Annotated in this window: 109 protein-coding genes, 1 tRNA gene and 2 rRNA genes (2 of these 112 running past the window's edge); 60 read left to right on the forward strand and 52 right to left on the reverse strand. The window is 60.7% G+C overall.

Annotated features, from left to right (window positions below; translation table 11 throughout):
• The 3 genes from WNY80_RS07440 to WNY80_RS07450 all read left to right on the forward strand — a co-directional run.
• Positions 1-2,563, forward strand: a 23S ribosomal RNA gene (locus WNY80_RS07440); it begins 235 nt to the left of the window's first position.
• 130 nt (positions 2,564-2,693) lie between these two features.
• A 5S ribosomal RNA gene (gene rrf / locus WNY80_RS07445) occupies positions 2,694-2,808 on the forward strand.
• A 206-nt stretch (positions 2,809-3,014) separates the two neighbouring features.
• Positions 3,015-3,091, forward strand: a tRNA-Met gene (locus WNY80_RS07450).
• 485 nt (positions 3,092-3,576) lie between these two features.
• Here WNY80_RS07450 and WNY80_RS07455 read toward each other — a convergent pair.
• Together WNY80_RS07455 and WNY80_RS07460 are read right to left on the reverse strand one after the other, a co-directional pair.
• Positions 3,577-5,922 (reverse strand): TRAP transporter fused permease subunit, encoded by a 2,346-nt coding sequence (locus WNY80_RS07455; protein ID WP_342886713.1) that lies wholly within the window; start codon positions 5,920-5,922, stop codon positions 3,577-3,579.
• Between the two features lie 84 nt (positions 5,923-6,006).
• On the reverse strand, positions 6,007-7,065 hold the full coding sequence (locus tag WNY80_RS07460; RefSeq protein WP_342886714.1) for a TAXI family TRAP transporter solute-binding subunit: 1,059 nt from the start codon (positions 7,063-7,065) through the stop codon (positions 6,007-6,009).
• 260 nt (positions 7,066-7,325) lie between these two features.
• On the opposite strand from WNY80_RS07460, the gene WNY80_RS07465 reads away from it, so the two are divergent.
• Together WNY80_RS07465 and WNY80_RS07470 are read left to right on the forward strand one after the other, a co-directional pair.
• Positions 7,326-7,712: a MarR family transcriptional regulator gene (locus WNY80_RS07465; RefSeq protein ID WP_342886715.1), complete on the forward strand. Its 387-nt coding sequence runs from the start codon at positions 7,326-7,328 to the stop codon at positions 7,710-7,712.
• Positions 7,709-9,388 (forward strand): sulfatase-like hydrolase/transferase, encoded by a 1,680-nt coding sequence (locus WNY80_RS07470; RefSeq protein WP_342886716.1) that lies wholly within the window; start codon positions 7,709-7,711, stop codon positions 9,386-9,388. Before WNY80_RS07465 ends, WNY80_RS07470 begins: the two co-directional genes overlap by 4 nt.
• A gap of 14 nt (positions 9,389-9,402) precedes the next feature.
• On the opposite strand, the gene WNY80_RS07475 is transcribed toward WNY80_RS07470, so the two are convergent.
• The 8 genes from WNY80_RS07475 to WNY80_RS07510 all read right to left on the reverse strand — a co-directional run bounded on the left by WNY80_RS07475 (position 9,403) and on the right by WNY80_RS07510 (position 17,267).
• On the reverse strand, positions 9,403-9,906 hold the full coding sequence (locus tag WNY80_RS07475) for an isocitrate lyase/phosphoenolpyruvate mutase family protein (RefSeq protein ID WP_342886941.1): 504 nt from the start codon (positions 9,904-9,906) through the stop codon (positions 9,403-9,405).
• Positions 9,795-11,201, reverse strand: a complete 1,407-nt coding sequence (locus WNY80_RS07480; RefSeq protein ID WP_342886717.1) for an FAD-binding oxidoreductase — start codon at positions 11,199-11,201, stop codon at positions 9,795-9,797. The genes WNY80_RS07475 and WNY80_RS07480 overlap by 112 nt, the downstream gene beginning before the upstream one ends.
• Entirely contained in the window at positions 11,198-12,337 is a 1,140-nt protein-coding gene (locus WNY80_RS07485; protein WP_342886718.1) for a histidinol-phosphate transaminase, read from the reverse strand. Before WNY80_RS07485 ends, WNY80_RS07480 begins: the two co-directional genes overlap by 4 nt.
• Positions 12,309-12,917, reverse strand: coding sequence for a peroxidase-related enzyme (locus tag WNY80_RS07490; RefSeq protein ID WP_342886719.1), 609 nt, complete (start codon positions 12,915-12,917; stop codon positions 12,309-12,311). Before WNY80_RS07490 ends, WNY80_RS07485 begins: the two co-directional genes overlap by 29 nt.
• Positions 12,918-12,932: 15 nt before the next feature.
• The gene (gene hutH / locus WNY80_RS07495) at positions 12,933-14,462 is read right to left on the reverse strand and encodes a histidine ammonia-lyase (protein ID WP_342886720.1); all 1,530 of its coding nucleotides are present in this window, start codon (positions 14,460-14,462) and stop codon (positions 12,933-12,935) included.
• A gap of 39 nt (positions 14,463-14,501) precedes the next feature.
• A complete protein-coding gene (locus WNY80_RS07500; RefSeq protein WP_342886721.1) occupies positions 14,502-15,296 on the reverse strand; it encodes an ATP-binding cassette domain-containing protein in 795 nt (264 codons plus the stop codon).
• Positions 15,296-16,195 carry an ABC transporter permease gene (locus tag WNY80_RS07505; protein ID WP_342886722.1) on the reverse strand — a complete coding sequence of 300 codons (900 nt, stop codon included), beginning with the start codon at positions 16,193-16,195 and terminating at the stop codon, positions 15,296-15,298. The genes WNY80_RS07500 and WNY80_RS07505 overlap by 1 nt, the downstream gene beginning before the upstream one ends.
• 94 nt (positions 16,196-16,289) lie before the next feature.
• Positions 16,290-17,267, reverse strand: coding sequence for an ABC transporter substrate-binding protein (locus tag WNY80_RS07510; RefSeq protein WP_342886723.1), 978 nt, complete (start codon positions 17,265-17,267; stop codon positions 16,290-16,292).
• A gap of 69 nt (positions 17,268-17,336) precedes the next feature.
• Here WNY80_RS07510 and WNY80_RS07515 point away from each other — a divergent pair, with 69 nt between their 5' ends.
• From WNY80_RS07515 to hutU, 4 genes are read left to right on the forward strand one after another with little or no spacing between them, the layout of a single operon-like run.
• On the forward strand, positions 17,337-18,191 hold the full coding sequence (locus WNY80_RS07515; RefSeq protein ID WP_342886724.1) for an IclR family transcriptional regulator: 855 nt from the start codon (positions 17,337-17,339) through the stop codon (positions 18,189-18,191).
• Between the two features lie 14 nt (positions 18,192-18,205).
• Complete coding sequence (locus WNY80_RS07520; RefSeq protein WP_342886725.1) at positions 18,206-19,198, forward strand: NADPH:quinone oxidoreductase family protein; 993 nt, start codon at positions 18,206-18,208, stop codon at positions 19,196-19,198.
• Entirely contained in the window at positions 19,188-20,384 is a 1,197-nt protein-coding gene (locus WNY80_RS07525) for a CoA transferase (protein ID WP_342886726.1), read from the forward strand. The genes WNY80_RS07520 and WNY80_RS07525 overlap by 11 nt, the downstream gene beginning before the upstream one ends.
• Before the next feature lie 13 nt (positions 20,385-20,397).
• The gene (hutU, locus tag WNY80_RS07530; protein ID WP_342886727.1) at positions 20,398-22,074 is read left to right on the forward strand and encodes a urocanate hydratase; all 1,677 of its coding nucleotides are present in this window, start codon (positions 20,398-20,400) and stop codon (positions 22,072-22,074) included.
• A gap of 257 nt (positions 22,075-22,331) precedes the next feature.
• Here the strand turns inward: hutU and WNY80_RS07535 are convergent, their stop codons facing one another.
• From WNY80_RS07535 to ctaD, 6 genes are all read right to left on the reverse strand, one after another.
• On the reverse strand, positions 22,332-23,279 hold the full coding sequence (locus tag WNY80_RS07535; protein WP_342886728.1) for a peptide ABC transporter ATP-binding protein: 948 nt from the start codon (positions 23,277-23,279) through the stop codon (positions 22,332-22,334).
• Complete coding sequence (locus WNY80_RS07540) at positions 23,276-24,277, reverse strand: ABC transporter ATP-binding protein (protein WP_342886729.1); 1,002 nt, start codon at positions 24,275-24,277, stop codon at positions 23,276-23,278. The genes WNY80_RS07535 and WNY80_RS07540 overlap by 4 nt, the downstream gene beginning before the upstream one ends.
• Complete coding sequence (locus WNY80_RS07545) at positions 24,277-25,182, reverse strand: ABC transporter permease subunit (protein WP_342886730.1); 906 nt, start codon at positions 25,180-25,182, stop codon at positions 24,277-24,279. Before WNY80_RS07545 ends, WNY80_RS07540 begins: the two co-directional genes overlap by 1 nt.
• A gap of 9 nt (positions 25,183-25,191) precedes the next feature.
• The gene (locus WNY80_RS07550) at positions 25,192-26,196 is read right to left on the reverse strand and encodes an ABC transporter permease subunit (RefSeq protein ID WP_342886731.1); all 1,005 of its coding nucleotides are present in this window, start codon (positions 26,194-26,196) and stop codon (positions 25,192-25,194) included.
• A gap of 54 nt (positions 26,197-26,250) precedes the next feature.
• A complete protein-coding gene (locus WNY80_RS07555) occupies positions 26,251-27,846 on the reverse strand; it encodes an ABC transporter substrate-binding protein (protein WP_342886732.1) in 1,596 nt (531 codons plus the stop codon).
• Positions 27,847-28,321: 475 nt separating this feature from the next.
• Positions 28,322-29,947: a cytochrome c oxidase subunit I gene (gene ctaD, locus WNY80_RS07560; RefSeq protein WP_342886733.1), complete on the reverse strand. Its 1,626-nt coding sequence runs from the start codon at positions 29,945-29,947 to the stop codon at positions 28,322-28,324.
• A gap of 239 nt (positions 29,948-30,186) precedes the next feature.
• On the opposite strand from ctaD, the gene WNY80_RS07565 reads away from it, so the two are divergent.
• The 3 genes from WNY80_RS07565 to WNY80_RS07575 are packed head-to-tail and all read left to right on the forward strand — an operon-like array spanning position 30,187 to position 31,831.
• Entirely contained in the window at positions 30,187-30,606 is a 420-nt protein-coding gene (locus WNY80_RS07565; RefSeq protein ID WP_342886734.1) for a hypothetical protein, read from the forward strand.
• A complete protein-coding gene (locus WNY80_RS07570) occupies positions 30,606-31,136 on the forward strand; it encodes a plastocyanin/azurin family copper-binding protein (protein ID WP_342886735.1) in 531 nt (176 codons plus the stop codon). The genes WNY80_RS07565 and WNY80_RS07570 overlap by 1 nt, the downstream gene beginning before the upstream one ends.
• On the forward strand, positions 31,133-31,831 hold the full coding sequence (locus WNY80_RS07575) for an RNA polymerase sigma factor (RefSeq protein WP_342886736.1): 699 nt from the start codon (positions 31,133-31,135) through the stop codon (positions 31,829-31,831). Before WNY80_RS07570 ends, WNY80_RS07575 begins: the two co-directional genes overlap by 4 nt.
• A gap of 36 nt (positions 31,832-31,867) precedes the next feature.
• Here the strand turns inward: WNY80_RS07575 and ccoS are convergent, their stop codons facing one another.
• The 14 genes from ccoS to WNY80_RS07645 form a co-directional block, all read right to left on the reverse strand.
• Positions 31,868-32,038, reverse strand: coding sequence for a cbb3-type cytochrome oxidase assembly protein CcoS (gene ccoS, locus WNY80_RS07580; protein WP_342886737.1), 171 nt, complete (start codon positions 32,036-32,038; stop codon positions 31,868-31,870).
• Entirely contained in the window at positions 32,035-32,838 is an 804-nt protein-coding gene (locus tag WNY80_RS07585) for a DUF2189 domain-containing protein (RefSeq protein WP_342886738.1), read from the reverse strand. The genes ccoS and WNY80_RS07585 overlap by 4 nt, the downstream gene beginning before the upstream one ends.
• 11 nt (positions 32,839-32,849) lie before the next feature.
• Positions 32,850-33,008 carry a hypothetical protein gene (locus WNY80_RS07590; protein WP_342886739.1) on the reverse strand — a complete coding sequence of 53 codons (159 nt, stop codon included), beginning with the start codon at positions 33,006-33,008 and terminating at the stop codon, positions 32,850-32,852.
• On the reverse strand, positions 33,005-33,871 hold the full coding sequence (gene ccoP, locus WNY80_RS07595; RefSeq protein WP_342886740.1) for a cytochrome-c oxidase, cbb3-type subunit III: 867 nt from the start codon (positions 33,869-33,871) through the stop codon (positions 33,005-33,007). Before ccoP ends, WNY80_RS07590 begins: the two co-directional genes overlap by 4 nt.
• On the reverse strand, positions 33,859-34,032 hold the full coding sequence (locus WNY80_RS07600; protein ID WP_342886741.1) for a cbb3-type cytochrome c oxidase subunit 3: 174 nt from the start codon (positions 34,030-34,032) through the stop codon (positions 33,859-33,861). The genes ccoP and WNY80_RS07600 overlap by 13 nt, the downstream gene beginning before the upstream one ends.
• Positions 34,032-34,766 (reverse strand): cytochrome-c oxidase, cbb3-type subunit II, encoded by a 735-nt coding sequence (ccoO, locus tag WNY80_RS07605; RefSeq protein ID WP_342886742.1) that lies wholly within the window; start codon positions 34,764-34,766, stop codon positions 34,032-34,034. The genes WNY80_RS07600 and ccoO overlap by 1 nt, the downstream gene beginning before the upstream one ends.
• Positions 34,767-34,770: 4 nt before the next feature.
• Positions 34,771-36,393, reverse strand: a complete 1,623-nt coding sequence (ccoN, locus tag WNY80_RS07610) for a cytochrome-c oxidase, cbb3-type subunit I (RefSeq protein WP_342886942.1) — start codon at positions 36,391-36,393, stop codon at positions 34,771-34,773.
• Between the two features lie 301 nt (positions 36,394-36,694).
• Positions 36,695-37,177: a DUF4149 domain-containing protein gene (locus tag WNY80_RS07615; protein ID WP_342886743.1), complete on the reverse strand. Its 483-nt coding sequence runs from the start codon at positions 37,175-37,177 to the stop codon at positions 36,695-36,697.
• A 47-nt stretch (positions 37,178-37,224) separates the two neighbouring features.
• Positions 37,225-37,512, reverse strand: a complete 288-nt coding sequence (locus WNY80_RS07620; protein ID WP_342886744.1) for a DUF6522 family protein — start codon at positions 37,510-37,512, stop codon at positions 37,225-37,227.
• 1 nt (position 37,513) lies between these two features.
• Entirely contained in the window at positions 37,514-37,786 is a 273-nt protein-coding gene (locus WNY80_RS07625) for a hypothetical protein (protein WP_342886745.1), read from the reverse strand.
• Complete coding sequence (locus WNY80_RS07630; RefSeq protein ID WP_342886746.1) at positions 37,786-38,406, reverse strand: NifU N-terminal domain-containing protein; 621 nt, start codon at positions 38,404-38,406, stop codon at positions 37,786-37,788. The genes WNY80_RS07625 and WNY80_RS07630 overlap by 1 nt, the downstream gene beginning before the upstream one ends.
• A gap of 37 nt (positions 38,407-38,443) precedes the next feature.
• On the reverse strand, positions 38,444-38,977 hold the full coding sequence (locus WNY80_RS07635; RefSeq protein WP_342886747.1) for a DUF2249 domain-containing protein: 534 nt from the start codon (positions 38,975-38,977) through the stop codon (positions 38,444-38,446).
• Positions 38,978-38,996: 19 nt separating this feature from the next.
• Positions 38,997-40,355 (reverse strand): hypothetical protein, encoded by a 1,359-nt coding sequence (locus WNY80_RS07640; RefSeq protein ID WP_342886748.1) that lies wholly within the window; start codon positions 40,353-40,355, stop codon positions 38,997-38,999.
• A gap of 50 nt (positions 40,356-40,405) precedes the next feature.
• Positions 40,406-40,651 (reverse strand): DUF2249 domain-containing protein, encoded by a 246-nt coding sequence (locus tag WNY80_RS07645; protein ID WP_342886749.1) that lies wholly within the window; start codon positions 40,649-40,651, stop codon positions 40,406-40,408.
• Between the two features lie 214 nt (positions 40,652-40,865).
• Between WNY80_RS07645 and WNY80_RS07650 the strand changes: the two genes are divergently transcribed.
• From WNY80_RS07650 to WNY80_RS07670, 5 genes are all read left to right on the forward strand, one after another.
• Positions 40,866-41,462: a hypothetical protein gene (locus WNY80_RS07650; RefSeq protein WP_342886750.1), complete on the forward strand. Its 597-nt coding sequence runs from the start codon at positions 40,866-40,868 to the stop codon at positions 41,460-41,462.
• Between the two features lie 56 nt (positions 41,463-41,518).
• Positions 41,519-41,680 (forward strand): hypothetical protein, encoded by a 162-nt coding sequence (locus tag WNY80_RS07655; RefSeq protein WP_342886751.1) that lies wholly within the window; start codon positions 41,519-41,521, stop codon positions 41,678-41,680.
• The gene (locus tag WNY80_RS07660) at positions 41,677-41,916 is read left to right on the forward strand and encodes a hypothetical protein (RefSeq protein ID WP_342886752.1); all 240 of its coding nucleotides are present in this window, start codon (positions 41,677-41,679) and stop codon (positions 41,914-41,916) included. Before WNY80_RS07655 ends, WNY80_RS07660 begins: the two co-directional genes overlap by 4 nt.
• Positions 41,917-41,965: 49 nt before the next feature.
• On the forward strand, positions 41,966-42,115 hold the full coding sequence (locus tag WNY80_RS07665; RefSeq protein ID WP_342886753.1) for a hypothetical protein: 150 nt from the start codon (positions 41,966-41,968) through the stop codon (positions 42,113-42,115).
• Positions 42,116-42,230: 115 nt separating this feature from the next.
• Positions 42,231-42,701 (forward strand): Rrf2 family transcriptional regulator, encoded by a 471-nt coding sequence (locus tag WNY80_RS07670; RefSeq protein WP_342886754.1) that lies wholly within the window; start codon positions 42,231-42,233, stop codon positions 42,699-42,701.
• Positions 42,702-42,721: 20 nt separating this feature from the next.
• Here the strand turns inward: WNY80_RS07670 and WNY80_RS07675 are convergent, their stop codons facing one another.
• Positions 42,722-43,384 carry a 5-formyltetrahydrofolate cyclo-ligase gene (locus WNY80_RS07675; RefSeq protein ID WP_342886755.1) on the reverse strand — a complete coding sequence of 221 codons (663 nt, stop codon included), beginning with the start codon at positions 43,382-43,384 and terminating at the stop codon, positions 42,722-42,724.
• 134 nt (positions 43,385-43,518) lie between these two features.
• Between WNY80_RS07675 and WNY80_RS07680 the strand changes: the two genes are divergently transcribed.
• Positions 43,519-44,364 (forward strand): LysR family transcriptional regulator, encoded by an 846-nt coding sequence (locus WNY80_RS07680; protein WP_342886756.1) that lies wholly within the window; start codon positions 43,519-43,521, stop codon positions 44,362-44,364.
• Between the two features lie 44 nt (positions 44,365-44,408).
• Here the strand turns inward: WNY80_RS07680 and WNY80_RS07685 are convergent, their stop codons facing one another.
• Positions 44,409-44,615 carry a hypothetical protein gene (locus WNY80_RS07685; protein WP_342886757.1) on the reverse strand — a complete coding sequence of 69 codons (207 nt, stop codon included), beginning with the start codon at positions 44,613-44,615 and terminating at the stop codon, positions 44,409-44,411.
• Between the two features lie 425 nt (positions 44,616-45,040).
• On the opposite strand from WNY80_RS07685, the gene gdhA reads away from it, so the two are divergent.
• The 22 genes from gdhA to WNY80_RS07795 all read left to right on the forward strand — a co-directional run bounded on the left by gdhA (position 45,041) and on the right by WNY80_RS07795 (position 67,053).
• Positions 45,041-46,414, forward strand: coding sequence for an NADP-specific glutamate dehydrogenase (gene gdhA / locus WNY80_RS07690; RefSeq protein WP_342886758.1), 1,374 nt, complete (start codon positions 45,041-45,043; stop codon positions 46,412-46,414).
• A gap of 351 nt (positions 46,415-46,765) precedes the next feature.
• Positions 46,766-47,785 (forward strand): substrate-binding domain-containing protein, encoded by a 1,020-nt coding sequence (locus WNY80_RS07695; RefSeq protein WP_342886759.1) that lies wholly within the window; start codon positions 46,766-46,768, stop codon positions 47,783-47,785.
• Between the two features lie 68 nt (positions 47,786-47,853).
• Entirely contained in the window at positions 47,854-49,362 is a 1,509-nt protein-coding gene (locus WNY80_RS07700; RefSeq protein WP_342886760.1) for a sugar ABC transporter ATP-binding protein, read from the forward strand.
• A complete protein-coding gene (locus WNY80_RS07705; RefSeq protein ID WP_342886943.1) occupies positions 49,362-50,339 on the forward strand; it encodes an ABC transporter permease in 978 nt (325 codons plus the stop codon). Before WNY80_RS07700 ends, WNY80_RS07705 begins: the two co-directional genes overlap by 1 nt.
• Positions 50,336-51,304 (forward strand): ABC transporter permease, encoded by a 969-nt coding sequence (locus tag WNY80_RS07710; RefSeq protein ID WP_342886761.1) that lies wholly within the window; start codon positions 50,336-50,338, stop codon positions 51,302-51,304. Before WNY80_RS07705 ends, WNY80_RS07710 begins: the two co-directional genes overlap by 4 nt.
• Complete coding sequence (locus tag WNY80_RS07715) at positions 51,301-52,326, forward strand: LacI family DNA-binding transcriptional regulator (RefSeq protein ID WP_342886762.1); 1,026 nt, start codon at positions 51,301-51,303, stop codon at positions 52,324-52,326. Before WNY80_RS07710 ends, WNY80_RS07715 begins: the two co-directional genes overlap by 4 nt.
• A 20-nt stretch (positions 52,327-52,346) precedes the next feature.
• On the forward strand, positions 52,347-53,600 hold the full coding sequence (locus tag WNY80_RS07720; protein ID WP_342886763.1) for a Gfo/Idh/MocA family oxidoreductase: 1,254 nt from the start codon (positions 52,347-52,349) through the stop codon (positions 53,598-53,600).
• A gap of 32 nt (positions 53,601-53,632) precedes the next feature.
• Entirely contained in the window at positions 53,633-54,670 is a 1,038-nt protein-coding gene (locus WNY80_RS07725) for an SIS domain-containing protein (protein WP_342886764.1), read from the forward strand.
• The gene (locus WNY80_RS07730) at positions 54,667-55,629 is read left to right on the forward strand and encodes a glucokinase (protein ID WP_342886765.1); all 963 of its coding nucleotides are present in this window, start codon (positions 54,667-54,669) and stop codon (positions 55,627-55,629) included. Before WNY80_RS07725 ends, WNY80_RS07730 begins: the two co-directional genes overlap by 4 nt.
• A gap of 250 nt (positions 55,630-55,879) precedes the next feature.
• Entirely contained in the window at positions 55,880-57,325 is a 1,446-nt protein-coding gene (locus WNY80_RS07735; protein ID WP_342886766.1) for a YfcC family protein, read from the forward strand.
• Positions 57,326-57,345: 20 nt separating this feature from the next.
• Complete coding sequence (locus WNY80_RS07740) at positions 57,346-58,575, forward strand: arginine deiminase (protein ID WP_342886767.1); 1,230 nt, start codon at positions 57,346-57,348, stop codon at positions 58,573-58,575.
• A gap of 17 nt (positions 58,576-58,592) precedes the next feature.
• Positions 58,593-59,594 carry an ornithine carbamoyltransferase gene (gene argF, locus WNY80_RS07745; RefSeq protein ID WP_342886768.1) on the forward strand — a complete coding sequence of 334 codons (1,002 nt, stop codon included), beginning with the start codon at positions 58,593-58,595 and terminating at the stop codon, positions 59,592-59,594.
• 1 nt (position 59,595) lies between these two features.
• Positions 59,596-60,507, forward strand: coding sequence for a carbamate kinase (gene arcC, locus WNY80_RS07750; protein ID WP_342886769.1), 912 nt, complete (start codon positions 59,596-59,598; stop codon positions 60,505-60,507).
• A 9-nt stretch (positions 60,508-60,516) separates the two neighbouring features.
• Complete coding sequence (gene atpD, locus WNY80_RS07755; protein WP_342886770.1) at positions 60,517-61,911, forward strand: F0F1 ATP synthase subunit beta; 1,395 nt, start codon at positions 60,517-60,519, stop codon at positions 61,909-61,911.
• Positions 61,908-62,318 carry an ATPase gene (locus tag WNY80_RS07760; protein ID WP_342886771.1) on the forward strand — a complete coding sequence of 137 codons (411 nt, stop codon included), beginning with the start codon at positions 61,908-61,910 and terminating at the stop codon, positions 62,316-62,318. Before atpD ends, WNY80_RS07760 begins: the two co-directional genes overlap by 4 nt.
• On the forward strand, positions 62,315-62,602 hold the full coding sequence (locus tag WNY80_RS07765; RefSeq protein ID WP_342886772.1) for an AtpZ/AtpI family protein: 288 nt from the start codon (positions 62,315-62,317) through the stop codon (positions 62,600-62,602). The genes WNY80_RS07760 and WNY80_RS07765 overlap by 4 nt, the downstream gene beginning before the upstream one ends.
• Positions 62,599-62,898: an ATP synthase subunit I gene (locus WNY80_RS07770; protein ID WP_342886773.1), complete on the forward strand. Its 300-nt coding sequence runs from the start codon at positions 62,599-62,601 to the stop codon at positions 62,896-62,898. The genes WNY80_RS07765 and WNY80_RS07770 overlap by 4 nt, the downstream gene beginning before the upstream one ends.
• Positions 62,895-63,590, forward strand: a complete 696-nt coding sequence (locus WNY80_RS07775; protein WP_342886774.1) for a F0F1 ATP synthase subunit A — start codon at positions 62,895-62,897, stop codon at positions 63,588-63,590. The genes WNY80_RS07770 and WNY80_RS07775 overlap by 4 nt, the downstream gene beginning before the upstream one ends.
• Positions 63,587-63,874 carry a F0F1 ATP synthase subunit C gene (locus WNY80_RS07780; RefSeq protein WP_047028518.1) on the forward strand — a complete coding sequence of 96 codons (288 nt, stop codon included), beginning with the start codon at positions 63,587-63,589 and terminating at the stop codon, positions 63,872-63,874. The genes WNY80_RS07775 and WNY80_RS07780 overlap by 4 nt, the downstream gene beginning before the upstream one ends.
• Before the next feature lie 3 nt (positions 63,875-63,877).
• Positions 63,878-64,648 (forward strand): F0F1 ATP synthase subunit B, encoded by a 771-nt coding sequence (locus WNY80_RS07785; RefSeq protein ID WP_342886775.1) that lies wholly within the window; start codon positions 63,878-63,880, stop codon positions 64,646-64,648.
• Positions 64,638-66,176, forward strand: a complete 1,539-nt coding sequence (locus WNY80_RS07790) for a F0F1 ATP synthase subunit alpha (RefSeq protein ID WP_342886776.1) — start codon at positions 64,638-64,640, stop codon at positions 66,174-66,176. The genes WNY80_RS07785 and WNY80_RS07790 overlap by 11 nt, the downstream gene beginning before the upstream one ends.
• Positions 66,160-67,053, forward strand: coding sequence for a FoF1 ATP synthase subunit gamma (locus tag WNY80_RS07795; protein ID WP_342886777.1), 894 nt, complete (start codon positions 66,160-66,162; stop codon positions 67,051-67,053). Before WNY80_RS07790 ends, WNY80_RS07795 begins: the two co-directional genes overlap by 17 nt.
• Before the next feature lie 87 nt (positions 67,054-67,140).
• On the opposite strand, the gene WNY80_RS07800 is transcribed toward WNY80_RS07795, so the two are convergent.
• A complete protein-coding gene (locus WNY80_RS07800) occupies positions 67,141-67,953 on the reverse strand; it encodes a Crp/Fnr family transcriptional regulator (RefSeq protein WP_342886778.1) in 813 nt (270 codons plus the stop codon).
• 332 nt (positions 67,954-68,285) lie between these two features.
• Here WNY80_RS07800 and WNY80_RS07805 point away from each other — a divergent pair, with 332 nt between their 5' ends.
• Entirely contained in the window at positions 68,286-69,887 is a 1,602-nt protein-coding gene (locus WNY80_RS07805; RefSeq protein ID WP_342886779.1) for a hypothetical protein, read from the forward strand.
• 61 nt (positions 69,888-69,948) lie between these two features.
• Here WNY80_RS07805 and WNY80_RS07810 read toward each other — a convergent pair whose 3' ends face one another.
• From WNY80_RS07810 to WNY80_RS07840, 7 genes are read right to left on the reverse strand one after another with little or no spacing between them, the layout of a single operon-like run.
• Positions 69,949-70,926, reverse strand: coding sequence for an ornithine cyclodeaminase family protein (locus WNY80_RS07810; protein ID WP_342886780.1), 978 nt, complete (start codon positions 70,924-70,926; stop codon positions 69,949-69,951).
• Entirely contained in the window at positions 70,923-71,774 is an 852-nt protein-coding gene (locus WNY80_RS07815; RefSeq protein WP_342886781.1) for an alpha/beta hydrolase, read from the reverse strand. Before WNY80_RS07815 ends, WNY80_RS07810 begins: the two co-directional genes overlap by 4 nt.
• Complete coding sequence (locus WNY80_RS07820; protein ID WP_342886782.1) at positions 71,771-73,222, reverse strand: M81 family metallopeptidase; 1,452 nt, start codon at positions 73,220-73,222, stop codon at positions 71,771-71,773. The genes WNY80_RS07815 and WNY80_RS07820 overlap by 4 nt, the downstream gene beginning before the upstream one ends.
• A gap of 9 nt (positions 73,223-73,231) precedes the next feature.
• On the reverse strand, positions 73,232-73,771 hold the full coding sequence (locus WNY80_RS07825) for a TRAP transporter small permease subunit (RefSeq protein WP_342886783.1): 540 nt from the start codon (positions 73,769-73,771) through the stop codon (positions 73,232-73,234).
• A 4-nt stretch (positions 73,772-73,775) separates the two neighbouring features.
• The gene (locus tag WNY80_RS07830; RefSeq protein ID WP_342886784.1) at positions 73,776-74,753 is read right to left on the reverse strand and encodes a TRAP transporter substrate-binding protein; all 978 of its coding nucleotides are present in this window, start codon (positions 74,751-74,753) and stop codon (positions 73,776-73,778) included.
• Between the two features lie 44 nt (positions 74,754-74,797).
• On the reverse strand, positions 74,798-76,084 hold the full coding sequence (locus WNY80_RS07835; protein ID WP_342886785.1) for a TRAP transporter large permease: 1,287 nt from the start codon (positions 76,082-76,084) through the stop codon (positions 74,798-74,800).
• Positions 76,081-77,214 carry an FAD-binding oxidoreductase gene (locus WNY80_RS07840; RefSeq protein WP_342886786.1) on the reverse strand — a complete coding sequence of 378 codons (1,134 nt, stop codon included), beginning with the start codon at positions 77,212-77,214 and terminating at the stop codon, positions 76,081-76,083. Before WNY80_RS07840 ends, WNY80_RS07835 begins: the two co-directional genes overlap by 4 nt.
• A gap of 119 nt (positions 77,215-77,333) precedes the next feature.
• Here WNY80_RS07840 and WNY80_RS07845 point away from each other — a divergent pair, with 119 nt between their 5' ends.
• The 7 genes from WNY80_RS07845 (at position 77,334) to WNY80_RS07875 (ending at position 84,947) form a co-directional block, all read left to right on the forward strand.
• Positions 77,334-77,918 carry an XRE family transcriptional regulator gene (locus WNY80_RS07845; RefSeq protein ID WP_342886787.1) on the forward strand — a complete coding sequence of 195 codons (585 nt, stop codon included), beginning with the start codon at positions 77,334-77,336 and terminating at the stop codon, positions 77,916-77,918.
• A gap of 157 nt (positions 77,919-78,075) precedes the next feature.
• Positions 78,076-79,008: an MYG1 family protein gene (locus WNY80_RS07850; RefSeq protein ID WP_342886788.1), complete on the forward strand. Its 933-nt coding sequence runs from the start codon at positions 78,076-78,078 to the stop codon at positions 79,006-79,008.
• A 616-nt stretch (positions 79,009-79,624) separates the two neighbouring features.
• Positions 79,625-81,997: a TonB-dependent siderophore receptor gene (locus WNY80_RS07855; RefSeq protein ID WP_342886789.1), complete on the forward strand. Its 2,373-nt coding sequence runs from the start codon at positions 79,625-79,627 to the stop codon at positions 81,995-81,997.
• Between the two features lie 63 nt (positions 81,998-82,060).
• Positions 82,061-82,744: a Fe2+-dependent dioxygenase gene (locus WNY80_RS07860; protein WP_342886790.1), complete on the forward strand. Its 684-nt coding sequence runs from the start codon at positions 82,061-82,063 to the stop codon at positions 82,742-82,744.
• 3 nt (positions 82,745-82,747) lie between these two features.
• On the forward strand, positions 82,748-83,623 hold the full coding sequence (gene exbB, locus WNY80_RS07865) for a tonB-system energizer ExbB (RefSeq protein ID WP_342886791.1): 876 nt from the start codon (positions 82,748-82,750) through the stop codon (positions 83,621-83,623).
• Between the two features lie 5 nt (positions 83,624-83,628).
• On the forward strand, positions 83,629-84,105 hold the full coding sequence (exbD, locus tag WNY80_RS07870) for a TonB system transport protein ExbD (RefSeq protein WP_342886792.1): 477 nt from the start codon (positions 83,629-83,631) through the stop codon (positions 84,103-84,105).
• Complete coding sequence (locus tag WNY80_RS07875; RefSeq protein ID WP_342886793.1) at positions 84,102-84,947, forward strand: TonB family protein; 846 nt, start codon at positions 84,102-84,104, stop codon at positions 84,945-84,947. Before exbD ends, WNY80_RS07875 begins: the two co-directional genes overlap by 4 nt.
• Here WNY80_RS07875 and WNY80_RS07880 read toward each other — a convergent pair.
• The 4 genes from WNY80_RS07880 to WNY80_RS07895 all read right to left on the reverse strand — a co-directional run bounded on the left by WNY80_RS07880 (position 84,932) and on the right by WNY80_RS07895 (position 89,509).
• Positions 84,932-86,029 (reverse strand): alpha-hydroxy acid oxidase, encoded by a 1,098-nt coding sequence (locus WNY80_RS07880; protein WP_342886794.1) that lies wholly within the window; start codon positions 86,027-86,029, stop codon positions 84,932-84,934. The two genes, WNY80_RS07875 and WNY80_RS07880, sit on opposite strands and share 16 nt — an antisense overlap.
• Positions 86,026-86,154: a hemin uptake protein HemP gene (locus tag WNY80_RS07885; protein WP_342886795.1), complete on the reverse strand. Its 129-nt coding sequence runs from the start codon at positions 86,152-86,154 to the stop codon at positions 86,026-86,028. Before WNY80_RS07885 ends, WNY80_RS07880 begins: the two co-directional genes overlap by 4 nt.
• 266 nt (positions 86,155-86,420) lie before the next feature.
• Positions 86,421-88,688, reverse strand: coding sequence for an EAL domain-containing protein (locus WNY80_RS07890; RefSeq protein WP_342886796.1), 2,268 nt, complete (start codon positions 88,686-88,688; stop codon positions 86,421-86,423).
• The gene (locus WNY80_RS07895; RefSeq protein ID WP_342886797.1) at positions 88,685-89,509 is read right to left on the reverse strand and encodes a substrate-binding domain-containing protein; all 825 of its coding nucleotides are present in this window, start codon (positions 89,507-89,509) and stop codon (positions 88,685-88,687) included. Before WNY80_RS07895 ends, WNY80_RS07890 begins: the two co-directional genes overlap by 4 nt.
• A 324-nt stretch (positions 89,510-89,833) precedes the next feature.
• Between WNY80_RS07895 and WNY80_RS07900 the strand changes: the two genes are divergently transcribed.
• From WNY80_RS07900 to recQ, 4 genes are all read left to right on the forward strand, one after another.
• Positions 89,834-90,340 (forward strand): GNAT family N-acetyltransferase, encoded by a 507-nt coding sequence (locus WNY80_RS07900; protein WP_342886798.1) that lies wholly within the window; start codon positions 89,834-89,836, stop codon positions 90,338-90,340.
• Complete coding sequence (locus WNY80_RS07905; protein ID WP_342886799.1) at positions 90,337-91,455, forward strand: FAD-binding oxidoreductase; 1,119 nt, start codon at positions 90,337-90,339, stop codon at positions 91,453-91,455. The genes WNY80_RS07900 and WNY80_RS07905 overlap by 4 nt, the downstream gene beginning before the upstream one ends.
• Before the next feature lie 5 nt (positions 91,456-91,460).
• Positions 91,461-91,808 (forward strand): RidA family protein, encoded by a 348-nt coding sequence (locus tag WNY80_RS07910; protein ID WP_342886800.1) that lies wholly within the window; start codon positions 91,461-91,463, stop codon positions 91,806-91,808.
• Between the two features lie 191 nt (positions 91,809-91,999).
• Complete coding sequence (recQ, locus tag WNY80_RS07915; protein ID WP_342886801.1) at positions 92,000-93,859, forward strand: DNA helicase RecQ; 1,860 nt, start codon at positions 92,000-92,002, stop codon at positions 93,857-93,859.
• A gap of 69 nt (positions 93,860-93,928) precedes the next feature.
• On the opposite strand, the gene WNY80_RS07920 is transcribed toward recQ, so the two are convergent.
• Positions 93,929-94,825, reverse strand: a complete 897-nt coding sequence (locus WNY80_RS07920) for a hydrogen peroxide-inducible genes activator (protein WP_342886802.1) — start codon at positions 94,823-94,825, stop codon at positions 93,929-93,931.
• 260 nt (positions 94,826-95,085) lie between these two features.
• Between WNY80_RS07920 and katG the strand changes: the two genes are divergently transcribed.
• Positions 95,086-97,266 carry a catalase/peroxidase HPI gene (katG, locus tag WNY80_RS07925; protein WP_342886944.1) on the forward strand — a complete coding sequence of 727 codons (2,181 nt, stop codon included), beginning with the start codon at positions 95,086-95,088 and terminating at the stop codon, positions 97,264-97,266.
• A 91-nt stretch (positions 97,267-97,357) separates the two neighbouring features.
• On the opposite strand, the gene WNY80_RS07930 is transcribed toward katG, so the two are convergent.
• From WNY80_RS07930 to WNY80_RS07955, 6 genes are all read right to left on the reverse strand, one after another.
• Entirely contained in the window at positions 97,358-98,575 is a 1,218-nt protein-coding gene (locus tag WNY80_RS07930) for a glycosyl transferase (RefSeq protein ID WP_342886803.1), read from the reverse strand.
• 1 nt (position 98,576) lies between these two features.
• Positions 98,577-99,386, reverse strand: coding sequence for an HAD-IIB family hydrolase (locus WNY80_RS07935; RefSeq protein ID WP_342886804.1), 810 nt, complete (start codon positions 99,384-99,386; stop codon positions 98,577-98,579).
• Between the two features lie 10 nt (positions 99,387-99,396).
• Complete coding sequence (locus WNY80_RS07940; protein ID WP_342886805.1) at positions 99,397-101,181, reverse strand: sugar phosphorylase; 1,785 nt, start codon at positions 101,179-101,181, stop codon at positions 99,397-99,399.
• 123 nt (positions 101,182-101,304) lie between these two features.
• Positions 101,305-102,297 carry an aldo/keto reductase gene (locus WNY80_RS07945; protein WP_342886806.1) on the reverse strand — a complete coding sequence of 331 codons (993 nt, stop codon included), beginning with the start codon at positions 102,295-102,297 and terminating at the stop codon, positions 101,305-101,307.
• Positions 102,298-102,395: 98 nt separating this feature from the next.
• A complete protein-coding gene (locus tag WNY80_RS07950; protein WP_342886807.1) occupies positions 102,396-103,889 on the reverse strand; it encodes an aldehyde dehydrogenase family protein in 1,494 nt (497 codons plus the stop codon).
• Positions 103,890-103,892: 3 nt separating this feature from the next.
• Positions 103,893-105,008 carry a mandelate racemase/muconate lactonizing enzyme family protein gene (locus tag WNY80_RS07955; protein ID WP_342886808.1) on the reverse strand — a complete coding sequence of 372 codons (1,116 nt, stop codon included), beginning with the start codon at positions 105,006-105,008 and terminating at the stop codon, positions 103,893-103,895.
• A 113-nt stretch (positions 105,009-105,121) separates the two neighbouring features.
• Here WNY80_RS07955 and WNY80_RS07960 point away from each other — a divergent pair, with 113 nt between their 5' ends.
• The 7 genes from WNY80_RS07960 (at position 105,122) to WNY80_RS07990 (ending at position 113,831) form a co-directional block, all read left to right on the forward strand.
• On the forward strand, positions 105,122-106,594 hold the full coding sequence (locus WNY80_RS07960; RefSeq protein ID WP_342886809.1) for a PLP-dependent aminotransferase family protein: 1,473 nt from the start codon (positions 105,122-105,124) through the stop codon (positions 106,592-106,594).
• A 236-nt stretch (positions 106,595-106,830) separates the two neighbouring features.
• The gene (locus tag WNY80_RS07965; protein ID WP_342886810.1) at positions 106,831-107,907 is read left to right on the forward strand and encodes an extracellular solute-binding protein; all 1,077 of its coding nucleotides are present in this window, start codon (positions 106,831-106,833) and stop codon (positions 107,905-107,907) included.
• Positions 107,908-108,026: 119 nt separating this feature from the next.
• Positions 108,027-109,151, forward strand: coding sequence for an ABC transporter ATP-binding protein (locus tag WNY80_RS07970; protein WP_342886811.1), 1,125 nt, complete (start codon positions 108,027-108,029; stop codon positions 109,149-109,151).
• Positions 109,152-109,164: 13 nt separating this feature from the next.
• Complete coding sequence (locus tag WNY80_RS07975) at positions 109,165-110,031, forward strand: ABC transporter permease (protein WP_342886945.1); 867 nt, start codon at positions 109,165-109,167, stop codon at positions 110,029-110,031.
• Positions 110,031-110,888, forward strand: coding sequence for an ABC transporter permease (locus tag WNY80_RS07980; protein ID WP_342886812.1), 858 nt, complete (start codon positions 110,031-110,033; stop codon positions 110,886-110,888). Before WNY80_RS07975 ends, WNY80_RS07980 begins: the two co-directional genes overlap by 1 nt.
• A 14-nt stretch (positions 110,889-110,902) precedes the next feature.
• Positions 110,903-112,525 (forward strand): choline dehydrogenase, encoded by a 1,623-nt coding sequence (locus WNY80_RS07985; protein ID WP_342886813.1) that lies wholly within the window; start codon positions 110,903-110,905, stop codon positions 112,523-112,525.
• A gap of 1 nt (position 112,526) precedes the next feature.
• Positions 112,527-113,831: an FAD-binding oxidoreductase gene (locus WNY80_RS07990; RefSeq protein WP_342886814.1), complete on the forward strand. Its 1,305-nt coding sequence runs from the start codon at positions 112,527-112,529 to the stop codon at positions 113,829-113,831.
• Positions 113,832-113,843: 12 nt separating this feature from the next.
• Here WNY80_RS07990 and WNY80_RS07995 read toward each other — a convergent pair whose 3' ends face one another.
• A protein-coding gene (locus WNY80_RS07995) for an aldo/keto reductase (protein ID WP_342886815.1) crosses the window boundary here: on the reverse strand, positions 113,844-114,023 show its end. Its footprint extends 1,287 nt past the window's final position; the window shows 180 of its 1,467 coding nt (coding positions 1,288-1,467); the start codon falls outside the window, past its right edge — the gene reads right to left on this strand; it ends in the stop codon at positions 113,844-113,846.

Here is a 114,023-nt window from a genome sequence, read left to right on the forward strand (position 1 = left end):
CGGGGAACTGAAACATCTAAGTACCCGTAGGAAAGGACATCAACCGAGACTCCGTCAGTAGCGGCGAGCGAACGCGGACCAGGCCAGTGGCATGGTTAAGTAAAGTGGAACGATCTGGAAAGTTCGGCCGTAGCGGGTGATAGCCCCGTACACGTAATCCTTAATCTTGTCCTAGAGTAAGGCGGGACACGTGAAATCCTGTCTGAACGTGGGGGGACCACCCTCCAAGCCTAAGTACTCGTGCATGACCGATAGCGAACAAGTACCGTGAGGGAAAGGTGAAAAGCACCCCGACAAGGGGAGTGAAATAGTTCCTGAAACCGGATGCCTACAAGCAGTCGGAGGGCGAAAGCCTGACGGCGTACCTTTTGTATAATGGGTCAACGACTTAGTGCATCAAGCAAGCTTAAGCCGATAGGTGTAGGCGCAGCGAAAGCGAGTCTTAATAGGGCGATTAGTTTGTTGCATTAGACCCGAAACCGAGTGATCTAGCCATGAGCAGGTTGAAGGTTGGGTAACACCAACTGGAGGACCGAACCCGCATCTGTTGCAATAGATTGGGATGACTTGTGGTTAGGGGTGAAAGGCCAATCAAACTCGGAGATAGCTGGTTCTCCGCGAAATCTATTTAGGTAGAGCGTCGACCGAATACCCTCGGGGGTAGAGCACTGGATGGGCTATGGGGACTCACCGTCTTACTGATCCTAACCAAACTCCGAATACCGAGGAGTACTAGTCGGCAGACACACGGCGGGTGCTAACGTCCGTCGTGAAGAGGGAAACAACCCTGACCTCCATCTAAGGTCCCTAAGTCATGGCTAAGTGGGAAAGGATGTGAGACTCCCAAAACAACCAGGATGTTGGCTTAGAAGCAGCCATCATTTAAAGAAAGCGTAACAGCTCACTGGTCTAATTAAGGGGTCTTGCGCCGAAAATGTACCGGGGCTAAAGCCATGCACCGAAGCTGAGGATGTGCAGTTTACTGCACGTGGTAGCGGAGCGTTCTGTAAGTCTGTGAAGGGAGACCCGTGAGGGCTCCTGGAGATATCAGAAGTGCGAATGTTGACATGAGTAACGATAAAGGGAGTGAGAGACTCCCTCGCCGAAAGACCAAGGGTTCCTGCTTAAAGTTAATCTGAGCAGGGTGAGCCGGCCCCTAAGGCGAGGCCGAAAGGCGTAGTCGATGGGAACCACGTTAATATTCGTGGGCCTGGTGGTAGTGACGGATCTCGTGTGTTGTCTTTCCTTACTGGATTGGGAAGGCAGCGAAGAGGTTCCAGGAAATAGCTCCACCGTATAGACCGTACCCGAAACCGACACAGGTGGTCAGGTAGAGAATACCAAGGCGCTTGAGAGAACTGCGTTGAAGGAACTCGGCAAATTGCACGCGTAACTTCGGAAGAAGCGTGACCCTTGTTTACGCAAGTAGATGAGGGTGGCACAGACCAGGGGGTAGCGACTGTTTATCAAAAACACAGGGCTCTGCGAAGTCGCAAGACGACGTATAGGGCCTGACGCCTGCCCGGTGCTGGAAGGTTAAGAGGAGAGGTGCAAGCTTTGAATCGAAGCCCCAGTAAACGGCGGCCGTAACTATAACGGTCCTAAGGTAGCGAAATTCCTTGTCGGGTAAGTTCCGACCTGCACGAATGGCGTAACGACTTCCCCGCTGTCTCCAACGCAGACTCAGTGAAATTGAATTCCCCGTGAAGATGCGGGGTTCCTGCGGTCAGACGGAAAGACCCCGTGCACCTTTACTATAGCTTTACACTGGCATTCGCCAAGGCATGTGTAGGATAGGTGGTAGGCTTTGAAGCGTGGGCGCCAGCTCGCGTGGAGCCATCCTTGAAATACCACCCTTATCTTCGTGGATGTCTAACCGCGGCCCGTTATCCGGGTCCGGGACAGTGTATGGTGGGTAGTTTGACTGGGGCGGTCGCCTCCGAAAGAGTAACGGAGGCGCGCGATGGTAGGCTCAGACCGGTCGGAAATCGGTCGTCGAGTGCAATGGCATAAGCCTGCCTGACTGCGAGACTGACAAGTCGAGCAGAGACGAAAGTCGGTCATAGTGATCCGGTGGTCCCGCGTGGAAGGGCCATCGCTCAACGGATAAAAGGTACGCCGGGGATAACAGGCTGATGACCCCCAAGAGTCCATATCGACGGGGTTGTTTGGCACCTCGATGTCGGCTCATCGCATCCTGGGGCTGGAGCAGGTCCCAAGGGTTTGGCTGTTCGCCAATTAAAGCGGTACGTGAGCTGGGTTCAGAACGTCGTGAGACAGTTCGGTCCCTATCTGCCGTGGGTGTAGGAATATTGATAGGATCTGTCCCTAGTACGAGAGGACCGGGATGGACGTATCTCTGGTGGACCTGTTGTCGTGCCAACGGCATAGCAGGGTAGCTATATACGGAATGGATAACCGCTGAAGGCATCTAAGCGGGAAACCAACCTAAAAACGAGTATTCCCTGAGAGTCGTGGAAGACTACCACGTTGATAGGCTGGGTGTGGAAGCGCAGTAATGTGTGAAGCTTACCAGTACTAATAGCTCGATCGGCTTGATTGTTCTCATTGCTCGTGCCCATCAAAACACGATGCGCATCAATGACGTGTTCAAAACCATTAGGATTAGCCATCCGCCAGCTTCTCAATCAACTTGCACATGCAGCCCATGTGCATATGTTGCGCTTTGCCGACCTGGTGGTCATGGCGGGGCGGCTGCACCCGTTCCCATACCGAACACGGCCGTGAAACGCCCCAGCGCCGATGGTACTTCGTCTTAAGACGCGGGAGAGTAGGTCGCTGCCAGGTCTGCAAAGCGCAACACATATCTTCTCATTCTTACGAAAATTGGAACTTCCGCGGGTCGCAGTCGCGGCCCGTTTTTGCTTTTATGCCTTGAGACAATCCTCAAGGCCTGTCGCGGGGTGGAGCAGCCCCCGCCGAACCGCAGAGGCCAAAAACCTCGAGGACCGGCAAACAAAAGACCGGGCTTTGTCCGGAAGCTCAGACTTTATCGCGGGGTGGAGCAGCCCGGTAGCTCGTCAGGCTCATAACCTGAAGGTCGCAGGTTCAAATCCTGCCCCCGCAACCAAATTCCCAAATGACATGCAGACGTCGCAGGCGCAGACGCTTCGCGTCTACTGGCGAGGTTGCGCCTCGCACTATGCGCCATAACCTGAAATCCTCTCGGCGTTTGCTGCGCAATCGCCTGCCGGATCAGCGGGTCGCAGGTTCAAATCCTGCCCCCGCAACCAAATCAAAACATACAGCAATGCATCAACAGCGCCCCCACGGGCGCTGCTTGCGTTTGGAGAGACCGCTATGGGGCCGGCCTGACTGCCGCAGCGGCAATGGACGGGCCGTTCTGCATTGACTTGCCCCTTCTCGGACGATTTAGGACCAAGTACCTGGCGGGTAACGAATGTTTCGTTCTCCAGTGAACCTGGATCGTTTCATCGTCGGCCTCTCCAAATAAGAAGCAGACCAATTTAAATTCGATAGTGTTTCTGCGGAGGAGCAGGTCTGGGTTGATGGCCTTGGCGGGGTCTCTATGGAGCCCCTAGCCGGCCATTGATTTCAATGACGGGATGGTTGTCCATTCTCGACGCGCAAGAAGTGGTGCCAGGCCAGTACGGCTGCGGCGCTGCCGATTCCGATCGCCATGACCAGAGGCGTTTTCCAAAGAACCAGTACTGCGAGCAACAGCCTGAGCCACATTTCAGGTGGTGAAATCCGGCTCTTGTCAAAGCGCGCCAGCGCCGAGGCAACCAGATACAGGCAGAGGGCCAGCCGTGTGAGCAACAGGCCCAGTTGGAGCCAGTCGGTCTGGCCCGAGTAGCCCTCGATCAGCACCTTCTGGCCCGCAGCATTGGTGATGGTGACGGCCTCTTCGATCAGCAGGATCTCCGGATACCAGGCAAAGATGAAGGGGATCGTGAACATCACGATGCCCACGCGCACGGCGGCCAGTCCGGTGCGCATCGGTTCTCCGCCGGTGATCGAAGCCGCGGCGAAGGCGGCGACGGCAACCGGCGGCGTGATGGCCGAAGCCACGGCAAAATAGAAGACAAACATGTGTGCGGTGAAGAAACTGACGCCCAGATTGGCCAGCAGCGGGCCAAGCAGCAGCGCCACATTGACATAGGCCGGTACCGTCGGCATTCCCATGCCCAGAAGAATTGCGCACAGCATGGCGCAGCCCAGCGCCAGCATCAGGTAAACGCCGCCTGCGATCGGGATCTGCCAGCCAAAGATACTGAGCATGTTGGCCGTTTCCAGCCATGTGGTCACTGCCCGGGTCAATTCGCCGGTCAGGCCGCTTTCATTGAGGAAGGCGGCAATGATCGATACCGCGAACAGCAAAAGGAACAGGCGAGAAATCAGAATTCCGCCTTCCGCGAGCGAAACAAGCACTTTCGACGGTTTCGCGCGGGTTCCGGGGTCGAGGAAAAGCAGGGGGACCAGGGCAGCTACCGCCCACCACCCGGCAGAAACCGCATCTCCGGTTGCATTGACCACGGTCTGCAGCATACCGCTGCGTTCGGTGACGACCCGAACACCGTCCTGCAGCGCAGTTTCAGCGCCCAGCAGCCAACCCAGAGGACCCAGTCCGACAGCATCCTTGTTGCCGAGAAGCAGGAACAGGATGACCAGGATGGGGACAAAGATGATGACCAGGTTGAGCCAGTCCTGCCGGTGCATGACGAGGTCTTCGGGGATCTCTTTCATCGCCACGATCTTGTCCCTCCGAGCCTGGAACATTACCGCGAGAAAGATCGAAAAGAAGAACGCCATGGCAGGCAGAAACGCTGCCGTGATCACCTTGGTGTAAGGCACGGCAGTGAGAGCCACGAGAACAAATGCAGCCACGCCCATCACCGGCGGCATGATCTGCCCGCCCGATGAGGCCGCCGCCTCGACGCCGCCCGCGAAATATTTGCTGAACCCGTTGCGCATCATCATCGGGATGGTCAGCCGCCCGGTGGAGAGCACGTTGGTCACCGGCCCGCCGGTAATGGTGCCGAACAGGGCAGAGGAGACGATTGCCGCATGTGCCGGGCCACCACGCAGGTGACGGGTCAGGCGCACGGCCAGCTTGATCAGGGATGTGCCTCCGGCCGAGGATCCAAACAGGGCTCCCAGGATGACATAGGGAAAGACCTGATTGACGACGATGTCCATGAACCGGCCCATGAACCCGTCGGGCGAGATTAAAATGTTGGTCGCCTTCTGGGTGGCCGCGGCCATCACGTCGCCGCCATCGGCCCCAAGCTTGGTCAGCAGGAAGTTGTTGTCGGAAAGATCAAACACCCAGATCAGCGCTGTGCCGACGGTGTAAAGCACCACCGTACTGGCCACGATGACCAGCGGCAGACCCCAGATGCGCACATTGTAGAGGAAAAACAGCGTGATGATGGTGAACAGCAGCGGCAGGGTCCAGACGCCAAAGCGGGTTTGACATGCGGGCACTTCAGCATCAAACGAGATGCCGGGGATGACGTCGGAGCGGGATGCGGCCTCTGCAATAAGGCGGGCGCGTTCGCCGGTGATCTGATCGATCAGACAGACACTGTCGACCTCGACCAGATAGCCGAAAGCTGCCAGAGAAGCCGCCAGCAAGAGCCCCAGATCCAGAGCCAGACCCAGCCAGGCCAAATGCGGCTTATCCACCTTCCACGCCCTGTAGATGCTGGCATCGAAGACCACGATGGTCATCATCAGCAAGAATACGGGTGGAAAGAAATACTCGGTCGGGAAACCCGACACGCGAAAGTAAGGTTGACCCGTAACACTGCGGGCCCAGTCCTGCAGGCCGGCAATTTCGGGCATGGTGTTGACCATGCCAACCAGTACCAGGATCAGCGCCAAAACCATGGCGATGTAGCGTCCCGTCGAACGGCGCGGCAAGCTTTCAAATGTCACGGCAGGGATCCAGTCGACGGAGAGAACGTCCGGCTCCGGAACGCCACGGAGTTACCCGGGTGTCCCGGAGCCGGACTGAAGCCATTATGGACGCAAGCAGTCAGCGATCTTGTGGCCTGCTGCCTCGTAGGCGCGGATCGCACCAGGATGCATCTTGACCTTCACGACACCGCAAGCGCCCTGGCTGACCCCGTCGACATCACCAAACGTCAAAGCGAGGTTCGGACCGATGGGTGAGCTGGTTTCAAACCGCTCCTGCGCGGCAAGGAAGGCCGTGACGATGTCATACACCAACTGTTCATCCATGCCGGCGGGGACGATTTCACCAAAGGCCGTGGCGTAGCTGTCAAAAGTATCATCATCGGTGACAATGGTGATGTCGTTGCCGGCATAGGCTGCCCTGTATTTTTCAACCGGCATGGAGAACGGTGCGTGCCCGGGGGCTGCGACGATCTGCTGTCCCAACTCGCTCTCCAGAAGGTCCGAGGGGATATCGTAGAGTGTCGTGCCGCCTGCTGCGGCGATCTGGATCTGACGACCGGAGGGCAGGCCGTCAGGCGAGGTCCAGGCGTCAACTCCGCCGCCGGTCACTGTCGAGATGGCGTCGGGCCACGGGGTCTGGACACCCTCATAACCTTCGCCGTCCTTCAGGCCGGCCAGAAGCTGGATCATGGCGCGTCCGGATGTCAGCGCCGCTCCGCGCGGCGGACCATTCCAGATGCGCAGGCCATCGAGCTTGCGGATGTCGTCAATCCTGGCGGAGTTGTAATGGCCGAAAATCTGGTGCGATCCGGCGTGAAAGAAAATCACCCGGATGTTGTTGGCCAGTTCTGCACCCTTTTCCGGTCCGACGCCGCTGAACGGGCCAATCCCGCGGGACAACAGAAACGGAAGGATCAGCGGTGAGGCGGCCATATCAAGCCGCCCCTCGGCGACCGCCTGGACCGAATTGGTCAGCGTCGCACCTTCGGTGATCTGCACCGTCGCCACGCCTGCGCTTTCCAATACGGCAGCAAGGGTGGTGTCGACATAATGCGGTGACGATCCGACACTCGACGTCTCGGAAGTCAGGGTGACCTGCTGCGCGGCAACGCTCAGCGGGGCAAGCGCAAGGGTCGCCCCCAGAAGTGCGGTTCTAATCATGATGTTCCTCCCTGTTGAGCACCCCTCCAAAGGTGCTGCGCCCCTTTTCGCAGGAGCTGTTCGTGAAACGTTACAGATAATATATGACTTGTCACGCATTTTTTTTCAGTGTCTACTTCGGCCATGGGGGAGCGGCAATGAAACAACCGTCGACACGGCAGGCAGAACGGATCAGGCAACGGCGGGTACGCGAACAGCAAAACCTGTTTTCGCGCCTGCCTGCGACCTACGCGGCCTCCCGGCTGCAGGGGCAACGCATCTTGCAGCGGGCGGGCGGACTGTCCGTCGTCGAATGGCGGGTGCTGTGGGATCTGTATGAAGCCGGCCCGATGACGATCCGTGACCTGGCCGAAATTCAGCGCACCGATCATTCGCAACTGAGCCGGGCCTTGCCTGCGATGCAAAAAAAGCAGTTTGTCACCATGACCCGCGACAGCATCGACGGGCGGCAGGTCGTCGTCGCACTGGCAGAGGCGGGACGAATTGCCTATGAAACCGCAGCCCCGATTATGAAGCAGCGGCGTGATGCCTTGAAAGCAGAATTCTCGGCCGAGGAAATCGACACCTTTATCGAGTTTCTGGACCGTTTCGAAAACCTGCTGCGACGCCCCATCGACACGATTGTGAAAAGAGAGCCGACAGAATGACCGATACGCCGAATGTCTTGTGGATCATGGCTGACCAGTTGCGGTTCGATTATCTGAGCTGTTACGGCCACCCGCATCTCCACACCCCGCATATCGATGCATTGGCGGCCCGCGGCGTGCGATTTACCAGGACCTATGTGCAATCGCCTGTCTGCGGCCCGTCGCGGATGTCGGCCTATACCGGACGCTATGTCCGCAGCCATGGCTCGACCTGGAACGGCATGCCCCTGCGTGTCGGAGAGCCGACACTTGGCGACCACCTGCGTGAAGCCGGCGCCCGGGCGGTGCTGGTGGGCAAGACCCATATGATCGCGGATCGCGAGGGCATGGCCTGGCTTGGCATCGATCCGGCCAGCGAAATCGGTGTGCGTGTCTCCGAATGTGGCTTTGAACCGTTCGAGCGCGACGACGGCCTGCACCCCGACAGTGCCCGCCAGCACTGGTCGGCCTATGACGACTATCTGGTCGGCCTTGGATACAAGTCCGACAACCCCTGGGAAGATTTTGCCAATTCCGGCCTGGACCCGGATGGCGAGCTGATGTCGGCCTGGCTGCTGAAGAATTCGCGCCTGCCCGCCAACGTGCCCGAGGAACACTCGGAAACCGCCTATATGACCAACCGGGCGATGGATTTCATGACCGAAGCGATGCAGGGCGACAAGCCGTGGCTCTGCCACCTGAGCTACATCAAGCCGCATTGGCCCTATATCGTTCCTGCGCCCTACCACGACATGTATGGCCCCGAGCATATTGTCGACCCGATCCGGTCGCAGGCAGAACGGGGCACCGATCATCCGTTGCTGCGGGCCTACCAGGAGGCGCGGGTCTGCCGCAGCTTCTCGCGCGATCATGTGCGCGAGCATGTGATCCCTGCCTATATGGGACTGATCAAACAGCTGGACGACAATCTGGGCCGGCTGTTTGCCTGGATGGACGAAAAGAGGCTGACCGAGAATACGATCATCGCGTTCACCTCGGACCATGGCGACTACATGGGCGATCACTGGATGGGCGACAAGGATTTCTACCACGAGGTCGCGGCGAAAGTGCCGCTGATCATCGCAGATCCCCGGCCAGAGGCGAACCCAACGCGCGGTACCACGTCTGACGCCTTGGTGGAAATGATCGATCTCGCCCCGACCTTCATGGCCGCTCTGGGATGCCCGGCGAAACCTCATGTGGTCGAAGGACGGGATCTGACGCCGCTGCTGCATGAAACGGACGGTTTTTCCCGCCGCTACGCCATCAGCGAACATGATTACTCCAGCTTTGAAATGGCAAGCGCCCTGAACGTTGCGCAAGAGGATGCGCGCACGGTGATGATCTTTGACGGGCGCTGGAAATATATCCGCTGCGAAGGCTTCCGGCCGGTGCTGTTTGATCTTGAATCCGACCCACACGAGCTCATTGATCTGGGCGGCTCTGACGCGCCCGAGCACGAGGAAATCCGGGCGAAGATGGAAAAGGCGCTGCTGTCCTGGTCATTGCAGCATCACACACGGATCACCGCGACATCGGATGTTCTGGCACGCCAGGGCAAGGCGGCAGAAATCGGAATCCTGATCGGCTTCTGGGACGAGGCCGAATACGAAGAGACCACGGGCAAACCCTTCAGCAGCCTCATGCCAGTTGGCGCGGCGGCGTCCAGACCAGCAATTGCGGGTAATGACGAATAATCCTCATCCGGACCTCAAATGAGAGGTTCGGATGAGGAGACCTGCGCCCCTGGAAAATCGTCGATCTCGCGCGGTGCTTCCACAAAAGTAAGATCGGCGCCTGCTTCGATGAACAGCTCGGCCCGGCACATCGCCTCATCCAAACCATGCGTGGCACAGGCGTCCGTGCGTGCAATCACGAGGAAATCATCCGACTTGCGGGCTTCGACGGCGGCCCGTACTTTTTCGGCCATTTCCTCGCCGGGGATCACAGCCTTGCCCTCGAAATGGCCGCAGCGCTTGGGAAATACCTGATCCTCCAACTGGATTGCATTGGCGTCGGCGCGTTCAAAGCTGCGCACGGTGTGCCAGACATTTGGAACGACCGAACAAGCAACGGAATCCGGGCTGGTGCGGAGAGCAGTGCCTACAGTCCTGTCGCAGATCGGTTCAAACAGGAACCGGTATCGAAGGCGGCGCGAACCCGCTGCATGATTTCGCGTTCGATCGGATCCTGAGTGCCGGCGAGGGCCTTCGATTTGAGCGTGCCGATGCCGTGTTCGGCGCTGATGGTGCCGCCGAATTTCAAGGCCTCTAATTCCAGTATCGAGCGTATCCCGGGGACGTGCTTTGCGAACTCGGCCGATGTCATCGTCACGGGGCGGAGCACGTTGAAATGGATGTTGCCGTCGCCGACATGGCCGAAGGGTGCGCAACGGACGCCGGGGAGATAGGCTGTCAGGCTCCCGGTGGTGCTGTGAATGCTGGCCGCGATCTCGCTGACGGGAACCGCAGTGTCGGTCTTGATGCTGGTCTTGTCCTCGATGAACGCGGCCGCGATGGCTTCCCGCAGCGCCCAGAAAGCCAGACGCTGGGCCTGTGATTGCGCCAGCACCGCGTCGGAAATCAACCCGGTCTCCAATGCAGCCCCAAGACTTTCGAGCAATGCGGGTTCAAGTGCGAATGCGGCCGCAGCGGTCTCTGTTTCAATCAGGGCATACCATGGTGCCGGCTGGTCGAGCGGCAGGCGGGTGCCCGGCATGCCCAATGCAAGATCGATCGCGGTATGCGACAGCAGCTCAAAGGCCGACAATGTTTCGCCCAGCTGGGTTTGCAGGATTTGCAGCAGGCTCAGTGCCGCCTCGGGTGTCTCCAGCGCGATCCAGGCTGTTGCGCGCTGGGTCGGGAGCGGTCGGAGTTTCAGGACTGCGGCCGTTATGATGCCGAGCGTGCCCTCGGCCCCGATGAACAGGTGCTTGAGGTCATAGCCCGCGGTGTTCTTGCGCAGTTTGCGCAATCCGTTCCAGATGCTGCCATCTGGCAGAACGACTTCCAGTCCCAGCACCTGATCGCGGGCCGTGCCGTAACGCAGCGCGTTGATCCCTCCGGCGTTGGTGGACAGGTTGCCGCCGATCTGGCTCGAACCTTCGCCACCATGACTGAGTGGCAGGTAGAGCCCCGCCTGTTCGGCCACGGATTTCACATCGGCGAGTACAGCGCCGGCTTCGACGGTGATCGACTGGTTGACGGGATCGAGGTCACGAACCGCGCGCATGCGTTCCATCGACAGGATCAGGCAGGGTGAGGAACTCACCGGCACCGCGCCGCTGACCAGACCGGTCAGCCCACCCTGAACCACAATGCCGATACCGTGGCCGGTGCACCATTTGACGGTGTCGGCAACGGCCTTGGTCGAATCCGGTCGCACTACGGCGAGGGGGGCGACGACATCGGCGCCCAGCGGGTCGGCAAGGTACTTGGCCATGTCCGCCGCTTCGGTGAGCACCTGATTTGCTCCCAAGCGCTGCGACAGCACGGTCAGATCGAAGGTCATGCGGGATCCTGAACGGCGCTGGCATATAAGGCGAGGAAACGGTCGTTCTCCTCACGGCTACCCAGGGTGACACGCAAGGAGCCGTCGGCGTCGGGCCATGGCAACGCCTGCACCACGACATCTTGCTCCTTCAACCTCGCGGCGATGGCGTTTGCATTGCCCGTAGGTTGAAAGGTGAGGAAGTTCGTCGCACCCGGGAACAGCTTGCATCCTTGAGCGCGAAGGCTCCCGGAAAGGCGAGCACGCTCGGTGTTGGCGTGATCGAGAACGGCCGCCAGGTGTTCAGTGTCGGCCAGGGCAGCAGACGCCGCCGCAAGCGCGGGGCGGTTGATGTTGAAATTGGGCCGCAAGGTCCAGAGCGCATCGCAGATTTCACGGCTGCTGCACAGCGCATACCCCGCCCTCAGCCCGGCAAGGCAATAGGCCTTGGAGAAGGAGCGCGTCACAACCCATGGGGCGGTTCGGTTGCGCAGGATCGAAAGGGCGTCCGCGCCATCCTGTGCCGTGGTGAATTCGAAATAGGCCTCGTCCACGACAAGCAGGCAATCGTCCGGCACCTTCTGCGCGGCAAGGGCCAGATCTTCGGCAGGCAGTATTCCACCGGTCGGGTTGTTGGGGGTGCAAAGGTAAAACAGCCGCGTGCGATCGGTGATCGCGTCGAGCATCGCCGGCACATCGTTCACGCCATCGGCCCGCAACGGCACATTGATCAACCGGCCTCCCGCGATCTGAGCGCCCTTGCCGCAGGTCGGAAAGGTTGGCGCGGGAAACACGGCCTCATCGCCGGGGTCTGTCACCATCTGCGCAAGGGCAACGAGGATCTCCCCGCTACCATTGCCGACAGAGATGCAATCTGCCGCGATCCCGGTTGCTTTGGCGATCCGCCCGATCAGTTCGGACGCGGCATGGTCGGGATAGCGATGCGCATAGGCCAGTGCCGCAACCGCCGCCGCCAGTGCCTTGGGGGAAGGGCCCATGGGCGCTTCGTTCAGATGCAGCCGCGCCAGCCCGGCGCCCTCCGGGCTGTCAGGCTCGGCGGTGATCGGTGGCGGCGGGAACGTGATCGCACGGACACGGGCGGTAGGGAGGCTCATCTGGCAAGACCTTCTAGGAGTGATTCCAGGCGTCGGGATCATCCGACTTGTTGGGGGAAAGCCCGAGGATGTCGCCCTTGGTCGAACAGCCAAGCCCGAGAACCGTGCGGTTGGCGTAGCCGAAATAGGCGCTGACCTGGTTGATCTCCAGGATTTCACCATCGCTGAAGCCGGCGTTCCGAAGGCGAATGACGATGTCTTCCTTCATGCCGCCCGGATCGCGGGTCAACTGACGGGCGTATTCCATGGCGAGTTTCTGCGCATCGTCCAGCGGGGCCGCATCCACATTGCGGGTTTCAATGGCGACGCGGATTGCATCGGCGCGGGGATCATCAGCCAGCAGGCGCTTCAGCCCGGCGAAATGGTGGTCAACGCAATAGTTGCATTCGTTGAGTGAACTGACCCAGACACCGAGCACTTCCAGAAACCACTTGGGAATGGTGTTGCCGGAATGGTGCAGCACGTATTTGTAGATCGCCATGTGCCCTTCCATCGAGTGGGGGCGCAGCGAATGCATCATCATGATGTTGTCGACATTGTTGTCCGGTCCTTTGACGCGGTCATACAGCATCTTCAGCTTGCCGGTTGCTTCTTCATAGGGAACGGTTTCGATCCAAGGCATGGGGTTTCCTCTTGATTATTGATAGCTGGCGCCGACCGGTTCCGTGACCAGGGCGCTGAGTGTGTTGCCGGCCAGGAGGGTTGCGGCCTTCTCCATTTCAGGCGCGAAGAACCGGTCGCGCTCGAATGAGGGAACAACGCTGCGCAGTGCCGCGACTGCGCTTTGCAGCGGTGCAGCCGTTTGCAGGGGCTTGTGAAACTCCAGACCTTGCGCGGCGGCCATCCACTCGATTGCAATCACCATGCGGCAGTTCTGCGCCATATCGGTCAGACGGCGCGCCGCGTAGGTGGCCATCGAGACGTGGTCTTCCTGATTGGCAGAGGTCGGAATGCTGTCCACCGAGGATGGATGAGCCAGTGCCTTGTTTTCCGACACCAGCGCGGCAGAGGTGACCTGAGCCATCATGAAGCCTGAGTTCAGGCCACTTTCGGACGCCAGGAATGCAGGCAACCCGGAGACCGAGGCATCGACCATCATCGCCTGCCTGCGTTCGGAGATGGAGCCGATTTCGGCAATGGCCAGCGCGATGTTGTCTGCGGCCATGGCGACCGGCTCGGCATGGAAGTTGCCACCTGAAATGATCTCGCCGGTATCGGGGAAGACCAGTGGGTTGTCGCTGATCGAATTGGCTTCGCGGCCCAGAACGTTCCCGGCAAATTCCAGCTGGTCAAGACAGGCTCCCATCACCTGCGGCTGACAGCGCAGGCAATACGGATCCTGAACCTTTTCGCAGTCCAGATGCGAAGCGCGGATGGCGCTGCCGTCGAGCAGGCGCCGGTAGACACCGGCCACCTGTTGCTGGCCCTGCTGGCGCCGGACCGCATGAATGCGGGCGTCAAAAGGTGTGGTGGAGCCCTTGCAGGCATCGACGCTTAGCGCACCGGTTACCAGCGCCGAGCGCAGCAGGTCTTCGGCCATGAACAGCCCCTTGAGCGCCAGTGCGGTTGATACCTGTGTGCCGTTGATCAGGGCAACGCCTTCCTTGGGGCCGAGATCAATCGGTGCGCGGCCGATCGCGGCAAGCGCTTCGGCGGCAGGCACCAGTTCGCCTTTGACCCGCATATCGCCTTCGCCCATCAGGGTGGCGACCATGTGCGACAGCGGAGCCAGATCGCCCGAAGCCCCGACCGATCCCTTCGACGGGATCGCCGGCAGGACATCCTTCGCAACCAGTTCCAGCAGCAGTTCGATCACGCTCCAGCGAATGCCGGAATGGCCCTGAGCCAGCGCGTTGGCCTTGAGCACAAGCACCAGCCGCACCACCGCATCATCGAGCAGCGGACCAGTGCCCACGGAATGCGACATGATCAACCGTCGCTGCAGTTCGGTGGTTTGTTCCGGCGCTATGCGGATATGGGCAAGCTTGCCAAAACCGGTGTTGACTCCGTAGACCGCGCGCTCCCCGTCAACCATTTGCATCACGGTTTGCTGGCAGAGGTCAACCTGTGCCTTGGTGCCTTCGGCGAAGCCTGCAAAACCAGCGCCGAAGAACAAGTTGCGCCAGGCCGAAAGCGGGATTTCCCCGGGTGTCCAGCCCACGCTCATTGCAGCCCCCGTCCGGTGAGGGAACGGGCGGCAGTGCGCCTAGCCAAGTAGCAATGCGTCATCTGCAAGCTCCTCGCCCTGTTCGCGCTTGAAGAGTTCCAGCAGGTCGGCGACGCCCATCTTGGCGCGCGCTTCACCGCCGGCATCGAAGACGATCTTGCCGCGATGGAACATCACTGTCCGGTCACCGGTATGGAGTGCCTGCGACATGGAATGGGTCACCATCACCGCAGTGAGATCGAGTTCGGCGACGATCTGCTTGGTCAGACCCAGCACGAAGTCGGCGGTCTTGGGATCGAGAGCGGCGGTGTGTTCGTCCAGAAGCAGCACCTTGGTGTCACCGGTTGCCGCCATCAATAGGGAGACCGCCTGACGCTGGCCACCGGACAACAGGCCAACCTTGTCGTTCAGGCGGTTTTCAAGACCCAGTCCCAGAACTTTCAGCTTCTCGGCAATCGCATCGCGCATGTCGGGCGTGATGGCCACGCGCATTTTGCGCGGGTTGGTCCGGCCATAGGCGAGCGCGAAGTTCTCGACGATCGAGAGGTCTTCGCAGGTCCCCATCTTCGGGTCCTGAAACACCCGGGACAGCATCTTCGAGCGCTTGTAGACCGGCATGTCGGTCACATCCAGGCCGTCAATCTCGATGCGGCCCCTGGCAACGCCGATCAGCCCGGCGATGATGTTTAGGCAAGTGGATTTTCCCGCACCGTTTGATCCTATGATGGTCAGGAACTGGCCCGTCGGCACCTCGAGATCCACGCCGCGCAGTGCACGGGTTTCAAGCGGGGTTCCGGGGTTGAACGTGACATGGGCGTCAGTAATGCGGATCATCACGAACCTCGCTTTCCAAAGATTTTGCGCAAAGAGCCCGATTGCTTGGCAATCAGCGCGACCATGACCAGCACGGCGGTGATGACTTGCACATCCGAGGCCTGAAACCCGAGGAAATCCGCGTTCAGCGCCAGCGCTACTGCAAACCGGTAAAGCGTCGCCCCGATGACGCAGGCAAGTGTCGCCAGGAAGATCGTTCGCGAAGGCAGCACCGACATGCCGACAATGACGGATGCCAGCCCGATGATGATCACGCCAATTCCCATATAGGCATCCGATGCACCGAAGATCTGGGCGAACAGGGCGCCTGAGATGGCGGTCATCGCATTGGCTGCGCCGACGCCGAACAGCTTCATGTTGCCGACATTCACGCCGTTGGCTTCGGCCATCGCGGGATTGGCGCCTGCCGCCCGCATTGAAATGCCCCAGCCCGTGGACAGGAATGCATCCAGTGCCAGTTTGAACACGAGCACAATGACCCCGAGGATGATGGGGTTGATAATGTAGCCGGGCAGGCCGACCCAATCAAAACTGTCGAAGACCGAATCCACCTGCAGCAGAGGTTTGTTCGGTCCGCTCATGATCCGAAGGTTGATGCTGTAGAGCGAGATCGCCACCAGAATGCCGGCCAGAATGTGCAGTATCTTGAAGCGGACATTCAGCAGGGCCGTCAGAAAGCCTGCGGCGAATCCTGCAACCCCTCCAGCCAGCGTTGCAAGCCAGGGGTTCCAATCACCTCCAACCATCAGCGTCGCCGCCACCGCGGCTCCGAGCGGAAAGCTTCCCTCGATCGTCAGGTCGGGAAAATCAAGCACCTGAAAGGTCAGGTAGGCCCCCAGGGCCACGATCCCGAATATGAACCCGGTCTCCAGAGTGCCTAGAATTTCATATAATGACATGTGTTTGGGCTTTCTTCCTAGAATCCGGCCAGCACAAGACTGGCTGCCCTGGCCGGAGTGTCGGGGCCCGCTTTTGCGAGGCCCCGCAGGGAGGTTAGTCGATGACCTGCGTTGCGCGGGACATGATGGAGTCCGGAATGGTCACGCCCATTGCCTTGGCTGCACCAAGGTTGACGACGACCTTGAAGCTGTCGGCCTGATCATAGGCGAGAACGGCATCGATCTCGCCGGGCGCCTTGCCTTCAAGAATATCCGCCACCATGTTGCCCGCGATGTGGCCAACGGCAACGTAGTCCAGCCCGACCGAGGCAACGGCTCCGCGTGCAACTCCACCGGTTTCACCGGTGAAAATCGGCAGGTCGACGTCCTGGCCAATCTTCAAGATCGCTTCCAGAGCAGCCACGACGGTGGTGTCGTTGGGGACGTAGACCGCTTCGACTTCACCGATCAGCTTCTTGGTTGCGAGGATGACTTCGTTGGTTGTAGGAGCTGCCGATTCGACAACCTCGATGCCGCGCTCCGCACCCTGCAGCTTGACCTGTTCGAGTGTCGACAGCGAGTTGTCCAGGCCGGGGTTGTAGATGAAGCCGATCTTTTTCAGATCAGGCAGAATTTCCTTGAACATGTCCAGCTGCGCACCGATCGGAGCCGCATCGGACACGCCGGTGACATTGCCGCCCGGCTGCACATACTGCGAAATCAGCTTGGCCTTGATCGGGTCGGTGACGGTCGAAAAGACAATCGGGATATCAGATGTGGCCGCGATCATTGCCTGCGCCGTCGGGGTGGTGATCGGGGCGATCACGTCAGGCGCATCGCCGACGAACTTCTTTGCGATTTGCTGCTGGGTGGGCATGTTGCCGTTGGCGTTCTGATAGTCGATTTCCAGATTTTTGCCTTCGACAAAGCCGCGTTCCGCTAGAGCTTCCAGAATTCCCTGCTTGGTTTCCACAAGCGCGGGCACCTCGACAATGGTCGAAATGGCAACCGATTTTGTATCCGCTGCCAGAGCAGGTGAGCCAACTATGCTTGCGGCCAGGGCAACAGCCCCAAGTGTCACGAAAAATTTCATTTTTTTCCCCTGGTGTTGTGCCGTTGAGCAGTTTTTCTGCTCTTTTGGCGGTTGGTTTGACGTTTCGGCTTGCGCCCATCAGTTCAAGTGTGGTCATATAATGGGCAGATGACACACATAACGGGCCAACAAATGACGGATGTCAAGAAAGAATCTCAGGCTGGAGTTGCCCTTGTCGCCAAGGCGTTTCAGATTCTTGACGCCTTTCAGGCGGATGCGCCGCTATGGTCGCAGGCCGACATGGTTCGCGCAACCGGCCTTAACCGTTCAACGGTCAATCGGCTGATGCGATACCTGGCTGCGAACGGCTATCTGATCCAGAATGCGGCAACAGGACGCTACTCGCTCGGCATCGCGGCAATCGATCTCGGCAACCGCGCAAGTGCCAGCCTGGACCTTCGTGCCTTGTGCAAACCGACGATGGCTAACCTGGCGGCCCAATGCGGCGAGACCGTTGTTCTCAGTATGTTTGATCCAATGGGCATGAAGGCGATATGCGTGGATCAAATCGAAGGCAACCATCGCGGTTTGCGTGTGTTTGAGGAAATCGGGGCCGCGTTTCCATTGCATGCCGGTGCGGCGCCAAAGGCCATCCTCGGGTTCTTGCCAAAGGAAGATCAGGACCGCGTTCTGAGTGGGCCGCTGGAGAAATTCACGGAACACACGCTGTCGACCCCCGAGCAGATACGCCAGGACATTTCAGACACGATCAAGCGGGGCTACTCCGTCTCATCCGAGGAAACCTTCGAGGGGACGATCGGCATTGCCGCGCCCGTACTCGGGCCGTCGCGCAGGGTTGTCGCCAGCATTGCGGTTGCCTTCCCCAAGCTCAGGTCCACGCCCGAGCGCATCGAGACAATCGCAGTCATGGTTCAGAACGCAGCCAGACAAATCTCCAACATTTTGAGTGGCGAGCAGCCATGAAGGGATCAAATCACATGCGGTGTTGGGTCGCCGGCGAAGAGGCCGGACTTTCAAACCTGAAGCTCGAAACAAGGGACAAGCCACGTCCCGAACCCGGCCACGTGGTGATCCGGACCGAAGCCGCGGCATTGAACTTTTCAGACATTCTGATGATCGACGGCAAATACCAGGTCCGCCCAGAGCGTCCGTTTGTGCCGGGCCAGGAGGTGGCGGGCGTTGTGGAAGCCGTTCCCGAAGGCAGCAAGTGGAAGCCTGGCGACCGGGTTGCCGCCAAGGTCTATTGGGGCGGCTTTGCGGAATATGTGCTGTTGCGCGATGACATGGTCATTCCACTCCCCGACAGCATCAGTTTTGCCCAGGGAGCGGCGCTGCCGGTTGTCTACACCACAGCAATGGTCGCCCTGCATCACACGGCCCGGGTCCAGTCCGGCCAGACAGTGCTTGTTCATGCCGCGGCAGGCGGCGTTGGTCTGGCTGCAGTCGAAATCGCGAAAGCCGCGGGAGCCCGCGTCATTGCCACCGCGAGCAGTCCCGGCAAGCTGCAGATTGCCGTTGATCACGGTGCGGACGTGACCATCAATTACCGTGACGACGACTGGAAAGACCAGGTCAAGGCCGCAACCGATGGCAGGGGTGCCGACATCATCGTCGATCCTGTCGGTGGCGATGTCGCCTTGCAGAGCCTGAGGTGTATTGCCCGTGGCGGCACGCTTCTGATTGTCGGGTTTGCATCGGGGAAAATTGCCGAGCTGCCTTCAAATCTTCTGTTGTTGAAGAAGGTCAGCGCACAGGGCGTGATGTGGGATCACAATCTGGACGCCGACATGATCGCGCAGGTCACCCGCCAGATGGTCGATCTGCTGATAGCCGGCAAGATCAACCCGCTCTCCCACCAGGACTACACGCTCGAAGATTTGCCACAGGCGTTGGAGAGCCTGGGAAATCGTGCCTCGACCGGAAAGCTGGTCCTGGGGTTCAACTGCGAAGGAAAACCCGATGGAAAATAGAACAGGCCTGCTGTCCGGGATCCGCGTGCTGGATCTGACACGCGTGATGTCTGGGCCGTTCTGCACGTCGATGCTGGCAGACATGGGGGCCGAGATCATCAAGATCGAAGCTCCCGTGACCGGCGACGAAGCACGCCATTTCGGCCCTTACCAGGAGGATGAAAGCACCTATTTCATGATGCTGAACCGGGCCAAGCAGAGCGTTACGGTCAACCTCAAGTCGCCGGAAGGCATCGAGATCATTCGCGCCCTGATCCCGCAATGCGATGTTCTGGTCGAGAATTTCCGTCCCGGCGTGATGGACAGGCTGGGGCTTGGTGCCGAGCAGGTTCGCGCCTTGAACCCGAGCATGATTTACGCCAGCATTTCCGGGTTCGGACAGGAAAGCCCGCTGGCCGACTGGCCGGCATTCGACCTGGTTATCCAGGCAATGAGCGGGATCATGAGCCTGACTGGTCCCAAGGGTGGCCCCGCAACCGCGGTGGGTGAATCCATTGCCGATGTCGCGACCGGCATGTTTGGCGCCTTTGGCATCGTCGCTGCCCTGTTTGACCGCGAACGCAGCGGCAAGGGTCATACGCTGGATGTGGCGATGCTCGATTCCGTGATGGCCATGCAGCTGACCGGTCTGTCGCGGCAGCTCTATTCCGGGGATACGCCCCGGCCTGCCGGCAACCGCCATCCCGTTACCTACCCGGTCGACAGCTTTCCCACGTCGAACGGCGACATCGTGATGGTCTGCTTTTCGAATGCGAGTTTCGTCGCGCTTTGCGAATTGATGGGCAAACCGGAACTGGCCGAAGATCCCCGCTTTTCTACCAATGCCGCACGCAACGAGAACGAAGAGGAATTGCGCGGCCTGATCTCCGGCTGGACGGCCGCACAGGACCAGGCGGAACTGGTGTCGCGGCTTCAGGCGGCCCGTATTCCCGCCGGTCCGGTCTGGACCCTGGCGCAATTGGCCGGATCCGAACATGTTGAAGCGCGCGAGATGGTGCGCCAGGCAGAGCATCCCAGATTTGGGACGGTGCCGGTTGTTGAGCAGCCCGTCCGGGTCGCGGGACAGAAACCGCGTGCAGATCAATTCGTGCCCACGCTGGGCCAGCATACCGATGTGATCCTGACCAGGATGGCCGGAAAGACTGCCGATGAAATCGCCAGCCTTCGGAAGAACAAGGCGATATGAGCAAGAGTGAAACATGACCAATCCAATTCCGAACAGCCGTGAAATCCGTGCCCCTCGCGGCACAACGCTGACTGCCAAATACTGGCAGACCGAAGCACCGTTGCGCTTGTTGATGAACAATCTCGATCGCGATGTGGCCGAGCGTCCGAACGATCTCGTGGTCTATGGCGGCATCGGCCGGGCGGCACGCAACTGGCCCGCATTTGATGAAATCGTCAGCCAGTTGAAAACTCTCGAACTGGACGAAACGCTTCTGGTGCAATCGGGCAAGCCTGTCGGTGTGCTCAAGACCCACCGCCGTGCGCCGCGGGTCCTGATCGCCAACGGCAATCTGGTGCCGAAATGGGCGACCTGGGAAAAGTTCAACGAACTCGATCGCCTTGGCCTGACGATGTATGGCCAGATGACAGCCGGGTCATGGCTCTATATCGGCTCGCAGGGGATTGTTCAGGGAACCTACGAGACCTTCACCGAGATCGCGCGGCGCCATTTCGATGGCGACCCTTCGGGCCGGCTCATCGTGTCGGGAGGCCTGGGCGGCATGGGCGGTGCACAGCCGCTGGCCGCGACGATGGCAGGCTTCAACGCAATCGTGGCCGAGTGCCAGCCGGGCAAGATAGAATTCCGCCTGCGGTCTGGCTACCTGGATGCCAAGGCTGAAACATTGCCCGAGGCTATGCGCATGATTGCCGAAGCCAATGCGGACGGCCGGCCTTTGTCGGTTGGCGTGCTGGCCAATGCTGTCGATATGCTTGGAGAGATGGAGCAGGCCGGGATCGTTCCTGATGTCGTGACGGACCAGACTTCCGCCCATGACCCGGTTCACGGCTACCTGCCGCAAGGCTGGAGCGTCGCAAAATGGGAAGCATGCCAGCAGTCTGATCCTGATATGGTCAGCTCCGAAGCCAGGAAAACCATGATCGAGCATGTCGCCTTGATGCAGCGTTTTCGCGCGGCCGGGGCGACGGTGTTCGAGTATGGCAACAATCTGCGTGCGATGGCCGAACAGGCTGGAGCGAAAGACGCTTTCTCATTCCCCGGCTTCGTCGAAGCCTATGTCCGGCCGCTGTTCTGCGAAGGCAAGGGGCCGTTCCGCTGGGTGGCCCTGTCCGGTGATCCGGAAGACATTTACAAGACCGATGCCAAGGTCAAGGAACTGATGCCGGATGATGCGCCGTTGCACAACTGGCTCGACAAGGCGCGCAAGCATATCCAGTTTCAGGGGCTTCCTGCCCGTATCTGCTGGGTCGGTCTTGGCGACCGGGACCGGCTTGGTCTTGCATTCAACGAGATGGTAAAGACCGGTGAACTCAGCGCACCCGTCGTGATCGGCCGTGACCACATGGACAGCGGCTCGGTGGCAAGCCCCAACCGGGAAACCGAAGGGATGAAGGACGGATCAGACGCCATCTCGGACTGGCCGATCCTGAATGCCCTGCTGAATGCGGCAAACGGTGCGACCTGGGTGTCCTTTCATCATGGCGGCGGCATGGGCATGGGATATTCCCAGCACTCCGGCATCGCGTTGCTTGCCGACGGTTCTGACGAAGCTGCCGAGATGATCGGGCGGACACTCTGGAACGACCCCGCAAGCGGTGTCATACGCCATGCTGACGCCGGATATGAGACCGCGATAGAGTGCGCGCAGAAGCATGGGCTGAACATTCCGATGCTGAACCAACATTCATAGCCGAGCTGATGCTCCTCTTAGTCTGAGGGGTGTCGTAGCCATGAAGTCATGAGCTGCGGTAATCGCCCACGAACCGTCCGCCGGCCAGGGCTGGCGAGCTTGATTGGCGGCTTTGGCCGTGACCGCCCGCAACCGTTGTGGGCGGTGTCTTCATGCAGCACTATGCCGCCAAGCCGGTTCGGCCGGGCAAGATCCGGATAACTCGTATCACACCGGAAACGGGCTGTTTGTCAGACCGTTCCGTGGCGCCTGCCGCACTACTCGGCTCGAATACAGGCGACCTGGCGTCCGGCCACGCTGCGTTCCGGCGGGATTGCCTTGGCGCATTCCGGTATCGCGATCGGACAGCGCGGATGGAATGCGCAGCCGCTGGGGATATCGAGCGGGGAGGGCAATTCGCCTTCCAGCCGTACGCGCTCGCGTTTCATGGCCGGATTGGCCACCGGCGTCGCCGACAGCAAGGCCTTGGTATAGGGATGCTTCGGATCGGCAAACACGGTTTCCGCGGACCCCGATTCCACCGGACGGCCGAGATACATCACCATCACCTCGTCGGCGATATGTTTGACCACCGACAGGTCGTGGCTGATGAACAGGTAGGCGAGGCCGAATTCCTTCTGCAGATCGATCAGCAGGTTGAGCACCTGCGCCTGGATCGACAGGTCGAGCGCCGACACGGGTTCGTCGAGCACCAGCACTTTCGGATTCAGCATCAGCGCCCGGGCAATGGCAATGCGCTGCCGCTGGCCGCCTGAAAACATGTGCGGGTAGCGGTCATAATGCTCCGGCCTCAACCCCACCCGCTGCATCATGGCGCGGGCCTTCTGTTGCCGCGTCGCAGCGTCGTCACCGGTATTGACCTTGAGTGGTTCCTCGAGAATGTCCCCGACCTTCTGGCGCGGATTGAGCGAGCCATAGGGGTTCTGAAACACGATCTGTACGGTCCGCCGGAGGCTCTTGTCGGTCAGCGATGCCGGCTTGCCGTCAATCGTCAGCGTGCCTGAACTCGGCTCTTCGATCATGGTGACGAGGCGGGCAAGCGTTGACTTGCCGCAGCCTGACTCCCCCACCACGGCAAGCGTCTTGCCGGGGCTGAGGTCGAAGCTGACGCCGTTGAGTGCACGCACCAGCGCCGGCTTGCCGAACATGCCGCGCTTGACTTCGTAGGTGCGGGTCAGGTCGGTGGCGTGAATAACCGTGCTCATGCCAGCACCTCCCGTGCCGGGGTGCTGTCAGCGGGAACGCCGTTGGCAAGGGGATGGTTGCACAAGGCGAGCCCCATTTCCGGACCCTGCCGCACCGCACCGGCGCGGCAACTGTCAGTCGCAAACGTGCATCGCGGCTCGAACAGGCATCCCGCCGGCCGGTCGAACTGACCGGGCACAACACCGGGAATTGATGGCAGATGTCCGCGCCCGGTGGCCCGTTCGGGCAGGGCCGAAAGCAATGCCGCGGTGTAGGGATGATGCGGATCGGCAAACAGCTCTTGCACGCTCTGCTCCTCGACCTTCTGGCCGGCATATTGCACCTGAACCCGGTGCGCCATCTGCGCCACCACGCCCATGTCGTGGGTGATCAGAACCAGCGCCATGTCGAATTCGGCGCACAGGTCGCGCAGCAGATCGAGGATCTGTGCCTGGATGGTCACATCCAGCGCCGTCGTCGGCTCGTCTGCAATCAGCAGCTTGGGTCGGCACGAGGCGGCCATGGCGATCATCACCCGCTGGCTCATGCCACCCGACAACTGGTGCGGAAAGGCCGACAGCCGCTGCTCGGGCGAGGGAATGCCCACCGCCCGCATCAGCTCGATCGCCCGGGCCTTGCGCTCGGCGCGGCCAAGCCGGGTATGGCGCTTGAGCATCTCGCCGATCTGGAAGCCGACCGTAAAGCACGGATTGAGGCTCGACATCGGCTCCTGGAAGATCATGGCGATGTCGCGGCCGATGATGCTGCGCTTGTCGCGCGCGGACATGGTCAGCAGATCCTTGCCGTCAAAGCGCATGACGTCGGCTGTCACCGATGCGGTGTCGGGCAACAGCCCCATCAGTGCCAGCATCGCCACTGATTTTCCGGATCCGGATTCACCGACGATCGACAGGATTTCGCGACCATCGACATTCAGGTCAACTCCGTCCACAGCGCGGAATGGTCCGGACGCGGTGTCGAAGCTGACGGTCAGGTTCTTGATTTCGAGCAGGGACATCAGCTTTTCTTCAGTTTCGGATCGAGCGCGTCACGCAGACCGTCGCCCATCAGATTGATCGCCAGCACGGTGACCAGGATCGCCACGCCGGGGAAGGTGACCACCCACCAGGCCCGCAGGATGAACTCGCGCGCCTCGGCCAGCATGGTGCCCCATTCAGGCGTCGGCGGCTGTGCACCCATGCCGAGGAAGCCCAGCGCCGCGGCGTCGAGGATCGCCGAGGAAAACGACAGCGTTGCCTGCACGATCAAAGGCGCCAGGCAATTGGGAAGAATGGTCAGGAACATCAGCCGCAGCTTGCCGGCGCCCGCTACCCGTGAAGCGATGACATATTCCCGGTCACGCTCCGACATCACCGAGGCGCGGGTCAGCCGGACAAAATGCGGCTGCAGGATCAGCGCGATGGCAATCATCGCATTGAGCAGGCCGGGGCCCAGAATGGCCACCAGCACCAGCGCCAGCAACAGCGACGGAAACGCCAGGATCACATCCATGATGCGCATGATCACGGTGTCGACCCAGCCGCGGAAATAGCCGGCGATCAGGCCGATCAGCACGCCGCTGGAAACCGAAAGCACCACCACGAACAGCCCAATGAACAGCGAAAACCGTGATCCGTACATCAGCCGGGACAGGATATCCCGGCCCACGGCATCGGTTCCCAGCAGATAGCTCATGTTGCCGCCCTCCTGCCAGAACGGCGGCAGCAGAAAGGCTTCGCGGTTCTGAACGCTCGGCGAATGCGGCGCGATCAGAGGTGCGAAAATTGCAACGAAAACGACGATGGAGAACACCACGAGGCCAATCACGGCACCGCGGTTCTGGCTGAAATAATACCAGAACTCGGAAAACCGGCCGCGGCGCAGCGGCGTCTGGTCGGGGGAAGCAACTGTTGTGTCAGTCATGGCCCACCCTCAATGTCTGATGCGTGGGTTGATCAGCCCGTAAAGCAAATCAACGATGAGATTGACGACCATGATGACGCCGGCGATCAACAGCAAGCCGCCCTGCACCACGGAGTAATCGCGTTTGAACACCGAATCGACCATCCACTTGCCGATACCCGGCCAGGAGAAGATCGTCTCGGTCAGAATGGCGCCGGCCAGCAGAACGCCGACCTGCAGGCCGATGGTGGTGATCACCGGGATCAGCGCGTTGCGCAGCGCATGCACCCCGATCACCCGCCGGGGCGGCAGACCCTTGGCGCGCGCGGTGCGGACATAATCCTCACCCAGCACCTCCAGCATTGCCGAACGCGTCTGCCGGGCAATCACGGCCAGCGGGATCGTGGCCAGCACGATGGTCGGCAGCACCAGATGGCTCACGGCCGATTTGAAGGCGCCGGACTGACCCGACAGCAGACTGTCGATCAGCATGAAGCCGGTCACCTGCGGAAAGAAATAGATCAGCGAGATCCGCCCCGACACCGGGGTCCACTGCAAAATGCCGGAAAACAGGATGATCAGCAAAAGCCCCCACCAGAAGATCGGCATCGAATAGCCGACCAGCGCCGTGCCCATCAGGCTCTGATCAATCCAGGAACCGCGTTTGACGGCGGCAACCACACCGGCGGGAATGCCGATCAAGGTCGCCAGGATGATGGCGCAAAGCGCCAGTTCGATGGTCGCCGGGAAAAGGGTCAGGAACTCGTCAAGCACCGGCCGCTTGGTGACGATCGAGGTGCCGAAGTCGCCATGCAGGATGTCGACGAGATAATTGTAGTACTGGACCGGGATCGACTTGTCGAAACCGAGCATCGCCTGCAGTTCCGCATAGCGTTCGGGGTCGACGCCGCGCTCACCGGCAAGCAGCATGATCGGATCGCCCGGCAGCAGCCGGATGAAGGCGAAGGCCACAATCGAAACCCCGATGAAAGTCGGGATCAGCAGGCCTACACGTTTAAGGAAAAATCGGAACATATGATCAATGGTAACGGGGGCGTCTGAACAACGCCCCCGTCTTTCCTGTTGGGGTTATTCGGCGATATCGACGCCGGTGAACCAGTGGCCGCCGAGGGGATCCATCACGTAGCCGCTGACCTTCTTGCTCATCGGCATGAAGACCACGGAATGGGCGATGGTGGCCCACGGTGCTTCGCGCTTGAAGACAACCTGTGCCTCTTCGTACAGCTTGGTCCGTTCGGCCTTGTCGGAAACTGTCTTGGCCTTCTGGATCAGCGCTTCGAACTCGTCATTGCACCATTGTGCACGGTTCGAGCCGCCAACACCGTCACAGCCCAGCAGCACGGCGAGGAAGTTGTCCGGATCGCCGTTGTCGCCGGTCCAGCCGAGCAGCACTGCGCCGTCGCGGTCCTTGGCCTTGGACTTGTCGAGATACTCGCCCCATTCATAGGAAACGATCTCGACATTGACGCCGATCTTCGAGAAGTCTTCCTGCATCACCTCGGCCATGCGGCGGGCGTTGGGGTTGTAGGGACGCTGCACCGGCATCGCCCAGATCTTCATCGACAGATCCTTCACGCCTTCGGCCTCAAGCATTGCCTTGGCGGCTTCAGGATCAAACGGGTCGTCTTCGATGTCCTTGTTGTAGGACCACATGGTCGGCGGGATCGGGTTCTTGGCAGCCTGGCCGGAGCCCTGGAACACGGCGTCCAGAATGGCCTGCTTGTTGATCGCCATGTTGAGCGCCTTGCGAACCTTGGCGTTGTCGAACGGCGCAACCATCGTGTTGTAGGCCAGGTAGCCGACATTCAGGCCTTCCTGTTCCATCACCACAAGATCTTCATTCGCCTTGAGTGATTCCAGATCTGCGGGGTTCGGATAAGGTGCGATATGGCATTCGCCGGCCATCAGCTTCTGCTGACGCACGGATGCGTCGGTGGTGATGGCAAACACCAGATCATCGATCTTTTCCTTGCCTGCCCAGTAGTCCGGATGCGCCTTGTAGCGGATCACGGCGTCGGGCTGATAGGCCACGAACTGGAACGGGCCGGTGCCGACCGGCTTCTGGTTGAGATCTGAGGCCTTGCCGTCAGCTGCGAGCTTGTCGGCATATTCCTTTGACATGATCGAGGCAAAATCCATCGCCATGTTGGCGATAAACGGCGCTTCTGGACGATTGAGCACGAACTTGACCGTCATGTCGTCGACCTTTTCGATCGACTTCAGCAGGTCCGGCATCGACATGCCGTTGAAATATTCCCAGCTCGCACCTTCAACATACTTGTTGAAGGGATTGTCTTCCTTGAGCTGGCGCTCGAACGAGAAAATCACATCGTCGGCATTGAGGTCGCGCGTCGGCGTGAAGTAGTCGGTGGTGTGAAACTTCACACCGGGGCGCAGCTTGAAGGTGTATTCAAGGCCATCGTCGGAGACTTCGTAGCTCTCGGCCAGGCCGGGCTTGGTCTCGGTGGTGCCGATGTTGAATTCGACCAGGCGGTTGTAGATGTTCTTCGACGCGGCGTCGAAGGTCGTTCCCGAGGTGTAGAGCGCGGGATCGAAACCTTCCGGCGACCCTTCCGAGCAATAGACCAGTGTCTTGGCTTGCGCCGCAGATGCAAACATCGCTGCGAGCGCGGTCGTGGCCAGAAGTAACTTGAACTTTTTCATGGCGCATCCCCTATGGTTGTACGCGTAATTCGTTTTTTCACCGGGGACCGGACTTCCCGCCCCCCAGCTTGCGGTGATCAAATGCCAATCATCTAATCAATGCAAGCTTCGATCATTTCTTTTTCAGAGGCATTCGCGCAATTGTTTGAAATGGGATGGTCATTAGGCCGTTTGGAATCGATTTTCGGCCCGGTTTTGGTGGTCATCGCGTTATTTGGGTGCGGTCCGGGCGGTTTTTGTGCTCGGATCGGCTTGAACCTGGATTCCGGCCTTTGATGCTTCGGAGTTTCCCGCTGGACGCAGAGTGTGACAGTTTTCTTCGCCGCTCCAGTAAACTGGCGTTGCAATTGCATGGCGAGTGCAGGCCAAACCGGACCAATCCCGGCCTGGCTCACGCTCGGGTCGGGACGGCAGATTTAGCTCCAAGGTCCTTCAGGCCGGGCTCAGTGCGCGCGGCATCGCAGGGGCGAAAGCTTCACTTGATCTGCGGCAGTGATTGGAACTGGTGAAACGGCGGAGGCGACGACAGCGTCCATTCCAGGGTGGTTGCGCCCGTGCCCCACGGGTTGTCTCCCGCGACGCGCTTCCTGATGAAGGCTTCGATCACCGTGATGATAAAGAAGACCAGGCCCAATGCTGAAACATAGGAGCCGATCGAGGACACGAAATTCCAGCCGGCAAAGCCGTCGGGATAGTCGACGTAACGGCGCGGCATGCCGGCAAGGCCAAGAAAATGCTGCGGGAAAAACACGAAGTTGACGCCGATGAACATGAGCCAGAAATGCGTTTTGGCAAGCACGGAATTGTAGAGGTAGCCGGACATTTTCGGGAACCAGTAGTACCAGGCGGCGAAGATGGCGAAGGCCGAGCCCAGCGACAGCACGTAGTGGAAATGGGCGACAACGTAATAGGTGTCGTGCAAGGGCCGGTCGAGACCGGCGCTGGCGAGCTGAACGCCGGTGACGCCGCCGACGGTGAACAGGAAGATGAAGCCGATCGCCCACAGCATGGGGGTGCGGAAGGAAATCGACCCACCCCACATTGTAGCCAGCCAGGAAAACACCTTCACACCGGTCGGCACCGCGATGACCATCGATGCAACCATGAAATAGCGCTGGGAACCGATCGAGAGGCCAACTGTGAACATGTGGTGCGCCCAGACGATGAAGCCGATCAGGCCGATGGCGAGCATCGCGTAGACCATGCCGAGGTAACCGAAGACCGGCTTGCGCGAGAAGGTCGAGACGACCTGGCTGACAATGCCGAAAGCCGGCAGGATCATGATGTAGACTTCAGGATGGCCGAAGAACCAGAACAGATGCTGGTAGAGGATCGGATCGCCGCCACCCTCGGGGGCAAAGAAGGTGGTGCCAAAGTTGCGGTCGGTCAGAAGCATGGTGACCGCACCGGCAAGCACCGGCAATGAAAACAACAGCATGAAGGCTGTCACCAGCATGGCCCAGGCAAACAGCGGCATCTTGTGCAGGGTCATGCCCGGCGCGCGCATGTTGAAGATGGTGGTGATGAAGTTGATCGCGCCCAGGATCGACGAGATGCCCGACAAGTGAATCGACAAGATGACAAAATCGACCGCAGGTCCGGGCTGCCCTGCGGTCGAATAGGGCGGGTAGAGGGTCCACCCGCCTCCGTGCCCCGGTGTTCCAGGTGCTCCCTCCACAAACATCGAGACGATGAAGAGCACGAATGCGACCACCAGGAGCCAGAACGAAATGTTGTTCAGGCGTGGAAACGCCATGTCGGGTGCGCCGATGAGGATCGGGACGAACCAGTTGCCGAAGCCGCCGATCAGCGCCGGCATGAGGACGAAGAAGATCATCACCAGCCCATGGGCGCTGACGACGACGTTGTAGGCACCCGGATCGCCAAATATCTGCATCCCGGGTTGCTGCAGCTCCATCCGCATGAGGACGGACAGCCCGGTTCCAAACAGCCCGGCAAGGATGGAAAACAGCAGGTAGAGCGTGCCGATATCCTTGTGGTTGGTCGAAAATGCCCACCGCCTGAAAAACGGCGGCTTGTGGTCTTCCTGAAGCGTGGTGGGGTTTGGTGATTTGCTGTGGGTGGCAGTCTCGTCGTGCATCGTCCTCTCCGTCACACGTTGACACCACGGCAACGGTCCTGCCGCGGATCGGCTTGACGATGATGAACCGTCCAAAGCGGCAAGACAAATGGAATTAAATGCCCGATTAATGCAAAATTGTTGCTATTAACGGGATCGCATTCAATGCGTTGAAATGCCGGCGAACCTTTTCGGTTCTGCCGCATCCAATGGTCAGGGTGCCTGGAAACGCACCCGGCAATCATTGGAAAGGAAACGACATGAAAAGCCCACTCCCGCTGTTGACGATGGCGCTGGCACTGGCCGTGACACCTGCACTTGCCCATGACGAAAAAGCGCTGATGAATGCCCCTCCGGACGGGCCCTACGTGCAAGTCAGCGATGTGTTGCCGCTGCCCGAGTTCCTTCCCGGCCTGGGAACGCTTTTTGTCAATCCGGACACCCTGCCGGCCGGACCCTTCCTGGCCTATGATCACGATGGCAAGTTGTCCGCGACGGTGTACATGACGCCGTTGAAGGCGCTGGCGGGCGGCACGTCCTATGACGGTCTCGGTATCGGATCGCACACGGTCTCCAGTGTCGATATCTACTACAATGCCGGTCATCCTGGCGTGGAAGAACCGCATGCCCACGTGGTGCTCTTTCACGATGAGGGTGCAAAATCGCGACTGGCGAAATGATGCCGTCGCGCAGGGCGTTTCTCGGCTTTGGGGGCGGCGCGCTTGCCGCCCTTCTGGTGGTGCCGCGCCGTTCGGTGGCGGCACCGGTCGCGGTGATCGAGATGCGTGGAACCGCGCGCGGCGAACGTATCTGGTTTTCACCGCAGGGCCTTGCTGTCGCGGCCGGTACGACCATACGGATTATCAATCGTGATCCCGGCAACTCTCACACTGCCACCGCCTATCACCCTTCGCTGTATGGCCGCATGCGCAGGATTCCAGCGGCGGCGATGCCCTGGGACAGCGATTTCCTGTTGCCGGGCGACATGTTCGAGATCAAGCTGAGCGTGCCGGGTGTCTATGATTACTACTGCATCCCGCACGAGATGGGCGGCATGGTCGGCCGGATTGTTGTGGGCCAGCCGGATGATCCCGGATGGGAGGGGCCTGCCGCCGACACAGGGGATGTGATGCCCGAGGCGCTGGCTGCCCTGCCTTCGGTGGAAGATATTCTCGCCAGCGGACGCGTGGAAAGGAAACCGGCAGCATGACGACAAATGTCAATCAAGCCTCTGACCATGCGTCCTGGTCGTCATTGCCGGAGCCGGATCTGATCGCCAGGGCGCGAATGAAGGAAGAAGCGGCAATCCGCGAACTGATCCGGCGGTTGAATCCACGGCTGTTCCGGATCGCACGCGGAATCGTGTCCAGCGATGCAGAGGCGGAGGAGGTGGTTCAGGAGGCCTATCTCGCCGCCTTTACCGGGCTGGAACGCTTTGACGGGAGGGCGCGGTTTTCAACCTGGATCACCCGTATCGCCATCAACACGGCATTGATGCGTACAAGGCGTGCGCGCCCGGAAGAGGAATACGACACAGTGTCCGAAGAGAACAACGGCAATATTCTCAGGTTCGTCGGCGGGAGCGAGACGCCTGAAGCGAATTTCGGCCGAACCCAGATCAGCGGCATTCTTGAAGCGACGGTGGCTGGTTTGACACCCGAGCTGCGGCTGCCGTTCCTGCTGCACGAGGTCGAGGGAATGAAGATCCGCGACATCGCGCGCGATCTGTCACTCAACCCCATTACCGTCAAAACCCGCCTGTTTCGCGCCCGGCGCCAGTTGCGTGCGGCACTGGAGGAACGGTTGCAGGGTGGGTTCGGCAGCATCTTTCCGTTCGATGGCGCCCGCTGTGCGCACATGGCAGACACGGTTGTCGCGCGCCTTGTTTCAAAGGGTGAACTCTAGGCCCCACGCCAGCGGGAACAATCTTCTGGCGAAGGTCTAGCTGTTTGACTTGTCCACGGGCGAAACCGGAGCGGCTTCCGGGTTCAGTATGCGGACGGCAGCGCCTTCGAGGTCCTCATACTGGTTCGTGTGCAGGCTCCACAGAAAGGCACCCAGCCCGACGACGCCGAGGCTGATCGAGATCGGGATCAGGAACAGGTAATTCATTCGGCCAACTCCTCGGGGCGCAGCGCCACCCATGCGTGCCAGGTTCCGTGTCCGAGCAGGGGGAAAATGACGATCATGCTCAGCAGTCCCGTCACCGCGCACATGGCAAAGCCGAGGGCAACGATCATGCCCCAGGGCAGCACCACGCGCAGATTGTGTGTTGTCAGCGCGAACGATGTGCCCAGCGCGGTCAGCGCATCGGTGCGGCGGTCGAGCAGCATCGGAATTGAGAAAAGGCTGATCGCCATGGCGAAGGCCGCGAACAGGCCGCCCACCGCCGAGCCAGTCAGGATCAGCGCCCATCCGCGCGGCGTTGTCAGAAGCTGGTTCAGGATATGATCAAAACCGGGAAACGGCAGCAGGCCGAAAAACAACGCGTAAAGCAGGTCTGCCGCCCTGAGCCACACCATTACCAGAAGGCACAGCATCAGGCCTGCAAAAGCCAGCTGGGCGCCCGAACGCGGACGCACCAGCAGCATGTCGGCAAGGCTGACCTTCTCGCCGCGCTGCAGCTTGCGGCTCTTCTCGTAAAGTCCAATGGCGACAAGCGGGCCGATGACCAGAAAGCCCGACAGGGCCGGAAAGATCAGCCACAGCAGGTCGGCCACAACCAGTCCCCAGATCACCAGCACCGAGAGGGCAAAACTGGCCAGGCCGTAGATCAGGCTCTGAAGCGGGTTGTGACGAAAGTCCGCCCATCCGGCCGCAAGCCAGGACAGTGCCGCCGTGGCCGGCAGATGCCGGGCAAAGCCGCGGTCGGGGCGGATCGGAGGCTGGACGGCGGGAAGGGGGTCAAGCATGGCAACCTCGTTCAACAGCCTGCGGCAGCGGCAGGTTTGGCTGGATTGACCGGAACGCAACCGGGGTGAGAGCGGGTGGCGAGCGAAACGAACTGCCAGTTCGCCGCGATCACCAGTGCGATGGCTGCGGCGGCGGCCAGTCCGGCAAGGAGGCGTGGCGAAAGTGTCATTGGGCTCTCTCCGGCATGGTCTCGACATACAGCGCCAGCATGCGGATATCGGCGGTGCTCAGGCGATGCTGCCAGGTCGGCATGTGGCCCTGGCGCCCATTCATCAGCGTCTGCCAGATGCTTGCCGCATCGCCACCGTAGATCCAGGCTGCATCGGTGAGGTTTGGCGCGCCGGTGCCTTCGACACCACGGGCGTCTTCGCCGTGGCAGGCTGCGCAATTTTCCTGAAACAGCATTGCAGCTTCCGATGGATCGCCGGGGATGACGCCGTTTGAAAGCGTCTGGACATAGCGTGTCATCATGCCGATCTGGGCGCGGTCGAGCATCTCGTCACGGCCGAAGGCGGGCATCTGGGCAAAGCGGCTGTCGGGGTGGTCGCTGTTGATGCCGACGGTAATGGTCTCGGCGATGTCTGCCGCCGTCCCGCCCCAGATCCAGGTGTTGTCGGAAAGCCGCGGAAATCCCGGGCCACCGGTTCCGCCCTTGCCGTGGCAGGGCTCGCAGTTCTGACCGAAGATCGGGGCTGCGGTTTCCAGCGCCCGGGCCATCAGGTCCGGATCGGCGCGGATGGCGTCAAAATCCAGTGTGGTCATCTGCGCCATCCAGTCGGCCCGCGCGGTGTTGGCCGCGGCGATGTCTGCGGCCAGATCCGTCTTCTGATCGATCCCGAGCACACCCTTGGTAAAGGTGCGTCCGAGCGGCCAAGTCGGCAGCAGGATCCATCCGACCAGGGCCGCAAGGTGGGTGATTATGATGAAGATGATCACCGCGCGCGGAATCGGCGAGTTGAGTTCCTTGATGCCGTTCCAGTCATGCCCGGTGGTGGTGTAGCCGGTAACCGGATCGCGTTCTATTTTCGACATGGCTGATCCTCCTGTTCGAGAACCGAGCGTGCGGCATGGTCCGCCAGGGCCTTGCTCGAGGGACGGTAGGTATGGATCACGACGATGATGAAGAACCCCATCAGGTAAAACAGGCCGAAGGATTTGGCGATCATCACCATGAGGTCATGGCTCGGGGACATCACTCAGCCTCCTTCTGCTCGGTGGTGTAAGCGGCCTGGGTCATCTGACCGAGAATCTGCAGGTAGGAGATCAGCGCATCCAGCTCTGTCACGGTCTTCCGAGACGAAAAGCGGCGCATGTTGGTCGCCTCGCCATAGCGCTCGGCAACGCCGCTGGCGCCATCGCTGTCAGGGCTGGCCTGTGCCAGCGCATCCGCAGAGGCATTCTCGATCATGGCGTCGGTATAGGGCACGCCCAGCGTCCGGAGTGTCGACAGATGTGCGCCCAGTTCGGAGACATCGAGCCCGGTTTGGGCCAGCCACGGATAGGCCGGCATGATCGAGCTGGGCACCACGTCGCGCGGATTGTTGAGGTGTGCGACATGCCATTCGTCGGAATATTTGCCGCCCAGCCGCGCGATGTCCGGGCCGGTTCGCTTGGAGCCCCACAACATCGGATGGTCATATTGCGATTCCGCCGCCAGCGAGTAGGGGCCGTAGCGTTCGACCTCATCGCGCAGGGTGCGGATCATCTGGCTGTGGCAGGCATAGCAGCCTTCGCGGATGTAGATATTGCGTCCCGCCAGCTCGAGCGGGGTGTAGACCCGCATGTCCGGTGTGGTCTCCACGGTCTGGTCGATGGTGAACAGCGGTGCGATCTCGACCAGGCCGCCGACACTGGCGGCGGCGATGATGCCGACAACCAGCCAGATGGACTTCTTTTCAAGATTGTAGTGGGCTTTGAACAGAGACATGGCTTCACTCCGCTCCCTGCAATGCGAGTGGACGATCGGGTGCCTCGCCGCGGACACCGCGGACCGTCAGCCAGATGTTGACCGCCCCGACACAGATCCCGGCGAGGAACAGCACGCCGCCAAGGAAGCGGGCGATGTAGTAGGGGTGCATCGCATCGATGCTCTCGATGAAGGAATAGTTGAGCGTTCCAGCCGCATTGTAGGTCCGCCACATCAGACCCTGGGTGATGCCGGCGTTCCACAGCGAAAAGACGTAAGTCAGCAGGCCGGCAAGGGCGAGCCAGAAATGCCATTCGACGAGCTTGGCGGAATACATTCCGCTGCGGCCCCAGATCAGCGGCACGGTCGAATAGAAGGCGCCGAAGGTGACCATTGCCAGCCAGCCGAGCGCGCCGGAATGCACATGGCCAATGGTCCAGTCGGTGTAATGCGACAGTGCGTTGACCGGACGGATTGCCATGAACGAGCCCTCGAAAGTCGACAGCCCGTAAAACACCGCCGCCACGAACATGAAGCGCAGCGTTGCGTCATCGCGGACCCGTCCCCATGCCCCGTTCAGGGTGGCAATCGCATTGCCTGCCGAAGCCCAGCTCGGCACCAGAAGCATGATCGAAAAGGTCATGCCCAGCGTCTGCACCCAGTGCGGCAGGGCCGTGTAATGGAGATGGTGGGAGCCGACCCAGAGATAGAAGAAGGTGATGCCCCAGAAGCTGAGGATCGACAGCCGGTAGGAATAGATCGGCCGCTGCGCCCTGACCGGCAGGTAGTAGTAGAGCATCCCCAGGAAGCCCGAGGTCATGAAGAAGGCGACGGCGTTGTGGCCGTACCACCATTGCACCATCGCGTCCTGAACGCCGGAGAATGCCGGGTAGCTCTTGGCGCCGGCAAAGCTCACCGGCAGGGCGAAGCCGTTGACGATGTGCAGCACGGCGACCACGACGATGAAGGCAAGATAATACCAGTTGGCCACATAGATATGCGGCTCGGCCCGGCGCGCGAGCGTGCGCAGATAGAGCACCAGATAGGCAACCCAGACCACCACCAGCCAGATGTCTGCATACCACTCGGGCTCTGCATATTCCTTGGACTGGGTGACACCCATCATGTAGCCGGTGACCGACCAGATGAGAAACAGGTTGTAGCCGACCAGCACGAACCAGGGGCTCAACTGATCGGCAAGCCGGGTGCGGCTGGTGCGCTGCATGACATGGAACGAGGTGGCAATCAGGGCATTGCCGCCAAAAGCGAAGATCACGCCGGTGGTGTGCACCGGGCGGATCCGGCCATAGCTCATCCAGGCGTGGCCGAAGGTGGCGTCCGGCCAGACCATCAGGGCTGCAACCCAAAGGCCGATCCCCATGGCAAACAGCCCCCAGACCATGGCAAGAGCGATACCGACCTTGGTCGGGTCGTCGTAATATTGCTGCAGCCTGCCCGGGTCGGACTGCGGTTTTTCCAGCACACTGGCCACGGCAATGAACAGCGCCGCGCCGAGCGCCACCGCCATGAACCCGTGGACTGCCATCGGGCCCTGTTTTGCCGCGATCGCCATCGTCAGACCCAGCAGCGTCAGCAGTATCGCAAGGACTGCACCCAACTGACGTTCGGTTCGGGACAATTGTGCAATCATTGGAATTTCCTTGTCAGGCAATGTGGGCCGGCGCGCATAAGGGTTGTCTTGGTTGACCTGATCCCGGTGGAATTCAAATCCGGACGCATCGGTGTCCGCATTGGCGTGCGGAGGCCTGAGCCGGAGAGAAAGTCCGTCGAATTGGGCCTCTCAATTAATAGGTATTTGAAATACCTATTATCATGATCGCCCCCTGATGCAAGCCTCCAGGCAATGGCGTTCCGGGATGGGGAGCGGCTGGCATCGCTGTACCGGTGGTCGTGCCCGACCCCGGTCAAATCCCGGGCAGGCCTCATGGTCATGGCTTTGAACCTTCCGACGGGGTGGCCGCGGGCGAGAGCCGGCCCAAAAGGTGGATGGACAGTGCAACGAGAGCGGCTGCCTTGATGATTTCGATGCCGATATAGGCAACATGATGCCAGCCGGCGGGCGCAGGCGCCCCTGAAATGATCGCTTCAACCCGTGCATCGAGAATGGGCAACAGCCAGAACGTCTCGGCAATGAGGATTGCAACAAGGCCCGCAGCGAGCAAGCCGGACAGCGTTCTGCGTCGGCAGGCGAGAAGCGACAGGATCAGCAGCAGTGCCATCCCCCATTCGATCCTGGAGAACAGCGAGAAAGTCGCCCTGCCGATTTCGAGCGCCACCGGCAGGCTGAGCGACGGGGCTTCGAATTTCACCGGCGTGGCAATGAAGGAAACGCCGAGCAACATGCCGAGCCAGAGGATCGCGACAAAGGCGGCAGCCGCTTCCGGCAGCTTCATGATGGTGTGACGTTTCATGTCTGGCTCCTGTCTGGGGAATAATGGGCTGGCCGTCTTTGCACGTCTCATCCACCCGGCCGGTGCATCGCCTGCGGCAGCGGGATGTCGCCATAATCGACACTAGACCGACGCAGGACCTCTCCCGCTTCGCTGACCTGCAAGCGGACGCGCCGCCCCTGGTAGAAGAAGCTCAAACGGTAGGCGCCGGCATCGTCTCCAACCCCGGTTTCACACAGGCTGGTGATTGCGCCGTCGCGCATCAGTTTCGGAACGTCTTCCGGCGCCACGTTAAGGAGGGGGCCGATAAGCGTTGCATCGATGACAATGCCGCCATCTTCAATTTCGATTGTCATGTCATCCTGCCTTTGTTGAAACATTGCATCCGACCGGCGGCGCGTGCCGGGCCAGACGATGAAGCAGCGCGTTGAGCCTGCTCCATCCGCGTGGGTCGGAATGACGCAAGCCGGCGCAGGCCTGGCCCGCAAGCCGGCAGGCCGCGTCGACCTGCCCGGAGGACGCCAGAGCCTCAAGGCTTGTCACCAGCAGCCTGACCAGCCCGTCCTGATCGAGCGGCATGCTGGAAGCTGGCGCGGATTGGCCGCTGCGTGGAATGCCGGTTTTGCTCATCAGTAAATTCCCAGGTGCTGCTTGGCCTCGGGGCTCATCATGTCCGGTTCCCACCGTGGCTCGTAGGTCAGCTCCACCTGCACTTTCTTGACGCCTTCGACGGCCCCGGCGCGATCCTGAACGCCCTGCTTGAGATAGTTCGTCGCCGGGCATCCGGGCGTCGTCGTGGTCATGGCAACGGTCGTCGCGCCGTTGGCTTCAACCACCACATCATAGATGAGGCCGAGATCGACGATGTTGTAGCCAAGTTCCGGATCGATGACCTCGCGCAGCGATGTCATGATCTGGTCGACAAATGCGCTGGTCTCGCCGTCTTTCCCGCCCGGCGTTTTTCGTGCCGGGCGCATCACCGGGGCATTCGCCATGAAGTGTTCCATGATCGTGCCCAGCAATGCCGGCTTCAGATGCTGCCAATCGCCGGCGGACTTGGTGATGATGATGCAGTCGTAACCGAACGCAATGGCCGCCACCCCCGGAATGCCGAACAGGCGCTGGGCCAGCGGTGATGCCGCGGCTTCGTCGCGATCGGCAAATTCGATGGTTCCGGAAACATACACCTCCCTGCCGGGAATGAATTTCAGCTTCGAGGCGTCGGGCATCGGTTCGGTCTGGATGAACATCGCTCATAACTCCATGAAGGCAGGACCGCCGGTGCGGCTAAACCACCTGTTCGCTGTTGCGGGCAACGCGGACCAGGATCCTGTAGGTCGTTCCGTCGGGCTCGAAGCCGCCGCGCCATTGATGGCCGCGTTTTTCAAGTTCGGGAAACAGGAACATCGGCTCGCGGCACAGAAGCGCGGACAGGACCTGGCCGTGCTGCATGGCCTCGATTGCAGCCAGGATCCGCACCATCGGCTCGGGCGGTTCCAGTTCCCGGTTGTCGAGATGCCGATCGGGTTCAGGCCAGTCGGTGGCATCACTGCTGGCGGCCGGGGGAGCAGGCATGGCCGGTGTTGCCGTTTGCGAGGGCGTAAACCGTACCTCCCAGTCGCCATCGGCCAACTCGGTTGCCTCGTGGGTGAATCCCTTCGAGCCCAGCACATGAAACAGCGGCACCGGTTCGAAGGTTGCCAGGAGGCGCAAGCCCTGGTCAGGGGCGAGTGCGCTGACTGCCTGCATGATCTGTTCGAACGGCTCGCCTCCGTCCCTCAGGGTCGGGCGGACGTCGAGATCGACGAATGTCGTGGTCATTGGTTTCACTCCTGTGGGTTCAGATCGAAGTTGGGCGGGAGAGCAGCAGATGCGGTCTTGGCACTGCAGCCGGTCCAGCGGAGCGGGAAGCCACGTCCGAGAGAAGACGAATCCGGACCAGTTCGCTGACAATCCCGATCGTGGCTGCGAGCATCAGTGCTGCGGCAATACGAAAGACGGTGGTCTGACCGGTCAGAAGAATGGCCGTACCACTCCAGACGGCGAGGAAATAAAGCCTGAACCATTTTCGCGCACGGGTCTCGACCACAAGATCCTGCACCCTGGGAGCAGCCATCTTGCCCAGCACGGGACCGTAGCATTCAAGCCATGTCAGGAACGCCACGATCTTGTAGAGCTTGGCGAGCCCGAGGCCCGAGAGCCACCCGAAGACGAGAACAAACACCACAGCGCCAATGCCATCCTCCAGCCGACCGAGGATGGCCAGCCCGATTGCCAGGGCAATGGCGGCTGCGAGTGAAGCCAGCGCATAGATTGCCATGCGGCTGTTGAGCTCGATGGTGCGGCGCTTGCGTGCGCGATAAAGATGCAGGATGTCAGCGCCGTAGAGGGCAAGCGAAGCCAGCCCGAGAAGGCTGCCGGCGAGAAGCGGAATGAACAGGCTTGCCCCGCTCAGGATCGCGCCAATCCCGATCGCAACGACAACCGCCAAGGCCGCACCGGCAAGTGCAAGGACAAGCTTCGGCCGTGTTCCGTCAAGTTCCGGGGCGAGCATGAACATGGCAAGCAGCCGGTAACTCACGCCGATGGCGGTCAAGGTCAGCCATCCGCCGATGCCGGCCGCGACATGCAAGGGAAGCGCCGCCCCCGCGATGGCGAGCATGGGGTCTGAACTTGTCTGCTGGCCCAGAACGAGGGCAAAAATCACCCCGAACGCAACCGTCAGCGCAAGCGAGATCAGCCCGGTGGCGACAAAGCGTGCGGGCAGCGGCAGCGGCCTCGCCGGCCACAAGGTGCATCCGAGGTTCCACAGCACCAGCATGAACCCGGCGCTCAGGACGATCCCGGCTGCCGGCAACAGCGATGGCAGATCGGCAAGCCTGCCGGAAAGCTGCAGAAAGCCTGCAAGCAGCAAGCCGAGACCGGCAAGCAGCAGCAAAAGGGCAGGCAACGGCAATGTGTCGCTGTAAAGCCGCCGCGCGATCAGCACCGGCGCAAACTGGAAAAGCGCGCCGCACATCAGCAGGCTGAGCCAGCCGATGGTGATCACATGCACCAGTACCAGCGTTTCGGGCGCGCGCAGGTCTGCGGCCGGGTAACCGAAACCGGTCAGCATCAGCGCCTCGCCGGCAATCAGCGCTGAGAGGGCGGCAAAGAAATAGGACATCGTCCAGCGGGACAGGGTGACACCAGGCATCATGTTTTCCTCCACAATGACGCCGGGCTGGCCCGGCGTCATTGCGTCAGCCGTCAGGCGGCCTGTTCGATCTTGCCGATTTCGACGCGCCAGGCCTCTGGCCCCTGTTCGCGGTAGATCCAGGAAAACTGGCCGGGATACTCGGCTTCGAGCTGGTAGTAGAGCGGCTTGGGGTCGTGATCGTTGATCAACTCGAACGCCTTGCCCGGCTCGAGAGCGTGGACAAGCTGGAAGATCTTCGCGTGACGTTGTGCGGGGACGAGACTGCGCAAGTCTACGGCTTCGGTCGTGTCGGTCATTTCCGGTTTCCTTCTGTTCAAGATCCATCACGCCGGCACAGCAAGTCATTTCCGAGCCCTTGGAGACGAGGCGTTTGCGCCTGTGTGCGTGGGCCGGGGCCGGTTGCGCCGGTGGTCTTTTCGGCCGGTGGGTTTCCTGTCGCTTTGACCGTGTGCAATTTTCCCATTTAAAGATACATTGTCAATATATCTTTTATGAGTTAGATATCGACCCATGGATTTCGGGCGGCTGCTGAACACTGATGCTCTTGGAGAAAACAGGCCCGACAAGTTGATGGAGCACACGATGAGCATGATGCAATCCGGACCGGTTGAAGCCTTCGACGGTACTGAGTGTGGTGCCGGGTTGCATCCGGCCGTCGGCACCGGCTTCAGTTTCGATGCGGATGCAAACCCAGGTGGCGGAGACATTGTGCCGCAGCAAGCGGTGGTGGACCCCGCTGCTCTTGTCAGCGCCCTGGTTGCGGCGTTCCGGGCGCACAGCCACATCAACAATGTGATGACCCATGTTTCCGGTGCCCGCTGGGATGAGATTGAACGTGCCTTGCACATCATTCTGGATATCGCGGCCGTACCTGCCGGCCTGTCGCGACTGGAGGCCAATATCGTTGATCTGCTGTGTGCAGAGCGCGGCGTGACCGGACGCATCTTCAAGCCGTATTTCGAAACGCTGCTCGCCAGATTTCTGCCGGCTGTCCCGGCTGGACACCTGCAAGCCCACGTCTTGTCACTCCACCAGGCCGCTCAAATATATGAAGAGGATAATCCCGGCGTGGTCCGGATTGCCACCAAGACGGGAGAGGTCCGGTGAGACTTATCAGGTGCGCTGCCGGAACCGGCGTCTGCCGCCCGCAGTCCGGGCCTGATGTGGATTTCGACAACGATAGCGCGCAGCCACAGCTTGATCCCTCCGAGGCGGTTTTCATGGCGCTGAACACAGGTTTTTGCCGCGATATCGGCGTCATGGCGATGATGCTGGAAGGATTGCGGGACGCAAGCAAAGGCGAAGCGGAAGGAGAATTGCGATGAAACACGCGAGAGATGCACTTTACATGGCTTCCAACGGGATTGTGCAGCCCATCGGGCCCGGGACGGATGAGGAATGGGCGATCTTTGAATCGCTGGTCCGTGATGAATACAATCGGCTGCATCCGGACGACACGTTTGAAGACCTGAAGCGGCGGGCCCGGTTCTCGAAGGAGGACCAGGGTTTGCTGCGTGACTGGATGGCGCTCGCCGCCCACCGCGCTGCGGCAGCGGTTTGATGAGATGACGCAAACCCGAAACACCGATGTTGATGAAGGAAAGCAAGTCATGACAGACACGCAGGAAAAGCGAGATCCAAACAAACCGTTGATCCATGAGACACGCGACATCGATACGGACAACACGCTGTTGCCGATGCTGGTCACCGGGCTTGTTCTGGTGGTGCTCGGCGCAATCATCGTCATGATGTTCGTGTGAGTGGTGCCTTGGCACAGCCCGATCGATCCGGGTATGGGGTCGTAAATATTGCCCGTGCCATGTTCGCGGCGCCGCCGCTGCGATATGCAGTGGATCATCGATACCGGGGAATCTCATGAAGCTGACCACTTTTTCCGACTATGCATTGCGCGTTCTGATGTACGCGGGAGCCGCTGGTGACAGGCTGGTGACGATCGAGGAAACCGCCCGGGTCTACAGGATCTCGCAGGCCCACCTGATGAAAGTCGTCAACGTGCTGACCAATGCCGGCTATCTGCGCGCCGTGCGGGGGCGCTCCGGCGGGTTCACGCTGGCCCGTCGTCCTGAAGAGATCAATCTCGGTGCGGTTCTCCGGGCAACGGAGACGGATTTTGCTTTGGTGGAGTGCTTCACCCCGACCAACGAGTGCCTGATCTCAAGCCGGTGCCGGCTGCCCAAGCTGCTCAACAAGGCACTTGCCGCCTTTATCTCCACATTCGACGACTACACGCTGGCCGACATCATGCTTTCGGAACAGGATTTCGCGCTGTCGGTGCCGCCCACGGCCAAAAGTGATGGCCTGTCATCATCAACACGATCCGACTAGCGCCAATCCCGGCCCCCGTGTCATTCGTCGGTGACGATGATGTCCATGGGGATGTTGTGCGACAGGGGATGAATTGTCGGAATCCGGCTTTCTGCATAGCCGACCCCAATGACAACCGGCCGCGTCTTCATTGTTGCCCGTGTCTTGTCGAAAACGCTGCCAGCGTAGCTCAGACGGTAATTTTCCTCATCGAACCCGATGACCGGTGCAACCACCACATTGGGCTGCACCGCTGGTCCGCCGGCGGGAACTATTATGTTCCATATGCCCCGGTCGAGCCGGTCTCCGGGTGACCAGATGCGGAACTCCAGAGGCCAGCCTTTCTTGATGACCACGGGCAGCGCGATCTGTCCGCCGCGTGCAATGATGCTTGCCGCCCAATTGCGCAGATCAGGCTCGCCGCGGATTGGCCAGTAACAACTGATTGTCCGCCCGCTGACCTTGCCGATGGCCTGATCCAGCCGGGCAGCGATGCGGTCCGACTTGGCCTTCCTCGCTTCGGCGCTGATGGCGAGACGTGCATCGAGAAGCCGGCGGCGTTCGGCCTTGCGCCAGCGAAGAACATTCGCCCGGCATTCCGGCACCGATGGTGCTTCGTCGGATCCGGAGACGAGTGCAGGCATGAAACCTGGTGGAGATGCATAATCCACCGGCCGATGAGGGAGTTCTTCTTCGTTTCTCATTCCGGGCTCCGGTTCCCGCCGAAGACGAGGGGCGGCGGAATTTTGCAATTCAGAATGCAATCAGAAGAAACGGGAAGGCAAACGGAATTAAATGCTCTATTGATGCAATAATATTGCACTCAAAGGAGGCCGTGATGGACATCGACCGTGCCCGGACATTTCTCGAGATTGTTCATTCAGGCAGCTTTCTCAAGGCGGCAGAGCGGCTGCATGTCACCCAGACCACAGTCAGCGCCCGTATCCGGACGCTTGAGGATGTGCTGGGTCGACAATTGTTCGTCCGCAACCGCAATGGCGCACAGCTGACACCGGCCGGCCGCGAGTTCGAGCGCTATGCCCAGTCATTCGTGCAGATATGGGAACGGGCGCGGCACCAGCTTGCGATCCCGTCGGGCCGCACAAGTGTTGTCGCACTGGGGGGCGAGCTCAGTCTCTGGGATCCGGTGCTGCTGGACTGGCTGGTCTGGATGAAGCAGCGAAAGCCGGAAATCGCCATTCATGCCAATGTCGGTGTGCCTGACCAGCTGCTGGAGCAGCTCCGGACGGGTGTTCTCGATATCGCCGTGCTGTATGCACCGAAACTTTTGCCGGGCTTCAAGGTCGAGTTGCTGGTCGAGGAGCAACTGGTGCTCGTGCGGACCAAACCCAAAGACGGCGAACCGGCTGGTGCGGAAGATTACGTCTATGTCGATTGGGGACCGTTGTTTGCGGCCCAGCACGATGCAAGTTCCAATTCGTTCGGCGAGCCCGGGCTGTTTGTCGGCCTTGGCCCGCTCGGCCTCAACTACATTCTGCGGGCTGGTGGAATGGGCTATTTCCGCCGTGGCGCGGCAGCGCCCCACATTGCATCGGGTGAACTCGAGATTGTCGATGGCGCACCGGAATTCACCTATCCCGCCTATGCTGTTTATCCCGAAGCAAGCGAGGCGAGAGATGACATTCAGGAGGCTCTGCGCGGGTTGAAAGACGTGGTCAGCTGACCGCATCTGCCGCGACGCCCGATACAAACCGGCTGGGTCATCTGTCAGCCCTCACGCTGATTCAGTAGCACGCCGATGACCAGCTCGCGCCCGGCCCGGTTGATCCCGATGCCACGCGGTCTCCGCTCGACAAGGCCGAGCGCAATCAGGCGTTCCGCCATGGATGGTTCGAGTGCGGGGTAGGGACCGCGATTCAACCGCTTGAGCGCAGTCTGCTCGTTGTCGTCCAGATCGCTCCAGGTGACGCTCAAGGCTCTCTCCGGTCTCGGTGATTGGGAATGAACCTTACGATGGACGAGGATCGAGACCATTTCAAACCGAAATACTTGCACCGTAACTGCAATAAATTTCGTTTGGCATTGAGCGGGCCAGGGAGGATTGAGTTGATGCCCGGTGGTCTGTGCCGTCTCGCTGCCGGCGACTTTGAAAATGCTCTGGATTTCAACCGGTCAGCGGTTTGCCCCGGGACTGACTGTCACGCTGCTGTCACGCTCCTGAACGGCCGCGACCGGGGCCTTGCCACTTGTGCGTCACACCGCTTGGGAAACAGGGGGCAGCAAACGGCGGGGTGGTTGCGGCACCAAACGGGCCATTTGCGTCTGGGTCTGATTCTTGGTGAGGGGCCGGAATGGGGCATTGCGTTTGCGCCAATCGTGATCCAGAGAAAAAGGTCGATATGACAAGCAGGAGTGTGATTCAGTTGAGTGCGATTGATGAAAAGCTGCAGCCTATCCTGGCTACCGTCCTCCACCGGAACGCGGGTGAGCCGGAGTTCCATCAGGCCGTTCGCGAAGTGCTGGAAAGTCTTGGGCGCGTCGTTGCGCGGCATCCCGAGTATTCGGATGAAGCGCTGATCGAGCGGATCTGTGAACCGGAACGGCAGATCATTTTCCGGGTTCCGTGGATCGACGATGCCAACCAGGTGCAGATCAATCGCGGATTTCGCGTTCAGTTCAATTCAGCCCTTGGTCCCTACAAGGGCGGGATCCGCTTTCACCCTTCGGTGAATGTCGGGATCATCAAGTTTCTGGGCTTCGAACAGGTGTTCAAGAACGCGCTGACAGGGATGCCAATCGGCGGCGGCAAGGGCGGTTCGGACTTTGATCCGAAAGGCCGTTCGGATCGCGAGATCATGCGGTTTTGTCAATCGTTCATGATCGAATTGCAGCGTCATGTCGGCGAGTATGTTGACGTGCCTGCGGGCGATATCGGCGTAGGTGCGCGCGAGATCGGCTACATGTTCGGCATGTACAAGCGGCTGAACAACCGTTTTGAAGCCGGTGTCCTGACCGGCAAGGGCTTGTCCTATGGTGGCTCGCGGGCTCGGAAAGAAGCGACCGGGTTTGGTCTGGCCTATTTCGTGCAATCTATGCTCGACAAGAAAGGCACCGATTTCGAAGGCAAGCGCTGTGTCGTTTCCGGCTCGGGCAACGTTGCCATCTATGCGATGGAAAAGATCCTGTCGTTTGGCGGCAAGGTCGTCGCCTGTTCGGATTCGGGCGGTTACATCGTCGACGAGAACGGCATCGATCTTGATCTGGTCAAACAGATCAAGGAAGGGCGGCGCGCCCGGATTTCCGAATATGCGGATCTCAAGGGGCAGGGATGCAGCTACATCAAAGGCGGCTCGATCTGGCAGGTGCCATGCAAAATCGCCTTGCCCTGCGCCACCCAGAACGAGCTGACCGGCGCGGATGCAATGGTACTGATCAAGAATGGCGTGCTTGTGGTTGCCGAGGGGGCCAACATGCCCTGTACGCCTGAAGCGGTGCACCTGTTTCGCTCCGAAGGGGTGATGTTCGCGCCCGGCAAAGCCGCCAATGCCGGTGGTGTGGCCACGTCGGCGCTGGAAATGCAGCAGAACGCAAGCCGCGACAGCTGGTCCTTCCAGAAGACGGAAGACAGGCTGGCCGAGATCATGCGGGGCATTCACGAAGCCTGCGACCAGACAGCCGAGGAATACGGCGCGCCGGGGGACTATGTTCTCGGGGCGAATGTCGCGGGCTTCGTGCGTGTGGCGGACGCCATGCAGGCAATGGGCGTGATCTAGGCGGACGGCAAGTCAGGCGCGGGCAGCAGCGGCCCGTGTCACAAGGGCTGTTCGGTTCATGACAATCAAACCCGAAGTTTGATCTCTTCGGTGCAAGCGCAGCCGGGCACTCCCAGGCGAGGGGTGCCCGGAATGCTGTTTGTCTTTTTGCCGGCGCCGAACCCGGAAGGAAATCAGGGTCGTTTCGCTGCCGGTCTCCCTCGTTGAAAAGCACGACAATCTCGGAATGAGGAGCGTTGCGGAAATTCGCGCAATCGCGCCAAATTGAATCTTGCAATCGATTGCAGCAGCTCTTGCAATCGATTGCATAACGTGGAATGTTTGGATCGCACAAATCCTTGGGAGAATAAAATGAAGTTACGTACAGCTATTGCAGCGCTTGCTGCATCCGTAATGTCCATTGCATCCGCAGGTGCCGAAGAGTTCACCATTGGCTTGTCCAACGGCTGGGTCGGGTCGGAGTGGCGGACGCAGATGATTGAAGAGGCAGAGGCCGCGGCCGCGGCCTGGGCCGAGCGCGGTGTAACCGTCAAGGTCGTCGTCCAGAGTGCCAATGTTGATGTGCCGGGGCAGATCGCCCATGTGCGCAACTTCATGAACCAGGGCGTCGATGCGGTCATCATCAATCCCAACAGCCCGACTGCTTTCGATCCGGTGTTTGCCCAGGCAAAGGAATCCGGCATTCTTGTGATTTCAACCGATGCTGAAGTTTCCTCGCCAGACGCGATTTATGTCGGTATCGACCAGCAGGCATGGGCTGAAGCCGGGGCGAAATGGCTGGCCGAGACGCTCGACGGCAAGGGCAAGGTGGTTGCCATCAACGGTGTTGCAGGGCACCCGGCCAACGAAATGCGGGTTGCGGGTTACCGCAAGGTGTTTTCCGAATATCCCGACATCGAAATCGTCAATGAAGTGAACGCGAACTGGGATCAGGCCCAGGGCCAGCAGGCAATGCAGAACCTGCTTGCCACCTATCCCGATATCGATGGTGTCTGGGTGCAGGACGGCATGGCTGCCGGTGCATGGCGTTCCATTCAGGACTCTCCGCAGGCGGGTTCGATTGCCGCGACCGGCGAGATCCGCAAGGACTTTATCGATCTGTGGGTCAAGGAAGGTCTGAACTCGGGCGCTTCCGTCAACCCTCCGGGCGTCATGGCCAGTGCACTCAACGTTGCGGTGCTGATGCTTCAGGGCCGTGAATTGAAGGAACCTGCAACTGCCGGTCAGTACAACAATGCAATGTACCTGCCGATTCCGTTCATCGATGCGTCCAACGTCCAGGACGTGGCGGTTGAGCTTGAGGGCAAGCCGGGCTTCTACTCCTACACAAGCTCGCTGAGCATCGATGAGGCCGAAGCGCTGTTCAAGTAACATCGATCGAAAATCTTGCCGGCCCTTTCGGGGCCGGCTCTCTCTTCAATCAGATCAGGGTGGATGTCATGCCGAGACTTAGTCTTGAGGGTGTGAGCAAGCGCTATGGAGCCACCGTCGCTCTGCGCCGGGGTGATCTGGATCTCGTGCCCGGCGAAGTGCATGTGCTGATGGGATCCAACGGATCCGGCAAGAGTACCCTGAGCAAAATTATCGCCGGCAGCGTGAACCCCGATGGCGGCCTGATCAAATATGATGGCTCCGCCGTCACAATCCCGAGCCCGCAGGCGGCGCGAGATCTTGGCATCGCCGTGTTCTATCAGGAACTGAGCCTGGCCGCCCACCGAAGCGTGGTCGAGAACATCTGTCTCTCGAGGCTCGGCAAGAGCCGGGGCGTGTTTCGCAACCGGGCCGAAATGGCTGCGATGGCAGAGCCGTTCATTGCGCCTTTCCAGAGTGTTCTGGGGGATGGCTTCGGGTTGGATGTTCCGGTGGGGCGTTTGCGCGCGGATCAGCGGCAACTGGTTGAAATCATCAAGACCCTGGCTGCCGATCCCGACATTCTCATTTTCGATGAGCCGACATCGGCTCTCGACCGCGCACAGGTGGATTGCTTCATGGCGGTCCTGCGCGAGCTCAAGGCCAACGGCAAGAGCATCATTTTCATCTCTCACCGCATGGACGAGATATTCGAGATCGGTGACCGGGTGACGATCATTCGCGATGGCGAGACGGTCAGCACCTCAGCCTTGGCGGACACCACCATGGAGGCGATCTTGCGCACCATGACGGGGGAGGAAGCCTCCGCTGCTGCAACGGCAGACACAGCCGTGGCGCGGGTGCAATCAAAAGGCGGGCCGGCAAAGCTCAAGGTTGCAAACCTTGTGGCGCCCGGAGTGGACAATGTCTCGTTCGATCTGGCTGCCGGTGAAATCGTCGGTTTCGGCGGCCTGCATGGCCAGGGGCAATCGGCGGTGCTCCGGGCAATATTCGGCGTATCCCAATTCCGTTCCGGCGACATCGAGGTTGGAACCGCCAAGCTGCGGGGGAAATCCCCGCGTGCAGCTATTCACGACGGGTTGGCCTACGTGTCCGGCGATCGTGCCCGTGACGGGGTGATCGAGGGCCGCTCGATCCTCGAGAATACCGTGCCCATCTATGCGCTCAGAAAGCGGCTGTTCATCACTTCGCCGCGCACCCTTGGCGAAAAGGCGAAAGCGGCACTCGAGAAGCTGCAGACAAAATACCAAAGCCTCGCGCATCCCATCAATTCGCTGTCGGGCGGCAATCAGCAAAAGGTCATCGTCTCGCGCTGGTTGATGGCGCCGCCGCAAGTCATGCTGCTGGATGACCCCAGCAAGGGAATCGATATCGCATCAAAGACGGAGCTGTTCCGGGTGCTGCGGGAGCTGGCTTCCGAGGGCATGGCGATCCTGCTCTACTCGTCCGAGGATGCGGAGTTGCTGGAGCATTCAGACCGGGTGCTGGTGTTCAACAACGGACGCATCGTGCGTGAGCTGCGCGGCGACGAGCGGACACGCTACCATCTCTACCAAGCAGCCTACGAGGCAGCATGATGACCTTGCCCATGCAGACAAGTTTCACGCAGCGATCGATTTTCGAACGTTTTCCATTCATCCCGGCGCTGGGGATCCTGGCGGTGTTGCTGATCCTCAATGGCCTGGCCGAGCCGAACAGCCTTTCGTTCCGCGCCATCACCGGGCTGACCAAAACCTACCTGGCTTTGATGTTCCTCGCAGTAGCGCAGTCTTTCGTGGTGTTCTCGTCGGACATTGACCTGTCGGTCGGTGCCATCCTGTCGCTGGTCAATGTCAGTGTCGTCGTCATGATCGACCAGCTGGGCGGCGGGCCCGCCGCGGTGCTGTTTGCCTGCTTCGCCGGCATTCTGGTCGGCGTCCTGTGCGGTATCTTCAACGGGATCGTGGTTGTCGCGCTTCGGCTGCAGCCCATCGTCGCCACCTTTGCGACCGGGATCCTGTTTACCGGAATTGCCTTGTGGGTGTTGCCGGTCGCCGGCATGCCCGTGCCGCAATCGTTCTGGCGGACATATGGCGGCAGGATTCTTGACATCCCGTTCGTGTTCTACGTCGTTGCCCTCCTGGGCCTGCTGATCTGGCTTGCGGTCAGAACCCGGTTCATCATTCAATTGATGGCGGTGGGAGACAACCGCCTTGCCGCCTACCAATCCGGGCTGCCGGTAACGCGCATCAGGATCATGGCCTTTGCGATCTGCGGCCTGTTCTCGGCAGTGGCGGCGCTCTGTATCATCGGCGACACTGCGAGTGGCGATCCGGTCGTCGGCAATGCCATGACGCTCTACAGTGTTGCCGCGGTGGTGCTTGGCGGGACAGCGCTGTCCGGCGGGTCCGGATCGATGCTGGGATCGGCCATCGGCGCCCTGATCATCGGCCTGATCAATTCGTTCGTATTCTTTGTCGGCGTGTCGTCTGAATGGCAGAATTTTGCCCAAGGCATTGCCGTGCTGCTGGCGCTCATGGCGGGCGTGCTGGTTACGCGGAGGATCAGCAAATGAAAATCTCGACCAATGTCGTGGCCGAAATTGCCAAAACCCCGCTGGTCGTAGCACTCGGTCTGATCGTGGCCTTGCTGGTGCTGGGCGAGCTGTTGTCACCCGGGTTTGCATCGCTATCCCAGATCATGCGGCTGCTGATCGTCGCGTCCATTCTTGGTGTGGTCGCGGCCGGGCAGAACCTGGTCATACTTGGCGGGCGAGAGGGAATTGATCTCTCCGTGGGCGGGGTCGTGTCGCTGAGTGCTGTGGTTGCAGGCAACATGATGCAGGGCAGCGATGCCGGGATCATTCCGGCCATCATCGCCTGCCTGGCAACCGGGGCGTTTTTCGGCCTGCTCAACGGTCTCGGGGTCACTCTTCTTCGCATTCCTCCGCTGATCATGACCCTGGGCATGCTGGGTGTTTTGCAGGGACTTCTTGTGGTGGTTCGCAATGGCATTCCCTCCGGGCTTGCTGCTCCGGGACTGGCGCACTTTGTCACCCAGCCGCTGATGTTCGGTGTTCCGGGGATGATCTGGCTGTGGGGTGCAATCGGCGTGCTGATGGCAGCCATGCTGAAGCGGACGCTGTTTGGCTATCGGGTCTATGCGATTGGCTCGAACGAGAATGCCGCCCGGATGGCAGGTGTCCCGGCTGATCTCATCCGCGTCTGCCTGTTCATGTTCTCGGGCATGTTTGCCGCCGTGGCGGGCTTTTGCATCCTGGGCTATTCCGGCTCGTCGTTTTCCAATGTGGGTGCGCAATACATGTTGTCGTCCATCATCGCGGTCGTGCTGGGCGGCACCTCGCTGTCGGGCGGAAAAGGCGGATATACCGGCACCATGGCCGGTGCGACATTGCTTGTGCTGCTGCAGAGCATATTGACCACGTTGAACATCGAGGAGGCAGGTCGCCAGTTCGCATTTGGCGCGACGCTGCTTGTCCTGATGCTGTTTTACGGCCGTGGCAAGGCTCTGAGAGGATGAACAAGCCAACGCGTCCAAGTCTCAAGGATATTGCGCAGCGGGCCGGTGTTTCGACCGCGACCGCGTCGCGTGCGTTAAGCGGGTCCGACCTGATTGCAGAAGCGACGGTCGACCGCATCCGGGCCGTCGCCGATGCGTGCGGCTATCGTCCGAATGTCAGGGCGCGCAACTTTCGAGCCCAGAAAACCATGGCGGTGCTGATTGTTGTCCGTGACATCAGCAACTCGTTTTATCTCGAGGTCTTCAAGGGCGTCGAGCGTGTTGCGCGGCAAGCCGGCTATTCGGTGCTGATGGCAAACACCGAGGGCGATATCGAGCGCGAAGCTGAGTATTTCGAGATGCTCAGAGATGGTCTTGCGGACGGCATGATCCTGATGACGGGTGTCGTCCCGGAGGCTGTTCAGCGCCGCCGCGACGCGTGCGAGAATGTTGTCGTGGCGCTGGAAATGATCGAGGATTTCAGCGGGCCGCAGATCCTGATCGACAACGAGGCGTCTGCACAGGCCGCCGTCAATCACCTGCTTGCGCTGGGCCATACCCGTATTGCCCATATTGCGGGTCCGATTCCTGAAGGCATGAGCGTTCGCAGGCGGGCGGGGTATCGCCTTGCCATGCAGCAGGCCGGGCTTGAAATTCCCGATGAATACGAATGCCACGGCGAATTCAACATGCAGAGCGGTGAGCGGTGCGCCCGCGCCCTGCTGGATTGCAAACATCCGCCAACAGCGATTTTCGCTGCAAGTGATGAAATTGCCTTCGGGGCTATTCGCCACGCCCATCAGCGTGGGCTTAAGACCCCGCAGGACTTGTCCGTCATTGGCTTCGACAACATCGCTTTCAGTGAAGCCTTCCTGCCATCCCTGACAACCATCAGCCAGCCGCGGCTGGATATCGGCGAACGCGCCATGTCGGTCTTGCTGGATGTCATGAATGGCAAGGCCGCACCCGGCGACCCGACTATCCTGCCGACCGAACTTATCGTTCGTGAATCGACCGCAGTTCCCAATCCTGACCACAATTGACTGAAGAAAGAGGCCTGACCGTGAGCAATCCAGCCAAAAAGACTCTCAATATCGGCATTATTGGTACCGGGTTTATCGCCGAGTTCCATCTGCGTTCCATGCTGGGAGTGCGAAACATTTCAGTTGCCGGCGTCTACAGCCGCAGCGAGGAAAACCGTGCCCGGTTTTCAAAGCTTGCGACCGATCTCGAACTCGGACCGTGCAAGCCATTTGCGACGCTCGAGGCCATGCTGCAGGATGACACGATTGACGCGGTCTGGATCCTTTCGCCCAACCACACACGTCTCGACATCATGCGCACCATCCATGCCGAGGTGACCGCCAAGCGTTCCAAGGTGTTTGCTGTTGCCTGCGAGAAGCCGCTGGCACGCACCATTGGCGAGGCACGGGAAATGCTGCAACTGGCTGAAACCGCCGGGCTGAACCACGGCTATCTTGAAAACCAGGTCTTTTGCACGCCGGTTCTGCGGGGCAAGGAAATCATCTGGCGCCGTGCGGCCTCGACGACTGGGCGGCCTTACCTCGCCCGCGCCGCCGAAGAACATTCCGGCCCGCACGCGCCATGGTTCTGGCAGGGCGACAAGCAGGGCGGCGGAGTGCTCTCGGACATGATGTGCCACAGTGTCGAAGTTGCACGTCACCTGTTGACCGAGCCTGGTGCGGAGCGCAAATCCCTGCGCGTCAAATCTGTCAACGGGACCGTGGCCAACCTCAAGTGGACACGCCCCAAATATGCGACCCAACTGGCAGAGCGGTACGGCAAGGGCGTCGACTACCGGAACCGGCCATCCGAGGATTTTGCCCGTGGCACGATCCTGCTTGAAGACGAGCAGGGCAACGAACTGGTGATCGAGGCCACCACGTCCTGGGCCTATGTCGGCGCCGGGTTGCGTATCCAGCTGGAACTGCTTGGCCCTGAATACTCCATGGAGTTCAATTCACTCTCCACCGGTTTGAAGGTGTTCATGTCCCGCGAGGTCACCGGCGCGGAAGGTGAAGACCTGGTCGAGAAGCAAAATGCCGAGCAGGGGCTGATGCCGGTGCTGGAAGATGAGGCAGGCATCTATGGCTATACCGATGAAAACCGGCACATGACCGAATGCTTCCGCAAGGGTCAAACGCCGGCCGAAACGTTCCATGATGGGCTGGCTGTCGTCGAGATCCTGATGGGTCTCTACCGTTCGGCCGAAATCGGCCAAAATGTGAACTTTCCGACCGCTGATCTCGACGACTACGTGCCGCTGGTTGCACGGGCCGCAAGCCCGCAAGACTGAAGGCAGCCCCTAAACCGACAGGCACATTGTTGATGAACATGATATCTGGAATGACCCGGATGAAGGCGGAGATTCTGTCTGTTCCCTCCGTCGTGGCGGGGCAGATCGATACATCGCTGGCGGCCTATCTGGCGCTTGGCGAGCGGTTGGCCACACTTGACCCAAATCTGGTGGTTACAAGCGCGCGCGGCAGCTCCGATCATGCCGCGACTTACTTCAAGTACCTTGTGGAGATGCGGCTGGGTGTCCCGGTCGCATCGGTCGGGCCGTCGGTATCATCGGTCTACGGGACCAGGTGGAAGCTGGAGAAAACGCCGGTCATGGCGATTTCCCAGTCCGGTGGCAGTGATGACCTGCGGCTTTTCATGGAAGCTGCAAGGCAGTCTGGCGCAGTTGGCATTTCGCTGACCAACGATAAAAACTCCCCTCTGGCCAAGGCTACGGACACCGTGCTCGACATGTCGGCCGGCCCTGAACTGGCGGTTGCGGCGACAAAAACCTACATCGCATCCCTGGTGGCCCTGGCTGCGGTTGTCGCCGGATGGTCGGGAGATCAGTCGATGGTGGAGGCCTTGCGCCGTCTGCCGGATGATCTTGGAAAGGCATTGGAATGCAAGTGGACTGCGGCACTTGAGACATTCCAGGCTCCCGGCAATGTTTTCGTGACAGCGCGCGGTCCGGGGCTGGGTATTGCCGACGAAGCCGCTCTCAAGCTGAAGGAAACCTGCCTGAAGCCGGCGGAGGCGTTCAGTGCTGCCGAATTGATTCATGGGCCATTGGCGCTGTCGGGGAAAACCATGACCGCGCTGGCATTCCTCAGCGACGATGAAGGCCGGGCGGGCACCGAGAATGCAGTAGCGCGGCTGCGCGAAACGGGCTCGATCGTGTTCACGGTCGATAGCAGGAACACCGGTGGGCAGGTGTTGCCAAGTGTGAAAACCGGGCACTGCCTGCTCGATCCGGTTGCCCAGATACTGAGCTTCTACCTGTTCGTCGAAGAGCTGTCGGTCAGTCTGGGGCTGAACCCGGATGCGCCGCAACATCTCAACAAAGTCACGGTCACGCGATGATTGTGCGCGTCTGTGATCTGGGCGGGACCCACTGCCGCATAGGCCAGTATGTCGATGGTCATCTGGATGCTGCGTCCGTGGCCCGTTTCGAGAACAGCGATCATGCCTCCTTCACGGCATTGATGAGGCACTACCATGAACGCTCCGGCATAGCGCCTGCCGAAAGAATGGTTATCGCGCTGGCCGCGCCAGTGACGGGTGATGTCGTCGCGCTGACAAACCTGGACTGGACCATCGACCGCGATGAAATCAGCCGGGCAACCGGGGTGCCGGACGTCTTCCTGATCAACGATTTCGAGGCGCTGGGCCATGCGTTGTCCTCGCCGCAATCGTTGGAACTGCGCAGCCTCAATGAAGGCAACAGCGCCACCGGCAACGGCACCAAACTCATTCTGGGAGCGGGGACCGGGTTCAATTGCGCGGCGCGCCTGTCGAACGGATCCGTGGTTTGCTGCGAGGCCGGGCATTCCACCTTTGTCGCCGAAACGGATTTTGATCGCGCCCTGCAGCGCTGGTTTACACAAGAATACGGCCGCTGCTCGTTTGATCGCGTTCTCTCCGGGTCTGGGCTGGGCGCGATCTATCAAACAGTGTGCAGGCTTGAGAACCAGACGCCAATTCACGCAACCAGCCATCAGATTATTCCTGCCGCGCTTGAACAAGGCGACATCCTTGCCGTGCGCGCCTGTCATGAGTTTGTCCGCATTCTGGGCCGCGCGGCAGGGGATCTGGCGCTGGTCTTCCTGGCAACCGGCGGCGTCTATGTCACCGGCGGTGTTGCCCGTGGATTGGACGCGTTCATGTCCGGTCCGGAAAGCCGGTTCTTGAGCGCATTCAAGGCCAAGGGCCGCATGGCCGAGACAATGGCTGCTGTCCCGGTGAAGCTTGTCCTCGATGACAACACCGCATTGCGCGGTTGCCTGGAATGGCAAAAAACGACCGGAAACGTAACCCACTGAGCGTGGAGCGCGGCTTGGCAACAGCTCATGCCTTGCATCACCGGCAATCTGTTTTCCGGCCTGCCGGACCGAATGGTCAGGTGACCCGATTGCGCAGTCGCCGGCGTTTGCCGAATTGTTCCCGGAAGCTTGCGAATTGACGATCGTCAATCCGCCACCCTGCATCTCCTGTCATTCCTTTCTCAATGCCTGAAGTCACCTGTTCATTTGCCGGTGAGGAGGGACGCTTTGATTTGAAAGGAGACACACGATGGCTACCGATCTGGAAACAACAGACAGCCTCGGGGGAGACAGCAAGAGCCGGTTTCCCACTGCCTATACAATCCTGTTCGCGTTGATTGTTGTGATGGCGGCGCTGACTTGGTTCATGCCCGCTGGTGAATATACCCAGGCGATGAACGAGGCCTTGGGCAAGGACGCTCCGGTTCCGGGAACCTACCACGTGGTTGACCCCAAGCCGCAGGGGCTGATCGACGTGCTGCTGGCGCCAATCGCCGGCTTCTATGATCCTTCGGAATATACTGCCAACGCGATTGATGTGTCGCTGTTCGTGCTGGTGATCGGTGGCTTTCTCGGTGTCGTCAATGCGACAGGCGCCGTCAACAGAGGTATTGAACGGGCCATTGTCGGGCTGAAAGGCCGCGAGAAGTGGATGATCCCGGTCCTGATGGCGCTTTTCGCGCTGGGCGGTACCACCTATGGCATGGCCGAGGAGACGCTGGCCTTTTACCCGCTGTTGATCCCGGTGATGATTGCGGCGGGCTATGATGCGGTCACTGCCGTGGCAATCATCATGCTGGGCGCCGGTGTCGGTGTGCTTGGTTCGACAATCAACCCGTTTTCGACCGCCATCGCTTCAAACGCGGCCGGAATTCCCTTCACGCAAGGCATGGCGTTGCGTTTCGTCATTCTCGGCCTGAGCTGGCTGGCGACCGTACTCTTCGTGATGCGATATGCCGAGCGGGTCCGCAAGGATCCACAGCGCTCGGTCGTGGCGGACAGAAAGGCGTCGAATGAGGCCTATTTCCTCAAGGATCGTGACGTCACCCGCGCCACGGGATTCACCGGCAGGCAGAAACTGATCCTGCTCGTCTTCGCAGCCACTTTCGTGGTGATGATCTGGGGCGTGTCCTCGCAGGGCTGGTGGATGGCAGAAATGTCGGCGCTGTTCCTGGGATCTTCCATCGTGATCGGTTTTATCGGCTGGATGGGGGAAAAGGCCATGACGACTGCCTTCGTCGATGGTGCACGTGACCTTTTGGGTGTCGCCCTGGTTATCGGGCTGGCGCGCGGCATCGTCGTGATCATGGACAATGGCATGATCACGGCCACGATCCTCAATTACTTCGAGGGCAAGATCACAGGCATGTCGGATATTGCCTATGTGAACGCCATGTTTGGAACCGAAGCGTTGCTGAGCTTCGTGGTGCCGTCGACCTCCGGGCTTGCCGTGTTGTCGATGCCGATTCTGGCCCCATTGTCGGATTTTGCGGGCGTAGGCCGTGATCTCGCCGTTACCGCCTTCCAGACAGCCATCGGCATCACCAATCTCATCGCCCCGACCTATGCGGTGGTGGTTGGCGGACTGGCGATCGGCCGGGTTCCCTATGACAAATGGCTCGTTTTCATCTGGCCGCTGTTGCTGATCCTGGTGGTGCTGTCCTGCGCTGCAATCAGCATTGCCGCACTCGTTTAGGTCTTGGAAAGGTGAACAAAATGACGGATCAAGCTCTCGGAGTTCACTCCGAAACCGGTAAACTGCGCCAGGTCATCGTCTGCCGTCCTGGCCTGGCCCATCGCCGCCTGACCCCTGCGAATTGTCAGGAGTTGCTGTTTGACGATGTGTTCTGGGTCAAGCAGGCGCAGAAGGATCACGATGTCTTTGCCGCCACGATGCGCGACGAAGGCGTCGAGGTCCTGGACGTCAACGATTTGCTGGCCGAAACGCTGAATATCGGGAAAGGCCGCGACTGGGTGCTGGACCACCGGATCGTGCCTGACCAGATCGGCGTCGGCATGATGGCCGAGTTGCGCAGCTGGATGGATGAGCTGCCCGGCGCCAAGCTGGCGGAATACCTGCTCGGAGGCCTGGCGGTCAGTGATGTGCCGTTCAAGTTGACCGGCCTGTTCGGCAGCTATCTCGGGTCCCACGGCTTTATCCTGCCGCCGCTGCCCAACGCGCTGTTTACCCGTGACAATTCGGCATGGATCTATGGCGGCGTGTCGGTCAACCCGATGCACTGGGCGGCCCGGCGCCCCGAGACCCTGCTGAATACGGCGATCTACAAGTTCCACCCGAAATTTGCGGGCAAGACAACGATCCACTGGGGCGATCCGACCATCGATCACGGGCTTGCAACCGTGGAAGGTGGCGACATCATGCCTGTCGGCAATGGTACGGTGCTTGTCGGTATGGGCGAACGGTCATCGCCGCAAGGGGTCGGGCAACTGGCCGAGGCGCTTTTCGAGACTGGCGCAGCACAACGGGTTCTGGCTTTCGCCATTCCGAAGTCACGTGCGGCAATGCATCTCGATACCGTCTTTACCCTGTGTGGTGGCGATGTGGTCACGACCTTCAAGGAGGTCGCCGACGAACTGGTCTGCTACGATATCCGCCCTGGCGCCGGATCGGCACCGCTGCAATTCAGTCACGATCCGCGACCGATCTTCGACATCGTCGCCGAGGTGCTTGGCTACAAGAAGCTGCAAATCGTGCCGACCGGTGGTGATACCGAGGAAGAGCGTTCGCGCGAACAGTGGAACGACGGCAACAACGTGCTTGCCCTGCGGCCCGGCGTCGTCATCGGCTATGACCGCAACGATGACACCAATGCCGCGCTGAAGGCGGCGGGTATCGAGGTGCTGGCTATTCCCGGTGCCGAGCTTGGGCGCGGCCGTGGCGGTGGCCACTGCATGAGCTGCCCGACCATACGTGATGCTGTCTGACCTGAAAGGTTACGCAAATGGCTTACAATCTGAAAAACCGGCATTTTCTCACCTTGCGGGATTTTGCACCGCGTGAAATTGCCTTCCTGCTCAAACTCGCGGCCGATCTGAAGGTAGCGAAATACACCGGCACGGAAGTGCCGAAGCTTCAGGGCAAGGACATTGCGTTGATCTTCGAGAAGGACAGCACCCGGACCCGCGTCGGCTTCGAGGTCGCTGCCTACGATCAGGGCGCGCGTGTCACCTACCTGGGGCCGACGGGATCGCATATCGGTCACAAGGAATCGGTCAAGGATACCGCCCGGGTTCTGGGGCGGATCTATGACGGCATCGAGTATCGCGGCTTTGGCCAGGACGTCGTCAACCAATTGGCGCAATATTCCGGCGTGCCGGTCTATAACGGGCTGACCAACGAGTTCCACCCGACCCAGATCCTCGCTGATTTCATGACCATGCAGGAGCATGTGGACAAGCCGTTGCATCGCGTGGCCTACGCCTTCCTTGGCGACGCGGGCAACAACATGGGCGACAGCCTGCTGATCGGCGGCGTCAAGATGGGCATGGATGTCCGCCTATGCGCACCAAAAGCCTGCTGGCCGACCGATGCCATCATCGCCGAAGCCGAGGCGATTGCCGCCGATACCGGTGCGCGCATGATGATCACGGAGGACGTCGATGATGCCGTCAGGGATGTGGATTTCATCTACACCGATGTCTGGGTGTCGATGGGCGAGCCCAAGGAAAAGTGGGCCGAGCGGATCAAGCTGCTGAAACCCTACCAGGTGACGGCAGACGTGATGGCCAGGAGCGGCAATCCGCGGGTTTGCTTCATGCATTGCCTGCCGTCGTTTCATAACACGGAGACCACCGTCGGGGCCGAGATCAAGGCGGAGTTCGGTCTGGATGCGATGGAGGTGACCGAAGAGGTGTTCGAAAGCGAGGCCTCTATCGTTTTCGATCAGGCGGAAAACAGGATGCACACCATCAAGGCGGTTCTTGTCGCCACCTTGGGGGCGTGAGATGCTGGTTGTCGCAGCCGTGGGCGGCAACGCGCTTCTGCAACGGGGCCAGCCCCTGACCGCCGAGGCGCAGCGTGCCAATGTCAAGACGGCGGCAGACGCGCTGGCCGGAATCGTGCGCGCCGGACACCGGTTGATCATCACCCATGGCAATGGTCCGCAGGTGGGCCTGCTGGCGTTGCAGGGCGCTGCCTACAAGCCCGACGAGGCCTATCCGCTGGATGTCCTCGGGGCCGAAACCGAAGGCATGATCGGTTACCTGATCGAGCAGGAGCTGGAGAATGCGCTTGGCCACGAACACGCGGTCGCAACGCTTTTGACCCAGGTGATCGTGGATGCCCACGATCCGGCCTTCGCAGCGCCAACCAAATTCGTCGGACCTGTCTATTCCAGGCAGGAGGCAGAGGCGCGGGCCGGTGCTGCGGGTTGGAAAATCGCGCAGGACGGAGATTATTGGCGGCGCGTGGTTGCGTCTCCGAAGCCCCTGGAAATTCCGGATCTGGGCGTCTTGCGCTTGCTGCTGGATCAGGACGTGATCGTGATTTGTACAGGTGGCGGGGGCATCCCGGTGCTGCGCAAACCGGATGGCAGCCTGATCGGGGTTGAGGCGGTGATAGACAAGGATGCCGCCAGTGCGCTTCTGGCCGCCGATATTGGCGCGGATGCCTTGTTGCTGTTGACCGATGTCAATGCGGTTTACCAGAATTTTGGTACAGATGCTGCCACGCCGCTTGACCGGCTGACACCGGATGAGGCGCGTGCGCTTGATATGCCAAAGGGGTCGATGGGGCCAAAGTTGCGCGCTGCCAGCGATTTTGCGGATCGTGGTGGTGTTTCGGCGATTGGCCGGCTGGCCGATGCAATGTCCATCCTTGATGGCACGGCTGGCACCCGTGTGTTAAAGGAGATCTGAGGTACCCAGATGAGCGCTACGGCCCTTCTAAATCCTGACACAGAGACTGAAGGACGCATAGCTGCCATTCGCGGAGGCGTTGTCGATGTGGCGTTCGAGGGAACGGTCCCCAACATTCACGATCTGCTTTACGCCGGTGAGGTCGCGCTGGAAGTTGCCGGCCTGATCGGCCACGGCATGGTGCGGGCCATGGCGCTTGCGCCGGTGCGCGGGCTTGGCCTTGGCATGACGGTCAAGGCGACCGGCGGGCCGATCATGGTTCCGGTGGGGGACGCTGTCCTGGGCCGGATGCTGGATGTTTTCGGTGCGCCAATCGATGGCCGTCCCGACCCGGTGGTGAGCGAACGCCGCTCCATTCACCAACCGCCGCCGAAGCTGAGCGATCGCGTGCTGCACTCGAAGATTCTCGAGACAGGGATCAAGGCCATCGATCTGCTGTCGCCGATTGAGCGCGGCGGCAAGACCGGGCTGTTTGGTGGCGCCGGCGTCGGCAAGACCGTTCTGATCACCGAGCTGATCAACAACACGGTGCAGCACCACAAGGGGGTGAGCCTGTTTTGCGGGATCGGTGAACGGTCGCGCGAGGCGGAGGAGCTGTACCGCGAGATGGGCGAGGCGGGCGTGCGTGACAAGACGGTGATGCTTTTCGGCCAGATGAACGAAGCGCCCGGCGTGCGGTTTCTGGTGGGCAACACTGCCTTGACGATGGCCGAGTATTTCCGTGAGGACAAAGGCCAGGACGTTCTGCTGCTGATCGATAACATCTTCCGCTTTGTTCAGGCTGGCTCCGAGGTGTCGGGGCTGATGGGGCGCATGCCTTCGCGTGTCGGATACCAGCCGACCTTGGCCACGGAGCTTGCCGGGCTGGAAGAACGCATCACCTCGACCAAACGTGGCGCGATCACGTCGATCCAGGCCGTGTATGTGCCCGCCGACGATTTTACGGACCCGGCCGCGGCACATATCTTCTCGCATCTTTCGGCCTCGGTGGTGTTGTCGCGCAAGCGGGCGAGCGAGGGGCTCTATCCGGCGGTCGATCCGCTGGCGTCGGCCTCGGTGATGCTGACGCCTTCGGTGGTCGGACAGCGGCACTATGACATCGCCCGTGCAGTGCGCAGGACACTGGCCGAGTACGAGGAATTGCGCGATATCATCGCCATGCTCGGACTCGAGGAGCTGTCGGCGACTGACCGGGCCACGGTGGCGCGGGCGCGGCGGTTGGAGCGGTTCCTGACGCAGCCTTTTTTCACGACGGGCTCCTTCAGCGGCATGGAAGGCAAGATGGTGCCGATTGCCGATACGCTGAACGGCTGCGAGACGATTCTCGAGCAAACCCAGTTCGATCTTCCCGAAAGCGCCTATTACATGATCGGGGGGCTGGATGACCTGGAGGCCAAGTCATGAGCATGGCGTCGGACATGAATGTCATCCTGCGCCTGCCCAACCGGACGCTTTTCGAGGGGCGGGCGACGCGCGTGACGGCGGTTGCGCCCAATGGTGCGTTCGGTATCTTGCCGAACCACGTTGATTTTGTCACCGCGCTGGTGCCGTCCGTGATGACGTTGAGCCTTGTCGATGGATCCGAGGAAATCTTCGGTCTCGACGAAGGCCTTCTGGTCAAGAAGGGGCACGACGTCTCGGTTGCGGCGCTGCGCGGTGTGCATGGTGATGATCTTGACAGTCTGCAGGACACCGTGGAGGCAAGCTTCATTCAGATGGACGAGGACGAGCGTCAGGCGCGCTCTGCGCTGTCGCGGCTGGAAGCGGACATGGTCCGGCGTTTTGCAGAACTGCGGAGACCGCAGCAATGACGCAAAAACCTGACAAGCCCACCGAAGAGATCGGCCGCCATGCCAAGCGGATGAAATCGACGCGTGAAAATCCGGGTCCGAGCCCGCTCATGGGCATCAGTACCTTCGGGATGATCGGCTGGTCGGTCGCAGTGCCGACGGTCGGTGGTGCGCTTCTGGGGATCTGGCTCGACCGTGTGGCGCCGCAAAGCTTTTCATGGACCATCAGCCTGATCCTGGGCGGCGTCGTTCTCGGCGCATTCATCGCCGGGATGTGGATGAGCAAGGAAGGAGGGCGCAAATGATAGATATCGACTGGACCGCCGCGATGCTGGGATTCGGCATTGGCACGGTGATGGGGGTCGTCTTTTTCGTTGGCCTGGCCGTTGGCATTCGGCGCGCATTGCGCACCAAAACCCCGATTGGAATCCTGACACTAAGCGCTGCGGTGCGCCTTGCGGCCTTCCTCGGCGTTGGCTGGGTCGTCGTCAGTCAGGGTGGACCGTGGGCCGGTCTCGGCTATGGCATCGCGTTCCTGGTCGTCCGGTTGGTGGCCACGACACTTGCCCGCAGCGAAGCCGTTACGGGAGACGCGTCATGAACCTGTCGCCCGACCAGACCATCATGTTCGAGATCTGGGGTATCCCGATCAATGCGACCATCTTCTACACCTGGGTGGTGATGGCGGTGCTGACGCTGGTGTCGATGCTGATTACCCGGAACCTGCGGCCGGATGTGCCGCCCAACCGCTGGCGGACGATGCTGGAAGTCATCGTGCAGGGCATTCAGGGGCAGATCCAGGAAATTGCGCCGGGTCCTTCGCGGCACCTGCTCTATTTCTCGGGAACCCTGTTCCTCTACGTCGCCATGTCGAACCTGCTGCTGGTCGTTCCGGGGTTTGAGCCTCCGACGTCGTCCCTGTCGACGACGACCGCGCTGGCGCTCTCCGTTGTGCTTGCCGTGCCGCTGTTCGGCATTGTCAGCCGGGGGCTGCGCGGCTACCTCAAAACCTATCTGGAGCCTTCATTCATAATGCTCCCCTTCAATATCATTTCGGAATTCACACGGGCGATATCGCTGGCGATGCGGCTTTACGGCAACATCATGAGCGGAGCCGTGATCGGGATTATCCTGCTCAGCGTGGTGCCGTTCTTCTTTCCCGTGGTGATGGACTTGCTGGGCCTTCTGACCGGGATGATCCAAGCCTACATCTTTGCAATTCTGGCGACGGTCTACATCTCCGCCGCCACCGCTCCTCAAAAATCCTTGCAGCCTGAAAGGGATACCCCATGACAGACCTTGGCATCATTGCCGCAATCTCGATCTTTACAGCCGGGCTGACCGTGTCGTTCGGCGCCATCGGTCCGGCGCTGGGTGAAGGGCGCACCGCCGCCACAGCGCTGAGCGCGATCGCGCAGCAGCCGGATGCCGCCTCGACGATTTCGCGGACACTGTTCGTCAGCCTGGCGATGATCGAGTCGACCGCGATCTATTGTTTCGTCGTCGCCATGATCCTGATCTTTGCCAACCCTTTCTGGACCGCGGCCCTGGAAGCGGCAAAAGTCGCAGGCAACTGACCCATGTCCATCGACTGGATCACCGTCGCGGCCCAGATCGCCAATTTCCTGGTGCTGGTCTGGCTCCTGAAGCGCTTTTTCTACCGTCCCATCCTGGATGGCATCGATGCACGCGAGGCAGAGATTGCCGACAGGATGAAAGCCGCCGTGCTCGCGAAGGAAAAGGCGCAATCGGTCGAGGCCGACTATCACGAAAAGGTTCGGGCGCTGCATGTCGCGCAATCCGAGATGGCGGAAACGATCCGGAAGAAAGCCGAAGAGCAACGCGACGCGCTTCTCGCCGAGGCACGGGAACGGATGGACCGGGAATATGTGACGTGGACCGCGCATCTTGACGAGGAGACGAAAAAATTCACCACCGGGATGCATCAGGCGGGAGCAAGGGCGCTGTTGTCCCTCATGCGCAAGGCATTGAGTGACCTGGCCGACCAGAAGCTTGAAGGGCAGATGGCACATCATCTCGCCCGGCAGATAAAGTCGACGGCTGCGGATCTGCGTCACACTGCGGGGCAGCCGGCAAGCGCCGTGGTGACCAGCCACGAAACGCTGTCGTCATCGGCGCAAGCCGAACTGACGGCTGAGTTGCAAACGGTTTTCCCCGACATCGCAGTGCGCTTCGAGACCGATGCAACGCAGTCTCCCGGTCTGGTTCTGCGGATGGGCGGTGCGGAGCTCGCCTGGACCGTGGACTCCTATGTCGATGGCCTTGATGCCGTGATCGGAGAGCAGTTGAGCAAGGCAAGCCAACCGGAAGTGCGACGCCATGAACGCTGAAGCCCGTTCAGCCCAAACCAATCCCGAACTGGTCTTGAAGGCACTGCTGGACAGCCCGTCCCCCGGCCCGCGGCTGAGCGAGATCGGGTCGGTAGCCGAGGTTGGTGACGGAATCGCGATTGTTGCTGGGCTGGAGCGCGCGCTGTCGGACGAGTTGCTTCAATTTGCCAGTGGCGTGCAGGGCATCGTTCTCGATCTCGAGCCGGGACGTCTGGGCGTTGTCCTTCTGGGGCCATCCGACCGCGTGGCCGTGGGAGAGAGCGTCTTGCGCTCGCACAAGGTTGTCAGCGCCCGGGTTGGCCATGCGCTGCTGGGCCGAGTTGTCGATGCGCTTGGCAACCCGCAGGACGGCAGGGGCGACATCAAGTCAGAGGCCACACGTCCCGTCGAGATGGACGCGCCGAAAATCCTTGACCGGCAAGCCATCACACGTCCCCTGGCGACGGGGATCAAGGTGATCGATGCAGCCGTTCCCGTTGGTCTCGGTCAACGCCAGCTGGTGATCGGCGACCGGCAGACCGGCAAGACGTCGCTGGCCGTTGATGCAATCCTCAACCAGAAATCCAGCGACCTGATCTGCATCTATTGCGCTATCGGGCAACGTGGCGATGCGGTTGCCAAGGTGGTGGGTGCGATCCGCGAGGGCGGCATGATGGAGCGGAGCATTGTCATGTCCGCTGGCGATGAAGGGGCTGCCGGCCTTGCCTATGTTGCGCCCTATGCCGCGCTGACGATGGCAGAGCATTTCTCGGACGAGGGACGGGATGTTCTGGTGGTGCTGGATGATCTGACACATCACGCGCGGTCCTACCGGGAGCTGTCGCTGCTGCTGCGCCGTCCTCCGGGCCGCGAGGCCTTTCCCGGCGATATCTTCTACATCCATGCCCGGTTGCTGGAGCGCGCAGGCCAGTTTACGCCCAAAGCCGGCGGCGGCTCGATCACCGTGCTTCCGGTGGTCGAGACCCAGGCCGAGAACCTGTCGGCCTATATTCCGACCAACCTGATCTCGATCACCGACGGGCAGATCTATCTGTCGCCCCGTCTTGTGCGCAAGAACCAGTTTCCGGCCGTTGATCTGGGCGTGTCGGTCTCGCGCGTTGGCGGCAAGGCGCAAAGCAAGGCCTTCCGGTCTGTCGCCGGAAATTTGCGTGTGACCCTGTCGCAATTCGAGGAGCTGGAGGATTTTGCCCGTTTCGGCACACGGCTGGATGATGCGACCCGCGCACGGCTGACACGTGGCGCTGCGGTGCGGGCATCGCTCCGGCAAGCCGAACGCGATCCAATTCCGGCAATCGAACAACTTGCTGTTCTGGTCACAGCCATGGACGGCGGGTTCGACGGTTTGAGCGAGGCCGATACCTTCCGGGTCATGACCGCCATCAGGACTGCCGCCGCGTGTGATCTGGACGATATCGCAAAACGGATCTCGCAAAACGCCGTCCTTGATGACGACGACCGGAACCGGATGATCACGCTCGGGCAAAACGCGCGCAAGGCTCTGGAGGAGCGAGATGGCGCAAACTCTTGAAACCCTGGTGCGGCGCACGGCCAGCATACAAGGCATTCGCAGCGTCGTTCACACGATGAAAACCCTCTCGGTGATCAATGCGGCTCCCTACGAGCACGCCGCCCTGGCCATCGAAGCCTATCATCAAACGGTTCTGGACGGGCTGCATGCCTTCCTGTCCGGGGCCGGTCCTCTGGATGCGGCCTCCTCCGACATCGCCCAGCGGGTCATTGTTGTCTTCGGCTCCGATCATGGCCTGTGCGGTAACTACAACGAGGTTATTGCCGCGCATGTGAGGCAACATGTCGACAATGACCCCGGCGTTGCCACAAGCGTGCTCTGCATTGGCGCTCAAATGGCCGATGCGCTGCAGGACCAGGGCTTCGATGTGGAAGACACGTTCTTTCCGGCCGCGTCCGTCGATGGGCTGGAGCGGCTTGCAAACCTTCTGACCGGGCGGCTCGACGAGATCAGGCGTGCCAGCCACCCACAGGAAATCGCCGTGTCCCTTGCCTACTCCGCGCGCGGAGAGGCGGATGCGCCGGCACTCAGGATCGCGGCCTTGCTGCCGCTTGATCCGTCGCTGCTGCATGATCTTCGCACAAAGCCCTGGGTCTCGCGAAGCCTGCCCTACTATTCGATGCCGCCGGCCGATCTGTTCAGGGCGCTGATCCGGAATCATCTGTTTGCGAGCTTGTTCCGGGCTGCGGCAGAAGCCATGGTCACCGAAAACGCCGCCCGGCTGGCGCTTATGCAGCAGGCCGAACAATCGGTCGACGACAGGCTGGAAGAGCTCAAATCCGACACGCGGACATTGCGTCAAACCGAAATCACGACCGAACTTCTCGATGTGATCATCGGGTTCGAGGCGCTGAAGAAGAAAAAGCCCGCCAGTTAGGCGAGCCTCTTGAAGAGCGGCATGATCCGGTGATGGAGCCGGATCAGAACCGGGGGCGAAGAGTGCTTTGCTGTCGCTGGATTTCCGTCAGGCGAAACCAGGAATGCGCCTCGCCGCCGTATCAATACCGGTGTTCGTACAGATTTTGTATTTTTCGGAGCTTGCGAGATCAATGCGGCCCTTTCGTTTGAGTTCGCTGAACGTGCGGCTGACCGTTTCCACCGACAATCCAAGGTGGTCTGCAATGTCGCGCCGGCACATCGGCAGCGTGATGTACCCTGTTCCCGGCCTTGATGATGCAAACTCACACAGGAAATGGAACAGGCGCTCGGACGCCTTGGCGCTGACCATCGACAGCAGTTGCCGCTCGCGATCCTGCAGCTGGCTGCAAACCTGCTCTCTCATCTCGTCGCGCAATGCGGGATCGGCTGCGAGGGCCTGTTCGACCAGCGTATGGGGGACGGACTTCAAGATGACATGGTCGACGGCTTCCGCGGTGAAATGCCAGGTGTCGATGTCCGAAATTCCGACAAAATCGCCCTTCTTTGCAAAGCGGAAGATTTGCCGCGCACCTTGCGGGCCGATTGTGCAGCAGCGGACTGTGCCGGAAACGATCATGTAAAATTCTTCTGCAGGCTCGCCGTGAAGCACAATCGTGCTGTTTGGCTGGAAATGCTGTTGAGAAGAATGGGCTTCAAAAAGAGATGCCAGTTTGCTGTAGCGTGTCGCGCAGGCCCTCTTTCGTTCGAATGACCTTTCAACGGAAAGGCTCCTGCCGGTGGGGCGAGTGTTGATGTGAAATATGTTCTTCGGATTTGAACTTTGACTCGAAGCGGAATTGATTCCCGAAAATGAAATGTCCGGTGCCGAAACTGTTGCGCTTGATGTTGTCACGTCCACACTCCTGTTTGAATGACAGCTGCTTGTTCATGAGCTCAATCGAAGCCTGACGGCAGTTGCGCGTACGCCTCGCCGTCCTCGTCGCTCTGCAACTCGGTTCTGTTTACTTTTTGTGTTCCATACGATTTCGACGGACACGAATGGCTGCCTTGGGGCATCCCGTTGGTTGTCATTCGCGTGTCTGTATATGCTTATGCTTTGACCAAGCCGCCTTGACGTGCATCAAGGCCGCCCATGTTTTGGTGCCATAATCTCGAATATGACTTGAGTGAATCACAGTGAACCGGAAGGTGAAGCTGTTGTCCGGGGCCAATGATGAGTGAACCAACGCCATGGAACTGACGACATCATTGCCCCGTGAGGTGGTGGAAACCCAGCTGGCCCGAATCATGGACAGCCGGATGTTTTCCAATGCCCCCCGGCTGTCGCGGTTCTTGTCGCACGTCGTGCAGGAAAGTCTTGAAGGGCGGGTCGATCGGCTGAAAGGCTACACCATCGGTCTGGACGTTTTTGACCGGCCGGAGGACTTCGATCCGCAAACGGACACAATCGTGCGCGTTCAGGCGCGCGCCCTCCGGCAAAGGCTGGAACAGTATTATGCGCAGGACGGCGTGGAAGATCCCGTGCATATCAAGATCGCGAAGGGCGCGTATGAGCCGGAATTTATCGTTCCCAAAGGCAAGGAAAAGCAGATTGATACAGCTCGGGCTTTGCCTGCTGCTGCTTCCCTGAGCCCGTCAATTGCGGTTCTTCCCTTCGATGATTTCAGCCGGGAGAAGAACGAGGAAACCTTTTCACTCGGCCTCACCGAAGAGATCATCGCAAACCTGTCGCGGTTCAGGGAGTTGTCGGTCTTTTCCAGATCGACGACAGAAAAGGCAAAGCTCGACAAGCTCAGCATTTCGCAGATGTATGCCGCCTTTCGACCGGATTTTGTCCTGGAGGGGAGCTTCCGGTTCAGTGAACACACGGTCGATATAACAATCAACCTGGTGGTCGCCTCCAGTGATGCCGTCATCCTGACGAAGCACTTCAGCCACGAGATGACGCCGGATGCGATGTATGCGGTGCAGGACGAGATGGCGCAGATGATTGCTGCGCGGATCGCTGACCGGTTCGGCCCGTTGGGGCAATATGCGCAACGTTGCGCGCGATCGGGACGGTCCCGGAAGTGGGAGACCTACCACTGGATTTCGCAATATCACCAGTACGGGATTCAGCTGGATCAGACTGACCGGTCGGCGATCAGGGAAGGTCTGTCGAAGGCGCTGGAAACCGACGGCAATTCGGCCGATGCCCACGCAGCGCTGGCCTTGATCATGCTCGACGAATACCGGGTGTCGGTTGATAACCGGCAGGACAATGGCATCCTGGAACAGGCGTTGTCACACGCCCAAAAAGCTGTGGCCTGCGATCCCGAGAGCGCAACCGCCCAGGAGGCCTTGGCCGTTGCACGGTTTCACCGCGGAGAGTTCGACCATTTTGAAGCGGCTGCCGGGCAAGCCCTGGCGCTCAACCCCGGCCACGGGGACATGCTGGCCGCGCTTGGCATATGTTTCACGGCGCGTGCGAATTGGGACATGGCCATGCCATTGCTGGACAAGGCCATTGCGCTTAATCCGCTCCAGCCTGGCTGGTATCATGTCCCCAAAGCCATCGGCCTTGCAATGACGGGGCGAGCCGCGGAGGCGGTCGCGGAGATGCAGATTGCTCCATTGCCCGGGATGTTCTTCTACCACTGCCATATGATTTGGTTCCTGGTGGAAGCCAACGATATGGAGGCGGCGATGGATGAGAAAGCCAGGCTGCTGGAAGCGTTGCCGGAATTCGAGCACTTCATCATGGGCCATTTCCGTGCCTGGTGCACTGATGACGCGCTTGTCGGCCGCGCTGTCGCGGGATGGCAAAGTGCCGGGCTGAATATTCGCGGTTGAGCCTGCGGGTTGAAGCAACATTTCCAACCCAAATTGAAAGCCTTGCGTGGGCTCCGCACACTCAGAACGCGACGTACTGGCCGCGCGCTTCTGCCCTGGCTCTTGTCAGCACGTGATGGGCGGTGGCCAGGTCCTGGGCGGCGATCCCCAGCGAGCGGTAGATGGTGATCTGGCCGGGGCCGGTGCGGCCGGGGATGTCGCCTGTCAGCCGGGCACCGATTTCACCCTGCAGCTGGTCGGCGCTGAATGTTCCAGCCTTGATCATGTCGACGATCTCGCCTGCCTGCGACAGCGTCGAGGGCAGGTAATCGACCCAGATATCGCCGCGCAACACCATCTCGTCATCGACTTCCCGCATGGTCGGGATCGAGGAGCCGACGATGTTGACATGCGCCCCTTCCGCGACCCATTCACCCTTGACGATCGGTGTCGGCGAGGCGGTCACAGTGCAGACAATGTCGGCGCTTTCGATCGCGGCCTTGATGTCGCTGCCGTGGCTGATGTCGAGCTCCGGATAAAGTCCGGCGGCGCGGTTGGCGAAGGCTTCGGCCTTGCCGGCAGAGCGTCCTGCGACCGACAGACGGGTGATCTCGCGCACGCACATCATTGCATCGAGGTGATGCTCGGCCTGTTCGCCGGTGCCGACGATTGCCAGGTGGCTGGCGTCGGGGCGGGCGAGCGCGCGGGTGGCGACCGCGCTCGCCGCAGCGGTGCGGATGGCGGTCAGCAGGCTTGCATCCATCATGGCGACGGCGCCGCCGGTTTCGGCCTCGAACAGCACCATGGCGCCGCGGTGCGAGGACAGACCACGTGCGGGGTTGTCGGGAAAAAGGCTGATCATCTTGACGCCGAAGCAAGCCGGATCGGCAATGGCGCCGGGCATCAGCCCCATCCGGTTGTTTCCCCCCACCGGGGTGGCCGTGCGCAGGGGCAGGGTGGCGGTGCCGCGAGACACCTGCTTCATCACCGTCTCGACGGCCTCAATGGCCTCATGCATCGGCAACAGATCGGCGACGTCGTCATGGCTGAGGACAATCACAATGCACGTTCCTCTCCGGTGCCCCAGTCGGTTCCGGTGAGCGGCAGACCCATGACCTGTTCCAGCAACCCGGTGTACTCGTCAGGCCGCGCCACATAGGGGAAATGCCCGCCCGAGAGAAAGCGGTAGGCGCAACCGGGTTTGAGCCGGCTGCGCACGGCGGCGCGCATTTCCGGCGGGATCAGCGGATCGTCATCGGCCTCGATGGTGAAAACACTTGCCTGCGGCAGGGTTACCGCTGGCAGATCGGGCGCGGTCTTGGTGGTGTTGAGCCGGTTGCGCAACTCGGCTTCGGGAATGCGTCCGTTGACCTCGGCCATCAGCAGCGCCACCAGATCGGCCTGCTCGGGATGGGCGGCCGCCCAAGCGCCAAGGCCCTGGCCAAACCCGGCACGCAGATCGGCGATCGGCGCATTCATCAGATCCAGCGCATAGGGCATGCGCTGATCGATCCCCTGGACGGAACAGAGCGTGTTTGCGCCGATCAGCCGGGTTACCCGGGCGGGGGCATCGGCCGCGAGATATTGCGCCAGGTATCCACCCAGCGACGATCCCAGAACCGTTGCCTGCTCCACACCCAGACGATCCATCAGCGTGACCAGATCGTTGCTCCAATCGACGATGCCGCCGTTGCTTGGATAGGTCACCGCCAGAATGCGCACCCTGTCCTTGAGCGCGGTGATCTGCTGCCAGAAGATATCGCCGCGCCCCAGCGTGCCGGGGATCAGCAGCAGGACCGGACCGGAGCCGGTATCGACCAGTCCCCATTCGCGGCCATTGAGATCGATGCGCTGTTCGGGATGACTGGCGGCAAAGGCGTCGCGGCTGTCGATGAGGGGATTGGTCATGCGAAAGGCTCCTGGATTGCGGGCCAGTAGGTACGGGCACGTTTGGTATAGGGGATATTGGCGAAATCCGGGGTGATCGCGCCGGGCGTGGCCACCGGAATCACCTGGGCGGCGATCGGATTGAACCCGGCCTGGTAATGATTGGAGGATTTGACGCAGACATATTGCCGCTGCGACAGGTCGATGCCGAGTTTCTCGAAGGCTTCGGGATGGAAGGTCTGGCTGCGATTGTCGTTGATGACAATGTCGATACCGTCTGCTTCGACCCAGACCGTCTGGCCCATCGGCGCGGGCAATTCTCCAAAGCGCTGGGTCATCTCGTCGGCGATGTTGCGCACGGTCACGGTCAGATCGAGCGGATCGCCCGACATCGGGCCGCATTTGCCGCCAAGGCGCAGCTGCAATGTCGCGCCGATGCCGGCCTCCTTGCAGATGCGCACTGCGATCGGATCCCAGAAGATGCCGGTTGCAATGTTGCGCATGCCGCGCCCGATCATGGCGCGCAGCAGGAATGTCGCGTCAGAGGGAGCGCCTCCGCCGGCATTGTCGGACATGTCGGCCAGCACCACTGGGCCTTTCGGCGCAGCCTCGGCCAGATCCAGCGCCGCCTCGATTCCCGGAATGTCGCGGTGCAGTTCAAAGCGCAGGTCGTAGAGGGCCTTGCCGAGCCGTTCGGCTTCAGCGGCGGCCTGATCGGCATTGCCGTCACAGATTGCAAGCGCACGGGCGCCGGTGCGGGGATGATCGCCCCAGGGAAAACCATGCGCCAGCGACAGGGAGAGAACGCCGTCCTCGGCTTCGCGTGCGGACATGGCGTCGACAAAGCCGCGCATGGGCTGGTGCGGGGTTGGCATGGCGATGATCATGCGGCAATCCCAGTCGCGCATGACCGGATTGATTTCGCCCCTAGCGGTGCGGTCCGCCAGTGCAAACATCTCCCGGGCGCGTTCGGGTACGTCGACATGCGGATACTCCTTGAAGGCGATCAGCAATGTGGCATTGGTCAGCATCTGCTCGGTCAGATGGCAATGCGGATCCAGCAGACCGCCGATCACTGCATCGGGGGCTATGGCCCGGGCCCCGGCGATCAACTCGCCTTCGCAATCGTCATAGCCATCGGCGATCATCGCGCCGTGCAATCCCAAAAGGATCACATCCACATCTCCGGCGGCCTTGAGATCGCCGAGGATCTCGTCGCGAAACGCTTCGAACTCGGGCTTGACGGTGGGTCCGCTGGGCTGGGCCGCGGCACAGAGGGATTCGACCACTTCCCAGCCCTGGGCCTCGGCCATTTCGCGCCAGATATGTAACGCCGCGCTCCAGTATTGCAGCGGATGAGCGGTGGCGTCTCCGTGGAAGATGCCACCTTCCTCGAAACTGGCGCGGCCGGTGGGCATGGGGGAAAAGGAATTGGTTTCGGTGGTCAGTCCGGCAATGAACAGCTTCATGGTGGTGTCCTAGGAAATTTGTGTCTCAGTATCGGGCATCTGCCCGGAAAACCGGAGCGCCAGTCGTGCGCTCAGATGGACAAGGATCAGGAGAAAGGCGATCGGTACGGCTGCCGTGAACCAGACCATCGAGACGTCCAGCATCTCGGCCTGGCGGGCGAGGGAGCGCCCGAGAAAGCCGCGCGCGGCGTCCATTCTGGCATTGAAGACGGAGTACCAGAGGATCGGGATCGCGAAGGCCAGCACGCCGCATGCCCGGATCACGGCAAGGGCCGCGCCCGCACCACCGCGACGGAGGCGCATGGCGGGAAACAGGGTCGGGTCGGTGCCTGCGTAGAATGCGCAGGATGCACCGAGCATGCCGGTCCAGACCATGGCCCGGCGCGCCAGTTCCTCGGTCCAGATCGGCGGCGCTTCGAAAACATAGCGGGCGACGACCTGCCAGCTGGCGGCAAAGACCATCATCAGCAGGGCCAGTACCGCCCCCCAGAGGGCGATACTGTTGAGACCGGCCGACAGCCGGGTCAGCCACTGTGCGAAGCGCTGCATCAGCTCACTTGCCCTTTGCGGCTTCCCATTCCGCAATCTGTTCCTGGCTCAGCAGATCGGAATTGTAAGCCGGGGCGGATGCCTCGCGGAACGCGTCGCGCGCGGCCTGATCCAGACGTTCGATCTTGACACCGGCAGCTTCCAGCTTGCCCAGAACAGCATCCTGGGTTTTCAGCCATTCGCGGTTTGCAGCCGTTGCGGCCGCGGCGGCGGCGTCTACCGTGGCGCGGTCAGCCTCGCTCAGTCCCTGGTACCAGTCTTCCGACACGATGGTGATGCGCAACGCCGGAGAAACGGCGGCATCGGTGTAGAACTTGAGGAAATCGGTGTGCCCGAACAGAAGCGGCACGAAGGCGGGGTTCATGTAGCCATCGGCAACTCCGGTCTGCAGCGCATTTGGCACTTCCGCCCAGCTGACGATGGTGCCGGCGGCGCCCCAGGCCTTGTAGAGCTCGATCTGGCTCTCATCGAGCGCACGCATTCTCAGCCCGGCCATGTCGGCCACCGATGTGACAGGTTTCTTGGTGTTGAAGATGCCGCTCGCCTGGCCGACGTGGTTGACCGAGATGACGCGGACGCCGCCCTTGGTCGTGGCGGCATTGATTTTCTCCATCATGCCGCCCTCGTTGAGGGCGCGGTCGACCTCGATCTCGTCGGCGAAGAAATAGGGCAGGCGCAGGCCGTAGATCAGCTTGTCGAGCGATCCGACGATGTTGAGCGGGGACAGGGAGACTTCCAGCAGGCCCTGGCTGACCTGGTCGAACAGTTCGTCATCGCCGCCGATGCTGCCACGGGCGAATTCCTCGGCCGGCATGCCGTGCTCGTTGAGATAGGTGCTGAAGGTGTGGGCCCAGACATAGCTGCCGGAGCCTTCCAGGTCGGGCGGGCTGTCGAGTGCGATCTTGATCTCGGCATTGGCCGCACCGGCCAGGGTCAGGGCTGCGGCGAACAAGGCGCCGCTCAGGATTTTCGAGTAGATCATTTCAGTTCCTCTCCTTTATGAATTTCTTTTTGCTTCATGATAGCTCAGCCACCGCCCAGGCCGAAGGCATGGGGCAAGGCCAGGCTGAGGGCAGGCATCCGGATCAGCAGCGCCAGCACCGCGATCTGGACAAGAACGAAGGGGATGATGGCGCGGGCCAGCTTCCAGTAGTTCACCCCGGTGACGGTCGAGACCACCAGCAGGCAGCCTCCCATCGGCGGCGAGACCAGCCCGATGCACAGGTTGAAGCACAGCACGATGCCCAGATGCACCGGGTCGGCGCCCTGTTCGAGGGCGACGGGGGCCAGCAGCGGCACCAGCAGCGCCAGTGCGACCGGGATGTCGAGCACCATGCCGGCCAGCAGAAAGATCACGTTCATCGCCAGCATGTAGCCCGCCGGACCCAGACCCCAGTCCACCACCATGACTGAAATCATCTCGGGAATGCGTTCGAGCGCACCAAGATGGCCCAGCGCGGAAGCGGCGCAGATGATGACGAAGATCGAGCCCGAGAGCATGGCGGTGCGGCGCAGGCTTTCGAGAACATCGGCGGTGGAAAGACCCGCGTAAAACCATCCGGCACCAAGGGCTGCAAAGACCGCGACAGCGGCGGCTTCGGTCGGGGTCATCAGGCCGAAGACGATGCCGCCGAGAATGATCATGGGCAGGCTGAGCGCGGGCAGGGAATGCAGAAAGGTCGGCAGCAGCGGCGGCATGTCGGCTTTCTCGACACGGGGATGCTGCTGGCGCATCGCATAAAATGCATTGAGGATGAGCAGTGCGGCGGCGAGGATCAGTCCGGGTACGATTCCGGCCAGAAACAATGCGGTGACGGAGGTGCCCATCAGCGCGCCGTAGAAGATCAGGATGATCGAGGGCGGCACGATCGGTCCGATGATCGACGAGGCCGCGGTGATGGCGCTGGCGTAGGTCAGGGTGTAGCCGCGCCGGGTCATTTCCGGAACCAGCGTGTTGGACAAGGCCGCAGCGTCGGCCACCGCCGAGCCGGAGATCCCGGCAAAGAACACAGAGGTCAGGATGTTGACGTGGCCAAGGCCGCCGCGGATCCGGCCGACCAGCGCCATCGACAGGTTGATCAGCGCGCCGGTGATACCGCCGCGGTTCATCAGTTCGCCGGCAAGTATGAACAATGGCATTGCCATCAGCGCGAAGACGTCGATCTTGGAAAATATCTGCTGCGGCAGGATCGCCAGGTAGCGTGCATTGTCTGTGGCGATGAAGGCCAGGACCGCGGCGCCGCCGATCACATAGGCAATCGCCAGTCCGGAAAACAGCAGCGCCGCTGCGGCAAGTAAGACCAGCACCATCATGCCGCAATCCGCAGGCGTGCGGGCGACAGTGCGGCGGCCGTTACCCCCAGATCCGCAACATCGCCGGGCAGATCATTCCCGCGAACCAGTGCTGCGGCGCTGCGCGCCATCGCCGGCGCGCTCTGGATGCCGTATCCGCCCTGGCCGGCCAACCAGAAGAAGCCGGGTGCATCGGGAGCGTAGCCTGCCACCGGGTCGCCATCGGGCAGGAAGCTGCGCAACCCGGCCCATTTGTGGTCGATGCGCCTGATCTGCAGATCGAAGGCGGTTTGAATGCGGTCGACGCAGATGGCGATGTCGAGCTCTTCCGGCTGGGCGTCGCAGGGCTCGGAGAGGGTTTCGTCCGCTGGCGAGATCAGCAGCTTGCCGGCGTCGGGCTTGAGATAGAATTGCTCTTCGACATCGACGACCATCGGCCAGGCATCGGGAACAATTCCGGCAGGCGGGTCGACCAGAAGCGCCGTGCGGCGCAGCGGGCGAAGCCCCTTGGTGGCGACGCCGGCCATCCCGGCGATGACATCGGCCCAGGCGCCGGCCGCATTGACGACAATCGGTGCGTGGAGGATCTGATCCGGGGTTTCGACCTGCCAGTCAGCGCCGATGCGGTTCAGGCCTGTGACTTCCGCCTTTGTGATCAGAGACCCGCCTTCGGCGCGGAAATGGCGCAGGTAATGCTGGTGCAGGCCATGGACCTCTATATCCGCAGCCGAGTTGTCGAAGAGACCGGCGCTCGCATAACCGTCGCGCAGCAGCGGCGAACGGGTGCGCAGCTGTTCTGCGGTCTGCGGCTCGACGACCGAACCCAAAGCACTGCGCATGGCGTCGAGCTTGTCGGCCTGATCGGCCCGGGCCACGAACAATGCCCCGCGCGAGCGCAAAAGGCCTGCAGGTGGATTGCCTGGTCCCTGCCCCAGAAAGAAGGTGTGAGAAGCGCGTGAGAGCGCCCTGATTACGGGTGGACCATAGGCCTGGGTATAAAGCGCAGCAGAGCGTCCGGTGGTGTGGTAGCCGGGGTGGTTTTCGCGCTCGAGGAGCGCCACGCGCCCCGTGCCTGCCAATTCGGCGGCGACCGAGGCCCCCGCCATTCCGGCGCCGATGACAATGATGTCATAGTGTTGGTGCGCGGTCATGCCTTCCCCTTGAATGTCCCAGCGGAAAGAGGTTAACACTAATTTTCCTTTTGGAAAGAGGAATATTTCCAATTGGAAAATCGACGAGGCAATCGCGGTTTATCCCGCACGGTGCAGGCATGAGCAAACAGACTGACAACGCCAACCCGCGGCAGGACTTCGGTCGCCGCCTGCGCAAGCTGCGTCAGGACAAGGGCTGGACCCTGGCCGAGCTGGCCGAACGCTCAGGCCTGGTCATATCGACGATATCCAAGGCGGAACGCGGCATCATCGCGCTGACCTACGACCGGCTGGCGATGCTGGCACAGGCGCTGGAGGTGGATCTGGCGGCGTTCTTCAATGCCGAAGGCGAATCCTTCGCGCCCGGCAGTTTCGCGGTTGCCCGCAAGGGCGAGTTCGAAATGCAGGAAACCAGGAACTACGTCTACGAGATGCTGTTTCCCGATGTCTGGAACAAGGCGATGACCCCGATGATGGGATCGCTCAAGGCGCGCGAACTGGTCGATTTCGAAGAATTCGTGCGTCATCCCGGACAGGAATTCCTGATCGTCATGGCCGGGCAGGTTACGGTGTTTGTCGAGAACCGAGATCCGGTGGTCCTGAATGAGGGTGACAGTATCTATTTCGACAGTGCCGTCGGCCATCTCTATGCCTCGGGCGGTGAAGAGGATGCCCGCATCCTGGTGGTCTGCGCGCCGATTTGACCGGGGCGGGAGAAGCCCTTTGCCAGGTTGCATTTGGTGTTGATGTCCGGGGTTTGCGTGCCGAACCTGGGCAGATCGGGTTGAGTTGAAGTCCGACTGTGGCTATCAGGTGTCTGCCACAGGCGAGACTGCCGCAAACAACAAGGCGCATTCCCAGATGATCCCAGAATATCTCGTTACCCATTCCGGCGGTTTCCATGCTGACGAACTGCTGTCCAGCGTCGTTCTGACCCGGCTTTTTCCCGAGGCGCGGATAGTCCGCAGCCGGGCGCCTGAATGGATTACACCGGGGTCTGACCGGATCATCTATGATGTCGGCGGGGCCTATGATGCCGAAGCGCGGATCTTCGATCACCATCAGCGTGGGGCGCCGCTGCGGGAAGACGGGCAACCCTACAGCTCCTTCGGACTGATCTGGAAGCATTATGGTCGTGACTATCTTGCCGCGACAGGACTTCCCGATGCCCATGTCGAGGCTGTCCACGCGGGCTTTGATGCGAGCTTCGTCCTGCCGATCGACCTGATGGACAACGGTGCGATGAGTCCGGCCGTGGCCGGGCCGCTGGCGGTGCTGACCTTGCCGGTTCTGCTTGAAACCCTGAAGCCGGTCTTCGACGAGCCGGACCCGGAGGCGCTGGAGCGTGCATTCGGCGAAGCGCTGACCATCGCGCGGAGTTTTCTCGAGGCCCGGATCGCCGGAAGTGCGGCAAAGCTCAGAGCCGAGGATCTGGTGCTGCAGGCGGTTTCGAGCGCGGGCGAAAGCCGGGTGCTGGAACTCCCGATGGGCATGCCGTTCCGTTCGGCGATCATGAAGTCGGGTGCGGATCATTTGCTGTTCGTGGTTCACCCGCGCGACAAGGACTGGTGCCTGACCGGCATTCGCCGTGCGGATGAGGGATTTGAACAGCGCGCCGATCTGCCCGCTGCCTGGGCTGGCTTGACAAATGGTGACCTGGAAGCGGCTTGCGGCGTTCAGGGTGCGAGTTTCTGCCACAATGGCCGCTTCATTGCTGCTGCCAAGACCCGCGAGGCGGCTCTGGCGATGGCGGATATTGCGGTAAAAGAAGCAATCGCGACCGGACAGGTCTGACGGAACGCTGACGCCAGGATCGCTTGAAGCCGTGACCTGGGAAAAGGTTGGTGAGGTGGGCGTCCAGCTCATGCGCCGGGTGCCCTGACATTGCCCGGATTTCCGCCACCAAGGCGTACCGATCGTCCGCCAACGATAGGCCACGGAGCGTGGTTGCAATCCGAATCTGTAGCAGATTTGCCACATTGATGCCGTGTTTTGGCTGCCTGAAGGGTTTTTGATTTGTGATCAGCTTATCTGAAAAAACCTCATAAAAACAATATATTATTTCCAATTTTCCGGGTGCTGAGGCGCGGCGTTAGCGCATGGATGTGGCTTTTTCCCGTGCACCGGCACTTTACTTGACAAAAAGAGTCAACTATTGGGGGTCTCATTGTAGCCCGCCAACTTTCCCTGTTTGAGGATTGTGAGCCAGCCAACCCGCTTCTCCCATCGGCATGTCCGTTCGGGAGGCTCACCAATCTTTGTATTTTTTAATGGGGGATGGGACATGAAGGTCTCGCTCAGGGGCGCGCCGGTTTCCGGCAATCGCAAAAATTCTCACTCACAGATTTCAGACATGTTGAGCGCCACCGTGGCAGCGGCCTGCTTTGTTGCTGTGGGCACTCATCATGGTATGGCTCAGGACGGCGAGCCGATCGTTCTTCCGACCGTCGAGGTTGAAACTACCCAACAACAGGAACCAGCCGCTGCAACGGCGGCGGCGGAACAGAAAGCCGCGGCGGCAAGCAAGCGGGCCGCGCAACGGGCCGCAGCGGCAAGGGCTCAGCGCCAGGCTGAATCGGCGGCCGCACGCGCCGCAGCGCTTGAGGAAGCCAACCAGCGCGCTGAAGCTGAGGCAAAGGCTGCGGCTGAAGCTGCGGCGAAGGCCAAGGAAATTGCACGCGGCAACCCCTATGCCGATCCGGACGCCCCGTTCAAGAGCGACCGGTTGGCCAATTCCCGTCTGCCCGGCAGCATCGCGGATACGCCGCGTACCGTCACGGCAATCGGCAAGGAAGTGCTGGAAGCTACCGGCATGACTTCGGTTCGTGAAATTGCACGCACCACGCCGGGCATCTCGCTCGGGTTCGGTGAAGGCGGCAACTCCTTCGGCGACAACATCTATATCCGTGGCTTCAAGGCCAACAACGATCTTTACGTCGATGGCGTCCGTGATTCCGGCATCAGCGTGCACGAGACGTTCAACACCGAGCAGGTCGAGGTGATCAAGGGGCCGGCAGGTACGATCGGCGGCCGCGGAACAACCGGCGGTGCGCTTGATATCGTTACCAAGAAGGCCAAGGACGTGTCGTTCTTCGAGGCTTCCACCACGGTAACCAGCGCGAAAACCAAACGCGCCACGATCGATTACAACCATGCTTTCAATGAACAGCTGCAGATCCGTTTGAACGGGCTGGTTCAGGATGGCAACGTTGCCGGCCGCGACAATGTCAAGGATGACCGGCGCGGGTTTGCGGCGGCTGCGACAATCAAGCCGACCGACCTGTTCACCATCGAAGCGGATATTTCGCATACGGAGATCAACCAGACCCCGGACTGGGGTGTACCCTACCTGTCAAACAATGGCGGTCCGGTGACCGAGCACGGTGTTGACCGTTCCACCTTCTACGGCGTGGTCGGCCGCGATTTCCAGGACGTGACCCAGACCGTCGGGACGGTCAAGACGATCTTCGACTTCTCGGACAGCGCAAGGCTCACCAATACCGCGCGCTACTCCCGTTCGATCAATGATTATGTGCTCACCGCACCGAGCAGCCTGATTACCAATAACTCGACCGACATCAACGACTGGCAGGTGTCGCTGAGCTTCAAGAGCCGCTATCAGGAAACCGATGTGTTCTCCGACGTGCTGGAGCTGACCGGCGAAACCTCGCTGGGCGGGCTGTCCCACACCTATGTGGCGGGTCTGAGCTACAGCGACGAGAAGGTGAATACCTACTCCTACGATAATCTGCAGAGCGAAGACTATAACCCCCCGGCCGGGCAGCGCGGTTGTGTGGTGACTGCCGTCAATCCCGATCCGATCGGGGAGGGTTGCTGGTCTGGTGAAGCGCCTGTCCGGGGAACCAGCGCGACCACCACACGGGTCCGTTCGACGTCGCTTTACGCGCTCGACACGGTCGAACTGAACGAGCACTGGCTGATCAATGGCGGCGTTCGTGTCGACTTCTACGACAACAAGCGCAGCTCTGGCAGCACCGATCTGTCGCGCAAGGACACGCTGTTCAACTGGAATGCCGGTGTCACCTACAAGCCGTGGGAAAGCACCAGCCTCTATGCGGCCGTCGCCAGCTCGTCGAACCCCTCGGGGCAGGAAATCGCCGCGGGCGGCAGTTTCTACGGCGGTCTGGACAATGGTGGCGTGGTTCTGGCTCCGGAACGCAACATGTCCTACGAGGCAGGCATCAAGTACGAGTACAATGATGACCTGCTGCTGACAGCCGCGGTCTTCCGCACGATCAAGTCGGATGCACGCGAGGACTACGATCCCGATGGCCGAAACGGTCCCGAGCCAACGCAATATCTCGACACGCTGAAATACAGCATGACGGGTATCGAGCTTGGCGTGTCGGGCAATCTGACCGACAGGATCAGCCTGTTCGGTGGCGCGGTGTTCATGGACAGCAAGATCCTGGCGAGCAACACGCCGACAGAAGTCGGCAAGGACATCGCCAACATCGCACACCAGCAGTTCAGCCTTCTGGGTACCTACAAGTACAATGAAAAGCTGACGCTGGGCGCCCGGGTGACTTATGCCGGCGGAAGGAAGCTTGGAAGCGTGTCTGCAAATGGCAACACGCTGCCGGACTATACCACGCTCGATCTGCTGGCGACCTACAAGTTCTCGGAAAACGCGGAGATGCAGTTCAACGTCACCAACGTGGCTGACACGACCTACTACGACTCCGGCTACCGTTCCGGTTCGCCATTCACCTATGTGGCGCCGGGCCGCGAGTTCTCGTTCAACCTGAAGGCCAAGTTCTAGGGCCTGATGCAACACAGCGTTCCGGGCGGCTTTCGCCCGGAACGCCCATGATGGGATAGCCAGATGCTGATCACAATTCCCGACATCCTGAGCAAGGATGAAGTGCGCCACTTCCGGGAGGTGCTCGACAAGGCCGAATGGGAATCCGGGTCGAAGACGGCCGGTGTCCAGTCGGAAAGCGTCAAGCGAAACCAGCAGATGCCGGTTGAGAGCGATGCCGCGCTCAAGCTCGGGCAATTTCTGCTGCAGAAACTTTCCGCAAACCCGGTGTTCCTGTCGGCGGCGCTGCCGCTGAGAATCCTGCCGCCGATGTTCAATCGCTACGAGACGGAAGAGACCTTCGGCATCCATGTCGACAATGCCATCCGCCTCAATCACCTGACGCAGGAACGTCTGAGGACCGACCTGTCGATGACGGTGTTCCTGAGCGAGCCGGATGAATATGACGGCGGCGAGCTGATCGTCGAAGATCACTACGGCGCCCAGGAGGTCAAGCTCGAAGCCGGGCACATGGTGCTCTATCCGGCGACCAGCCTTCACCAGGTGGTGCCGGTTACCCGCGGCGCGCGGGTGGCGTCCTTCTTCTGGCTGCAAAGCATGATCCGCTCGGATTCACACCGCACCATGCTGTTCGATCTCGACCAGACCATCCAGTCGCTTGCCGGGCGGCTGGGTACCGGCGACGGCGAAGTCGTTCGCCTGACGGGCATTTATCACAACCTTATCCGCACCTGGGCAGAGACCTGAATCATGAAGACGAAGCTGATCCGATATGGTGTTTTGACCACGCTTACGGTGCTGGCGGGAGGCGCGTTCGCGCAGGATGCCGTCCAGTCCGCTGTTCCGGGCGGGTGGCTTGATGGTGTTGTCGCCGGATTGTCCGAGTGGCTGCAGCGGGCCGGTGAAGACGAGTTGAGCGCCATGGGCATGTTCATGGCTGCCGACTGGGTGGTCAAGGCGGTGATGATTTCGCTGGCCTTCGCCTCGGTGCTGACATGGCTGATCTTCGTTGCAAAGACTGCCGACCTGTTCTGGCAACGAGCCCGGCTCAAGCGTGGCTTCCGGCGGATGGATGCGCACGGGACGCTGACCGGGGTCACGGCCGTCTTTTCCAACAGCAAGGGCGTTGTCGGACGGATGGTGCATGCGGCCTTGCGTGAACGGGATCGCAGCGCTGCGGCAGGCCTTGGCAAGGCAGGGATCAAGGAACGGGTTTCCTCCGAACTGGGCCGGATCGAAGCCGGCGCGGCCCGGAGCATGATGTCGGGCACCGGCGTTCTCGCCAATATCGGCTCGACGGCCCCCTTTGTCGGCCTGTTCGGAACCGTCTGGGGCATCATGAACAGCTTCATTTCGATCTCCGAGAGCAACACCACCAACCTGGCCGTAGTGGCTCCGGGCATTGCAGAAGCGCTGCTTGCGACCGCGATCGGCCTGGTGGCGGCGATTCCTGCGGTGATCTTCTACAACCTGATTGCGCGCGGGCTGGGCGGCTACAAGGTGATGCTTGCCGATGTGTCGGCACTGGTCGAGCGGACCTTGTCGCGTGATCTCGATCTTGCCGAACAGGCCCCCAACGTTGCGGCAGTGCAAACGGTCCCCGAACTTGCCGAGGCTGCGGAGTAAGAGCCATGGCGGGCAAGATTGGCGACGACGACGAACTGTCGGAAAACCACGACATCAACATCACGCCGTTTATCGACGTGATGCTTGTGCTGTTGATCATCTTCATGGTGGCCGCCCCCCTGTCGACGGTGGATATCCCGGTCGAGCTTCCGGTGGCTGTCGCGGACCCACCGCAGCGTCCGCTCAAGCCGGTGTTCATCACCATCGCCGAGGATCTGTCGCTTTCTGTCGGCGAGACCGAGACCAGTTTCGAACGGCTCTATATCGATGTCGGGATTGCCACGATGCAAAAGCGCGATACCCGGCTTTACATCCGCGCCGACAAATCGGTGCCCTATGGCGAGTTCATCCGGGTGATGAATATTCTTAGGGCCGACGGGTTCTTGAAGATCGGCCTGGTCGGGCTGGATGAAAGTGCGGTGGGACCGGAGCAGCAGAGCCCTGCGGGCAGTGCGGTTACGGGAGCAGGGCAGGAGCCATGAGCCTCGTCTATCAGCGTGGCACATCCGGCGTCTGGTTCTGGGCCTGCGCCGCAGTCGTCAGTGTCGGGCTTCACTGTGGCCTGTCCTACCTCGCATTGCAGGAGCAACCGGTCGAGGCGGCCGAGCAGCAGGTTGATGCCGGTATCACCGGTGCCATCATGTTTGACCTGTCCGACCTGATTGCAGCACCTGCCGACATGGCGGAAGACAGCGCCGAAGCGGTGGAATCGGCGGAAGCCCCGACCATCACCGAAAGCCCCGAAGTGGTCGATCCGGCCAAGGCGGCGGATGAGCCGATCCTCAGCCAGATCCCCTACAAGGTGGAGGACGAGAGCCTGAAGTTCGGTGTCGCCAGCCCGGAGCCTGCCGAGGAAACGGAAGATCTCGCGCACGAGATCGCCACTGAATACAAGCCGGAAGATGTCGACCAGGCCAGCACCACCGGTGCACAGGAAAGTGATGCCGCGGACGCATCGGCCGCTGCAGTTGCAACCGAAGAAACCTCGGACACCAGCAAGGCGACCGGTGAAGGCCTGACCGCGGAAGAGAAGGAAGCGGTGCGCGAGTGGCAGCGCGATATCGTGTTGAGAATCTCGAAGGTCCGGAAATATCCGGCGCTGGCGCGCAAGGAACGGATCGAGGGCGAGGTGCGGGTGCGGTTCACGCTCGACCAGTATGGCACGATCGTGTCCACCGAGATCGAGACATCGTCTGGATCGCCGGTGCTCGATGAGGCGGCGCTTGCCGTGTTTGAGGAAATCGGCAAGCTGCCGACGCCGCCAAGCTACCTCAAGGGCGATCGTTTCACGCTGCTGGCGCCGATCCGCTATTCGTTCCGGTAAAGGATGTCCGGCGTGATGTCCTTGAGCGTCGCGCATCCTGTCAGCATCATGGCGATCTCAAATTCATCGCGCAGCAGCCTGAGGACATGACTGACACCGGCGGCGCCGGCGACAGTCAGTCCGGCAATCGCCAGGCGTCCGGCAAGCACGGCGGTGGCGCCCAGCGCCAACGCCTTGAGAACATCGGTGCCGCGCCTGATGCCGCCATCCATCAACACCGGAACAGCCCCGTCGACAGCTTTCGCGACGGCGGGTAGCAAGCTGATGGATGCCGGCATGGTGTCGAGCACCCTGCCGCCGTGATTGGAGACGATGATGGCGCTGGCGCCGGCCTCGATTGCCTTTCGCGCATCAGCGGGATGCACGATGCCTTTTAGGATTACCGGCAGGGGAGAGTTGCGGCACAGCCATTCCACGTCCGTCCATTGAGGCGTGATATGGGCAATCCGGTCGAAAAGGATCGACTCGGTGGGCGCCAGCGGAGCGAATTGCGGATCGGGCATGCCGGCCAGATTGACGGCGGCGATATCCGGCGGCAGCCGGAAGCCGGTGCGGGTTTCGCGGTCGCGAACACCCTGGACCGGTGCATCAACCGTCAGCACGATTGCGGTGAAGCCGAGATCGGCCATCCGGCTTACCAACGCCAGGTTGGCATCTCGTGATGGCCCCCAGTAAAGCTGGAACCAGTTGCAGGTGTCGCCGGCAGCACGAATTTCGGCGGCGTCGATGCTGCTTTGCGCACTCAGCACCATGGCCGTGTCCTGCGCGCCAGCCCCGATTGCCATCGCGATCTCGCCGTCGGGATGAACAAGCCGCTGATAGGCGACCGGCGCGACAAGGATCGGATGCGGCATGGGCTGGCCCAGCAGGACCTGGCCCGCCGAACCGCCGCGCACATCGCGCAGTGCGCGCGGAAGCAGCTCCAGCTTGGAAAAGGCCTGCTGATTGGCTTCAAGCGTCCGTTCATCGGCCGCGCCACCAAAGAAATAGGCTGACCGGTCAACGCTCAACATGGCGCGGGCCCGGCTTTCGTAATCCCGCAGGGTCGGCTGCAAATTCACCGATGGCTGGTCTGGCGTCATTTGTTGAGGATCAGTTTGCCCTGGCGGGTGATGCGCAGCCGGTAGAGCGCGCCTTCGTGGGCGATGGTGATTTCGCGGCGGTCCTGAAACAGTGCGCTTGAGGGTATCGTTTCGGTCGGCGGCAAAGCCTGCGGTGCAGGAGACCGCTTAGCCTCTGACGCTGCCGTGTCTGCCTCCACGGACAGTGGTGCTTGGCTATGGGATGTACGCATAAAATACCCGAACTGATGTTTTGTCCCTCACCCCGCGCCTGCGGCGGAAGAGGGCGTTTCAAAATACATGACAAAACCACTCATATTTATTTTGAGCAGCCTTGTCCACCGGCAAAGTGCCGTCTTGCCAATCCGCTCGGCTGCATTTTGATGTTTGGTATCTGGCCGTTTCGCAGGTGCTACGCGCTTGAGGCCATTGCCGTCTGTTGCGAATTGATTTTCACAGCCATTGCATCGGCGTCCAGCCGGAGCGCAAACGCGATGGCTTCAGTGGCCGGTGCCGGCCTGGCGTAAACAAACCCCTGGACCTGGTCGCATCCGAGTTCCTTCAGCAGTGCAATCTCCTGCTGCTTCTCCGCGCCTTCGGCAATTGTTGTCATGCCGAGCCCGCGTCCGAGCGCGATGATGCCCCTGAGCAGTTCGATCGCGCGCCGCGAGTCCGGAGCGCCATCAATGAAGATGCGGTCGATCTTGAGTTTGTCGAACGGAAGCTGGGTCAGATATCCCAGCGACGAGTAGCCGGTGCCAAAGTCGTCGAGCGCAAGCGAAACACCGCATTGCTTCAACGATTTCAGCACTGTTCTCACCCGGCTTTCATTCTGGTCGGCCAGCAGGCTTTCGGTCAGTTCCAGGCACAGCAATTCGGGGGGCAACCCGGTTTCGGCAAGAACGCTGCTGACATCGTTGACCAGATCCGTATTCCAGATCTGTGCCGCCGATACATTGACCGCGACCAGGGGCGCCGCTGCACCCGCATCGAGCCATTCCTTTGCCTGGAGGGCCGCCTGCCTGAGAACCCAGTAGCCCAGATCGCAGATGAGATGGGAGCTTTCGGCAATGGGAACGAACAGCGACGGCGGGACATTGCCGCGCACGGGATGGTTCCAGCGGGCCAGCGCTTCGTATCCGATCACCCGCCCGGTCGTAAGGTCGACCTGCGGCTGGTAATGAACCGAGAGGCCTTCATCGTTTGCCAGCGCATTGCGAAGGTCGAGAGCCAGTGCGACTTTTTCCTGCACGGCTTCGTCCATGCCGGGCTCGAAAATCTTGTAGCGGCCGCGGCCTTCTTCCTTGGCACAGTAAAGGGCGAGATCGGCATTGCGCAGGAGATCGGTCGATGTGGTGCCATGATCGACGATGATGGCAATGCCAATACTGGTGCCGACGGTCACCTCGACACGGTCAAGGACGGTCATTCCGGATACCACGGCGACGATTTCGGCGGCAATGTGTTCGCATTCTTCCTGGCCGCTCACGCCTTCGAGCAGGATCGCGAACTCGTCGCCGCCGAGGCGGGCGACAAAGTGTTCGTTGCCCAATGTGCGTGCAAGCAGATGGGCGACCTTGACCAGAAGGGCATCGCCGACAGAGTGGCCCAGCGTATCGTTGACATCCTTGAACCGGTCCAGGTCGAGCAGCAGCAGCGCACCGCTTTCTCCTGTCCGCTCGCAGCGGCAAAGAACATCGTCGATCCGGCGGTGAAACAGGGTCCGGTTGGCCAGCCCGGTAAGCGGATCGTGAAACGCCAGGATCTCCAGTTGCTCCTCGGCCGCCTTGCGGTCGGTGATGTCCTGGATGGTGCCGTAGATTCCACTCTTGCGGCCTTCGCTGTCGGTTCTGAGCTTGGTGGTGATGGCGAAGTATCCAATATCACCGTCGCCACGGCGGACCTTCAGATCGATGCTCCTGACAACGCTGTGCCGGATAACTTCGGCCTGCACCGCCAGCAACCGGCTTGCGCCGTCATCGGCGTAAAGCTCCATGACGGCATCGCGCGTGGTTGCAAAAGCCTCCGGATCGTAGCCCAGCAGGTGGTAGATCTCGTCAGACCACCAGAGGGCCTCTTTATCGAACTGGTAGCTCCAATCGCCGATTTTACCCAAATGCTGGGCTTCGTTGAGCTGACCGGATCGATGTTCAAGGGTGTTTCTGGCGGTTTCCAGTTCGAGGATGGCCTCGTCCAGTTTCCGAACCGGAATCGAACGGCCAAAATAGATCAATATGCCGAGCAGCATGAAAAAGAGTACGCTCAGCAGAATCTCGAGCGCTTCCGACGCAACCGAAAAGATCACTTCCAGCCGGCCAATTTCCGTGCCGGCAACAATGATTGGTGCACTGGTTGCCAAAGACGGCCGGCCGGTGGGTTCTCCGACTTCGAGCAAAGTCTCACCCTCGGCGTCGTATATGCGCTGGCGAATGGGGACGGACCGCGGGACCTGAAGCTCGACGATCTCGGTCAGGCGAACCTTGTGGTACTGCCACATCGCCTCATGTGCGTAGATATATTTGGACACCCTGGCCGCTTGCATATCTGCAAGGAACTCGATCGCCCGCATCTGGTAGCGATAGGAAACCAGACCGTGGACGAATGGTGGAACCAGCGCAATCACCAGGCTTAGCGCCAATGCAATGCGCATCCGTCCCTTGGTTCGAGCAGAATTGATCACTGGACGGTCCGCAGGCAACCTGCCTCGCGCAACAGAATTGCGCCATCACCGGAGTTCACGAATGCCAGGAACCGTTGCACGAGCGGGGTCGAATTTTCGGCATAAATGAAACGGTAGAGCTTGGTGTAGGGATATTGCCCGTTGTCCAGGTTCTCCAGTGTCGGTTCGACGCCGTCAATTGTGAGAAACTGGATCTGATGACTTTCGGTGACAACCTGCGCCAGGCTCGTGCCCACCAACGATCCATCGATGGCCTTCGCCATCTCGAGATTGTCCTGGTCTGTTGCGGCGATGGGAACATCGACGCGCTCCCGCACCTGATCGATGGCGGTTTCCATTCCCGGAAATGTCTGTCCCAGAAGCGCGGTGTCGCTCTCGTTCCTGGGCCTGAGAATGACCCGGACGGGGGAGCCATCGGCCCAGGTTGATGTTGGCGATGAGAAAAAGGCGGCGACGTCGGCCGAGCTGATGTCGCCGGGATTTGGATTGGAACTGACAAGACCGTAGGGCGTGCGCACGGCAGCCACCTCGCTCAGCCCGGTTTCAACCGGCTTCAGGGGGCGTGCGGAAATCGCGAGGTCGAGAACATTGTCCATCGCGGCTGCAATGCTGCCGGAACTGCCAAGACCGGGGATTATCTCGACTGTGGTTCCGGCTTCGCTGGCAGCAAAGGCAGCGCCCAACCGTTCCATCAGGACCGTCGCGGAACCTGTGCCGCCAATGCGCAGCGTTTCGGCCTGCGCGGCAGAAAAGGGTGTGAAACACAGCGTCAATACCGCTATCGAGAGAATGGATACCACTTTGGTTCTTGAGCTGCGCATGCGTGCCTCTTGTACTTGAGGCCTTAATGTGAAGCATTTCTAATAAAGAATGGTTTAATGTTGAGGCCCTGTTTCCTTACTGGTCCTGGTGAAATGCGGCCGGATCAGGCCAGACGCGCCAAGAGCAATGCGAAGACACCGCCGCACTTGCAAAACCGGACCGTCTTCGGCCAAGGCAAACGCGGACAACCCCAGCCGCAGATCCCGCCATCCGGTTTCGAGAACCACAGGCATGGACATCGCACGTGGACTGCGGTTGATGGGGCAGGTGCGTGATGCGCGCGGTCACGAACGGTAAAGACAGAGACAGGGTGAAATTCGAACATGGACGAGATCAGCATAAGGCCGGCAAAACCCGAGGACGCGGCTGCCCTGAACAAGGCGCTGAGGCAGCTTTCAGAGGATATGGGGGACGAGCACCGGGCGAGGGATGCCGATATCTCGCGTTTCTGCTTCGGGCCGGAACCTGTCTTCCATGCGCTGCTGGCGCAGGCTGGGGACGGCAGTATCGTTGGTGTCGCAGCCTATTCGCCGTTCTTCTCCACAGTGTACGGATCTGTCGGCATTTACGTTTCGGACCTCTGGGTGGCCGAGCAGGCACGTGGCAAGCGGCTTGGCCTGAAACTTCTGGCCGCCGTTCGCGCTGCCGGCCTTGAGGCGTGGGAGGCAAGTTTCCTCAAGCTGAATGTCTATCACGACAACCCGAAAGCCCTGGCCTTCTACAAGCGGACCGGTTTCATCAATACCAACGACACCCAGTACCTGACACTTGTCGGCGAAGCCTTCGAGGCTCTGGGGACGGTGGGCACGAACGGGTATCAGGCAGGATGACCGCAACTTCGGACATTCTGGTTATCGGTGGCGGCATCGCAGGCATCAGTGCTGCTGCCCGGCTGGCGCCCGATGCGAGCGTGACCGTGCTTGAGGCCGAGCCGATGATCGGCCATCATTCCTCCGGGCGCTCGGCGGCAATCTTCATCCGCAATTACGGTAACGCCACCTTGCGTGCCCTGAATGCGGCTTCGGCACCTTTTCTCACGGATCCTGAAGGCGTGTCGGACACGAGCCTGCTGTCGCCGCGCGGCGAAATGCTGCTGGCGACGGATGAAGACCTTTCCAGCTTTGACGCCTATCTCGACGGAAGCGATGGTATCGAACGATTGTCGCCGCAGCAGGCGCAGGAACTGGTGCCGATCTTGCGGGAAGACGCCATCGCCGCCGCCGCAATTGAATGGGATGCGCAGGACATCGATGTCGACCGCATGTTGCAGGGCTTCGCACGCAAGCTGCGCAGTCACGGCGGCAAGATCGTAACCGGTGCGCCGGTGCGGTCGATTTCCCGGCGTGGCGGCGACTGGACGGTGATGACGCCGGCCGGAGATTTCTCCGCGCCGGTGCTGATCAATGCCAGTGGCGGCTGGGCCGACAGCGTGGCGCAGATGGCAGGTGTCCGTACTCTGGGTCTGGTGCCCTTGCGCCGTTCGGCGGTGCTGATTCCGGCGCCTGCGGGCCAGGACATCAATCGCTGGCCGCTGTTCGCCAATGCCGGTGACCAGTGGTACGCCAAGCCGGAAGCGGGCAGGTTGATGATCTCGCCGGCGGACGAAGACCCGGTGGAGCCGCATGATCTGTGGGCCGATGACATGGTCATTGCCGAGGGGCTTCACCGCTTTGAACAGGCCGTGACCATTCCGGTTTCAAGAGTGGAACACAGCTGGGCCGGCATGCGCACATTTGCTCCGGACAGAACGCCGGTGGTCGGGTTCGCCCCGGACGCCGAAGGTTTCTTCTGGCTCGCGGGGCAGGGCGGTTATGGCATGCAGACAGCGCCCGCCTTGTCGCAACTAGCTGCGGATTTGTGCCTGGGACGGCTATCGCCGCTGGCCCCAACCATAATAGAAGAACTCAGCCCCGGGCGGGCGACATTGAACTTGCAACAGGGATAAAACACATGAGCGACATCAAACGTTTCGAAACCGGCCCGCGTATGAGCCAGGCTGTCGTGCACGGTGGTCTCGTCTACCTGGCCGGCCAGGTCGGTACTGCCGGCGCCAGCGTCACGCAGCAGACCCAGGATATCCTCGCCAACATCGACCGGTTGCTTGCCTCGGTGGGCTCGGACAAGAGCAAGTTGTTGCAGGCCACGATCTGGCTGGCCTCGATGGATGACTTTGCCGAAATGAACGCGGTCTGGGATGGCTGGGTTTCTCCCGGTAACGCACCGGCGCGCGCCACTGGCGAGTCCAAGCTTGCCACGCCCGACTACAAGGTCGAAATCATCTGCATCGCTGCCGTCTGAGCCGCGTACCCGAAGTATGTTCCGGTGACGGTTCCGGCTTTACGGGCTCCCGGACGTTTTTGACACTACCCGCCGCGCATTGACCGGGATGCGCGGCGTTTTCTTGTCCGGGCCGGGAGAATACCGGCGAAGTGCTCGCGATCGCAGCGGGTTTTGTGCCATAGTCGAGGCCTTCTCAGGAAAGCGATTCCATGCAGCAACCCCAAGACCGTGCCGTCTCCCGTCATGCCAACAGTGGTTTTGAGGATCCGCTTGCGATCCTCAACCGGGTCTATGGCTACCCGGCATTCCGCGGGCGGCAGGCAGAGGTGGTTCACCAGGTGGTTTCAGGTGGCGATGCAGTGGTGCTGTTTCCCACCGGTGCAGGAAAATCGCTGTGCTTCCAGATCCCGGCGCTGTGCCGGGAAGGGGTCGGGATTGTCGTCTCGCCATTGATCGCGTTGATGCGCGACCAGGTCGAGGCGCTCAGGCAACTGGGCGTGCGCGCGGCAGCGCTGAATTCGTCGCTGACGCGCGAAGAATTCGCCGATGTCCGTTCAGCCATAGCCAGGGACGAGCTTGATCTTCTCTATGTGACCCCGGAGCGGATTGTCACCTCGGGTTTCAAGGACATGATCGGCAATGCGAAAATTGCCCTGTTCGCCATAGATGAAGCGCATTGCGTTTCACAATGGGGGCATGATTTCAGGCCGGAGTATCGCGAACTCGGGCATCTTGCGGAGCATTATCCGGGCGTGCCGCGGATGGCGCTGACGGCGACGGCCGATCCGCATACCCGCGAAGACATTATCGACAAGCTGGGGCTTCGATCGGCCGAGGTTTACACGACCTCGTTTGACCGGCCCAACATCGCCTACGAAATTGTCGAACGCGACCAGCCGCGCCAGCAGCTGTTGCGTTTCCTCTCGCGTCACAAGGGATCTAGCGGCATCGTCTACTGCCTCTCGCGTGCGAAGGTGGAGGACACCGCGGAATGGCTGAACAAGCAGGGGATCCGTGCGCTCGCCTATCACGCAGGCATGGCGCGCGAGGTTCGTGACGCCAATCAGGATGCTTTCCTCAAGCAGGAAGATCTCTGTCTGGTCGCCACCGTTGCCTTCGGCATGGGGATCGACAAGCCTAATGTGCGCTATGTCGCCCATCTCGACCTGCCGGGCTCGGTCGAGGCTTACTACCAGGAAACCGGCCGGGCAGGGCGCGACGGGCTGCCGTCGGATGTCTGGATGGCCTACGGCATGGCGGATGTGATCCAGCGCGGCCGGATGATCGATGGTGGCGCATCGGGCGACGACATCAAGCGGGTCGAGCGGGCCAAGCTGAATGCGCTGCTGGCGATCTGCGAAACCCCGGGATGCCGGCGGCAGGCAATCCTTGCCCATTTCGGTGAAGCGCATCCGGGCAATTGCGGCAATTGCGATACCTGTCTCAAGCCGGTCGAGACCTGGGACGGAACCGATGCCGCGATCAAGGCGCTGGCGGCTGTCTATCGCACCGGCGAACGCTTCGGCACCGGGCACCTGGTGGATGTCTTGACCGGCAATGAAAACGAGAAAACCATTCGTTTCGGCCATGTCGACATGCCCGTGTTCGGTGCGGGCAAGGACATTCCGGCAAAAACCTGGCAATCGGTCTACCGGCAGCTTCTCGCCAGTGGCCTGGTCAGCGTCGATCACGAGGCCTACGGCGCGCTGAAGCTGGAACCCGAAGCGCGCGCGGTGTTCAAGCGCGAGCGCGAAGTCCGCTTCCGCAAGGACCGGCCGACCAAGGGCAAGGCAGCACGGGGCAGTTCATCCAGTTCGGCAAGCGCCAAATCCGCGCTTGAAGAGGCAGATATGGAGCTTTTCGAGGCGCTGCGTGCTGCCCGCATGGCAATTGCCAAGGAATTGGCGGTGCCGCCCTATGTTGTGTTTCCTGACACGACGCTGGTGGCGTTTGCCACGGACCGGCCGGCTGATCACGAAGCCCTGCTTGGCATTTCCGGGGTTGGACAGTCGAAGCTCGAGCGGTACGGAGACAAGTTCCTGGAAGTCATCCTGGCGCATCAAAGGTAGGTTCGCCGCCCTGGCCACTGGCGATGTGCGAACGTCCGGTCCAGCTTTCGAGGTTTGCTTTCTTCCGGCCTACGCCCGGGCGCTTGTTGTTTTCCTGACAACCTCGGAGATCTGCCGGAGCTGCTTGGCAAGCGGGCTGGTCTTGCGCCAGATCATGCCGATGGTTCGTGATGGTTGCGGGTCCCTGAAATGCGCGATCGAGACCGGTGCGGAGCGGGTTTCCACCGCAATGGCCATCTCGGGGATGAGTGTCACGCCCAAGCCTGCGCCGACCATCTGAACCAGCGTGGCAAGCGAACTCGCGTCGAGCATCTCGCGCGGCCGTGACGATTGAATGTTGCAGAAGGAAAGTGCCTGATCGCGAAAGCAGTGACCTTCCTCAAGCAGAAGAAGCTTCATCTCGCGCAAGTCCTCGTGGCCCGGCACCGGTTTGCCTTCGTCTGCGACGGGGCGCACCAGCACGAATTTCTCTTCGAACAGCGAGACCTCGGTCAATGACGGTTCGGAGACCGGCAAGGCAACGATCGCTGCATCGAGGCGACCGTCGGCGAGTTCACGCACCAGGATTGGTGTCAGCGATTCGCGGATCTGGATATCAACATTGCTGTTGGCCGCGGTCAGGTCAGTGATGATCTCGGGGAGCAGGTAGGGGGCGATCGTCGGAATCACGCCGATGCGAAGGCGACCGACCAATTGGTCGCGCGATGCCATTGCCAGTTCTCCCAATTCATCGACCGAGCGGAGAATGGCGCGCACACGACCGGCGAATTCCTCTCCGAAATTTGTCAGCCGGATATGGCGGGCGCCGCGTTCGAACAGCCCGGTCCCGAGCGATTCCTCGAGTTCCCTGATCTGTACCGACAGGGCCGGCTGAGAAATCGCGCAAGCCTGGGCGGCACGCCCGAAGTGGCCGTGTTGCGCCAGAGCCTCGAAATAGCGGAGCTGCTTGAGTGTCAGACTTCTCATAACTTCAAATTATCAGAGTGATCAGTTAAAACAACTTAAATCAATGGAGCATTCTTGCTATACGTTGATGCGAGGAGATGAGGAGTGCGCAGACTGCAAACTGCTTCTTGTCTCGATAACCCTTGGCATCCAAGAGAGCCGCTCGGTCGTTGGTCAGAGAACCCGGACGAACCGGACCTTGGGTGACGGTTATCAAACCCAAAGACTTCCAGGATTTCATCCCCGGATGAAGCCAGTCAACGCAGGTAGGATCGGAGACAATAATGAACGCCATAGACAAAGTGGGAAAATGCCCCGTGGTGCACGGCGCCACGAACATGAGCATTCGCTCGAACAAGGAGTGGTGGCCGAACCAGCTCAATCTGAAGATGCTTCACCAGAATTCGCCTTTGTCCGATCCGATGGGCGGCACCTTCAACTATGCCGAGGAATTCAAGAAGCTTGACCTCGCCGCGGTGAAGAAGGATCTGACCGCGCTGATGACCGACAGCCAGGACTGGTGGCCGGCCGACTGGGGGCACTACGGTGGCCTGATGATCCGCATGGCCTGGCACAGCGCCGGCACCTATCGCCTGGGCGATGGCCGCGGTGGTGCGGGCACAGGCCAGCAGCGTTTTGCGCCGCTCAACTCCTGGCCGGACAACGTCAACCTCGACAAGGCCCGCCGCCTGCTGTGGCCGATCAAGCAGAAATACGGCAACAAGCTGTCCTGGGCCGACCTGCTGATCCTGGCCGGCAACGTGGCGCTGGAATCGATGGGCTTCAAGACATTCGGCTTTGCCGGCGGCCGTGCCGACGTGTGGGAACCGGAGGAAGACGTCTACTGGGGCTCGGAGACCGAATGGCTCGCCACCAGCGACAAGGAAAACAGCCGCTACTCCGGCGAGCGTGACCTCGAAAACCCGCTGGCCGCAGTGCAGATGGGGCTGATCTACGTCAACCCGGAAGGCCCGGACGGCAATCCGGATCCGGTCGCTTCAGGCCGCGACGTGCGCGAAACCTTCGCCCGCATGGCCATGAACGACGAGGAAACCGTCGCTCTGGTTGCCGGTGGGCATACCTTCGGCAAGTGCCACGGCGCGGGCGACGCTGCCCATGTCGGCCCTGACCCGGAAGCCTCCCCGCTCGAGCAGATGGGATTGGGCTGGAAGTCGAGCTTCGGCAGCGGCAATGCCGGCGACACCATTTCCAGCGGCATTGAAGGTGCGTGGAAGCCGAACCCGACGACCTGGGACATGGGCTACTTCAAGGTCCTGTTCAAATACGAATGGGAACTGGTCAAGAGCCCGGCCGGCGCAAACATGTGGCTGGCCAAGGACGTTGACGAAGAAGACATGGTCGTCGATGCGCACGATCCGTCGAAGAAGCATCGTCCGATGATGACCACGGCCGACCTGTCGCTGCGCTTCGACCCGATCTACGAGCCGATCTCGCGGCGTTATCTCGCCAACCCGGACGAGTTCGCCGATGCCTTTGCCCGCGCGTGGTTCAAGCTGACCCACCGCGACATGGGTCCGAAGTCGCGCTATCTCGGCCCGGAAGTTCCGGCCGAAGACCTGATCTGGCAGGACCCGATTCCGGCTGGACCGACCGGCTACGACGTGAATGCCGTCAAGGCGAAGATCGCGGCAAGCGGCCTGAGCATTGGCGAGATGGTCGCCACCGCATGGGACAGTGCCCGCACCTTCCGCGGTTCGGATATGCGCGGCGGCGCCAATGGCGCCCGTATCCGCCTGGCTCCGCAGAAGGACTGGGAAGCCAACGAGCCGGCCCGTCTGGTCAAGGTGCTTTCGGTTCTCGAAAAGATCGCGGCGGAGACCGGGGCAAGCCTGGCCGACGTGATCGTGCTTGCCGGCAATGTCGGCATCGAAAAGGCAGCCAAGGCTGCCGGCGTCGAGGTTGCGGTGCCCTTCGCTCCCGGCCGCGGCGATGCCAGCCAGGAGCAGACGGATGCGGAGTCCTTCGATGTGCTTGAGCCGGTGGCCGATGGCTTCCGCAACTATCTCAAGACCAAGTTCTCCATTCCGGAAGAGCAACTGCTGATCGACCGGGCACAGCTGCTGAAGCTGACCGCTCCAGAGATGACGGTTCTCGTCGGCGGCCTGCGTGCCCTTGATGTCAATCACGGTGGTTCCAAGCAGGGCGTCTTCACCGCGAGGCCGGGCGTGCTGACCAACGACTTCTTCGTCAACCTGTGTGACATGAGCACGGAGTGGGCGCCGACGTCGAAGGACGAGGACAGCTTCGAAGGCCGTGACCGGAAAACCGGTGCGGTGAAGTGGACCGCTTCCCGTGTCGACCTTGTGTTCGGATCGAACTCGCAGCTGCGGGCGCTCGCCGAGGTTTATGCCCAGAACGACGCCAAGGAGAAGTTCGTGAACGACTTCGTGGCCGCCTGGACCAAGGTGATGAACGCGGACCGTTTCGACCTCGCTGCCTGATTTGGCATGACAATGTTCGGGCGCGGATGGGACTTCCCGTCTGCGCCCGAATTGCGTGGTGCCGGAGAATCGTTTGGCCGTTGCGGCCCGGTTACCTCGCGGCGCTATCGGCGGCGACGGCCTCATGCATGTTGCGCAACAGGTCCGGGTCTGCTGACTGGATCCTGCTCCAGTTCGGAATGAACGGCGTTTCCATCGGGTTCTCCAGGAAAATCTGCCCGGCGGCGACGATGTTGGCCGCAAACAGTTCCACGGCTTCCTCTTCCTGGTGCCGGTCGGTGTGCAGTCCGTTCATCAGCGCATCATTGTGATACATCTCGATCAGGTCGAGTGCTGTCCGGTAGTAGGTGGCCTTGATCGTGCGGAAGGTTTCCTGGTTGAAAACCACGCCATCGGTGGCGAGCTTGCGGAACAGCGCCTTGGAGATGTCGACCGACATGCGCGACAGGCCCTTGCTGGCATCGGCCCTGGAGAGATCCTGATGCTTGTGGTCATAGGCATCGGAGATGTCGACCTGGCAGACCGAGCGGTTGGACAGGTTGCGCCAGACTTCCGACAGGACACCGATTTCCAGTCCCCAGTCGGAAGGGATGCGCATATCGGGCAGCATGCTCACCCGCATGGCGAATTCGCCGGCCAGCGGATAGCGGAACCCCTTGAGGTATTCGATGTAATCGAGGTGGCCGCAGACCTTCTGGATCGACAGCAGCAGCGGCGAGACAAGCAGCCTCGACACCCGGCCATTGAGCTTGCCATCGGCGATCCGCGGGTAATAGCCCTTGCAGAACTGGTAGGGAAACACCGGATTGGCGACGGGATACACCAGCCGAGCCAGCATCTCGCGTGAGTAGGTGGTGATGTCACAATCATGCAGGGCGACGACATCCGCGTTCTGAGAGGCCAGCGCATAGCCGATGCAGTACCAGACGTTCCGGCCCTTGCCGGGTTCCTTGGGCGCCAGGCCCGAGCTTTCCAGCTTCTGGTGAATGGCCTTGAGGCGGGGGCCGTCATTCCAGAGGATGTCGGTTTTCTGCGGCAGGCGTGAGAAATACTCGCGCGCAAAGCGGTACTGTTCCTCATTGGCCTGATCAAGCCCGATGATGACATGGTTGATGTAGGTAGCCCCGCTCAGTTCATCGAGGATCCTGGAAAGGGCATCGCGGCCGAGCTCGGAGAACAGGGATGGCAGGATCAACGTGATCTTGCGGGTGGCGGCAAACTGGTGCAGCTGGCCTTCCATGACCTCCAGAGGCATACGGCTGAGATTGTGGAGTGTCGCCACGCTGCCATTCTGGTGAAAATCGGCCATTTCAACTCCTGTTCTTCTCTGCCCGGTCGAGCAGAGACATGATGACTTGGTTCCAGCCCGCGGGACCGGCGGCATCTGCCCTGATGATCCGGCCGGTGGTTTCTCCCGGGCATTGCGGAATGCCGTCGTGGGCAGGATTGGGGATGATGACGCCCAGATCAGCCTGTTCGATCATCGCCAGATCATTGCTCGCATCACCAAGTGCGACGACGAACGGCGTTTTGCCCGGCGTCGCATAGCGGGCTGCGATCTCCACCATGCGCTCGGCCTTGTTGCCGCCAAATGACAGCGTCAGGAACCTGCCGCCTTGCTGGGCCGTCAGGCCCATCGCGGTGAGTGTCTCGACAAATATGGCCTTGTCCCGTTCATTGCCAAGCCAAAGCCCGGGTTCCGAGAACCGGCGTTTGCGGGCGTTCCCGGCATCGGCGAGCGAAAGCCCTGTCCGCTCTGAAACCTGTTCGGTACTCCAGTCGGCAAATCCCTGGTACTGTTCGCGAAGCGTTGCCGGCAACCGGTCCAATGCCTGACGGATCAATGGGTACTTGTCTTCGGTGGCGTTGTCCGCATCACCCCCTTCAAGAATGCCAGATCCGTTCTCGACGATGGCTTCGCAATGGGCAAAACCCAGTTCCCGGCGCAACGGAATGATCTCTGCTGCTGTCTTGCTGGATGCGAGGATCAACGGAACCTGCAATTCTCGCAACCGCTCAAGCGCCGGTGCTGCCGGAGCGTGGGAATAGGTCCGGTGATCCAGGAGCGTGCCATCGAGGTCGCTGAAGATGATCAGTTCCTGAATGCCGGGCGCGTTCACGGCATCACCATCAATTGGTGATCCACCGGCACTGGTATGGCGCGAACTCAAGTTCTCCGCCGAATTCCCGGATGTCGTCGCCGGAGATCAGGTCTGTCCAGGTGTCTCCGTCGATCAGGTTGAGTGACATGAGGGGAATGGAGGTTGTCTGGTTGGTGAGATTGTGGATTGCGAAGATGCTTTGCGACCGATCGATGCTCTGCCGCCAGAAACCGAAGAACTGTTCGCCCAGTTGCAGCGTGAACTGCGTGGCATTGGGATGGAACGCGGCCTGCCTTGAACGGGTTTTGAGAATAGAGGTCAGGGCGGAAAAGACCCGCGCATGGCGGCTTTCCGCATCGTCGAGTTGCGCGAGCAGATCGGGGTAGTGCCAGCGGTGGCGGTTGATTGCACGGTTGTGGCCGGACTTCTCGACGCCGTCATGATCGTTGCCGGTGGCGAGAAGCGAGTGAATGTAGAACCCCGGAATACCCTCAAGCCCCATGGCTATGATCTGGCTGCAGAGAAACCGCTCGACGTTCCACTGGTCCTCGCCCTCGATCGTGCCTTTCAGCGCATCAAACAGCGCAATGTTGATCTCGTAGGGACGGGTGCCGCCATCGGGCATCTTGCGCATGGAGAGAAGGCCGCCAAAGTTGACCGCAGTGTCGATGACCCGCTGAATATCCTCTTCGCTCAAGAGACCCTCCGCCGGGCGCATGCCGATGCCGTCATGCGAGGCGGTGAAATTGAAATAGGTGCATCCGAGCTGCGCCGGGGGCATCGACATCTGCCAGGCGTTGAGATGTTTCGACGTACCGTGAAGCAGGGCATGAAGCAGGAGGGGCGGCAGCGAGAAATTGTAGACCATGTGGGCTTCGTTGCGATTGCCGAAATAGCTCAGGTTCTCGGCATTGGGCACATTGGTCTCGGTGAGAAGCACCAGGGGTTCCGCGGTGTAATCGGCAAGCAGCCGGATCAGCCGGACGATCTCGTGGGTCTGGCGCAAATGGATCGACGGGGAGCCGACCTCCTTCCAGAGGAAGGCTATCGCGTCCAGCCGCAGTGTCCTGACGCCCCTGGAGATATGAAAGCGGAGGATCCGCAGGAATTCGAGCAACACCTCGGGATTTGAGAAATCAAAGTCCACCTGATCATGGCTGAAAGTGCACCAGACATGCCGGGTGCCGCCCGCGGTTTCAACCTCGCGGAGCAAGGGGTGGGCGCGGGGGCGAACCACCATGGAGAGATCGTCGTCCGGTGAGGCTTCAAAGAAGAACTTGTCGTAAGGCGCGTGGCCGAGGAGATATTCGTTGAAAAACGTACTCTGGCTCGAACAGTGATTGATCACCAGGTCCGACATCAGCCGGAAATTGTCGGCAATGCGACCGATATCCTCCCAAGCGCCCAGCCCGCTGTCGACCGCGTAATAGTCGGTAATCGCAAAGCCGTCGTCGGACGTGTAGGGAAAATAAGGCAGGATATGCACGCCGGTGGCGGTACCCTTGAGGTGGCTTTCAAGGAAATCGGACAGCAGGTCAAGCGGCTTGTGTTCGCCATTCACGAAGCTGTTGCCGTAGGTGATGACGTAGCTGTCCTGTTCGGACCACAGCGTGTTGGCCGGTGCGCGACCCCGGCGCCTTGGCTGCTCATCTCCGGGCCAGAAAGCCGCAATGGTCTGTTCCAGCAGAGCCGACTGATCGCTGTCCGGGTAGATTGACCGGAGCAGCATTTGCAGCCCGTCGCGCAATCTGCGGGGAATTGGCTTGGGAAGCGCTAGTGGCTTTTCGGGCGTATCTGCATAAAAAACATCCATGTCCAATTTTTATGCATTTTTGATCCGGTAGCAACCCGGTTTATCGGGTTTCCCAAAAACACGGACAGGCGCACCGCCGCCGGGTGGGGGCGGATGCTGATCAAGCCTGCCGTTGACGAGCTGTCAGCAGTAGCCTTCGACGCCGTTGGACTGTTCGCGTGAGTAGCGGTCGCCGTGGGCGAAGCCCGGGGGGAGTATCCGGGCGATTTCGGCCAGCTCGATGTCGCCGATTTTCAGTTCAGTGCCTTTCGCGCATTCCTGCAGGTGGCTGGCCGAACGTGTGCCCGGGATCGGAATTACATGATTTCCGCGGCTGAGAAGCCAGGCGATTGCAAGGGCGACCGGCGTTGTGCCGAGGTCGCTGGCATAGGCCTTGAACGGTGCGACCGCGTTGATGTTGCGGGTCAGGTTTGGTTCGAGGAACCTTGGATTGGCCTTGCGGAAATCGGCCTCGCCGAAGGTCGACCGATCAGGCGCCTGGCTTGCGAAAATGCCGCGGCCGAGCGGGCAGAAGGCGACGAGAGCAACGCCAAGTTCCCTGCAAGCCTGAATCATTCCCATCTCCGGCTGTCTGGTCCAGAGCGAATATTCACTTTGCACGGCCGCTACCGGGGCAACCGCATGGGCCAGCCTGAGCGAACTCGGGGCGATTTCGGAAAAGCCGAAACCGCCGATCTTGCCTTCCTGCCTGAAACGCTCAAGCGTCCCGACAACTTCCTCGATCGGGCGGTCAGCCTCGCGGCGGTGGACATAGAAGAGATCGACATGGTCGACGCCAAGCTTGCCGAGCGAAGCTTCAAGCTCGCTTCTGAGATGGTCTGCCGAATTGTCGAAGTGCCGGGCGCCGGTGGCTGGATCGCGGCGAATGCCGGCTTTTGTCGCAACCCGGAAATGGCCGGGGTGCTTTCTGAGGTAATTGCCGATCACCGTCTCGGATACGCCCATGCCATAGACGTTGGCGGTGTCGATCAGGTTGATCCCGAGATCCCGGGCCGCGGCCAGGGTCTCGTGGCTTTCCTGCTCGGTTGTGGGGCCGTAGGGTCCGGCGAAATTCCAGCATCCAAGCCCTATCGCGGAAACGCTCGGGCCGGACTGTCCAAGTTGACGGTGTTCCATCCCGCTCCTTTACAACCAAGACAGCGTGTCGGACAATTCGCCTCGGTATTTTTCCGCTCAGGCCAGCTCAGCGTCCCCTCTACGGGGCGCAGCGCGGGTCAGCCAATGCGGGCGGCGATGCTCTTGACCTTGCAATAGCTCTTCAGACCCTCGAGGCCCTTCTCGCGGCCGAACCCCGATTGCTTGTTGCCGCCGAAGGGGACTTCGACGCCACCGGCAAAATACTCGTTGATGTAGACCTGCCCGGCATCGACATCGCGGGCGAGCTGGTGGGCCCTGGAGAAGTTGCCGGTGAAGACGCCGGCGACCAGTCCGAAGCGGGTGCAGTTGGCCAGATGCAGCGCATGTTCGGCATCGTCGGCTTTCTGGACCGTGAGAACCGGGCCGAATATCTCTTCCTGCACCAGTTCGTCGTCTGCCTGCCGGTCGGCAACGATCGTCGGTTCGACGAAGTAGCCTTTCCCGGTTTCGGGATCGGTCGATGCGTGCCCGCCACAGACAAATTCCGCGCCGCGTTCGCGCGCCCGGTCGAGAAACCCGAGGACCTTGTCGCGCTGCAACGCCGAGTTCACCGGTCCCATGCCGGGTGAGCGAAGGCCGTGCCCCAGGGAGATGGATGATGCCTTCTTGCCGAGCGCCTCGACAAAGCGGTCATGAATGCCCGCCTCGATCACCAGCCGGGATCCGGCGGAACAGATCTGTCCGGCGTGCTCAAAAATTGCGCCGGCTACGTTGGCGATGGCGCTGTCGAAGTCGCAGTCATTGAGCACGACAACCGGCGACTTGCCTCCCAGCTCCATCACCGACCGGGTGACGTTTTCGGCACAGGCGTGCATGACACTTGTGCCGGTGGCGACCGAACCGGTGAATGTGACGTGATCGATGCCGGTGTGGGCAACCAGCGGAGCGCCAACTTCGATGCCGGTGCCGGTGACGACATTGCAGACGCCGGCCGGCAATCCGGCCTCGACCAGCAATTCGGCCAGAAGAAGCCCGGTGAACGGCGTCTGCTCGGCAGGCTTGGCGACAACGGTGCAACCGGCGGCGAGTGCAGGGGCCATGCCGCGGGCTGCGGTCGAGATCGGGAAATTCCACGGAATGATATGGGCGGTCACACCCACCGGTTCGAACTGGCTGTAGCCGACATATTCGGATGGCAGCGGGAAGACATGCCCCTCGAGCTTGTCGCAGGCACCGGCATAGTATTCGAACGTTCTGGCCGCGCCGGAAACATCGCCGCGGGCCTCGGCAATCGGCTTGCCGCTGTCGAGGCATTCGGCAATGGCGAGCCGCTCTGTGTTGCGCCGGATCAGGTCGGCTGTCCTCGCGAGGATGCGGCCGCGTTCGGCCGGCGGGGTTCTGAGCCAGACGGTGTTGAAGGCCTGGCGTGAACTTGCGACAGCGTCGGCGACATCATCGGCGTCGCCGCGGGCGAAATCGGCAAAGGCTTCGCCGCGTCCGGGATCCTCGCTTTGCATAGAGCGCCCGGCGCGCGGGGCACGAAAACCGCCATCGATGAAATGGCCGTCGGGCAAACGCAGGCCGCTGGCGTCTTCAATGTATTTGAGCAGGCTGTCGGGTTGTGTGAGCATTTGTCAGGCTCCCAGCGAACTGATCTGGTGTGTGGATTGCGCGAGCCAGGCTGGGCTGACCTCGACGCCCCAGCCCGGCGCGTTGGTCACGGTCGCCTTGCCGTCGACGATGGCATAGGGCGATTCGACAAACAGGCCGTCCTGCCAGGGATAGTAATCGTCACCCTCGATTGAGAACTCGAGATACTTGCCGGCATTGGGGATGGCGCGCAGCATATGCATGGTGAACAGCGTCACCATCGACCAGTTGGCGCAGTGTGGCGTGCAGGGCAGGCCGGCCTTGTGCGCCATGTCGGCCACCCGCAGGGTGCGGGTCAGGCCGCCGAGATAGCAGATGTCGGGCTGAACAATGTCCACCGCCTTCATGTCGATCATCCAGCGCCAGTTGGGCAGTTCGCAGTCCTGTTCGCCGCCGGTGACATCGATGGGCATCGCCGACAATGCTTCGGTCACCTGCCTGGTCTGCTCGTATTCCCAGTAGGGGCAGGGTTCCTCTAAATGGCTGATGCCGTTGTCCAGCAGAAGCTTGCCGATCTCGATGGCCTGGTCCGGTGAGTAGCAGGAGTTGGCGTCAACCAGAAGTGCTACGCTGTCATCCATAGCCTTGCGCATGGTGGGGACGATTTCCTCGGTGCGGCCGGGCCACTCATCCTTGCCGCGGCCGCATTCCGCGCCGATGCGGAACTTGAAGGCATCGAAACCGAATTGGTCCCGCAGGCGGCTCAGCCGTGCGGCCTCCTCCTTCGGGGTGATGTCGCGCTTCATCGACGAGCCATAGGCGCGGATTGTTCCGGGCGTGCCGCCAATCAGCTCGCAGACCGGTTTGCCTTCGAGCCGGCCACGCAGATCCCACAGTGCTGTATCAAGACCCCCAATGGCCCGCTTCAGGTAGGAGCCGGGGAACTTGTGCTCTTTCTCGGGAATCAGGTCGACCAGGTAATCTATGTCGAGCGCGGACTGGCCAAGCGCGTAGGGGGCGACCTGCCGGTGCACGATCTGTGCCGTGATGTCGGCATAGTAGGGCGCCACCTGGCCCCAGCCGATATCGCCTGTATCCGTCGTCACCTTGACGAAGCAGACAAACTCGTTGGTGAAGGTTTCAATGTCGGTGATTTTCATATCTTGCAATTCCATGCCGCCGTTTTGATAAACCGTAGCGGGTCGATTGGACTTACGATAAGGTCCAATCTCGCAAAGCTTCCAGACCAATTTAATCTGCAACGAGAGGCGCCATGAAAACCAAGGCAGGAGCAATCCTCTCCGCGATCAGGATCGACAGAAGCCTGGACCGGAAAATCAGTGTGCAACTCTACATGGGACTGCGCGACATCATCCTGTCGGGTGGACTGAAAGGCGGCGAGCGGTTGCCGGCGACACGAACCCTGGCTTCCGAACTGGGTGTGTCGCGGACGACTGCGCTTGATGCGGTCAGCCGCCTGATCTCTGAAGGCATGCTGGAATCGCACATCGGGGCGGGCACATTCGTCAGTCACACGATGACCGGGCGGACGCCGGTGAAACCGAAAGCGGCGGCAATCGACGCGGAGCGGCTGCCGCGACTGTCGCCCCTGACCGTCCGCGCCCGGGCGAAGTTTGCCGAGCGCCGGCGGTTGCCGCACAAGTCCCAGGCCTTCGTCACCGCGCTGCCGGCCCTGCATGCATTTCCGATGGCGCAATGGGCGCGGCTTTCGGCCCGGCACCTGAGATCCGACCGGGATGCGGTGATGGGCTATGGCAATCCCTATGGTTTGCCCCGCCTGCGGGCCGCTATCGCCACGCATCTCAATGCCACCCGGGGGATCCAGTGCGATCCGGAGCAGGTCTTCATCGTCGGCGGGGCGCAGCAGGCGTTTTCGCTGATTGGCGGCATGCTGCTCGACCGGGGCGAGAAGGTGTGGTTTGAAAATCCCGGCGCGATCGGCGCGCGCAATGCCTTTATTTCATGTGGAGCGGAACTGGTTGCCGTACCGGTCGATGAGGAGGGGATCGTGGTCGAGGAGGGGCTTGCGAAAGCACCGGATTTCAGGCTGGCCTTTGTCACCCCCTCGCACCAGCAGCCGTTGAGCAAGGTGCTCAGTCTTTCGCGGCGGCTGGCCTTGCTGGATGCGGCGGACCAGGCGGATGCCTTCATTGTCGAGGATGACTATGACGGCGACTTCTATTTCGGCGACCAGCCGCTGCCGACGCTCAAGAGCATCGATACCAATGGCCGGGTGATCTATGTCGGCACGTTCTCGAAAACCCTGTTTCCCTCGCTTCGCCTCGGCTTCCTGGTGGCGCCGGCCAGCATGGTGGAGGCGATGTCGACAATTTTTTCCGCCGCGCTGAGCGGGGTTCCGACCTGGCCGCAGGCCATCGTTGCCGATTTCATCGATGAAGGGCATTTCGCCACGCATATCAGAACCATGCGCCAGCATTACAAGCAGCGCCATGAGATTCTTCACGCGCATGCCAGGCAGATCGAGCCGCACTTGCACATCCAGCGTGCATCGGCGGGCTTCCATACGGTGGGATTTTTCAAGGACCCGGCGAGGGAGGAGGCGGAGTTCGTCAGCGCCGCAACAAGGGCGGGTCTTACCCTGTCGGGTATCGGCCGCTACTGCCTTGATCCGATCGACCGCAAGGGAGTCGTCATCGGTTACGGGGCGGCGAGCGAAAGCGAGATCAAGCAGGGGCTGGACGTGATGGCGCAATTGTTTGCCTAAAGCCATTTTCCCGTGAAGACTGGCAGGAATCCACGCCTCACTCCCTTGCCATGGTTGCCGTGGTTTGGTTCAGGTGCAATGGTCTGGAACCGGGTGGCGGAGTGTCACAAATTGGTATGGAAAAATATCTATAATGGATATGCGGTGCAGTCCAATGAGGGACTACGCTTCTTGTCATCCGCGCGAGTTATAAGCAATAATGCGCTGATATTCAGAGGGTTCAAAGGGAGTTCAACATGATCATGAAACTAGCAATAGCCGGGCTTTTGGCCACCACCGTCATGGCAGCAGCGCCGGCGCAGGCCGAGACCTTGCGCCTTTTGACATGGGGCTCCTATGCTCCTGACGAGCTGGTGAAGAAGTTCGAGGAAAAATATCCCGACATTACTGTGGAGGTGACGTTCTCGAACAACGAAGAAATGATTGCCAAGCTGCGTGCCACCGGCGGTGCAGGTTTCGATCTGGCCCAGCCGAGCCACGACCGCATTTATGCGGTGCAGCAGGAATACAACATCTACAAGCCACTTGATCTGTCCAAGATCAACACTGAGGCGATGCAGGCCAAGCTGCTTGATGGCGTCAAGGCCAACACCACGATCGACGGTGAAGTCTATGCGGTTCCGCACCAGTGGGGCACTTCCGGCCTGATGGCCAACAAGGCGCTGGCGCCGGACGTCAAGGCCTGGGGCGATCTCTGCGATCCGCAGTACAAGGGCAAGACCTCGATGCGCCTGAAGCGCACCATCCTGCTCGGCATGGCGTTCGACATGGGTGAAGATCCGTTTGCTGCCTACGCCGATCTCGACAAGTACCAGACCATTCTGGACAAGGTCGCCGACAAGCTGATTTCGTGCAAGGACAACCTCAAGGCTTACTGGAAGGGCGGCGACGACCTTTCGGCAATGATGATGTCGGGCGAGATCGTTGCGTCGGAAACCTGGGACTCGACCGCCTACAAGCTCTATGGCGAGAACAAGGACATCGTGTTCGTGCCGCCGAAGACCGGCGCGCTGGCCTGGATCGACACTTTCGCGATCCCGCGCAAGGGTCAGGCCGATGATGCCGCTTACAAGTGGATCAACTTCGTGCTCGAGCCGGAAAACGTGAAGATCATGTCGGCAAGCACCGGCGCGATCGCTGCTGTCGAAGGCGGCAAGGATCTTCTGCCGGACGACAAGAAGGCTGCCGTCAACGCCGCCTTTACCGATGCGGACATCGACAACCTGAAGTTCTTCGCCAATATCCCTGCCGGTGTCGAAGATATGGAAGGCAAGACGCTTGAGAAGATCAAGGCTGCCACCGGCTCGGAATAAGTCCGGCACCACGATTTTGCTTTCGTGAAGAATATGCGGTTGCCCGGTTTTTCGGGCAGCCGCATCAAGAAACCATCAATAATTCCTGACGTCACCGCACTGGGCACTCGATGCAATCAATGACCGAAAACGATTTGGCTACCACCGAGAACGATCTGGAATGTGTCCAGGTCAAGAAGCACTTTGGCTCCGTGCGGGCCGTTGATGACGTCTCCTTCGAGATCCCCAAGGGCTCGTTTTTTTCCATTCTTGGTCCGTCGGGATGTGGCAAGACCACGCTGATGCGGATGATCGCGGGTTTCGAATCCCCGACTTCCGGTGATATCCGGATCAAGGGCAATTCGGTGATCGGCACGCCGCCGAACCGGCGCAATGTGAAGATGGTGTTCCAGCATCTGGCGCTGTTCCCGATGATGAATGTCTACGAGAACATCGCCTATGGACTGCGCTGCGCCGGAGCCTCGAAAGAGGTGATCCGCACCAAGGTGCACGACGTTCTCGAACGAATTTCGCTGCCTGACGTTGCCAATCGCGAGATCACCCAGCTTTCCGGCGGCCAGAAGCAGCGCATCGCCATTGCCCGCTGCATGGTTCTGGACCCGGATGTGCTGCTGCTCGATGAACCGCTCGGCGCGCTGGACCTGAAGCTGCGCGAAGCCATGAAGATTGAGCTGAAGCTGTTGCAGCACCAGTTCGACACGACCTTTGTCTACATCACCCATGACCAGTCGGAAGCGCTGGTGATGTCGGATAATGTCGCGATCATGAACGAGGGCAAGTTTGTCCAGATCGGTACGCCGCAGGAACTCTACCACAACCCTTCGGCGGCCTTTGTGGCCGGGTTCGTCGGTGACACCAACCGCTGGGCGGGCCGGGTGACGCGTGTCGAGGGCGGTACGGTCGAGGTGGAAACCGAGGCCGGCCTGGCCATGCGCGGATCCATTCGCGGTGCCGGTGCGCCCGGTGTCGGCGACAAGGTCAGTGCATTTGTCCGCCCCGAATTCATCACGGCTGAAAAGGCCGGTGGCCCCGCAAACGGGGCAGGCAACGGTCAGAACGTGATCGATGGCAAGGTGGACAGCATCCTGTTCAATGGCGCCAACAGCCGGGTTCTGGTCAGGGACCGGGCCGGCGAGCTGATCGAGGCCGATGTCGTTCTGACGGGCGGACCGCAGGACCTGAAGCCAAAGGATGACGTCACGCTTTCATGGTCGCCGGAACAGACCATGAGCTTCAAGGCTTGAGGGCGGCACGATGATGCAAAGAGATATCAAGCGTCTGTCGCTGATCTTGCTGTTTGCGCCGTTTGCGCTCTGGATCGTGCTGCTCATCATCCTGCCGCATCTGGGGATGTTCTACATCTCGCTGCGGGAGAAGGTCGGGCCGCGGGTGTATGAGTTCGGGCTCGAGAACTACATCAATTTCTTCACCGAGCCGATCTACTGGAACACGCTGCTCCGGACCGGGTCGATGTCGCTGCTGGTCACCGCGCTGGCGCTGCTGCTTGGTTTCCCGATCGCCTATTACATCGCCAAGATCGCCGGCAACCGGACCCGCGGAGCGCTGTTCCTGATGTGCCTGATCCCGTTATGGGTGAGCGACCTGATCCGTGCCTTCGGCTGGATCCTGCTGCTCAGGGAGACCGGTATCATTTCGAGCAGCCTGCAGTGGGCAGGGCTCATCAACACGCCAATCGAATTTCTCTACAACGATGCCACGGTGATCATGGGACTGGTCTACACGGTGATCCTGTTCATGATCGTGCCGCTGGTCTCGACGCTGGACGGCATGGACGATTCGATGATCGAGGCGGGGTACAATCTCGGCGGCAACGGTCCGACCGTGCTCAGGCGGATCATCATTCCCTATGCAATGCCGGGCATCGTCTCCGGCTGCATCGTGGTGTTCATGCTCACAGCTGGCAGCTACCTGACGCCGATCCTGCTGGGCGGCAAGAACTCGAGCTGGTTTACCGAGCAGATCTATGACCAGTTCATCACCCGCTACAACTGGGAATCGGGTGCGGCGTTCGGCTTCCTGCTGCTGGCATTCACATCGCTGGTGGTTTGGGGCGGGTTGAAGCTCTCCGGTCAGACCCTCAACTCCACGGTGGCGCGAAGCTGATGGCTATCAAACCCAACCCCGCTTTCCTGACCAGCTACCGGATCTACGTGGCCGCATTCTTCGTGTTCCTGGCCGCGCCGCTGGTGGCCGCCGGGATGTTCGCCTTCAATGACTCGGTCTTTCCGTCGCTGCCGTGGCAGGGATTCACGCTCGACTGGTTCTTCAACGATTCCGAGCCGAAACTGGGCATGTTCCATGACCGGCGGTTGCTGCGCGGGCTCTATTATTCCTTCGTCATCGCCAGCTTCGTGTCGCTGCTTTCGGTTTTCGTCGGTACCTGCAATGCGTTCCTGTTCGTGCGCTGCAAGTTTCCGGCCAAGGACTTCTTCTACATCATGATGGTCTTGCCGCTGGTCATTCCCGGCGTCATCCTCGGCATCTCCATCCTGTTGCTTGCCAGCAATATAGCCAATGGCGCGGAAGAAGCCTTGTCGCTGGATCTGGACTTCCTGCGTCCGGGTATCGTTCTCGTGGTTCTGGGACAGTTTTCCTTTATCACCACTATCACCTCGCTGGTGATCATTGCCCGGTTGAAGAAGTTCGATGAATCGATGGAGGAAGCTGCGTTCAATCTTGGCGCCAGCCGGGCGCGGGTGCTCAGGACGATCACGCTTCCCTTCCTGTTTCCTGCAATGGCAGCGGCTGGCATCGTTGCCTTCCTGGTCTCGTTCGAGAACTTCAACACCACATTGTTTCTCGTCGGTTCGGAAGCACCGCTGACGATCACCATGTATGACCGGATGGTCAAGGTTGGCTCGACGCCGGTGCTCAACGCGGTCTCGTTCTTCCTGATGGTCGGATCGGCGCTTCTGGCGCTGGTATCGATCCTGGTCCAACGCGACAAACCCCAAACCTGAAACGGACGCACCCAGTGCAGACCTATGACTTCGTGATTGTCGGCGCCGGCTCGGCAGGATGCGTGCTGGCCAACAGGCTGAGCGAGAACGGCAGATACTCGGTGCTGCTGCTTGAAGCCGGGGGGCATGACCTCAACTTCAAGATCTTCATGCCGATCGGCTATGGCATGGCGTTCTATGACAAACGCATCAACTGGATGTACCAATCGGAGCCCGATCCCGGCACAGGCAACCGGGTGAGCTACTGGCCGCGCGGCAAGGTGATTGGCGGATCGTCGTCGATCAACGCCATGGTCTATATCCGCGGCCATCCCGGAGATTTCGATGACTGGGCAGCGATGGGAAATCCCGGCTGGGGCTGGAATGAGGTGCTGCCCTATTTCAAGAAAAGCGAAACCAGCGATCAGGGTGAAACCGAATGGCGCGGCGGCAACGGACCGCTGTATGTTTCGACCATGGAACGGGACCTGCACCCGACCTGCCAGAATTTCATCCGGGCAGGGGAAGAATGCGGGCTGAGCTACACTCCGGACTTCAATGCCGCCACCAACGAAGGCATCGGGCTGTATCAGAACACGGCCAAAGGTGGCTTCCGCATGTCGGCGGCGCGGGCCTATCTGCACCCGGCGCGCCGGCGGCCCAATCTGACAGTTATTTCACGCGCCCACGCGACGCGGATCCTGTTTGAAGGCACCCGTGCCACCGGTATGGAATATGTCCGCAACGGCAAGACCGAACGGGCTTACGCGGCGCGGGAAGTGATTGTGTCGGGCGGATCGGTGAACTCGCCGCAACTGCTGATGCTGTCCGGTGTCGGTTCGGCTGAGACGCTCAAGCAGCACGGCATCGAGGTGGTGCATGACCAGCCGAATGTCGGCCAGCATCTGCAGGATCACCTGTGCATCGACCACACCTACAGGGCGAAGGTGCGTACACTCAATGATGACCTCAGGCCGCTGATCGGAAAGCTGCGCCACGGTATCAACTACGTGCTCAGGCGCAGGGGGCCGCTTTCCCTCGGGGTCAACCAGGCGGGCGGCTTCATCCGGACGCGCCCGGAACTGGAACGTCCCAACATGCAACTCTATTTTTCGCCGGTCAGCTACACCAAGGCGCCTCCGGGGAAACGGCCGCTGATGAGCCCGGATCCGTTTTCCGGCGTGATCATGGGAACGCAGCCGACGCGGCCAACCAGCCGGGGTCATCTGGGCCTGAAATCGTCCGACCCCTTCGACGCGCCGGCAATCCATCCCAATTACCTGTCGACCAATCACGACGTGGCCGAGCAGCTCGAGGGGGCACGGTTCCTGCGCAGGCTTGCCGCGGCTCCGGCCTTCGCGGAAATCCTCGAAGAAGAGATCCGGCCGGGACGACAGGTGGAGACCGACGAAGAGATGATTGCCGATATCCGCGAACGCGCCGGCACTGTTTTCCACCCCGTGAGCACGTGCCGCATGGGCGAGAATGCCAGTGACAGTGTCGTCAATCCGAAGCTGCAGGTGCACGGGCTGGCAAATCTCCGGGTGATCGATGCATCGGTGTTTCCGACGGTGACGTCCGGTAACACCAATGCGCCGACAATCATGGTGGCGGAAAAAGGCGCCGACATGATCCTTTCCGATCACGCAGGAACATAAGATGGCAAAGCCGAGCGATTGTTTCAGTCCCGATTTCAAGCCCACGCCCTACTGGTGGGATGCGAGTCCGCGGCAGCCCGATGATCTTGCCAAGCCGCCGGCGACTGCCGATGTCCTGATCATAGGGTCGGGTTATACCGGCTTGCATGTGGCCGTGCAGACCGCGCGCGCGGGTCTGGAAACGGTTGTCGTGGATGCGGAAGCCGCAGGCTTCGGGTGCAGCACCCGCAATGGCGGCCAGATTTCGACCAGCGTCAAACCGTCGTTCTCGACGCTCAAACGGCGCTACGGGGAAGCCCGTGCGGTTGCCATCCTGAAGGAAGGCCAAGCTTCGCTTGATCACGTTGCCCGGTTCGTGGACGAGGAAAAAATCGACTGCGATTTCGGAGTTGTCGGCCGTTTCCACGGTGCGCATACGGCAGGCCAGTACGACAAGCTGGCGCAGGATTGCGAGGTCCGTCACCCGGGTTTCGAGACCGGGGCCTTCATGGTGCCACGTGACAGTCAGCATGACGAGCTTGGTACGGACGCCTATTACGGCGGGATCGTCTTTCCGAAACATGCCAGCATCGATCCCGGCAAATATCACGCGGGGCTTCTCGGTGTGGCAAAGGCTGCAGGCGCCAGCATCATCAGCCGGTGCCGGGTCAACGACCTCGAACGAACAGCCCACGGATTTGAAGTTTCGACCGACAAGGGACGGGTTCGCGCCAACAAGGTGATCATCGCAACCAATGGCTATACCGGGCCGCTGTCGCCCTGGCAGCAGCGGCGGGTGATCCCGATCGGCTCCTACGTCATCGCGACGGAAGAAATTGCCGCGGAGGTGATGGACCGGCTGTTTCCCACCAATCGCATCCTCTCGGATACACGCAAGCTGGTTTACTACTACCGGCCGTCGCCGGACCGGAAGCGCATCCTGTTTGGCGGCCGGGTGTCGCTGCAGGAGACCGATCCGCGCAAGAGCGGGCCGAAATTGCTGGCCGAGCTTGCCCGGCTGTTTCCGGAACTCGCCCACACCCGCATCAGCCATTCCTGGGCCGGGATCGTGGCCTTCACCTTCGACACGCTGATGCATTGCGGCGAAGACAAGGGCCTTTACTACTCCATGGGCTATTGCGGTTCCGGTGTCGGCATGGCCGGTTATCTCGGATCGAGGCTAGGCAGGGCTGCCGCAGGTATTGATCCGGATCTGGGTGCTTTCAGCCAGATTTCGTTCCAGACACGGCCACTCTACACCGGAAAGCCATGGTTCCTGGCTCCGTCGGTTGCTGTCTACCGGTTGCGGGACCGGCTCGGGATCTGAACCGGGCGGCGACTATTCGCGTTTCTTGCTGACGACGGCTTCGGCCTCGATCTCCACTCTGAAATCGCCGATCAGATTGCCGACGAGAAACGTGGTGTTGGCCGGCGGGTTGGTGGTGAAGCGAAGTCCGTGAGCGCGGGCTGCCGCCTCGATGTCCTCCTCGCTGCGCAGATACATGCGGGTGCGCAGAAT

The sequence above is a fragment of the Hoeflea sp. AS16 genome, from assembly GCF_038900095.1.
Lineage (GTDB): Bacteria > Pseudomonadota > Alphaproteobacteria > Rhizobiales > Rhizobiaceae > Hoeflea.

Excerpts from the sequence above, each read along its gene's own strand:
- WNY80_RS07460 (WP_342886714.1), bottom strand. The coding sequence starts at position 7,065 with ATGATTAGAACCGCACTTCTGGGGGCGACCCTTGCGCTTGCCCCGCTG.
- WNY80_RS07470 (WP_342886716.1), top strand. The coding sequence starts at position 7,709 with ATGACCGATACGCCGAATGTCTTGTGGATCATGGCTGACCAGTTGCGG.
- WNY80_RS07480 (WP_342886717.1), bottom strand. The coding sequence starts at position 11,201 with ATGACCTTCGATCTGACCGTGCTGTCGCAGCGCTTGGGAGCAAATCAG.
- WNY80_RS07485 (WP_342886718.1), bottom strand. The coding sequence starts at position 12,337 with ATGATCCCGACGCCTGGAATCACTCCTAGAAGGTCTTGCCAGATGAGC.
- WNY80_RS07490 (WP_342886719.1), bottom strand. The coding sequence starts at position 12,917 with ATGCCTTGGATCGAAACCGTTCCCTATGAAGAAGCAACCGGCAAGCTG.
- hutH (WP_342886720.1), bottom strand. The coding sequence starts at position 14,462 with ATGAGCGTGGGCTGGACACCCGGGGAAATCCCGCTTTCGGCCTGGCGC.
- WNY80_RS07500 (WP_342886721.1), bottom strand. The coding sequence starts at position 15,296 with ATGATCCGCATTACTGACGCCCATGTCACGTTCAACCCCGGAACCCCG.
- WNY80_RS07505 (WP_342886722.1), bottom strand. The coding sequence starts at position 16,195 with ATGTCATTATATGAAATTCTAGGCACTCTGGAGACCGGGTTCATATTC.
- WNY80_RS07510 (WP_342886723.1), bottom strand. The coding sequence starts at position 17,267 with ATGAAATTTTTCGTGACACTTGGGGCTGTTGCCCTGGCCGCAAGCATA.
- WNY80_RS07520 (WP_342886725.1), top strand. The coding sequence starts at position 18,206 with ATGCGGTGTTGGGTCGCCGGCGAAGAGGCCGGACTTTCAAACCTGAAG.
- WNY80_RS07525 (WP_342886726.1), top strand. The coding sequence starts at position 19,188 with ATGGAAAATAGAACAGGCCTGCTGTCCGGGATCCGCGTGCTGGATCTG.
- hutU (WP_342886727.1), top strand. The coding sequence starts at position 20,398 with ATGACCAATCCAATTCCGAACAGCCGTGAAATCCGTGCCCCTCGCGGC.
- WNY80_RS07535 (WP_342886728.1), bottom strand. The coding sequence starts at position 23,279 with ATGAGCACGGTTATTCACGCCACCGACCTGACCCGCACCTACGAAGTC.
- WNY80_RS07540 (WP_342886729.1), bottom strand. The coding sequence starts at position 24,277 with ATGTCCCTGCTCGAAATCAAGAACCTGACCGTCAGCTTCGACACCGCG.
- WNY80_RS07545 (WP_342886730.1), bottom strand. The coding sequence starts at position 25,182 with ATGACTGACACAACAGTTGCTTCCCCCGACCAGACGCCGCTGCGCCGC.
- WNY80_RS07550 (WP_342886731.1), bottom strand. The coding sequence starts at position 26,196 with ATGTTCCGATTTTTCCTTAAACGTGTAGGCCTGCTGATCCCGACTTTC.
- WNY80_RS07555 (WP_342886732.1), bottom strand. The coding sequence starts at position 27,846 with ATGAAAAAGTTCAAGTTACTTCTGGCCACGACCGCGCTCGCAGCGATG.
- ctaD (WP_342886733.1), bottom strand. The coding sequence starts at position 29,947 with ATGCACGACGAGACTGCCACCCACAGCAAATCACCAAACCCCACCACG.
- WNY80_RS07565 (WP_342886734.1), top strand. The coding sequence starts at position 30,187 with ATGAAAAGCCCACTCCCGCTGTTGACGATGGCGCTGGCACTGGCCGTG.
- WNY80_RS07570 (WP_342886735.1), top strand. The coding sequence starts at position 30,606 with ATGCCGTCGCGCAGGGCGTTTCTCGGCTTTGGGGGCGGCGCGCTTGCC.
- WNY80_RS07575 (WP_342886736.1), top strand. The coding sequence starts at position 31,133 with ATGACGACAAATGTCAATCAAGCCTCTGACCATGCGTCCTGGTCGTCA.
- ccoS (WP_342886737.1), bottom strand. The coding sequence starts at position 32,038 with ATGAATTACCTGTTCCTGATCCCGATCTCGATCAGCCTCGGCGTCGTC.
- WNY80_RS07585 (WP_342886738.1), bottom strand. The coding sequence starts at position 32,838 with ATGCTTGACCCCCTTCCCGCCGTCCAGCCTCCGATCCGCCCCGACCGC.
- WNY80_RS07590 (WP_342886739.1), bottom strand. The coding sequence starts at position 33,008 with ATGACACTTTCGCCACGCCTCCTTGCCGGACTGGCCGCCGCCGCAGCC.
- ccoP (WP_342886740.1), bottom strand. The coding sequence starts at position 33,871 with ATGTCGAAAATAGAACGCGATCCGGTTACCGGCTACACCACCACCGGG.
- WNY80_RS07600 (WP_342886741.1), bottom strand. The coding sequence starts at position 34,032 with ATGTCCCCGAGCCATGACCTCATGGTGATGATCGCCAAATCCTTCGGC.
- ccoO (WP_342886742.1), bottom strand. The coding sequence starts at position 34,766 with ATGTCTCTGTTCAAAGCCCACTACAATCTTGAAAAGAAGTCCATCTGG.
- WNY80_RS07615 (WP_342886743.1), bottom strand. The coding sequence starts at position 37,177 with ATGAAACGTCACACCATCATGAAGCTGCCGGAAGCGGCTGCCGCCTTT.
- WNY80_RS07620 (WP_342886744.1), bottom strand. The coding sequence starts at position 37,512 with ATGACAATCGAAATTGAAGATGGCGGCATTGTCATCGATGCAACGCTT.
- WNY80_RS07625 (WP_342886745.1), bottom strand. The coding sequence starts at position 37,786 with ATGAGCAAAACCGGCATTCCACGCAGCGGCCAATCCGCGCCAGCTTCC.
- WNY80_RS07630 (WP_342886746.1), bottom strand. The coding sequence starts at position 38,406 with ATGTTCATCCAGACCGAACCGATGCCCGACGCCTCGAAGCTGAAATTC.
- WNY80_RS07635 (WP_342886747.1), bottom strand. The coding sequence starts at position 38,977 with ATGACCACGACATTCGTCGATCTCGACGTCCGCCCGACCCTGAGGGAC.
- WNY80_RS07640 (WP_342886748.1), bottom strand. The coding sequence starts at position 40,355 with ATGATGCCTGGTGTCACCCTGTCCCGCTGGACGATGTCCTATTTCTTT.
- WNY80_RS07645 (WP_342886749.1), bottom strand. The coding sequence starts at position 40,651 with ATGACCGACACGACCGAAGCCGTAGACTTGCGCAGTCTCGTCCCCGCA.
- WNY80_RS07650 (WP_342886750.1), top strand. The coding sequence starts at position 40,866 with ATGGATTTCGGGCGGCTGCTGAACACTGATGCTCTTGGAGAAAACAGG.
- WNY80_RS07660 (WP_342886752.1), top strand. The coding sequence starts at position 41,677 with ATGAAACACGCGAGAGATGCACTTTACATGGCTTCCAACGGGATTGTG.
- WNY80_RS07665 (WP_342886753.1), top strand. The coding sequence starts at position 41,966 with ATGACAGACACGCAGGAAAAGCGAGATCCAAACAAACCGTTGATCCAT.
- WNY80_RS07670 (WP_342886754.1), top strand. The coding sequence starts at position 42,231 with ATGAAGCTGACCACTTTTTCCGACTATGCATTGCGCGTTCTGATGTAC.
- WNY80_RS07675 (WP_342886755.1), bottom strand. The coding sequence starts at position 43,384 with ATGAGAAACGAAGAAGAACTCCCTCATCGGCCGGTGGATTATGCATCT.
- WNY80_RS07680 (WP_342886756.1), top strand. The coding sequence starts at position 43,519 with ATGGACATCGACCGTGCCCGGACATTTCTCGAGATTGTTCATTCAGGC.
- gdhA (WP_342886758.1), top strand. The coding sequence starts at position 45,041 with ATGACAAGCAGGAGTGTGATTCAGTTGAGTGCGATTGATGAAAAGCTG.
- WNY80_RS07695 (WP_342886759.1), top strand. The coding sequence starts at position 46,766 with ATGAAGTTACGTACAGCTATTGCAGCGCTTGCTGCATCCGTAATGTCC.
- WNY80_RS07700 (WP_342886760.1), top strand. The coding sequence starts at position 47,854 with ATGCCGAGACTTAGTCTTGAGGGTGTGAGCAAGCGCTATGGAGCCACC.
- WNY80_RS07705 (WP_342886943.1), top strand. The coding sequence starts at position 49,362 with ATGACCTTGCCCATGCAGACAAGTTTCACGCAGCGATCGATTTTCGAA.
- WNY80_RS07710 (WP_342886761.1), top strand. The coding sequence starts at position 50,336 with ATGAAAATCTCGACCAATGTCGTGGCCGAAATTGCCAAAACCCCGCTG.
- WNY80_RS07715 (WP_342886762.1), top strand. The coding sequence starts at position 51,301 with ATGAACAAGCCAACGCGTCCAAGTCTCAAGGATATTGCGCAGCGGGCC.
- WNY80_RS07725 (WP_342886764.1), top strand. The coding sequence starts at position 53,633 with ATGAACATGATATCTGGAATGACCCGGATGAAGGCGGAGATTCTGTCT.
- WNY80_RS07730 (WP_342886765.1), top strand. The coding sequence starts at position 54,667 with ATGATTGTGCGCGTCTGTGATCTGGGCGGGACCCACTGCCGCATAGGC.
- WNY80_RS07735 (WP_342886766.1), top strand. The coding sequence starts at position 55,880 with ATGGCTACCGATCTGGAAACAACAGACAGCCTCGGGGGAGACAGCAAG.
- WNY80_RS07740 (WP_342886767.1), top strand. The coding sequence starts at position 57,346 with ATGACGGATCAAGCTCTCGGAGTTCACTCCGAAACCGGTAAACTGCGC.
- argF (WP_342886768.1), top strand. The coding sequence starts at position 58,593 with ATGGCTTACAATCTGAAAAACCGGCATTTTCTCACCTTGCGGGATTTT.
- arcC (WP_342886769.1), top strand. The coding sequence starts at position 59,596 with ATGCTGGTTGTCGCAGCCGTGGGCGGCAACGCGCTTCTGCAACGGGGC.
- atpD (WP_342886770.1), top strand. The coding sequence starts at position 60,517 with ATGAGCGCTACGGCCCTTCTAAATCCTGACACAGAGACTGAAGGACGC.
- WNY80_RS07760 (WP_342886771.1), top strand. The coding sequence starts at position 61,908 with ATGAGCATGGCGTCGGACATGAATGTCATCCTGCGCCTGCCCAACCGG.
- WNY80_RS07765 (WP_342886772.1), top strand. The coding sequence starts at position 62,315 with ATGACGCAAAAACCTGACAAGCCCACCGAAGAGATCGGCCGCCATGCC.
- WNY80_RS07770 (WP_342886773.1), top strand. The coding sequence starts at position 62,599 with ATGATAGATATCGACTGGACCGCCGCGATGCTGGGATTCGGCATTGGC.
- WNY80_RS07775 (WP_342886774.1), top strand. The coding sequence starts at position 62,895 with ATGAACCTGTCGCCCGACCAGACCATCATGTTCGAGATCTGGGGTATC.
- WNY80_RS07780 (WP_047028518.1), top strand. The coding sequence starts at position 63,587 with ATGACAGACCTTGGCATCATTGCCGCAATCTCGATCTTTACAGCCGGG.
- WNY80_RS07785 (WP_342886775.1), top strand. The coding sequence starts at position 63,878 with ATGTCCATCGACTGGATCACCGTCGCGGCCCAGATCGCCAATTTCCTG.
- WNY80_RS07790 (WP_342886776.1), top strand. The coding sequence starts at position 64,638 with ATGAACGCTGAAGCCCGTTCAGCCCAAACCAATCCCGAACTGGTCTTG.
- WNY80_RS07795 (WP_342886777.1), top strand. The coding sequence starts at position 66,160 with ATGGCGCAAACTCTTGAAACCCTGGTGCGGCGCACGGCCAGCATACAA.
- WNY80_RS07805 (WP_342886779.1), top strand. The coding sequence starts at position 68,286 with ATGGAACTGACGACATCATTGCCCCGTGAGGTGGTGGAAACCCAGCTG.
- WNY80_RS07815 (WP_342886781.1), bottom strand. The coding sequence starts at position 71,774 with ATGACCAATCCCCTCATCGACAGCCGCGACGCCTTTGCCGCCAGTCAT.
- WNY80_RS07820 (WP_342886782.1), bottom strand. The coding sequence starts at position 73,222 with ATGAAGCTGTTCATTGCCGGACTGACCACCGAAACCAATTCCTTTTCC.
- WNY80_RS07825 (WP_342886783.1), bottom strand. The coding sequence starts at position 73,771 with ATGCAGCGCTTCGCACAGTGGCTGACCCGGCTGTCGGCCGGTCTCAAC.
- WNY80_RS07830 (WP_342886784.1), bottom strand. The coding sequence starts at position 74,753 with ATGATCTACTCGAAAATCCTGAGCGGCGCCTTGTTCGCCGCAGCCCTG.
- WNY80_RS07835 (WP_342886785.1), bottom strand. The coding sequence starts at position 76,084 with ATGATGGTGCTGGTCTTACTTGCCGCAGCGGCGCTGCTGTTTTCCGGA.
- WNY80_RS07840 (WP_342886786.1), bottom strand. The coding sequence starts at position 77,214 with ATGACCGCGCACCAACACTATGACATCATTGTCATCGGCGCCGGAATG.
- WNY80_RS07845 (WP_342886787.1), top strand. The coding sequence starts at position 77,334 with ATGAGCAAACAGACTGACAACGCCAACCCGCGGCAGGACTTCGGTCGC.
- WNY80_RS07850 (WP_342886788.1), top strand. The coding sequence starts at position 78,076 with ATGATCCCAGAATATCTCGTTACCCATTCCGGCGGTTTCCATGCTGAC.
- WNY80_RS07855 (WP_342886789.1), top strand. The coding sequence starts at position 79,625 with ATGGCTCAGGACGGCGAGCCGATCGTTCTTCCGACCGTCGAGGTTGAA.
- WNY80_RS07860 (WP_342886790.1), top strand. The coding sequence starts at position 82,061 with ATGCTGATCACAATTCCCGACATCCTGAGCAAGGATGAAGTGCGCCAC.
- exbB (WP_342886791.1), top strand. The coding sequence starts at position 82,748 with ATGAAGACGAAGCTGATCCGATATGGTGTTTTGACCACGCTTACGGTG.
- exbD (WP_342886792.1), top strand. The coding sequence starts at position 83,629 with ATGGCGGGCAAGATTGGCGACGACGACGAACTGTCGGAAAACCACGAC.
- WNY80_RS07875 (WP_342886793.1), top strand. The coding sequence starts at position 84,102 with ATGAGCCTCGTCTATCAGCGTGGCACATCCGGCGTCTGGTTCTGGGCC.
- WNY80_RS07880 (WP_342886794.1), bottom strand. The coding sequence starts at position 86,029 with ATGACGCCAGACCAGCCATCGGTGAATTTGCAGCCGACCCTGCGGGAT.
- WNY80_RS07895 (WP_342886797.1), bottom strand. The coding sequence starts at position 89,509 with ATGCGCAGCTCAAGAACCAAAGTGGTATCCATTCTCTCGATAGCGGTA.
- WNY80_RS07900 (WP_342886798.1), top strand. The coding sequence starts at position 89,834 with ATGGACGAGATCAGCATAAGGCCGGCAAAACCCGAGGACGCGGCTGCC.
- WNY80_RS07905 (WP_342886799.1), top strand. The coding sequence starts at position 90,337 with ATGACCGCAACTTCGGACATTCTGGTTATCGGTGGCGGCATCGCAGGC.
- WNY80_RS07910 (WP_342886800.1), top strand. The coding sequence starts at position 91,461 with ATGAGCGACATCAAACGTTTCGAAACCGGCCCGCGTATGAGCCAGGCT.
- recQ (WP_342886801.1), top strand. The coding sequence starts at position 92,000 with ATGCAGCAACCCCAAGACCGTGCCGTCTCCCGTCATGCCAACAGTGGT.
- WNY80_RS07920 (WP_342886802.1), bottom strand. The coding sequence starts at position 94,825 with ATGAGAAGTCTGACACTCAAGCAGCTCCGCTATTTCGAGGCTCTGGCG.
- WNY80_RS07930 (WP_342886803.1), bottom strand. The coding sequence starts at position 98,575 with ATGGCCGATTTTCACCAGAATGGCAGCGTGGCGACACTCCACAATCTC.
- WNY80_RS07940 (WP_342886805.1), bottom strand. The coding sequence starts at position 101,181 with ATGGATGTTTTTTATGCAGATACGCCCGAAAAGCCACTAGCGCTTCCC.
- WNY80_RS07945 (WP_342886806.1), bottom strand. The coding sequence starts at position 102,297 with ATGGAACACCGTCAACTTGGACAGTCCGGCCCGAGCGTTTCCGCGATA.
- WNY80_RS07950 (WP_342886807.1), bottom strand. The coding sequence starts at position 103,889 with ATGCTCACACAACCCGACAGCCTGCTCAAATACATTGAAGACGCCAGC.
- WNY80_RS07955 (WP_342886808.1), bottom strand. The coding sequence starts at position 105,008 with ATGAAAATCACCGACATTGAAACCTTCACCAACGAGTTTGTCTGCTTC.
- WNY80_RS07960 (WP_342886809.1), top strand. The coding sequence starts at position 105,122 with ATGAAAACCAAGGCAGGAGCAATCCTCTCCGCGATCAGGATCGACAGA.
- WNY80_RS07965 (WP_342886810.1), top strand. The coding sequence starts at position 106,831 with ATGATCATGAAACTAGCAATAGCCGGGCTTTTGGCCACCACCGTCATG.
- WNY80_RS07970 (WP_342886811.1), top strand. The coding sequence starts at position 108,027 with ATGACCGAAAACGATTTGGCTACCACCGAGAACGATCTGGAATGTGTC.
- WNY80_RS07975 (WP_342886945.1), top strand. The coding sequence starts at position 109,165 with ATGCAAAGAGATATCAAGCGTCTGTCGCTGATCTTGCTGTTTGCGCCG.
- WNY80_RS07980 (WP_342886812.1), top strand. The coding sequence starts at position 110,031 with ATGGCTATCAAACCCAACCCCGCTTTCCTGACCAGCTACCGGATCTAC.
- WNY80_RS07990 (WP_342886814.1), top strand. The coding sequence starts at position 112,527 with ATGGCAAAGCCGAGCGATTGTTTCAGTCCCGATTTCAAGCCCACGCCC.